The following is a 114,967-nucleotide window of genomic DNA, read 5'->3' as shown; positions in this document are numbered from 1 at the left end:
ATCTCCCGCAGCCCCGCGGTCACCGCCTCCGCCGTCGCGCCGGTCGTCAGGTCGTTGATCCCCTCGAAGACGACCACCGTGCGCACCGAGGTCTGCCCGAACACGTCCCGGTCCAGCCGGTTGAGGGCGCTCACCCCGTTGGTGACGGTGGACACCCCGTCGCCCGGGTAGCGGTCGGTGAGCACCCGGTTCCCGGAGATCCCGTGGTTGAGGACGCCGTACGACGGCACCTCGCTCTGCCGCCGGAGCCGGGCGGCGAGCACGTCCGGCCAGCGCCGGTTGGCGCCCACGGTCGACTTGTTGCCGTCCGTGATGGAGTCCCCGAGCAGCGCCACCGACCCGGGCCCGCCCTCGACGTCGACGCCGGTCAGCAGCGGCCAGGTGGTGAGCGTCGTGCCGTACGCCGTCCCCTCGGCGTCGGCCGTGTGGTCGCCCGGTCCGCTCATGTACGACTGCTGCACCGCGAGCCCGTGCAGCGGCACCGCCGCCACCGTGCCGGGCAGGTGGAAGCTGACCAGCAGATCGGCGCCCGGCGCCACCGGGAAGTCCAGCGGGTCGCTCAGGGCCTGCGCCCCGGCCGCGATGTCGGTGCCGGGCCCGCCGTCGAAGGAGAGCGGGACCGGGGCGCTCGCCGCCGCGGCGCCCGCCGAGCGCACCGCGACGCTCGCGCCGCCGAGCCGGACCGGGGCCGACGCGAACGTGTTGTCGAACCGCAGCCGCACCCGCGGACCACCCGCCGAGACGTGCACGACCAGCCGCAGCGTGCGGTCGGTCCACGGGCCGACGGCCGGCTGCCCCGAGGTGGAGGCCGCCCAGCTCCCCGTCCACCCGGCGCTCGTGTCCCGCACCGACAGGGCGAAGACATGCAGGTCGGGGGAGTCCGGCAGGGTCACGGCGGCGATCTCGCGGCCCTGCTTCACCGGCACCGTCACCACGTACAGCCGGGCCTGCCCGTCGATCCGCCCGCCCGGGGTCTGCACGTGCGGCAGGGCGAGCGCGCGGGTGACGGGGGAGCCGAGGCGCCAGTCCGGCGCGGTCAGCGCGTAGGCGGACCGGCCGCCGTCGGCGTACGTCACCGCCCCCGTCCCGCCCGCAGCCGTCCCGCCGGTGCTCGCGGCCAGGAACGCCAGGGCGTCACCCCGGCCGGTGACCCGGACCTCCTGCCCGGCGGCCCGCACATGGTCCGGGGTGCCGGGCGCGCCGCGCCGCCAGGTCAGCCGGGCGCCCTGCACGGTGACCGTGGCCCCCGGGGTCCAGCCCGCCGCCGCCAGGTCACCGGCCGACAGCGCGTTCCCCGCGCCGTCGAGGTCGGCGGAACCGGGCCGCGCGTCGTCGGCGACAGCCGTGGCGTCGTGCAGCAGCTCCAGCGGCAGCGGGGCGGACCGCGCCGCGGTCACGGAGTGCCGGGGGAGCGCGGCCGCGGCGTGCGCGGGCGCGAGGAGCAGCGCCGAGCAGAGCAGCAGGGCCGGCACGGAGGCCACGCGAGCAAGGGGGACAGCACGGACCACGGGGACACCACGCACACGTCGGCGCACGTACCGACTCCTTCCGCACACCTGGTCGACGATCAGCGGACGCGAAACTAGGCAAAACGTCTGGTAAGGGTCAATTCGCCATGCGTGCCGGGGGCTGGAATTCGACCGCTCGCCGCTGTCCGCGCGCCCTGTGGTGCGCACGCCGGTGCGAATGTCAGGGTGGGTGGATGAACATCCCTTTCCTGGGTGGCAGACGCAAGAAGCACGTCGAGGGAACGCTGGCCGCCGCGGACCCCGAAGGGGTCGCCGGACTGCTGTCCGAATGCGAGCTGTTGAGATCCCAGGCCGCTCAGGAAGGCGTCCGACTCGACGACACCCCGGCCTCGTTGGAGGCGCTGGACCAGTTGCTGCCGGGCTGGCGCGACGACCCGGAGGTCCTGCCGTGGCTCGGCAACGACGCCGGTCTCTACCTCGGCACGGTGATCGTGCGCACGGTGCCCGGCGCCGCCTGGGAGGTCTGGCCCGGCGGCGAGCCCGTCGTACGGCTCGCGTCCGGGCGGGAGTTCGACGTGGTGACCGCCGGGCACGAGTGGGCCGACAGCGGGGTCCCGGAGCTGTCCCAGCTCTACGCCGAGGTCTCCGAGGTCTGAGCCCCGGACGCCCCCATGAAAGCAAGACCTGCGTTAAATACGGCTAATGCCCGGAAAGTGCGTGTCGGCCCCCGGGCCCCGCCCGCGCTGGATAGTTTGCCGCCGGTACGGGACAGCTGAGAGTGAGTAGGTCTGCGTATGGCCGCCATGACCCCCGGACGGACCTCGACTAGGATGGGCCGTTCATCCACGCCGTAGGGGCAGCAGTTCACAGGAGCCATACCCGCCCGGCAGCGGCCGGAGATCACTGCTCGCGCAGCGGGATCGACACGTACGACGGGTCGTTCGCCGGTGAGGAGAAGGTCAGCCGCGCGCCGGTCGGGTTGTGCTCGATGTAGAGCGGGTCGACGGTGTCGACCACCAGGGCCAGCCGATGCCCCGCCGGGACATCGTAGGCCGTCGCGAACAGCTCCAGATCCACCCCGAACGACCGTCCGGGCGTGCGCCCGTAGAAGGTGTACGGCGCGTGGCTCACCAACGTCCCCAGCCCCAGCGGGCCCACGTCGTACAGGTGGGCGACGAGGGTTCCGCTGCTCGCGGTGGGGGTCACGGTGGTGTGCAACCGGGCGCTGCCGCGCACCCGTTGGGCCTTCGCGTACCGCTCCGACTGCCACACGGCGGCCCGGGCGCGCGGCAGCAGCGGGATCGACGCCACCGGGGGCAGCCGGACCAACTGGTCCACGATGCTGGACAGCAGGACGATCCCGCCGTTCGCCCCGGAGTCCCCGTTCGCCCGGACCGTCGCGGTGCCCGCCAGCTCGATCTTGCGGCTGGTCGCGGCGACCGACTTCCAGTCCGGATAGCCCTCGTAGCCGCCGGTGGAACGGGACTTGAGGCGGACCGGCTGCTCACGGTTCACCCCGTTGTCCACGCCCCGCAGGTGGTGGTCGAACCAGCGGCGGGTGTCGGTCCAGACGTCGTTCGGCAGGCCGAAGAGGCCGGAGAGTTCGGCGGTGGCGTGGTCGCCCGGCCGCAGTTCGAGCCGCTTGGGGCCGGTCAGCCGGGTGTAGAAGTCCGCGTACTGGTCGGGCGGGAACACCGAGTCGCCCCAGGCGTTGGCCAGCATCACCGCGGGCGCGTTCCGGTTCAGCCGGTCCAGACAGGTCGTCGCCGAGCGCTTCCGGCCCCAGGCCAGCAGCCGCTCCTCGTCCGCGAGGTCCGCCCGGTAGAAGTCCCCGAAGACCTCGCGGGACTCGGCGCTCCGGCGGCCGGTCGCGGTGCCGACGACGTCCAGCAGGGCGGCGGCCTGGACGTGCTGGGTGCGGCCGGAGTAGATCGAGCCGATCAGGTCGGCCCAGCCGCTGAGCGCGGCGACCGCCTTGATGCGGGGGTCGTGCGCGGCGGCCAGCAGGCTGATGCCCGCGCCGTAGGAGACGCCGCCGATGCCGATGTGCCCGGGGTCGGCCGGGGTGTGGGCCAGCGCCCAGTCGATCACCCGCGACGCGTCGGCCACGTCCGGCGGGCCCGCCACCTCGATCTCGCCACCGGACTGCCAGAACCCGCGGACGTTGTAACTGAGCACCACATAGCCCGAGTCGGCGAGCCTGCGCGCCTGGGCGAGGTACTCGATCTGGGGCAGGCCCCAGCTGGTCGGCAGCACGATCAGCGGGAGGCGACGGCCGCCGTCGGCGCCCGCGGGCAGCACGACGTTGGCCTTGAGGACGGTGCCGCCGTCACCCTTGATGTCGACGAACCGGACGGCGGTGCCCGCGTGCGCGGCGGGCGCGGTGCCGAGCAGGCTCCCGGTGGCGAGGGTCGCGCCCGCGACCCCCAGGGCGGCGGCCCGCAGGGCCTGACGATGCTGTCCCACGGTCACTCCTCGGTCGTCCCGGTGCCGGACCCGATGCGATGTGACCGAACGGTAACCTCGGAGCCGTACCGCAGGTAACCCGTCGGTAAGTTACGTGCCAGTAACGGTTGTTGAGGTGCGAACGGGGCGGACGGGGTGGGCGTGGCGCTCCGGGGCGGGCGGCGGCGTCAGGAGGACGTACCGTCCGAAGAGGTCGAAGTGGCTGAAGAGGGGGAAGGGGTCGACGCCGTGGCCTGCGTGGGCAGCGGTGCCTGGGCCGCGCGGGTCACGTCGCCCACCAGCTCGACCATGTCGGGGCCGTACGCCTGCGAGTTGACCACCTTCAGCAGCAGCACGAACGGCTGGTGGCGGTGCTTGCGGAACAGCCGCTCGTGGTGGCGGGCGAGATAGCGGGTCGCGGCCTGGTTGCCGATCGCGCGCTGTCCGCAGAACAGGAACACCGGCCGCGCCTCCCGCCGTTGCCCCGCCGTGAGCCGGGCCAGCAGCACGTACTCGGTGACCCCCGGCTCCATCCGGTAGCGTTCGGCGCCGATCTGGAACGCGCCCCGGTCCGGGCCCGGCGCGGGGTCCACGTTGACCCGCACCCCCGGCAGCATCGCCGCCATGTGCGCCGCCGTGCGGCGGTTGGAGCCCGGACCGCCCATGCAGAACTCGGTGCGCTCGCCGAACCCCTGCCGGGCCGTGTCCTGCGTCGCCACCTGCACGTTCGCCCCGCACTCCTTGACCTGCGCGGCGAGTTCCAGCAGCGCGAACACGTCGAAGCGGTGCACGGCCGGTTCCGCCGAGGCCGGGTCGCGGTTGACGACGAACAGGCACTCCGCGTTCTCCGGCAGACCGAAGAAGGCCTGCTTGCGGCGGAGCCTGCGCCGCCAGAGGTGGGTACGGGCCAGCCAGCCGAGCGCGGCACTGATGCCCGCGGCCACCACGCCCAGGACGATGTTGCGCACGTCGTCGTTCATGGGCGCGCATGGTAGCGGTACGAAGGGCTCCGGGACGTACCCGTGTTCGAAGTGTGGCAGTCGTATGACAGTGCCCTGAAGGTGACTGTCGGGGCCGGTGGGATCTGGTTACGCTGCGCGGACGTTGCCCGAGTGGAGGTACGGATGCGTCGCCCTGTCGCGCGGAAACTGTCGGTGCTGGCGGTCACGGCCGCGGTGGTGTCGGTGGGAGCCGCCGCGCCGCCCGCCGCCCACCAGCCCGCCCCACCGGCCGGGAAGACGCCCGTCGCCGTCGGCTACGGCGGGGCCGTCGCCAGCGTCGACGCGGACGCCTCCGCCGCCGGGATCGAGGTGCTGCGCAAGGGCGGCAACGCCGTCGACGCGGCCGTGGCGACCGCCGCCGCCCTCGGCGTCACCGAGCCCTACTCGGCCGGTGTCGGCGGCGGTGGCTACTTCGTCTACTACGACGCCAAGTCCCGCACCGTCCGCACCATCGACGGCCGGGAGACCGCCCCGCGCACCGCCGGGAGCGACCTCTTCCTGGAGAACGGCAAGCCCCTCGCCTTCGCCGACGCCGTCACCAGCGGCCTCGCCGTGGGCACGCCCGGCACCCCCGCCACCTGGCAGACCGCGCTCGACAAGTGGGGCAGCAGAAGCCTCCGTTCGGTGCTCGGGCCCGCCGAGCGGCTGGCCCGGGACGGCTTCACGGTGGACGACACCTTCCGCGGCCAGACCGCCGCCAACGAGACCCGCTTCCGCTACTTCCCGGCCACCGCCGAGCTGTTCCTGCCCGGCGGCGCCCTCCCGGTCGTCGGCTCCACCTTCAAGAACCCCGATCTCGCGCGCACCTACGCCGAGTTGGGCCGCAAGGGCGTCCGCGCCCTGTACCGGGGCGGCATCGGCGAGGACATCGTCGACACCGTCAACACCCCGCCCGTGGACCCCGCGTCCGGCTGGAAGGCCCGCCCCGGCGACCTCTCGGCGAAGGACCTCGCCGCCTACCGCGCCAAGGTCCAGGCCCCCACCCGCACCTCCTACCGCGGTCTCGGCGTCTACTCCATCGCGCCGTCCTCCTCCGGCGGCACCACCGTCGGCGAGGCCCTCAACATCCTGGAGCGCACCGACCTGTCGAAGGCGAGCCGCGCCCAGTACCTGCACCGCTTCATCGAGGCCAGCCGCATCGCGTTCGCGGACCGCGGCCGCTGGGTCGGCGACCCCGCCTTCGAGAACGTCCCCACCGAGCAGTTGCTGTCCCAGAAGTACGCCGACGCGCGCGGCTGCCTCATCAAGGACGACGCCGTCCTCACCAGCCCGCTGGCCCCCGGCGACCCGCGCCGGCCCGAGGCGTGCGCGCCGGGCGGCACGGCCGCGCCGACGACGTACGAGGGCGACAGCACCACGCATCTCACCGTCGCCGACAAGTGGGGGAACGTCGTCTCCTACACGCTCACCATCGAGCAGACCGGCGGCAGCGGCATCACGGTGCCCGGCCGCGGGTTCATCCTCAACAACGAGCTGACCGACTTCTCCTTCGCGCCCGCCAACCCGGCCGTCCACGACCCGAACCTGCCGGGCCCCGGCAAGCGGCCCCGGTCGTCCATCTCCCCGACCATCGTGCTCGACCGGCACGACCGGCCCGTCGTGGCGCTCGGCTCGCCCGGCGGCGCGACCATCATCACCACCGTGCTCCAGACCCTCACCGGCTTCCTCGACCGCGGCCTGCCGCTCGTCGACGCCATCGCCGCCCCCCGCGCCAGCCAGCGCAACGCGGCCCAGACCGAGCTGGAGCCCGGCCTCTTCGACAGCGCGACGGCGGCGGAACTGACCGCCCTCGGGCACTCCTTCAAGGCCAACCCGGAGATCGGCGCCGCGACCGGCGTGCAACGGCTGCCCGACGGCCGCTGGCTGGCCGCCGCCGAGACCGTACGGCGCGGCGGCGGGTCGGCCCAGGTGGTGCACCCGGCGCGGTAGCGGCGAACGCTCCGGCGCGACAGCGGCGAACGCTTCGCCTCGGCTTCGGCGGCGCCCCGCCCGCGGGTTCACTCCTGCGGGCGGGGCGCCGCGGCGTCCCCGCCACCCTCCGTCTCCGTCTCCCCTGCCGTGCCCGTGCCCGTGTCGGTCTCCGTGCCCGTGCCCGTGTCCGTGCGGAAGGTGAGGGCGCCGTCCGCCGCGTCCACGGTGACCGTGCCGCCCTCGCGCACCCGGCCGTCGAGCAGCAGCCGGGAGAGCCGGTTGTCGACCTCGCGCTGGATGGTGCGGCGCAGCGGGCGGGCCCCGTACTCGGGCTGGTAGCCCCGTTCCGCGAGCCAGTCGACGGCCGCGCCGGTGAACTCCACGCCGACGCCCTGCGCGTGCAGCAGCCGCCGCGTGCTCTCCAGCAACAGGTCGGTGATACGGCGCAGTTGCTCGCCGGACAGCTGCCGGAACACCACGATCTCGTCGATCCGGTTGAGGAACTCCGGCCGGAAGTGTTCCCGCAGCGGACGCAGGATCTGCTCCCGCCGGGCCTCCTCGTCGGCCTCCGCGCCGCCCGACCCGAAGCCGATCCCGGCACCGCGCCGCACGATCGCCTCCGAGCCGAGGTTGCTGGTCATCACGATCACCGTGTTGGTGAAGTCGACCGTGCGGCCCTGCGCGTCGGTCAGCCGCCCGTCGTCCAGCACCTGGAGCAGGATGTTGAAGACGTCCGGGTGGGCCTTCTCCACCTCGTCCAGCAGGAGCAGCGAGTACGGGTGGCGGCGCACGACCTCGGTGAGCTGCCCGGCCTCCTCGTGGCCGACGTAGCCGGGCGGGGCGCCCACCAGGCGGCTGACGGTGTGCCGTTCCTGGTACTCGCTCATGTCCAGCCGGACCATGCGGTCCTCGCTGCCGAACAGCGACTCGGCCAGGGCGCGGGCGAGTTCGGTCTTGCCGACGCCGGTCGGGCCGAGGAAGAGGAAGCTGCCGATCGGGCGGTCGGGGCTGGCGAGTCCGGCGCGCGAGCGCAGCACCGCGTCCGCGACGACCCGTACGGCCTCGTCCTGGCCCACGACCCGCTCGCGCAGGTGGTCGGCGAGGCCCAGCAGGCGGTCCTTCTCCTCCTGGGTGAGGCTGGCCACCGGGATGCCGGTCTGCCGGGACACCACCTCGGCGATCGCCTCGGCGGTCACCTCCAGGTGCTGCCCGTCGTCGGCCTCGTCCTCCCCGGTCGCGTCCAGCAGCCGCTGCTTCAACTCCGCAAGCCGGTCCCGTAGTTGGGTCGCCTGCTCGTACTGTTCGTCGGCGACGGCCTGGTCCTTGTCGCGGGCGAGCTGTTCGGCCTCGCGCTCCAGGGCGCGGACGTCGGTGCCCTTGGTGCGGGCGCCGAGCCGGACCCGCGCCCCCGCCTGGTCGATGAGGTCGATGGCTTTGTCCGGCAGCCGCCGGTCGGTGAGGTAGCGGTCGGACAGCTCCACCGCCGCGATCAGCGCCTCGTCGGTGTAGCGGACCTGGTGGTGGGCCTCGTAGCGATCGCGCAGGCCGCGCAGGATCTCGATCGCGTCCGGGACGGACGGCTCGGGGACCAGGATCGGCTGGAAGCGCCGGGCCAGCGCCGCGTCCTTCTCGATCCGCCGGTACTCCTCCAGCGTGGTCGCGCCGACGATGTGCAACTCGCCCCGCGCGAGGGCGGGTTTGAGGATGTTGCCCGCGTCCATGGAGCCGCCCTCGCCGCCGCCGCCCGCGCCGACCACGGTGTGCAGCTCGTCGATGAAGACGATCAGCCGGTCGGAGTGGGCGCGGATCTCGTCGACGATCGCGTTGAGCCGCTCCTCGAAGTCGCCCCGGTAGCGGGTCCCGGCCACCACGCCGGTGAGGTCGAGGGCGACCACGCGGCGGCCGGTGAGCCCGTCCGGCACATCACCGTCGGCGACGCGCTGCGCGAGGCCCTCGACGATCGCCGTCTTGCCGACGCCCGCGTCCCCGATCAGCACCGGGTTGTTCTTGCCGCGCCGCGAGAGCACCTCGATGGTCTGCTCGATCTCGTCGTCCCGGCCGATGACCGGGTCGATCCGGCCCTGCCGGGCGGCGTCGGTCAGGTCGCGGCCGTACTTGTCGAGGGTGGGCGTCCCACTGGTGCGCGGGCGCTCGGGCCGGGACGGCGGGTGCCCCGGCTCGGCGGGCTCGGGCGGGCCGGGGGCGGGCGCGTAGTGGGCCGCGTTGAGGATGTGCCCGGCCGCCGAGTCCGGGTTCGCCGCGAGGGCGCCCAGCACGTGCTCGGGGCCGATGTGCCCGGAGCCGCGTGAGCGGGCCAGGTCGTGGGCGTCGAGCAGGGCGCGCTTCGCGGCCGGGGTGAGCGCCAGCGACGTGGGCGGCGGCGCGTCGTCGGGCCGGTGCCGGACCGGGCCGGAGCGCTCGTCGATCTCCGAGGCGAGCGAGTCGGGGTCGGCGCCCGCCCGGCTGAGCAGACTGCGGGTCGGCTCGGCCGCGAGCGCCGCCCGCAGCAGGTGCTCGGTGTCCAGGTCGCGGCTGCCGTGCTCGGCCGCGTACCGCGCCGCGCCCCGCACCAGCTCGCGGGCGGGGCGGCTCAGCAGCTGGCCGATGTTGATCTGGCGGGGGCCGGGGCGGGGCCCGCCGAAGAAGCGGGCCAGGAATTCGCCGAAGGAGTCGTCGTACTCTTCCGGGTCGTACCCTTCCGGATTCGAGAAGCCGCTGGTCATGGCGTTCCGTTCGATCGACGTACGTGCGGTGCCAGGCGTGCGGGGCCGGGGCCCCGGGGACGGGCGGCCGGGTGCCTGTCGCGCGGGGCGGCCCGGTGCCCGGGTACGGGGCGGTTCACACCACCTTGGCACGATCGATGAGCGAAGGCATGTCCGCCGCGGGAGGCCCGCGGCGAGCGGCGGGGGAGGCCGCTCAGGGGCGCGCCGACGAGGCCGGGACGCGCGCGGTCAGGATGCGGGGGCCCGCGTCCGTGATCGCCACCGTGTGCTCCGCGTGGGCCGCGCGCGAGCCGTCGTTCGTGCACAGGGTCCAGCCGTCCGCGGCGGCGTGGTAGCCGTCGTCGCCGCCCGCGATCACCATCGGCTCGATCGCCAGGACCATGCCGTGCCGCAGCCGCATCCCGCGCCCCGGACGGCCCTCGTTGGGCACGCCGGGGTCCTCGTGCATGCGGCGGCCGATGCCGTGGCCGCCGAAGCCGTCCGGGATGCCGTACCCGGCGGCGCGGCACACGGTGCCGATCGCGTGCGCGATGTCGCCGATGCGGTTGCCGACCACGGCCGCCTCGATGCCCGCCGCCAGCGCGCGGTCCGCCGTCGCGATCAGCGTCAGGTCGGCCGGGCGCGGGGTGCCGACCGTGAAGCTGAGCGCCGAGTCGCCCGCCCAGCCGCCGAGCTGCGCGCCGAAGTCGATCGAGACGAGGTCGCCGTCGCGCAGCCGGTACCGGGTCGGGATGCCGTGCACGATCGCGTCGTTCACGGAGACGCAGAGCACGGCCGGGAACGGGGTCGGCGCGAAGCTCGGCCGGTAGCCGAGGAAGGGCGAGGTCGCGCCCGCCCCGCGCAGCACGCCGTGCGCCAGCTCGTCCAGCTCCAGGAGGGAGACCCCCACGTCGGCGGCGTCCCGGACGGCCGTCAGGGCGCGCGCGACGACCTGCCCCGTCTCGTACATGGCATCGATCGATGTGTCCGTCTTCAGTTCCACCATGCCAATTACTATACCGGTATTAGTATGGCGTCATGGTGCGCACCCCGTTGACCCCCGAAGAGCGCGAGCGCGGCGAGCGGCTCGGCCGACTGCTCCGCGAGGCCCGTGGCGGCCGGAGCATGGCCGAGATCGCCGCGCGGGCCGGCGTCTCCGCCGAGACCCTCCGCAAGATCGAGACCGGCCGGGCCCCGACCCCGGCCTTCTTCACCGTCGCCGCCCTCGCCGGGGCGCTCGGCCTGTCCATGGACGACCTCGCGGTCCGCTCCGTCCTGGCGGCGGTCGTCTGACGGCGGCCGCGCGCACGCCACCCACGCCTGCGCGGGCCCGTACGACCCTGACGCCCGCGCCGCTCCTGCGATCCTGCCGCCCGCGCCGCTCGTACGGTCTCGGCGGCGACCCGCCTGCCCGTCCGCGGCGGCGGCGCCCCCGCTCGGGCGCCCCGCCGCGCGGCCCGGTCGCGTCTCCTTCGAAAACTCACCGTAGCCGCGCTGTAACACGGTTGGTGTTCGCTACGGAGTGGAGAGTTCCGGGTCGAGCGGGAGTTGGGCGATGACTGTGGATCAACTCCCGGTAAGCGTGCGGGAGTTCGCGAACTACCTGGACAGCCTGCTCGGGCGGCTCGATCAGCGCGCGGGCTGGTGCGCGGTGTTCTGGCAGCGCGACCCGGACGGCATGCGGGCCTGCCTCGACGGCCGTGAGGTGCCGCCCTGGGACGTGGTGGAGGCCCTTCTCCAGGACCTCGCCGCAGCGCACGGCACCCCGGCCGCCGCCCAGGAGGCCCGCAGAGCACGGCCGTTGCACATCGCCGCCCTCGTCGCGTACGACGCCCTGCCCGGTGCCCGGGACGCCCTCGGCGACCGGCTCGACGCCATGCTGCGCGAGCAGCGCCAGGCCTTCCAGCGGCAGGCCGACCTGGGCCGTCTGCTGGCCGCCGCGACCACCCGCGAGGAGGCCGAGTCCCTCCGTCTCGACCTCGCCTGGGCCCAGGACGACCAGGAACGCGCCACCGCCCGGTGCGCCGAACTCCGGTACCGCATAGCGGAGTCGGAGCGCGGCGCGCGGGCGGAGCGGGACGCGCACGCGGGCCCGGCCTCCGGCGCCCGGCCGCTGCGCGGGTTCACGGGAGAGCCCGCGCCGAGCCACCCGGCGTACGAGGGCCGCAACGGGCCCGCGCGAGAGCGGGAGCGGGAACGCGGTGCCGGACCCGGCCGTACGGCCGCCCCCGGCCAGGTGCGTGCCGCCGCGCCCGCGTCCACCGCCGCGCCCGGCCCGCTGCCCGACATCGCCGCGGACACCGCCCCGGCCGGGCCCGCCGCCACCGTCCCCAAGCAGCGCAAACGGCGCCGGGGCGGGGCCCGCTTCGCCGGCATGGTCGAGGAGGAGACCGCGGCGGTCGACGTACCGCCCGCGGCGGCCCAGGAGACGGCCGGGCCCGCCGCGCCCGCCGTCCCCGCGCCGAGGGTGCCGCGCGGCGCCCGGTTCGCCGGGGCCGCCGAGGAGCCGGAGAGCCCGCCCGGACCGCGGCCCGCCGACGTGGACCCGGCGGCCCGGCGGGAGACCGCCGAGGCCGTGGCCCTGCTGGTGCGGCTGCGCGCCGAGGGCCGCAGCGGCGAGGCGCACGTCCTCCTCGTCGAGCTGGCCCACTGGCCCGCCGAGCGGATTCCGCTGCTCGCCGCCGACCTGCCCCGCGCGGGCCTCACCGCCGACTGGACGACCCTGCTGTGGGAGGCCGGGTCCCTGCCCGCCGACCGGCTGGTCGCCGCGGCCGACGCCCTGGTCGCGGCCGGGCGGGCGGCCGACGGCGAACAGATCCTGCGCCAGGGCGTGGCCCGGCCCGCCGAGGAGATCGGCGCGGCCGTCGCCGCCCTGCTGGCCGACCGCCGCCACCGCGAGGCCCACGCCCTGCTCGACGCCCTCGTCCGCGTCCGCACCCCCGAGGAGGCCGCCCGCAGCGCGACGCCCGCCCCGCCGACCCTCGTCCCGCTGCTCCTCGCGGCGGCCCGCGCCGTCTCCGAGGAACGCCACTGGGACCTGGTCCACGCCCTGCGCGTCGCGGGCCTCACCGCCTGAGCCCCGCGGCCCCGGGGGCACCGACGGGCGCGCCTTACGCCGTACGGCCGCCCCCCGCCCCCGGGAGTGTGAAACGCGATCGACTCCGCCGGTTAACGGCGGCGGTCTTGGCAACGCCGTCCCCGAGGCTTACGTTCGTCCCTCTACGGCCCGGTGTCTACGGGCGTAGAGGCTCTGACGTCCCCCGTCGAAGGAGCAGCTCATGGCCCGCACAGTGACGGCCGCCCTCGTCCAGGCCACCTGGACCGGCGACACCGAGTCCATGGTGGCGAAGCACGAGGAGCACGCGCGGGCGGCGGCGAGACAGGGGGCGCAGGTCATCGGCTTCCAGGAGGTGTTCAACGCCCCCTACTTCTGCCAGGTCCAGGAGCCGGAGCACTACCGCTGGGCCGAGCCGGTCCCCGACGGGCCGACCGTCCGCCGCATGCGGGACCTGGCCCGCGAGACCGGCATGGTCATCGTCGTCCCGGTCTTCGAGATCGAACAGTCCGGGTTCTACTACAACACGGCCGCCGTCATCGACGCCGACGGCAGCTACCTCGGCAAGTACCGCAAGCACCACATCCCGCAGGTGAAGGGCTTCTGGGAGAAGTACTACTTCAAGCCGGGCAACCTCGGCTGGCCCGTCTTCGACACCGCCGTCGGGAAGATCGGCGTCTACATCTGCTACGACCGCCACTTCCCGGAAGGCTGGCGCCAACTCGGCCTGAACGGCGCCGAACTGGTCTACAACCCGTCCGCCACCCACCGCGGCCTCTCCGCCCACCTCTGGCAGCTGGAGCAGCCCGCCGCGGCCGTCGCCAACGAGTACTTCGTCGCCGCCATCAACCGGGTCGGCGTCGAGGAGTACGGCGACAACGACTTCTACGGCACGAGCTACTTCGTCGACCCGCGCGGCACGTTCGTCGGCGACGTCGCGAGCGACAAGGACGAGCAACTCCTCGTCCGCGAACTGGACTTCGACCTGGTCGAGGAGGTCCGGCAGACCTGGGCCTTCTACCGCGACCGCCGCCCCGACGCCTACGAAGGGCTGGTGCGCCCGTGAACGAGCTGTACGCCCGCCACCGCCGGGTCCTCCCCGACTGGCTCGCCCTCTACTACGACGAGCCGCTGGAGCTGACCCACGGCGAGGGACGCCACGTCTGGGACGCCGACGGCAACCGCTACCTGGACTTCTTCGGCGGCATCCTCACCACCATGACCGCGCACGCCCTGCCCGAGGTCACCAAGGCGGTGAGCGAACAGGCCGGACGCATCCTGCACTCCTCCACCCTCTACCTCAACCGGCCCATGGTCGACCTCGCCGAACGCGTCGCCCACGTCAGCGGCATCCCCGACGCCCGCGTCTTCCTCACCACCTCCGGCACCGAGGCCAACGACACCGCCCTCCTCCTCGCCACGTCCTACCGGCGCAGCAACACCGTCCTGGCCATGCGCAACAGCTACCACGGCCGCTCCTTCAGCGCCGTCGGCATCACCGGCAACCGCGGCTGGTCCCCGACCTCCCTCTCCCCGCTCCAGACCCTCTACGTCCACGGCGGCGTCCGCACCCGCGGCCCCTACGCCCACCTGGACGACGCCGAGTTCACCGCCGCCTGCGTCGCCGACCTCAAGGACCTCCTCGGCCACACCCGCCCCCCGGCCGCCCTGATCGCCGAACCCGTCCAGGGCGTCGGCGGGTTCACCTCCCCGCCCGACGGCCTGTACGCCGCGTTCCGCGAGGTGCTGCACGAGCGCGGCATCCTCTGGATCGCCGACGAGGTGCAGACCGGCTGGGGCCGCACCGGCGACAACTTCTGGGGCTGGCAGGCGCACGCCCGCAACGGCCCGCCCGACATCGTCACCTTCGCCAAGGGCATCGGCAACGGCATGTCCGTCGGCGGTGTCATCGCCCGCGCCGAGATCATGAACTGCCTCGACGCCAACAGCATCTCCACCTTCGGCGGCACCCAGGTCACCATGGCCGCCGCCCTCGCCAACCTCACCTACCTCCTGGAACACGACCTCCAGGGCAACGCCCGGCGCGTCGGCGGCCTCCTCATCGAACGGCTGCGGGCCGTCGGCGCCCAGGACCCCGGCGTACGGGAGGTGCGCGGACGCGGACTGATGGTCGGCGTCGAACTGGTCCGGCCCGGCACCGACGCGGCCGACCCCGACCGCGCCGCCGCCGTCCTGGAGACCGCCCGCGCCGCGGGCCTGCTGATCGGCAAGGGCGGCGGACACGACACCAGCGCCCTGCGGATCGCCCCGCCGCTCTCCCTCACCGTCGCCGAGGCCGAGGAGGGCGCCGCGATCCTCGAACACGCCCTGCGGAGCACCCGGTAGAGCGGCGCACACCGTGACGGCCCGAGCAAGGGAACCCCGCCCATGACCAGCACCCTGGAGCACTGGGGCCCCGTCGATCCCCTGGAACCCGCTCTGTCGGTCCGTCAGGTCCTGTCCCTGGAACGGGTCCTGGCCGGTGAACCGGAGGTGGTGGCGGGCGCCGCCCAGCTCGACCGCCCGGTGCGCTGGGTGCACGTCGCCGAGGCCGCCGACGTCGGGGTGATGCTGACCGGCGGCGAGATGGTCCTCACCACCGGCGTCCTGCTCGCCGGGGACGACAACGCCCAGGCCGAGTACGTCCGTTCGCTGCACCGCGCGGAGGCCGCCGCCGTCGTCCTCGGCCTCGGCCGCGCCTTCCCGGCACCGCCGGACACGATGCGGCGGGTCGCCGAACGGTGCGGACTGCCCATGGTGGTCCTGCACCGGCCCTTCCCGTTCGCCGAACTCACCGAGGAGGTCCAGTCCCGGCTGGTGCGACGGAAGTTCGCCGCCGTCAGCCTCTCCGAGGCGGTCCGCACCGCCCTCACCGCGCTCATCACCGCGGGGGCCCCCTTGCAGCGCCTCCTCGACGAGATCGCCCACCACACCGGCTGCCCCGTCGTCGTCACCAACCTCGCCCACCGGGTGCTCGCCACGGCGGGGGAGCGGTCCGCCGTCGACGACGTGCTGCGCGACTGGGAGCGCATCGCCCGCCAGGCCGGCGGCACCGAGGGCGACGGCTGGATCCGCGCCGAACTCGGCGGGCGCGGCGAACGCTGGGGCCAGATCATGCTGTGCGGCTACCGCGGCGACACGGCGGGCGGGCGGCTGCTCGCCGACCGGGCCGCCGAGGCCCTGGTCCTGCACCGCATGCTCGGCGGCGGCTCCGCCCACTCCTGGGAGGAACAGTCCGCGCAGGGCCTCCTCACCGACCTGGTCTCCGGCGTCGTACCCGCCCGCCAGCTGCTGCCGCGGGCCCGCGCCGCCGGGCTCCCCGTCAACCGGCGCACCTTCGTCCCGCTCGTCGTCCGCGACCGCGACGTGCCCCGGCTGGAGCGCACCCTGCGGCTGCTCGGCCTGTCCGGGCTGGTCGCCGAACTCGCCGACGGCGCCACCGCCGTCCTGCTCAGCCTCGCCCGCGACCAGGACGCCGACGCCCTCGCCGCGCACTTCGCGGCCCGCCTGCGCACCGAGTCCGGGGAGTGCGGCACCGTCGTCGCTGCGGCCGCCCCGCGCACCGCCTGGGACGACGTCCCCGCCGGACTGCGCGAGGCCCGGCACGTCTGCGAGGCCGTCGCCGACTCCGCCGCCGCCCTCGACCTGCCCGCCGTGGTCCGCCTCAAGGACGTCCATCTGCGCGGCCTGGTCCGCCTGTTGCGCGACGACCCGCACGTGCAGTCCTTCGCGGAAAGGGAGTTGGACGGACTGCTGTGCGCCGACGGCGACGACCTCCTCGCCGTGCTGCGCACCTACCTCGCCACCGGCCGCAACAAGTCCCGCACCGCCCGCCTGCACCATGTGTCCCGGCCCGCCCTCTACCGCCGCCTGGAGGCGATAGAGGCCCGCCTCGGCGTCCGCCTCGACGACTTCGAGCAGGCCGCCTCGGTGCACATCGCCCTCCTCGCGCACGACGCCCAGCAGGGCTGACCCAGGGGGCGCGCACCCCCCCGGACGGCGCCCGCGGCGGGGTCCGGCCCGCGCCCGTCCCGGCGCGTCGCCGCGCGTGGCGCGCAATCGCGGGGAAACATGGAACGACCTGGGAGAACGGCGGTGAAACATGGACCGGCGACAACGTGACACGGTGGCACGCCGGGCGCCCGCCGACGTGACACGTTGCACCTCTCCGCGCCCCCGCGGCCTTCCTAGGCTCCTCGCACACCGAGCGACCGGAGGTCCCGATGAGCAGAGTGATCCGCGCCGCCGTCTTCCAGACCGCGTGGACCGGCGACAAGGAGTCGATGATCCGGGTGCACGAGCAGGCGGTACGCGACGCGGCCGCCCAGGGCGCCCAAGTCCTGTGCTTCCAAGAGCTGTTCTACGGGCCCTACTTCTGCCAGGTCCAGGACCCGGCCTTCTACGACTACGCCGAGTCGATCCCCGACGGGCCCATCGTCCAGCGCTTCCAGGCGCTCGCCCGCGAGCACGGCATCGTCCTCGTCCTGCCCATGTACGAGGAGGAGCAGCCCGGCGTCCTCTACAACACGGCCGCCGTGATCGACGCCGACGGCAGCTACCTCGGCAAGTACCGCAAGCACCACATCCCGCAGGTGAAGGGCTTCTGGGAGAAGTTCTACTTCCGCCCCGGCAACGTCGGCTGGCCCGTCTTCGACACCGCCGTCGGGAAGATCGGCGTCTACATCTGCTACGACCGCCACTTCCCGGAGGGCTGGCGGGCCCTCGGCCTCGCGGGCGCCGAGATCGTCTTCAACCCCTCGGCCACCTCGCGCGGCCTGTCCGCCTACCTGTGGCAGCTGGAGCAGCCCGCGGCGGCCGTCGCCAACGAGTACTTCGTCGGCGCGATCAACCGGGTCGGCGTCGAGGAGCTGGGCGACAACGACTTCTACGGCACGAGCTACTTCGTCGACCCCGAGGCCCAGTTCGTCGGCGAGGTGGCCAGCGACAAGGAGCCCGAACTCGTCGTCCGCGACCTGGACCTGGCCAAGCTGCGCGAGGTCCGCGACCGCTGGCAGTTCTACCGCGACCGCCGCCCCGAGGCCTACGGCCCGCTGACCGCACCGTAGGCCCCCGCGGCCGCCCCGCCGGTCCGGCGTACGGCAGCCGGGCCGGTGGTCCCCACCGACCCCGTACCACTGAAGCGCTGAGCACGGCAGGAGAGGGAGCATGAGCAGCCGTACCGTCATCCGCGGCGGCCTCGTCGTCACCGCGTCCGACGAGATCCACGCCGACGTCCTGATCGAGGACGGCCGTGTCGCCGCCCTCGCCGCCAGCGGCACCGCGGCCGCCGAGGCCTGGACCGCCGACCGGGTCCTCGACGCCACCGGGAAGTACGTCATCCCGGGCGGGGTCGACGCCCACACCCACATGGAGCTGCCGTTCGGCGGCACCTTCGCCTCCGACACCTTCGAGACCGGCACCCGGGCCGCCGCCTGGGGCGGCACCACCACCATCGTCGACTTCGCCGTGCAGAGCGTGGGCCACAGCCTGCGCGAGGGCCTGGACGCCTGGCACGCCAAGGCCGAGGGCACCTGCGCGATCGACTACGGCTTCCACATGATCGTCTCCGACGTCACCCCGGAGACGCTCAAGGAGATGGACCTCCTCGTCCAGGAGGGCATCACCTCCTTCAAGCAGTTCATGGCCTACCCGGGCGTCTTCTACAGCGACGACGGCCAGATCCTGCGCGCCATGCAGCGCTCCGCCGAGAACGGCGCGCTGATCATGATGCACGCCGAGAACGGCATCGCCATCGACGTCCTCGTCGAACAGGCCCTGGCCCGCGGCGAGACCGACCCCCGCTACCACGGCGAGGTCCGCAAGGCCCTGCTGGAGGCCGAGGCCACCCACCGCGCCATCAAGCTGGCGCAGGTCGCGGGCGCCCCGCTGTACGTCGTGCACGTCTCCGCCGCCGAGGCCGTCGCCGAGATCGCCCGCGCCCGCGACGACGGCCTCAACGTCTTCGGCGAGACCTGCCCCCAGTACCTGTTCCTGTCCACCGACAACCTCGCCGAGCCCGGTTTCGAGGGCGCCAAGTACGTGTGCAGCACCCCGCTGCGGCCCCGCGAACACCAGGCGAGCCTCTGGCGGGGCCTGCGCACCAACGACCTCCAGGTGGTCTCCACCGACCACTGCCCGTTCTGCTTCACGGGCCAGAAGGACCTGGGCCGCGGCGACTTCTCGAAGATCCCCAACGGCCTGCCCGGCGTCGAGAACCGCATGGACCTGCTCCACCAGGCCGTCGTCGACGGCCACCTCTCGCGCCGCCGCTGGATCGAGATCGCCTGCGCCACCCCGGCCCGCATGTTCGGCCTGTACCCGAAGAAGGGCACCATCGCCCCCGGCGCGGACGCCGACATCGTCATCTACGACCCGCACGCCGAGCAGACCCTCTCCGTCGAGACGCACCACATGAACGTCGACTACTCGGCCTACGAGGGCAAGCGGATCACCGGCCGGGTCGAGACCGTCCTGTCGCGGGGCGTCCCCGTGATCACCGAGCGGGAGTACACCGGACGCGCCGGACACGGCGTCTACACCCCGCGCTCCACCTGTCAGTACCTCACCTAGGAGTGGCGCCCATGGACTTCGGACTCGTTCTCCAGACCGACCCCCCGGCCTCGCGGGTCGTCGACCTCATGCAGCGCGCCGAGCGCAACGGCTTCACCTACGGCTGGACCTTCGACTCCGCCGTGCTCTGGCAGGAACCGTTCGTGATCTACAGTCAGATCCTGGCGCGGACCGAGACGTTGAAGGTCGGGCCGATGGTGACCAATCCGGGCACCCGCACCTGGGAGGTCACCGCCTCCACCTTCGCCACCCTCAACGACATGTTCGGCAACCGCACCGTGTGCGGCATCGGCCGCGGCGACTCCGCGATGCGGGTGGCGGGCCGCAAGCCCAACACCCTGGCCCGCATCAGCGAGGCGATGAAGGTCATCCGCGCCCTCGGCCGGGGCGAGGAGGCCGACCTCGGCGGCACCGTGATCCGCTTCCCCTGGATCAAGCCGGGCGCCGAACTCCCCGTGTGGATGGCCGCGTACGGCCCCAAGGCGCTGAAGATGACCGGCGAGGAGGCCGACGGCTTCATCCTCCAGCTCGCCGACCTCTACCTCACCGAGTACATGGTGAAGGCCGTGAAGGACGCGGCCGCCGCCGCCGGACGCGACCCGGACGCCGTCACCATCTGCGTCGCCGCCCCCGCCTACGTCACCGCCGACGACTCCCCGGAGGCCCTGGCCCACGCCCGTGAGCAGTGCCGCTGGTTCGGCGGCATGGTCGGCAACCACGTCGCCGACCTGGTCGCCAAGTACGGCGAGCACTCCGCGGCCGTCCCCGACGAACTCACCGACTACATCAAGGCCCGCGAGGGCTACGACTACTCCCACCACGGCCGCAGCGGCAACCCCGACACCCAGTTCGTCCCCGACGAGATCGTCGACCGGTTCTGCCTGATCGGCCCGCCCGAGCAGCACGTCGAGAAGCTGAACGCCCTGCGCGCCCTGGGCGTCGACCAGTTCGCCGTCTACGACATGCACGACGCCCAGGAGGCCACCATCGACGCCTACGGCAGCGCCGTCATCCCCGCCGTCAACGGCTGACCGGCGCCCCCGCACCCTGTCCCCTCCCGCACCCCCGTCCCCACGGTCCACCCCCCACGGTCCCCCCACTCCCGCACTCCCCTCCCCGCCGTCACCGGGGAGGGGGCCGGAGCCCGCACGGCCTTTCCGGTCCGCCCCTCGTTCGATTGGCCTGCCCATGACCGACACTGCTCCCACGGACATAACGCCGACCCGCCAAGTCACCCTCGCCGACGGCCGGGTGGAGATCGCGCCGGGCTCACCCCCGCCCAGCGGCCCCTACGCCAACGACGACCTCCTCCCGGTCCCGGTCGAGAAGCGCACCTGGACCACGTACAACTTCTCCGCGCTCTGGGTCGGCATGGCCCACAACACCGCCTCCTGGACGCTGGCCTCCGGGCTCATCGCGGTCGGCATGGACTGGAAGCAGGCGGTGTTCACCATCGCCCTCGCCAACGTCATCGTGCTCGTCCCGATGCTCCTCACCGGCCACGCCGGACCCAAGTACGGCATCCCCTTCCCCGTCTTCGCCCGCGCCTCCTTCGGTATCCGCGGCGCCAACCTGCCCGCTGTCGTGCGGGCGTTGGTGGCCTGCGGCTGGTTCGGCATCCAGACCTGGATCGGCGGCGAGGCCATCTACTTCCTCGCCGGGAAACTCATCGGCGACGGCTGGACCGACGCCGGGACGATCGGCGGCTACGCCTGGACGATGTGGCTGTCCTTCGCGCTGTTCTGGGCGCTCCAGGTGGCCATCATCTACCGGGGCATGGAGACCATCCGCCGCTTCGAGAACTGGGCGGCGCCGTTCGTCCTGGTCGGCGCGCTCGTCATGCTGATCTGGATGAGCAACAAGGCGGGCGGCTTCGGGCCGTTGCTCGACCAGCCGTCCCAACTCGGCTGGGGAGCCGACTTCTGGAAGCTGTTCTGGCCGTCCCTCATGGGCATGATCGGCTTCTGGTCCACCCTCTCCCTGAACATCCCCGACTTCACCCGCTACGGCAAGAGCCAGAAGGCCCAGACGTGGGGACAGGCGCTCGGACTGCCCACCACCATGACGCTGTTCGCGCTGCTGTCGGTGATGGTCACCTCGGGCTCGCAGGCCGTGTACGGCGAGACGATCTGGGACCCGGTCCAGCTCGCCGCCAAGACCGACAACGTCGTGGGCCTGCTCTTCGCGCTCGTCACCGTGCTGGTGGCGACCCTGTCGGTGAACATCGCGGCCAACCTGGTCTCCCCGGCCTTCGACTTCTCCAACATCGCGCCCAGGAAGGTGAGTTTCCGCGCGGGCGCGCTCGTCACGTGCGTTCTCGGGGTGCTGATCTTCCCGTGGAAGCTCTACTCCGACCCGCAGGGCTACATCTTCACCTGGCTCGGCCTGGTCGGCGGGCTGCTCGGCACCGTCGCGGGCATCCTCATCGCCGACTACTGGATTCTCCGGCGCGGGCGCCTCGACCTGACCGACCTCTACCGCTCGGGCGGGCGCTACTGGTACGAGGGCGGCTGGAACTGGCGGGCCGTGGTCGCCTTCGTGGTCGGCGGCGTCCTAGCGGTCGGCGGCGCCGACTTCCACCCGATCGTCGACGGCCGCCCGATCGACGCGCTGGAACCCCTCGCCGACTACGGCTGGGCGGTCGGCCTCGGCACCTCGATGGTCCTCTACCTCGCGCTGATGCTGGCACGGGGACGGAGCAAGCCGGCCGTGTGACAAGGGAGTCGGGGGAGGGGAGGAGGCGGGACGGTCCGGCCGTACCGGAAGGCGCGGCCGGTGGCGTCGTACGGGAAGCGCTCGGGCGGGTCAGACCGCCGCGAGGGCCTTCAGCGCCGTCACCGCCTCCTTCGCCGCCTTGATCCCGCCCTTGTTGATCTCGTCCGAACTCGGCGCCTTCTTCGACTCGAAGTCGCTGCCGTTGTAGGTGACGACGACCAGCGCGTTGGCGACCCGCGCGATCACCGTGCCCTCGCGCGTCTGCTGCTTGTCCTCGGTGGTGAGGTTCACCACCGAGTAGCCCTCCTCGCCCAGCCCCGGCACGGCCCCGCCGCCGCTCTTCTCCGTGGTGCGCTCCTTGAACGACGCCGCCGCGTCCTCGTCCGACTCCAGCAGCTCGAACGAGACGTCGAGCCAGCGGTACTCGTACCCCTTGAGGGCGTTCCAGGAGCAGGTGCGGCGCAGGGTCGCGTCCGTGGACGGGATCTCCTTGCCGGCCGTCTTGGCCCCCGGCACCAGCGACGACACCGACTTCACGGCCACGCTCTTGCAGGGCGCGGGCGCGGCGCCGTACGTCTTCGTCACCTGGGTGGTGGACGGCGCGGAGGACTCCACACGCGGCTTCGGGGTGTCCTGGGAGGCCGTCTTCTCCGGGGAGTCGAGCGGACCGGACGTCAGCGCCCAGCCCGCGCAGGCCAGGACGAGCACCGGCGAGATGCGCGCGGTGAGGGTGAACGGCAGAGGGAGAGAACGCACGGCGCACTTTCGTGGGGACGGTGCGGACGAGGTCCACGATGCGGACGGGGACGCCAGTTTCACACGACTCCCGGTGCCGGGGAAGGGCGAACTCGCTCCGTGGCGGACCGGTGACGGCCCGCCGGGGACGTCCCCGCCCAAGCGGGGACAGGACGGCCCCCGCACCCGACCGGTCAGCGCGGCAGCGGATCGATGACCGCCCCCGGATTGAGGACGCCCGCCGGGTCGAGGACCGCCTTCCCGGCCCGCAGGGCGTCGGCGAACAGGTCGGGGCGCTGCCGGTCGTACCAGGGCCGGTGGTCGCGGCCGACCGCGTGGTGGTGGGTGACGGTGCCGCCCGCGGCGAGCAGCGCCTCGGACACCGCCGCCTTGACCACGTCCCACTGCTCGACCGTCCGCCCCCACGTCCCCGCCGCGTAGATCCCGAAGTAGGGGGCCGGACCGTCCGGGTAGACGTGGGTGAACCGGCAGGTCAGGACGCCGTCGGCGCCCACCTCGCGGAGGGCCGCGCGGGCCGCCTCGTCGACCGCCGCGCGCAGCGCGTCGAACCGGTCCCACGTACAGGCCGTCTCGAACGTCTCCACGATCATCCCCTGCGCGGCGAGCGCGTCACGCTGGTACGGCATCCGCAGGAACGCCGCCCGCCACGTGTCGGCGGCGCCGCCGCGCGCGGCGTCCTCGGCGGTGTCGGTGAAGCGCGTGGGCTCGGGCAGCGTGCCCCCGTGGTCCCGGCACAGCTCCAGCGCCCGCTCCATCGGGGCGGTCACCGGATGGTCGGCGGACTCGAAGCCGAGGACGAGGACGGAGGTGGGGGAGCCTGCGTTGATGAACGCCTCGACGGGGTCCAGCAGACGGCAGTTGGCCGGTTCCAGCCCGGACTGGGACAGCGCCCGCACCGCCCGGACGCCCGCCGCGGGATCGGCGAACGCCACCGAGGCGCCCGCCCGCCACCGGGGCCGCTCCCGCAGCCGCACCCAGGCCTCGGTGATCACGCCGAGGGTGCCCTCGGAGCCGAGGAACATCCGGTCGGGGGAGGGGCCGGCGCCCGAGGCGGGCAGCCGACGGGACGCCACGACCCCGGCCGGGGTCACCACCCGCAGCGACTCGGTGAGGTCGTCGATGTGGGTGGGCCCGGTCGCGAAGTGCCCCCCGGCCCGCGTGGCGAGCCAGCCGCCGAGCGTGGAGAACTCGAACGACTGCGGGAAGAACCGCAGGGTGAGGCCGTGCGGCCGGAGCCGCTCCTCCAGCGCGGGTCCCAGCACGCCCGCCTGCACCCGCGCCGCCCGGCTGACGGGGTCGACCTCCAGGACCTGGTCCATCGCGGTGAGGTCCAGACTGACCACCCCGGCGTACGCGTCTGACTGCCCGTCGACCGGGCGGGGTTCGACGCCGCCGACCACGGACGTGCCGCCGCCGAACGGCACCACCGCGACGCCCGCGTCCGCGCACCACTCCAGCACCCGTACGACATCGGCCTCCGCGCGCGGCCGGACGACGAGGTCCGGGACGTGCGGCAGCGTGCCGAGCAGGGCCCGCACCACGTCCCGGAACGCCTGCCCGTGACTGTGCGCCAGCCGGTCGCGGACGTCCGCCGACGCGAGCGCCGCCAGCGCGGGCGGCGCCTCGACCCGCGCGGGACCCACCCCGAACACCTCGACGGGCGGCGGCTCGTGCGCCGTCAGATCGGCGTCCGGGAGCAACGCGGCGGTACGGCGCGTGAGTTCCGTACGTTCCGCGCCGCGCACCGCGTCCTCGACGGTGCCCCAACCCCACCACGACCGCGTCGTGCCGCCCACTGCCCCACCATCCCTCGGTAGCCCCGCCATCGATCTGAACATCGGGTAAGTTACCCGGCGGTCACCTTGGCATAGGATGACGCCATGAGCAAGCAGCAGGGGGCCGCGACCGGGCCGGGGACGCGCGGGGTCGGCACCAAGGGCATGCCGCGCAAGGACCGGGAACGGTTGATCCTGGACGCGGCGGCGGACGAGTTCGGCGCGAAGGGCTGGGCGCGCGGCTCGACCGCGGAGGTGGCGGCACGGGCCGGCATCACCAAGCCGATGATCTACGAGTACTTCCGGTCCAAGGACGGTCTCTACCTGGCCTGCCTGGACCGGGCCGGCCCCCGCCTGGTCGCCGCCGTCGAGGCCGCCCAGGAAGGCCCCGCCGACCTCACCCGCGCCACGCGCACCCTGGCTGCCGTCTTCCGCGCCCTGGAGACCCGGCCGCTCGACTGGGACCTCGTCTACGACCCGACCCTGCCCCCGGACGGCCCGCTGCACGCCGCCGCCGTGGTGTACCGGCGGGAGCTGAACCGGCTGGGCGCGGTGGGCGTCGGCGCGTTCCTCGAAGCGGCGCGCGGGAGCCGTCCCGTCGACCCGCTGGACGCGGACCTCGTCACCCACCTCTGGTTCGGGACGGTCAGCGCGGCGGTCGCCTGGTGGCGGCACCATCCGGGCCAGAGCGCGCAGGACATGGTCGACCGCTGCGAACGGGTGTTCAGCCTGCTCCGCCCCTGACGGCCGCGGCCCGCGCCGCCGCCCTGGCCCTGCGGGTGCCGGTGCGCCCGGCCACGGCCGCGTGCGCCGGCTTGGCCGTCGTCGTGGGCGGCGGCGCGAGAGCCGACGCGCTCATCAGCCGCAGCGTGCTGCTCGGCGGGGGCAGCGGTCCGCGGGCGGGGGCGGCGCGGAAGGCGTCCAGGAGATAGCCGACCAGCCGCCGGGAGGTGGCCGGGTCGTCGGGCACCGCCGCGACCAGGGCGGCGTTGGCCAGCAGGGCGAGGGCCAGATCGGAGGGGTGGAAGTCGGGGCGGAGCGCGCCCGCGGCCTGGGCCCGGCGCACCAGCGCGTGGAAGTCCCGTTCGGCCCGGTCACGGGCGGACGCGTGCACCTCGGCGGTGCCGGGGAACGCCGCGACGAACGCCGCCGGGAACCCGCGCTCCGCACGCTGGAGCGCGCAGGCCGTCTCCACCAGCCGCGTGAAGCCGTGCCAGGGGTCCGGGTCGGCCACCGCGTCCACCAGCACCCGCCCGCACGTCGCCATCTGCTCGGCGAACGCGGCCCGCACCAGCTCGTCGCGGGTCGGGAAACGCCGGTACAGCGTGGCCACGCCGACCCCGGCCCGCCGGGCCACGGCGGCCATCGGCGCGTCGATGCCCTGCTCGGCGAAGACCGCGCGGGCCGCGGTCAGGATCCGCTCCCGATTGCGCCGGGCGTCCGCGCGCAGCGCGGGCATCCGAGAGGATTCGGCCCCCACTGTCTCTCACCTCCGCGATAAGTGGACGGCATGCTCCGTTTGCCACCCTACGCTCGGCGCCCATACCCCTCCCCGCAGGACCCAGCAGAGGTGAGCACAGTGGACGAGACCACGGACAGGACGCCGGACACGACGCCGGGCAGTACGGCCGAAGAGACGGCCGACGGGACGCCGGGTGCGACGGCGGACGGGACGCCGGGCGCAGCCGCACACCCGGCGTCGGCCGGGAGCGCGGGGGAGGCCGGGCCGGCCGACGGCACCATGCGGGCCGCGCTGTACGACCGGTTCGGCGGCCCCGAGGTCCTGTACGTCGGCCGCTCCCCGCGTCCCGTGCCGGGCCCCGGCGAGGCCCTGGTGCGGGTCGCCGCGGTCAGCGTCAACGGCGGGGAGAGCCTGGCCCGCGAGGGCCGCGTCCGCTTCGTCACCGGCCGCCGCTTCCCGATGCGGGTAGGCATCGACCTGAGCGGCGAGGTCGCCTCCCTGGGCGCGGGCGCGACCGGCGTGGCCGTCGGCGACCGCGTGTGGGGCGTCCTCGGCCGCACCTCCGGCTTCGGCAGCGCCGCCGAGTACGTGGCCGTACCGGCGGAGCGGCTGGGGAAGGTCCCCGAGGGCCTGGACCTGGTCGACGCCGCCGCGCTGCCGGTGGCCACCACCGCCGTCACCGCCCTGCGCGACAAGGCCGGGCTCCGCCCCGGGGAACGCCTCCTCGTGCGGGGCGCGGCCGGAGGGGTGGGCAGCCTCGCCGTCCAGCTCGGCCGCGCGCTCGGCGCTGAGGTCACCGGCCTCGCCCGTGCCGCCAACCTCGATTTCGTCCGCGAAGTGGGCGCCGCGCACGCCCTCGACCACCGCGCCACCGCCCTCACCGACCTGGACCGCTACGACGTCGTCCTCGACGCGGTCGGCAGCGACCTGCGCACCGTCCGGGGCCTGCTGCGGCCGGGCGGACGCATGGTCGCGATCGCCTTCGACCTGGACCACGTGGCCGCCTCCCTCGGCTACATCGTCGCCAGCGCCGTGCACGGCCGCGCCCGGGTCCGCTTCTTCAGCGGCAACCCCAAGCGCGCCCTGCTCGACGACGTGGCCCGCCATGTGACGGCCGGCGAGCTGCTCCCGGCGGTCCACACGGTGCTCCCCCTCGCGGAGATCGGCCGGGCCCACCGACTGCTGGAGGACGGCGGGGTGCGCGGCAAGGTGGTCGTACGGATCGCGGACTGACAGTCCCCCGGCCCGGCGGCGGGGCAGGGTCAGCCCAGCAGCGCGGTCGCGAGGGCGGCGCCGAGGTACGCGGTGCCCAGCCCGGCGGCGACGCTGACGACCGCGTTGGCGGCGGCGAAGTACTTCGCGCCGCCCTCGGCCAGCCGCAGGCTCTCGAAGGAGAACGTGGAGTACGTGCTGAGCGTCGCGCACAGGCCGGTCCCGACCAGGTGCTGGAGCGCGGCGGGAACGGTGGTGGCGGCCGCGGCGCCGGTCAGGAGGCCGAGCCCGGCGCAGGCGGCCATGTTCACCGTGAACGTGCCCCACGGGAAGACGGTGTCGTGCCGGGCCTGCACGGCGCGGTCGGTGAGATAGCGCAGCGGGGCCCCGACGACCGCCCCGGCGATCACCATCAGCCAGTTCACGCGCGCCCCCGCTCGGTCGCGGCGGCGCGGGGCAGAACGGCGAGGCGGGTGAGGGCGGCGGTGGCCCAGACCGCGGCGAACGCCGCGACCAGGGTGGCGGCGGCGTACAGCAGCCCGGTGCCGGGCCGCCCGGCCTCCAGCAGGCCGCGGGTGTCGAGGGTGGCGGTCGAGAAGGTGGTGTAACCGCCCAGGACACCCGTGCCGAGGAAGGGCCGCACCAGGGGGTGGACGGTGAACCGCTCGGTGATCAGGACCATCAGGACGCCCATGGCGGCGCAGCCGGTGACGTTGATCCAGAACGTCGTCCACGGGAACGCGGCGGGCGCGGTCGGCCAGATCAGGGTGGCGCCGTAGCGGGCGCAGGCCCCGAGGACGCCCCCGGCGGCGATCGCGCCCAGGACCTCGGCCTCGCGGCGCCGGGGACCGGGCGTCCTCCCCGGCGGCCACGCGTCGACGGCGGTGTCCGGATCGGCGGGCTCGGCCTGCCAGCCGGTCACCGGGACGGCGGCGGGGCCGACCGGTCCGACGGTCCCGGCGCCGGGGGCACCGCCGCCGTCGTCGTACGGAGGGGTGCCGGGAGGGAGGTGGCCGGGCTGGTCGGGGTTCTCAGCGTTCTCGGCGTGGTCGGGGCGGTCGGGATTCACGGGTGCCAGGCTCCTACCTGATCGTCCGGTCCGCGCGCGGGCGCGCGGAAGTGTCAGGCAGGGACCGTTGGCGACCGGCGCGGTCACGGTTGGGTACGGCGGGCCCCACCGCCGTGCGGCCACCCGCACGGGGTGGCTGCGGGGACCAGGGTACGCCGTACCTGGCCGCCTGCGGCGGGGAGGCGCCGGGACGGACACCCACGCAGGGTGCGCCGTACCCAGGAACGACCCGGCCTGGTCGCCCCGTGCGGACGGGCCGAGGCCGGGGCCGAGGCCCGCCCCGCGCGGGCCACCGCCCACCGGACGAACAGGACACCCCTGCCCGTGACGCCGTCCGACACGACCAGCCTCTCCGGCACGACCATCCCCTCCGACACCACCAGCCCCGCCGTCGGTCCCGGGCTGAGCCGGGAGGGCGCGGTGGTCGTCGACGCGACCGGTACGGTCCTCACGCCCGGCCTCGTCGACACCCACCGGCACGCCTGGCAGACACAGCTGCGCCGGATCATGCCGGACGTCGACGACCTCGGCGCCAGGCCAGGTCGTCCCCGCCTCGCCGCGCCCGGGTGTGCCGCACCCCTGCTCGGCGTGCCCGCGTGTGCCGCACCCCGGCTCGTCCACCGTGCGAGGACCCGCGCCACGGCGGTCGACCGGCTGGTGGCGGAGGTGTCCGGGAGCGACACCGGGGCCAGAGGGAAAGGGGGGCGCCGGTCAGTCGCCGAGGCCGCGGTACGTGCCCGTCGCGTCCACCGCGTCGGCGAAATCGGCGAAGTCCAGGTTGGCGATCGTCAGGTTGGCCGAGACGTCGGCGTACCAGCGCGGCGGCACCCGGAACGTCCGGCCGGGCTCGTCGGCGAGGTCGACGGCCAGCAGCGGCCGCTCCGCGTCCGTCATGGTGACCGTGTCCGCGACGAACACGTGGAAGAGCTTGTCGTCGTCGTCCGCCGCCGCGTCCGCCTCGACCAGGGCCTGTACGTCGGCACCCTCGAACGCGGTGTCGCTGACGTACGTCGCCTGCGGCCCCTCGTCCGTGGCGTCGAGCGCGGCACGGACCGCCTCCCACGCGGCGGCGTCGCTGAAGTCGGTACGCAGGACCAGCGAGGTCAGGTCCTCGGGCTCGGGCAGGTTCATGCGGGCGATCCTAGGCGGCACGTTCCGCAGGGCGGCGGGCGCGGGCGCGGGCTCGGGCGGGCGCGGGTGCTCGGCGGCCTCGGTGCCGGTGGGCGGGCGGCGTCGCTCGGACACGGTCGTGTCGCGGAACGATGCGGGAAGGTTTCGGCGGTGCCCGTTCTTCATGCCGATTCCACCCGGTGTGCACCGGGGCGGCGGGGATTGTCAGTGGGGCGTGTTCTCATGGAGGGCATGATCGAAGAGACGGAAACCATCGACGAGTTTCTCGCGCGGCACGCGTCCGACGTGGAGGAAGCGCTGCGCAAGGCCGCGGCGACGGAGATCATGCCGCGCTTCCGGCAGCTCGCCGCGCACGAGATAGACCAGAAGTCCGGCCCGCACGACCTGGTGACCGACGCCGACCGCAACGCCGAGCGGTATCTCACCGAGGTTCTCGGCGCCCTGCTGCCCGGCTCGGTCGTCGTCGGCGAGGAGGCGGTGCACGCCGACCCGGTGACGTACGAGGCGATCCGGGGCGACGCCCCGGTGTGGATCGTCGACCCGGTCGACGGGACCCGGCAGTTCGTCCAGGGCCACGAGGGCTTCTGCACCCTCGTGGCCCTCGCCCGGCGGGGCGTGGTGCTCGCCTCCTGGACCTACGCCCCGGCCCGTGACCAGCTCGCCACCGCCGTGCGCGGCGCCGGTGCCTTCCTCGACGGGCAGCGGCTGTCCGCCGGGGCGCCCGACCCCGGCCGCGACCTGACCGTCGCCACCTCCCACCCGGACTACACCACCGACGAGCAGAAGCGCGCCCTGCTGGCCCTGCGGACCGACGGCGTCGCCCCGCGCCCCTGCGGCTCCGCCGGACTGGAATACCTCGCCGTCGCCCGCGGCGCGCTGGACGCCACGGCCTTCTCGTGGGAGGCCGCCTGGGACCACGCGGCCGGTCTGCTGCTCGTCGAGGAGGCGGGCGGCGCCCATCTCACCCTGACCGGCGAGCCGTTCACCGTCACCGGCGGCAACACCCTCCCCTTCACGGCGGCCCGCGACCGGGCGACGGCCCACCGGGTGGCCGACCTGCTCGCCGGGGGCCGCGGCTGAGTCCGGCCGGTGCGTGAGGCTGGCGTATCCGCGCCGGAGCGGTTGGCCCAGCTCGCCCGAGCCGAGCATGCCGGGCCGCGTGCCCGCCCGGACGATCTCCGTACCCACGCCGGGCGGACCAGCCATCCACGACGGGTGGACCAGCCGCCCCCGCCGTGCAGCGCCCCGCGTGCCGCGGCGGCGCCGCCCGTCCACCCCGAACTCGCCACCGCACCCGCGCCGGAGGCGCTGTCGGACCCCCGGCCTATCCTGATCCCGGAGGCCGCAGGCTGACGAAGGGGTCCTCAGTGCCGTCGATGCTCGATGCCGTCGTGGTGGGTGCGGGGCCGAACGGGCTGACCGCCGCCGTGGAACTGGCCCGCAGAGGCTTCTCCGTGGCGCTGTTCGAGGCGCGGGAGACCGTCGGCGGCGGCGCCCGCACCGAGGAACTCACCCTGCCCGGCTTCCGCCACGACCCGTGCTCCGCCGCGCACCCCCTCGCCGTGAACTCCCCCGCCTTCCGCGCCATGCCGCTGGAGCGGTACGGCCTGGAATGGCTCCACTCCGACCTGGCGATGGCCCACCCCTTCCCCGACGGCACCGCCGCCGTCCTGTCCCGGTCGGTCGCCGAGACGGCCGCCTCCTTCGGCCCCCGGGACGCGGGCGCCTACCGCCGCCTCGTCGCCCCGTTCCTGCCCCGATGGGACACCCTCGTCCGGGACTTCATGTCCCTGCCGCTGACCTCGCTGCCCCGCGACCCCGTCGGCCTCGCCCGGTTCGGCCTGGCCGGACTGCCCCCGTCGACCTGGCTCACCCGCCGCTTCCACGACGAGCGGGCCAAGACCCTCTTCGCCGGGCTCGTCGCCCACGTCATGGCCCCGCTCGGCGGGTTCGCGACCGGCGCCGTCGGCCTGGTCTTCGCGCTCGCCGCCCACGCCCGCGGCTGGCCCGTCGCCCGCGGCGGCTCCCAGGCCGTCTCGGACGCCCTCGCCGGATACCTCACCGACCTCGGCGGCGCCGTCCACACCGACTACGAGGTCAAACGCCTCGACGACCTGCCCCCGGCCCGCGCCTACGTCTTCGACACCTCGCCGACCGCCCTCGCCCGCATCGCCGGACTCGGCAGCTTCTCCGAGGGCCACCGGTACGGCCCCGCCGCCTTCAAGATCGACTACGCGCTCGACGGGCCGGTCCCCTGGACCGCCGAGGAGGCCCGCCGCGCCACCACCGTCCAGATCGGCGCCGACAGCGCGGAGATCGGCGACGCCCTGCGCGCCGCCTCCCGGGAGAACCGCCCGCCCACCCGGCCCTTCATGATCACCACCCAGCCCGGTGTCGTCGACCCCACCCGCGCCCCGGCCGGACAGCACGTCTTCTGGGCGTACGCGCACGTGCCGAACGGCTGGACCGGCGACCTCACCGACGCGATGGAACGCCAACTGGAGCGCTTCGCCCCCGGCTTCCGCGACCGCGTCCTCGCCCGCGCCGTCGCCGGACCCGCCGAACTCGCCGCCCGCAACGCCAACTACGTCGGCGGCGACATCGCCGCCGGCGCCGCCTCCGGCCTGCGGCTCCTGCTCCGCCCCCGCCTCACCCTCACCCCGTACGCCACCCCCCACCCGGCCGTCTTCCTCTGCTCCTCCGCCACCTCGCCCGGCCCCGGCGTCCACGGCATGTCCGGCCACAACGCGGCGAAGGCGGTGTGGCGCCGACTCCGGCAAGCGGACAGGGGATAGCGCAACAGAGGGGCGCGGGACGAGGGGGATGGGGGACAGTGCGTCCGGCAGGGGCCGCAGTCAGGGAGGACCGACCGTCATGACCACCACCGTCACCCTCGTCCAGGGCGACATCACCGCCCAGTCCGTCGACGCCGTCGTCAACGCCGCCAACTCCTCCCTGCTCGGCGGCGGAGGCGTGGACGGCGCCATCCACCGGCGCGGCGGCCCCGAGATCCTCGCGGACTGCCGCAGGCTGCGCGCCTCCCACTACGGCCGCGGCCTGCCCACCGGCCGCGCGGTCGCCACCACGGCCGGACGCCTCGACGCCCGCTGGGTGATCCACACCGTCGGCCCGCGCCACAGCACCGACGAGGACCGCTCCGACCTGCTGGCCTCCTGCTACCGCGAGTCCCTCCGCGTCGCCGACGAACTCGGCGCCCGCACCGTCGCGTTCCCCGCCGTCTCCGCGGGCATCTACGGCTGGCCGATGGACGACGCCGCCCGCATCGCACTCGGCACCGTCCGCGCCACGCCCACGGCGGTCGAGGAGGTGCGGTTCGTCCTCTTCGACACAGCCGCCTACGAGGCGTTCGCCGCCCGACTGGACTGAGGGGCCGACGGGCCGGGGGTGGGCGGGCCGACGGGCGTGCCGTGGGGTGGGGCGCCTGTCCCGCGCCACCGGGACGCCGCGTCCTGCTGCCTGGCGACGCCCGGCCCGCACTTCCGCCGCACCCCACCCGCCACCCTCTGCCCGTCCCCCCCCCGCCCCGCGCCTGCGCACCGTGACCCAGATCACGCTCTCCGGGTGCAGCGTGGCGGGGGTGCCAGGGCCTTCTTCCTGGTGTGGGCGGCCGACGACAGACGGGAAACGGGAACGGTGCGGAAGCGACAGGCGGGGGCGGGTGAGTTCGACGCGTTCGTGGCCGCGCGCTGGTCGGGGCTGTTCCACCTGGCCCGGCTGCTCACCGGCGGCGACCGGCACCGGGCCGAGGACCTTCTCCAGGAGGCCCTGGTCAAGCTCTGGTTCGTCTGGCCGAAGATCGCCGACGAGGCGCCGGAGGCCTATGTGCGCAAGGTGCTGACCCGGGCCGCCGCCCGGTCGGCCCGGCGGCGCTGGTGGGGCGAGCGCCCCGTCGAGCACCTGCCCGAGGTCGCGGCCACCGGCGACCTCTCCGCGACCGTGACGGAACGGTCCCGGCTGGAGGCCGCGCTCGCCCAGTTGCCGCCGCGGCAGCGGGCCGCCGTGGTCCTGCGGTACTACCAGGACCTGCCCGAGGCGCAGGTCGCCCAGGCGCTGGGCTGCCCCGTCGGCACGGCCCGGTCCCACGCCTCGCGCGGCGTGGCCCGGCTGCGCGGGCTGCTCGCCGACGTCGTCGAGCCGGTGAAGTGAGGGAGACACCATGGACCACTTCGAACGGCAGCTGGCACGGCTGATGCACGACACCCAGGAGTACACCCCCTACGAGCCCCGGCACCGCGAAGACCTCCGGGCCGGGGTACGGGCCCGGCGGCGCGCCCGGATGGCGGGAACAGCCGCCGGTTCGGTGCTCGCCGTCGCCGGACTCAGCCTCGGCCTCTTCCTCCTGCCCGAGCGGCCGGTCCACGACGAGCCCAGCGCCCCCCGCCCCCGCCCCGCGATCGGCCCGACCAGCAGCGCCCCCCGGCCCGGACCGTCGCCCACCCCCTCCCCGACCCCGACCTGGCCGGACGCGACCTCCTCCACGACCTACCCGCCCGGGACCCTGGGCCCCGGCGGCCCCACCGGCACCGACGGGCCCACCGGCACCACCGACCCGACCGACACCGCCCCGCCCCCGCCCACCGGCACCTCGACGGCCACCGCCACCTCGACGGCCCCACCGGGCGCCGGAGCACCCCCGACCAGCACCAGCACCGGTACCGCCACCAGCACCGGTACCGCCACCAGCACCGGTACCGCCACCAGCTCGGCCACGTACGACGCGGCCACCGCCCTCGGCGGCGCTGTACGCGGCGGCCCGCGCAACCCCGGCTGACCGCAGCCCCCTTAGGCGACCGACCCCGGCACCGCTCACCCACCCTCCGCTCGCACACCCCCGCGCCCCGGCCCGTCCGGTCGGTGTCGCGTGCCCTCGGCATGCCCCGCGCCGGGGCGCAGAAAGGTCGACCATGAAGAAACCCGGCACCCCTGCCCGCCGCCCCGCCCGCCCCCTGACCCCGCCCGCTCCGCTCCCCGCGCACCCCACCGGCCTCGTCCTGGACCTCGTCGTCCCGGTCTTCAACGAGGAGGCGGTGCTCGAACGCAGCGTCCGGCGGCTGCACGCGCACCTGCGGGAGACGTTCCCGTACCCGTACCGCGTCACCGTCGCCGACAACGCCAGCACCGACGCCACCCCGGTGATCGCCGCCCGCCTGGCCCGGCTGCTGCCGGACACGGAGTGGATACGCCTGGAGGAGAAGGGCCGGGGCCGGGCCCTGCAGACGGCCTGGTCGCGGTCGCGGGCGCCGGTCCTCGCGTACACGGACGTCGATCTGTCCACCGGACTGGCCGCGCTGCTCCCGCTGGTGGCGCCGCTGATCTCCGGGCACTCCGGCCTCGCCGTCGGCACCCGGCTGGCGCCCGGTGCCCGGGTGGTGCGCGGCCCGAAGCGGGAGGCCGTCTCCCGCTGCTACAACCTGCTGCTGCGGGCCGTCCTCGGCGTCGGCTTCTCCGACGCCCAGTGCGGGTTCAAGGCGGTCCGCCGCGAGACCGCCGAACGGCTGCTGCCGCTGGTGGAGGACACCGGCTGGTTCTTCGACACCGAGCTGCTGGTGGCCGCCGAGCGGGCCGGACTGCGCGTCCACGAGGTGCCGGTGGACTGGGTGGACGACCCCGACAGCCGGGTGGACCTCCTCCCCACCGCGCTCGCCGACCTGCGTGGCATCGCGCGGCTGCTCCGGAGCGGCGGCCGCGTCGCCCGCTCCGGGCCCGACGGGACCGGGTCCGGCGGAGACCGCCGTACCTCCCCACGCTCCCGGCGCACCCGGCGCACTCGCCTGGCAAGCGACCGCGCCGCGACGGCCACCGCCCCGTCCACCGGTACCGGACGCACCGTCGACCGGCCCACCGCCCGCCGGAGCGCCGCATGACCGCGGCGACCTCCGCCCACCCGCCCCGCCGCACCCCCACCTCCCGGTGGCCCGCCCTGGACCCCGCCGCCCCGGCGGATGCCACCACCCCGCCCGACCCCGCCACCCCGGCGGATGCCGCCACCGCCCCCGCCGCCCTCGCCGGACCCCCCACCCCCGCTCCCCCCACCCCCTTTACTCCCCGGGCCCGCCTGCGTGCCGCCGCCCGGCGCCTGGGTCCGCCTCTCCTGCTCTACGGCACCCTGAAGCTCCTCGGCTTCGTCGTGTTCCTGCATCTCCTGGACGCGGCGGGCGACTTCCGCGCCAAGCATCCCCGCTTCGGCGGCGGCGCCCGCCCCTGGGACGTCCTCGGCACCTGGGACGGCTGGTGGTACCAGCAGATCGCCGCGCACGGCTACCACCCCGAGCTGCGCCCGGTCCCCGGCGCCACCGGACTCATCACCCTCGAAGGGAACTCGGCCGCGTTCTTCCCGCTCTACCCGGCCCTGATGCGGCTCGTCTCCGAGGTGACCGGCCTCGGTCTGTTCGGGGCCGGGATGCTCGTCTCGGTCGTCGCGTCCTTCGTCGCCGCGCTCGGCATCCACGCCGTCGCCGCGCACCTCGGCGGGCGGCGCGCCGGACTCGCCGCCGCCGGACTGTGGGCGGTGTGGCCCGGCTCCGGCGTCGAGTGGGCCGTCTACTCCGACTCCCTGTACGTCGCCCTCGCCGCCTGGGCCTGCCATCTGGTGATGCGGCGCCGCTGGCTCGGCGCGGGCGTCCTCGCCTTCGCCGCCGGGCTCAACCGGCCCACCGCCGTCTCCCTGATCGCCGCCCTGACCGTCGCCGCGCTCCTCGCGATCCACCGGCACCGCCGGACGGAGGGCGTGCTGTTCCCCCTGACGGCCGTGGCCGTCGCCCCGACCGGCCTGCTCGGCTACCTCGCCTGGGTCGGCCACCGCACCGGTGACCCGCTCGGCTACTTCACCCTCCAGTCCGGCGCCTGGGCGCACGAGTTCGACTACGGCCGCCAGACCCTGGACGTGCTGACCTCCGTGCCCGTCGGCCGCTTCGACTACCTCTTCGCCTGGCGCTTCGCGGACACCGTCGGCGTCGGCGTCGTCCTGCTGGCCTTCCTGCTCCTGCCGCTGCTGCTGAGGCTGCGCCCGCCCGCCGTCCTCCTCGTCCACACCGGGGTGACGCTGCTCCTCGTCCTGGGCAGCCAGCAGATCTTCGGCAACGTCTCCCGCTATCTGCTCCCCGCTTTCCCGCTGTTCCTGCCGCTCGCCCTCGCCGCCCGCCGCCTGAGCCTCCCCGTCCTGTGCACGGTGCTGGCCGTCGCCGCGACCGCCTCGGGCTCGTACGCGGGATACGTCCTGTTCGAACTCGGTGTCCCCTGACCGGGCCCTGCCCCACCGCCGCCCCCGACCCGGCCGCCCTCTCCTGCCGCCCGCTCCGGCCGCGCCCGCCAAGTGGCCGCGCGCCCCCGCACGTTGATCAGCGGATGCCTCGTACGTCGATCCGCGTACCCCCGCACGTCGATATTCGGCCGTCCCCGGCGCGTCCCTGTTCGGTTTCCCCACAGCAACGGACAGGATGCGACACACCCCCGTCCCGTGCCCCCGTACGGGTCCCCCGAGGAAGGTCAGGGTCATGCCGCACCCCCACGTGTCGCCCATGGACCGGCCGGACCAGCCCCCGCGGACGCCCCTCCCGCGGACGGCCGTCAGCCGCCGTCGTCTCCTCGAAGGGTCGGCCGCCGTGCTCGGCGCGCTCGCCCTCTCCGCGTCCACCCCCAGCCGCCCGGCCGGCGCGGCACCGGCGGCGGCGACCCCGGAATGGAACGGCCACATCGACGTCTTCCGGATCGGCACCGAGCCCCCGCACACCACCCTCATGCCGTACGCCGACCTCGCCCAGGCCCTGACCGCCGACCGCACCCGGTCCCCCTACCGGCTCGACCTGGACGGCACCTGGCGGTTCGCGTACGCCGAACGGCCCGCCGACCGGGACGCCGACTTCCACCGCACCGACCTCGACGACAGCGGCTGGGAGACCGTCCCGGTGCCGTCCGTGTGGCAGTTGCACGGCCATGACCGCCCGATCTACCTCAACATCACCTACCCCTACTGGGGCCCCAACGGGCTCGGCGAGGAGCCGCAACCGCCCGCCGCGCCCACCCGCTACAACCCCGTCGGCCAGTACCGGCGCACCTTCACCGTGCCGGGGGAGTGGGCCGGGCGCCGCACCGTCCTGCACTTCGAGGGCGTCAAGTCCGCCCACTACGTGTGGATCAACGGCCGCCTCGTCGGCTACAGCGAGGACTCCTACACCCCCGCCGAGTACGACGTCACCGACCATCTGACCTCCGGCACCAACCAGATCGCCGTCGAGGTCTACCGCTACTCCGACGGCGACTGGCTGGAGGACCAGGACATGATCCGGCTGAGCGGCGTCTTCCGCTCGGTCTACCTCTACTCCACGCCCGTCACCCACCTGCGCGACTTCACGCTCACCACCCCGCTCGGCGACGGCCACACCACCGCCGAGCTGGCGGTGACCGCGGACGTCCGCGACCGCGCGGGCGGCACCGGCGGCGGCCGGTACACCGTCGACGTCCAGCTGTACGACGCGGCCGGGCATCCCGTCTGGCCCCGCCCGCTCCAGCAGACCGTCGACGTCCCCTCCGGCGGACAGGCCACCGCCCGCGCCGCGAAGGCGGTCCCCGCGCCGCGCCTGTGGTCCGCCGAGGACCCCTACCTCTACACCGCGGTCCTCCAACTCCGCGACCCCGCCGGGCAGATCACCGAGACCCTCTCCCACCGGGTCGGCCTGCGCGAGTTCGCCCTCACCGACGGCCTGATGCGGATCAACGGCCGCCCCGTCACCTTCCGCGGCACCAACCGCCACGAGATGCACCCCGACCGGGGCACCGCCCTCACCCGCGACGACCTCGTCCGCGACATCGAGATCATCAAGCGCCTCAACATCAACTCGGTGCGCACCTCCCACTACCCCAACAACCCGTACTGGTACGAACTCGCCGACCGCTACGGCCTCTACCTCGTCGACGAGACCAACCTGGAGACCCACGGCATCCACGCGAACTACCCCGGCGACCACCCCGACTGGACCGCCGCCTGCGTCGCCCGCGCCCAGCACATGGTGCACCGCGACAAGAACCACGCCTCGGTCGTCATCTGGTCCCTCGGCAACGAGGCGGGCGGCGGCTCCACCTTCACCGCCATGCACGACTGGATCCGCTCCTGCGACCCCACCCGCGTCATCCAGTACGAGGGCGACGACCGCCCCGGCATCAGCGACATCCGCTCCGAGATGTACGACACCCCGCAACGCGTCGCGGAGCGCGCCGCCGACACCACCGACACCCGCCCGTACGTCATGATCGAGTACAGCCACTCGATGGGGAACTCCACCGGCAACTTCAAGGAGTACTGGGACCTGGTCCGCCGCCACGACGTCCTCCAGGGCGGCTGGATCTGGGACTTCGTCGACCAGTCACTGACCTGGCCGGTCCCCGACCGCACCCTGCTCACCGAGACCGGGCCGGGCCGGCTGCGCGGTGAACTCCTCGCCACCAGCGGCACGTTCGACCGCACCAAGGGTGTCCTCGGGGCCACCGTGTTCCCCCGCGACAGCCGCCTCGACCTCACCGGCTCCCTCACCCTGGAAGCCTGGATCACCCCCTCCCACCCCGGCTACCACCAGCCGATCCTCGCCAAGGGCGACACCCACTACGCCCTCAAACAGAGCGGCAGGAAGCTGGAGTTCTTCATCCACGGCGACGGCGAGTGGGTCACCGCGAGCTGGGCCCTGCCCGCCGACTGGACCGGCCGCGAGCACCACGTCGCGGGCGTCTTCGACGCGAACGCCGGAACCGTCACCCTCTACGCCGACGGCGTCCAGCGCGCCACCCGCACCACCACCCGCCGCCCCACCGTCAACACCGCGCCCCTCGCCCTCGGTTACGACACCGACAACCCGGTCCGCGAGTTCAGCGGCACCGTCCGCCGCGCCCGCGTCTACGCCCGCGCCCTCACCGCCGCCGAACTCGCCGACACCGGCCGCGGACCCGGCGGCGACGGCGTACGGTTCTGGTTCGACGCCGCGACCGTCGCCGTCGAGACGAAACGCCCCGCGCAGCGCACCTTCCTCGCCTACGGCGGCGACTGGGGCGACCACCCCAACGACGGCGCCTTCGTCGCCGACGGCCTGATCACCGCCGACCGCCGCCTCACCGGCAAGTCCGCCGAGGTCGCCCGCGTCCACCAGACGATCGGCGCGGCCCCCGTCCCCGGCGCCGCCCCCGGCCGCGTCCGCCTCACCAACGAGAACCTCTTCACCAACCTCCAGTCCTACGACGGCCGATGGACCCTCGTCACCGACGGAAAGCCCGTCCAGGAAGGCACCCTGACACGCAGTCAGCTCGACGTCGCGCCGCTCAGCGGCAAGGACGTCACCGTCCCCCTGGACCTGCCCGCCGCCCCCGCCCCCGGCAGCGAACACTTCCTCGCCCTCTCCTTCACCCTCAAGGAGCCCACCCCCTGGGCCGACGCGGGCTTCGAGATCGCCCGCGAACAGATCCCCCTCGCCGCGGGCAGCCCCGCCGTCACCCCCGTCCCCCTCGACGCCGTGCCCGCCCTCACCCACACCGACCGCGACGGCCGGATCACCGTCACCGGACGGAACTTCACCGTCACCGTCGACCGCGCCACCGGCCTCATCACCACCTACGAGGCCGACGGCGCCGCCCTCCTCACCTCCGGCGCCGCACCCAACTTCTGGCGGGCGCCCACCGACAACGACCACGGCAACGGCCAGCACACCCGCAACCGCACCTGGCGCGACGCGGGCACCCGCCGCACCGTCACCGGCGTCACCGTGCGCGCCCTGCGCGACCGCGCCGTCGCGATCGAGGTCACCGGCACCCTCCCCACCACCGTCACCTCCGCCTACACCACCACGTACACCGTCTTCGGCAACGCCGAGATCCGGATCGACCACACCCTGCGCCCCGGCGCCGCGAGCCTGCCCTACATCCCCGAGATCGGCAGCCTGCTGTTCCTCCCCGCCCGCCTCGACCGCGTGCACTACTACGGGCGCGGCCCCGAGGAGAACCACTGGGACCGCCACGACGGCACCGACGTCGGCCTGTACACCACGACCGTCGCCGGACTGGGCACGCCGTACATCCGCCCCCAGGAGAACGGCAACCGCACCGACGTCCGCTGGTTCGCCCTCACCGGCGCCGACGGCACCGGCCTGCTCGCCACCGGCGAACCCCTCCTGGAGGTCAACGCCTCCCGCTTCACCCCCGAGGACCTCTCGACCGGCGCACGCCACGACTACCAGCTCACCCCGCGCCCCGACATCGTCCTGCGCCTCAACCACCGGCAGATGGGCGTCGGGGGCGACACCAGCTGGGGCGCGCACACCCACGACGCGTACAAGCTGTTCGCCGACCGCGACCACGCGTACACCTACCGGCTGCGCCCGCTGACCGACGTGGGACAGGCGACCGCCCTGTCCCGGCGGCCCACGGCGGCCGAGTAGCAGCCCGCCCTCCGATCCGCCGGGGCGATCCCCGCCACACCTCGATGATCTCTGTGGCGGGGGCCGTCCCGGCGCGGAACAATCCACCACGGAACGGGAACACCCGACCGGACACGCCGAGGAAGAGGGACGTCCCATGGTGGAGCAGGACGAACGGTTCGACGTCGTCGTACTGGGAGCCGGGCCCGGCGGCTACGTCGCCGCGATCCGCGCCGCCCAGCTGGGCAGGAGCGTCGCCGTCGTCGAGGAGAAGTACTGGGGCGGCGTCTGTCTCAACGTCGGCTGCATCCCCACCAAGGCCCTGCTGCGCAACGCCGAACTCGCGCACATCGTCACCCGCGAGGCCAAGACCTTCGGCATCCAGGCCGAGGGGGAGATCACCTTCGACTACGGCGCCGCCTTCCGCCGCAGCCGCAAGGTCGCCGACGGCCGCGTCAAGGGCGTCCACTACCTGATGAAGAAGAACGGGATCACCGAGGTCGACGGCCGCGGCACCTTCCTCGACCCGCACACCCTCCAGGTCACCGGCTACGACGGCGAGACCCGCACCCTCGGCTTCGACCACTGCGTCATCGCCACCGGCGCCACCCCGCGCCTGCTGCCCGGCACCCGCCGCACCTCCCGCGTCGTCACCTACGAGGAGCAGATCCTCGCCGAGGAACTCCCCGGCTCGATCGTCATCGCGGGCGCCGGGGCCATCGGCGTCGAGTTCGCCTACGTCCTGCACCACTACGGCGTGAAGGTCACCGTCGTCGAGTTCCTCGACCGCGTCGCGCCCCTGGAGGACGCCGAGGTCTCCGCCGAACTCGCCCGCCAGTACCGCAGGCTGGGCATCGACGTCCTCACCTCCACCCGCGTCGAGTCCATCGACGAGTCCGGGCCGCGGGTCCTCGTCACCGTCACCGGCAAGGACGGCACCCAGCAGGTCCTGGAGACCGACAAGGTCCTCCAGGCCATCGGCTTCGCCCCCAACGTCACCGGCTACGGCCTGGAGAACACCGGCGTCGCCCTCACCGAGCGCGGCGCCATCGACGTCGACGGCCGCTGCCGCACCTCCGTCCCACACCTGTACGCCATCGGCGACGTCACCGCCAAGCTGATGCTGGCCCACAACGCCGAGGCCATGGGCGTCATCGCCGCCGAGACCCTCGCGGGCGCCGAGACGATGGAACTCGACTACGCGATGATCCCGCGCGCCACCTACTGCCAGCCCCAGATCGCCAGCTTCGGCCACACCGAGGAGCAGGCCCGCGAGCGCGGCCACGACATCAAGGTGGTGAAGTTCCCCTTCACCGCCAACGCCAAGGCGCACGGCCTCGGTGACGCCACCGGCTTCGTCAAGCTGATCAGCGACACCCGGCACGGCGAACTCCTCGGCGGCCACCTCATCGGCCCCGACGTCACCGAACTCCTCCCCGAACTCACCCTCGCCCAGCAGTGGGACCTCACCGTCCACGAACTGGCCCGCAACGTCCACGCCCACCCGACGCTCGGCGAGGCCGTCAAGGAGGCCCTCCACGGCCTCGCCGGACACATGATCAACATGTGAGCCGTCCGGGGCCCGCCCGCCCCGGCGGGACCGTTCACCCGGACGGTCCCGCCGCGCTCGCCGTCGCCGCACGCCCGGGATCTGCTGGTCACCAGCGGACCCGGCCTGCGGACGAGGGAGAGCACCATGGCGGACGACGACGTCCCCGCCGACCCCGCCCCGCCGGACGCCTCCGGTGAGCTGGCGCGGCTGCGGGCCCGGGTCGCCGCGCTGGAGGCGGGCTCACGCTCGCGCCCCCTGGCCCGCCGCGCGCGTTCCGCGCTCGCCGTCGTCCTCATCGTCCTCGGCTGCCTGCTGGCCCCCCTCGGCGCGGTCGCCGCGTGGAGCGCCAGCATCATCGGCGACACGGACCGCTACGTCGCCACGGTCCGCCCCCTCGCGTCCAACCGTCACATCCAGGCCGCGGTCGCCGACCTCGTCACCGACGCCGCCATGACCCACCTCGACCTCGAGGACCTGCTCAGCGGCGTCGCCCCCGCCCAGCGGCCGCTGCTGGAGAAGGCGCTGGGCGCGCTCGGCGGCTCCCTCCAAGGCGCGGTACGCAGCCTCGTCCACGACAAGGCGGAGGGCGTGGTCGCCTCCGACGCGTTCCGCCGGATCTGGGTCGAGGCCAACCGGCGCGTCCACCGGTCCCTGGAGAAGGCCATCACCGGGCGCGGCGGCGGCGCGGTCAGCCTCGACGACGACACCGTCACCGTCGACCTCGCCCCCGTCGTCGACCTCGTGAAACAGCGCCTCGTGGACGACGGCCTGACGGTCGCGGGCCAGATCCCCGAGATCCACACCCGACTCACCGTCCTGCGCTCCGACGACCTCGGCCGCGTCCGCACCTACGTCCGCGTCCTCCAACTCGCCGGGCCCTGGGTGCCGGTGCTGGCGATCCTGCTGGTCGCCGCGGGCGTCTGGCTCTCGGCGCACCGCCGCCGCACGCTGATCGTCTCCGCCCTCTGCTTCGCCTTCGCGACGTTCCTCCTCGGCGTCGCCCTCACCGTCTTCCGCGTCGTCTACCTGGACGCCCTGCCCGCGAACGTCTCCCAGCCCGCCGCCGGGGCGATCTACGACACCCTCACCCGCTTCCTGCGCACCAGCGTCCGTGTGGTCGTCGCGCTCGGCCTGATCGTCGCCCTCGCCGCCTGGCTGACCGGCCCCTACCGCCACGCCGTCCTGCTGCGGCGCCTGTGGCACGCGGGGATCGGCGCCGTCCGCGCCACGGCCGACCGCGCGGGCCTGCGCACCGGCCCGGTCGGCCCGTTCGTGCGGCGCTTCCGCACCTGGATCACCTGGACCCTGGTGGCCGCCGCCGCCCTCACCTACGTGCTGTGGCCCTACCCGACCGGCTGGGTCGTCGTCGGCCTCGCCCTCACCCTGCTCCTCGTGCTCAGCGTCGTCGACTTCCTCGGCGCCGACCGCCCCCGCCCGGACCCGTCCGCCCCCGCTCCGGAGACACCGCACCCCCTCGGCTAGCGTTGCCCCCTGCGACCCGGGGCCGGGCCAGGAGGGGGGAACCTGTGCGGGACGGTGTCTCCGACGGCTTCTTCACGCGGGCGGCGCACGACACGCACCCGGTCGACCTCATGTCCCTGTACCTGCTGCACGGCTCGGCCGCGGCGGTCCCCGGCCTGCCGGCCGACCCCGGCGCGCTGTCCTTCACACACCTGGACCGGCACGTCCGCGCCGTGGACCGCTCCCGCCACGGCGACGCGGACACGTTCTCCCTCCGCGTCGCACGGACGGTCCGCGGGCGCCGGTACGGCCTGGAGTTCCGCCTCCACTTCGTCGCCGGGGCACCGTACGCCGACGCGCTGGTCCCGTACGGCGCGACGGTCGAACTGCCCCGGTTCCTGCACCACTTCCGCGCGCACCACGCCCCGGCCGGGACGCCGGGGGAGTGGGACTTCACCGTCCACACCGACCGCGGCGACCTCCGGGAGAGCGTCGTGCGGTTCGGCAACGGCCGCCAGGTCTGGTTCCAGATCAACCGCGGCCCGGTGACGGCGGGCCGGGGCAGGCCGGTCCCCTGGGCGCGCGGCAGACTGCTCACCGGCCGCCTCCAGGGCAACGGGTTCGGCGCGCCCCGCCCACCGGAGGCGGGAGGCCCGGCCTTCCCCGACCGCCACGACACCCTCGGCACCGCCTCGCCCGAGGCGCGCGCCTACCGGCGCTACGTCGCCCGGCTCAGCGACCCGCTCCCCGTGAAGGCGGGACGGCCGGACCGCACGCAGCCGGGCCCGCGCCCCCGGCGACGCCCCACGCGCTGACCCCGGCCGCTCAGTCCGAGCCGTCGCTCAGCCCCAGCCGCAGGTGCTCCACGTGGTAGACGGCCTGGTCGAGGAGACCGGCCACGTGGTCGTCGTGCAGGGCGTACACCACCGACCGGCCGCGCCGCTCGCCGGTCACCAGGCCGAGGTTGCGCAGCAGCCGCAGCTGATGGGAGCAGGCCGACTGCTCCATGCCCACCTCGGCGGCCAACTCCGTCGCGGGCAGCGGCCCTTCGCGCAGCCGGGCGAGGATCAGCAGCCGGGAGGGGGTGGAGAGGGCCTGGAGGGTGGTGGCCACCTTCGCCACGTTGTCCGCGTCCAGGCGTACCCGGTCGGCGGTGGCGGGGGTGACGGCTCCATGACCCATGCGGACATCGTACTCATCACGCATGAACACATGAATGAGTCTTCATGTGTTCCTGTATGGTGTGCCGCGTGTCCCCCTCGACCCTCGCCTCGCCGTCCCCCGCGCCCTCGTCCACCGCCGTCGGGCCCGCCCGTACGGAGGTCCGCCGCCGCACCCGGTTCCTCGCTCTCCCCGAGGCTCGCTGGGCGGCCTGGGCGACCGCCGCCTTCCTGGCCGGGCTCGCCCTGGACCTCGCCGGTGTCCCGTCGACCGGCCACCGAGCCCTCGACGCACTCGACACCGTCCTCTACGCCGTCGCCTACGCCGCGGGCGGCTGGCGGCCCGCCCTCGACGGCCTGCGGGCGCTGCGGGAGCGGACCCTCGACGTCGACCTGCTGATGATCGTGGCCGCGCTGGGCGCCGCCGCGATCGGGCAGGTGCTCGACGGCGCGCTGCTGATCGTCGTGTTCGCCACCTCGGGCGCCCTGGAGGCCCTGGCCACCGCCCGCACCGAGGACTCCGTCCGCGGACTGCTCGACCTCGCCCCCGACACCGCGACCCGCCTCACCGCCGACGGCGAGGAGACCGTCCCCGCGGCCCTGCTCCGCGTCGGGGACCTGCTGCTGGTCCGTCCCGGCGAACGGGTCGGCGCCGACGGCCGGGTCGTCGACGGCGTCGGCGAGATCGACCAGGCCACGGTGACCGGCGAACCCCTCCCCGTAGTCAGACGCCCCGGCGACGACGTCTACGCGGGCACCCTCAACGGCACCGGCGCCCTCCGCGTCCGCGTCACCCGCGACCCCGCCGACTCCGTCATCGCCCGCATCGCCGCCCTCGTCGAGGAGGCCGCCCGCACGAAGGCGCCGACCCAGCTCTTCGTCGAGCGCGTCGAGCAGCGGTACGCCGTCGGCGTCGTCGCCGCCACCCTCGCCGTCCTCGGGGTGCCGCTCGCCTTCGGCGCCGACCTCACCGACGCCCTGCTCCGCGCGATGACCTTCATGATCGTCGCGTCGCCCTGCGCGGTCGTCCTGGCCACCATGCCGCCCCTGCTGTCCGCCATCGCCACCGCCGGGCGGCACGGCGTCCTGGTCAAGTCGGCCGCCGCCCTGGAACGCCTCGGCGAGACCGACACCGTCGCCCTGGACAAGACCGGCACCCTCACCGAGGGCGCCCCCGAGGTCGGCGCCGTCACGCCCCACCCCGGCTCCGGCCTCGACCCCGACGCCCTCCTCGCCCTCGCCGCCGCCGCCGAACACCCCAGCGAGCACCCGCTGGCCCGCGCGATCGTGGCCGCCGCACGGGCGCGGGGCCTGCGGATCGCCCCGGCGCGGGACTTCGCCGCGAGTCCGGGCACGGGCGTGACGGCGGTGGTCGAGGGGCACGTGGTGACGGTCGGACGGGCGGAGGGGGCTGCCGGGGGCGACAGGGCTGCCGGGGCCGACGGGGCTGAGGAAGCGAGGACAGTCACCGGACCCACCGGCCCCACCGGCCCCACCGGTCTCACCGGCACCCCGGTCCTGGTCACCCGAGACGGTGTCCCCGTCGGCGTCCTCACCCTCACCGACCGGCTCCGCCCCGCCGCCCCGGCCGCGACCGCCGCCCTCGCGCGGCTGACCGGTGCCGCCCCCGTCCTCCTCACGGGCGACCACGCCCGCGCCGCCGCCCGCGTGGCCGACGCCACCGGGATCACGGACGTCCGCGCGGACCTCCTCCCCGCCGACAAGGCGGACGCCGTCCGGGAACTCGGCCGGGCGGGCCGCCGGGTGCTGTTCGTCGGGGACGGCGTCAACGACGCGCCCGCGCTGGCCGCCGCCCATGTGGGCGTGGCGATGGGCCGGGCGGGGTCCGACCTCGCGCTGGAGACCGCGGACGCCGTCCTGGTCCGCGACGACCTCACGGCCGTGTCCGCCGTCGTACGGCTGTCGCGCCGCGCCCGGCGCCTGGTGCGGCAGAACCTGGTGATCGCCGGGGTCTGCATCGCCGTCCTGGTCGGCTGGGACCTGGCCGGTCACCTCCCGCTGCCGCTCGGGGTCGCCGGGCACGAGGGCTCGACCGTCCTGGTCGGACTCAACGGCCTCCGCCTCCTGCGGGACCGCGCCTGGCGGGAGTGACGGGGCCCCGGCGAACCCATGGGGGGCGAACGGCGGCGGTGCCGGTGGCGCAAGCGTCATGTCGGATTTCCGCCAGCGCCGGGCCGGGGCGGTGACCCATGCTGGACGTATGCAGAACAGGATGCACACCGACCGGGAACGCTGTGTGCGGGCCGTGCGGTCCAAGGACGCGCGGTTCGACGGCTGGTTCTTCACGGCGGTCCTGACCACCGGCATCTACTGCCGGCCGAGCTGTCCGGCGGTGCCGCCCAAGCCGGAGAACATGGTGTTCCACCCGAGCGCCGCCGCCTGCCAGCAGGCCGGGTTCCGCGCCTGCAAGCGCTGCCGACCCGACACCAGCCCCGGCTCCCCGGAGTGGAACCAGCGCGCCGACCTGGTCGCCCGCGCGATGCGGCTCATCGCGGACGGCGTCGTGGACCGCGAGGGCGTGCCCGGTCTCGCCGGACGCCTCGGCTACAGCGCCCGCCAGGTCGAACGCCAACTCCTGGCCGAACTCGGCGCGGGCCCGCTCGCGTTGGCCCGCGCCCAGCGCGCCCAGACCGCCCGCCTGCTGGTCGAGACCTCCCGACTTCCCATGGCGGACGTGGCGTTCGCCGCGGGCTTCGCCTCCGTCCGCGCCTTCAACGACACCGTCCGCGAGGTGTTCGCGCTCTCCCCGACCGAACTGCGCACCCGCGCCACCCGCCGCGACGGCGCCCCCGACCCGGCCACCCCTGCCGCTGCCGACCGCGCCGCCGGGCCCACGGCGGGAACCGCGGCGGGCACGGCGCCGGGCACCACCCTCCACCTCCGGCTGCCGTTCCGCGCCCCGCTCACCCCGGACAACCTGTTCGGGCACCTCGCGGCGACCGCGGTGCCGGGCGTCGAGGAGTGGCGGGACGGCGCCTACCGCCGCACGCTCCGGCTGCCGTACGGGCACGGGGTGGTGGCGCTGACCCCGCGCCCCGACCACATCGGCTGCCGCCTCACCCTCACCGACCTCCGCGACCTCACCGTGGCCATCAGCCGCTGCCGCCGCCTGCTCGACCTGGACGCCGACCCCGAGGCCGTCGACGAACGGCTCCGCGCCGACCCGTCGCTCGCCCCGCTCGTCGGCAAGGCGCCCGGACGTCGGGTCCCGCGCACCGTGGACGAGGCGGAGTTCGCGGTCCGCGCGGTCCTCGGCCAGCAGGTGTCCACGGCAGCGGCCCGCACCCACGCGGCCCGCCTCGTCACCGCCCACGGAGACCCGATCGACGACCCCGCGGGCGGGCTCACCCACCTCTTCCCCACCCCCGAGGCGCTGGCCGCCCTCGACCCGCAGACGCTGGCGCTGCCCCGCACCCGCCGGACGACGTTCACCACCCTCGTCCGTCATCTCGCCGACGGGGACATCCACTTGGGCGTGGAGTCGGACTGGCCGCAGACCCGCGCCCGGCTCCTCGCGCTGCCCGGCTTCGGCCCCTGGACGGTCGACGTCATCGCGATGCGCGCCCTCGGCGACCCGGACGCCTTCCTCCCCACCGACCTCGGAGTCCGGCGCGCGGCCGGGGAGTCGGGCCTGCCCACCACCCCGGCCGCCCTCACCGCCCGCGCGGCGGCCTGGCGCCCATGGCGCGCCTACGCCGTCCAGTACCTGTGGGCGACCGACGACCACCCGATCAACTCCCTCCCCTCCTGACCCCGTTCCCCGACGCCCGAGAGAAGCGATGAACCAGCCCACTCCGCACCGGCCGGCCTCGAAGCGGTACCCCCCGCGTCAGGACAGCCCGAAACGCCACACCGTCATCGACAGCGCCTACGGCCCGCTCACCCTGGTCGCCGACGACGGCGTCCTGTGCGGCCTCTACATGACCGCGCAGCGCCACCGCCCCGCCGAGGAGACCTTCGGCCCCCGCGACGACGGCCTCTTCGCGGAGACCGAGGACCAGCTGAAGGCCTATTTCGCCGGAGAGTTGACGGACTTCACCGTCCCCCTGCGCCTGACCGGCACCCCGTTCCAGCGCTCCGTCTGGGAGGCGCTGCGCGCGATCCCGTACGGCGAGACCCGCTCCTACGGCCAACTGGCCGCCGCCCTCGGCACCCCGAACGCCTCCCGCGCGGTCGGCCTCGCCAACGGCCGCAACCCCGTCGGGATCATCGTCCCCTGCCACCGCGTGGTCGGCGCGAACGGCGGCCTCACCGGCTACGGCGGCGGTCTGGACCGCAAGCAGCGCCTGCTCGACTTCGAGAGCGGCGCCACCGCGCCGACCGCCCTGTTCCCCCTGGAGGGGTGAGAGGACGGGGCAGGGAGGGCGCTCAGCCCCCGCCGCCCTCGCCGTCGCGGAGAGCGGCGAGCAGACGGGGCAGCGCGGTGCCGATCGGCTCCCGGACGACCTCGTCCGCGCGGTCGTCGTACGGTGTCGGCTCGGCGTTGACGACGATCAGCCGGGCGCCGTGGTCGGCGGCGACCCCGGCGAGGCCCGCCGCGGGCTGCACCTGGAGGGTGGTGCCGACGGCGAGGAACACCTGGCAGGCCTTGGCGACGGCGAGGGCCTGCCCGAGGACGACCGGGTCGAGGCGCTCGCCGAAGAACACGGTGGCCGACTTGAGGATGCCGCCGCACTCCAGACACGGCGGGTCCTCCTCACCGGCCTCCACCCGGGCGAGGGCGTCCTGCATCGGCCCGCGCGCGTGGCACCGCGTGCACACGAAACTCCGGGCGCTGCCGTGCAGTTCGAGCACCTTGCGGGCGGGCAGCCCGGCGAGCTGGTGCAGCCCGTCCACGTTCTGCGTGATCACCCGGACCGGGACCCCGGCCCGCTCCAGGTCGACGACGGCCCGGTGGGCGGCGTTCGGCTCGGCCGACAGCGTCCGGTTCCTGCGCCGCATCTGCCAGGACCGGCGCCGGATCTCCGGGTCCCCCATGTAGAAGTCGTACGTCACGAGCTTCTCGGCCTCCGGGTCCTTGCGCCACAGGCCGTTCGGCCCGCGGTAGTCGGGGATGCCGGAGTCGGTGGAGATGCCCGCGCCGCTGAGCAGCGCGACGAGTGGCCTGGTCATGTCACCGAGGGTAGGCCGGGGCGCCGGGCTCCCGCGAACACGTTTCGGCGGACCGGACACGGTGCTACGGTCGCGGCATGGCCAAGGTCACTGTCTCCCTCGACGCCGATCTCGTCGTCGAGGTCATGGTTCTCTCCGGCGTCGGCAGCCCCCAGGAAGCCGTCGAACTCGTCGTCCGCGACTACATCGAGCGCGGTCACCGCACGGAGGCCCGCACCGCCACCCGCGACGAGGCGCTGCGCACGGTCGACGCCAAGCCCCGGGACGTCCAGGGCTGACCGCCCGCACCGGCCGCGCCCGCCCCCGGCCCGAGCGCCCGCCTCAGCTCACCCGCCGCCCGTTCTCCAGCTCCGCCGCGCCCGTGCCGTCGGTCAGGACGTCGAGCGCGGCGAGCACCCGGTGGCCGAGGTGACCGAGGAGGTACGCGGTGATCTCCTCGCGCGGCAGCAGCCGCCAGGACAGCAGCTCCGACTCCTGGAGCCGGATCGCGGCGAGGTCGGCCGCGTCCAGGACACCGCCGTCGTACACGTACGCCACCACCGGCGGCCGGGCCGGGCCCTGCACCCAGTCCACCGCGAGCAGCCGCCCGAGCGGCCGGTCGAGGCCGATCTCCTCCAGCGTCTCCCGCCGCGCCCCCTGCCGGGGCGTCTCCCCGGTGTCGGACTCGATGGTCCCGCCGGGCAGCGCCCACCCCTCCCGGTAGTTCGGCTCGACGGCCAGCACCCGCCCCTCGGTGTCCCGGAAGAGCGCGGCGGCACCGGCGAGGACGCGGGGGAGGGAGGCGATGTAGGCGGCGTAGTCAGCAGTGGTCACGGGGGCAGCGTATCGGCGGGGCATGACGGCGGGCCGACTCTCCGGTTAGGGTCGCAGCGGCGCGACCGGTCCCGGTGTCTCCGGGACCCGGAGAGCAAGGGGTTGCACAGTGGTCGACGGTGAAGCGCGGGGCATCCGCAGGGTGCTCGTGGCCGCGGACAAGTTCAAGGGGTCGCTGACGGCCGTGGAGGTCGCCGAGCGGGTGACGGCCGGGCTGCGGCGCGCCGCACCGGACGTCGAGGTCGTCGCCCTGCCCGTGGCCGACGGCGGCGACGGCACCGTCGACGCGGCGGTCGCCGCCGGGTTCGAGCGCCGGGAGCTGACGGTCGCCGGGCCGCTCGGCCACGAGGTCACCGCCGCGTTCGCGTTGCGCGGGGACACCGCCGTGGTGGAGATGGCCGAGGCCAGCGGCCTCGGACGGCTGCCCGCCGGGACGTTCGCCCCGCTGACGGCCTCCACGTACGGTTCCGGCGAGCTGCTGCGGGCCGCGCTCGACGCGGGCGCGGCCACGATCGTGTTCGGCGTCGGCGGCAGCGCCACCACGGACGGCGGCGCGGGCATGCTGACCGCGCTCGGCGCCCGCTTCCTCGACGCCGACGGCGAGCCCGTCGGACCGGGCGGCGGCGGCCTCGCGACGCTCGCCCGCGCCGATCTGTCCGGCCTCGACCCCCGGCTGGCCTCCGTACGGCTCGTGCTCGCCAGCGACGTCGACAACCCGCTCACCGGGCCCAAGGGCGCCGCCGCGGTCTACGGCCCGCAGAAGGGCGCCTCGCCCGACGAGGTCGCCGCCCTCGACGCCGGCCTCACCCGCTACGCCGAGGTGCTGTCGACGGCGGTCGGCGGCCGGGCCGCCGACTACGCCGCCGCCCCGGGCGCCGGTGCCGCCGGAGGCGTCGGCTACGGCGCCCTGCTGCTCGGCGCCCGCTTCCGCGCCGGGATCGACGTCATGCTCGACGTCCTCGGCTTCACGGCCGCCGTCGAGAAGGCGGAGCTGGTGATCACCGGCGAGGGCTCCCTGGACGAGCAGACCCTCCACGGCAAGGCCCCGGCCGGCGTGGCCGCCGCCGCGCGCGCCGCGGGCAAGGAGGTCGTCGCCGTCTGCGGCCGCCTCGCCCTCCAGCCGGAGGCCCTGGGCCGCGCCGGATTCCGCCGCGTCTACCCCCTCACCGACGCCGAACCCGACGTGGCCGTCTGCATCGCGGAGGCGGGACCCGTCCTGGAACGCGTCGCGGAACGCATCGGCAGGGACTTCCTGACCTGAGCGGGGAGAGCTTTCCGGCCGAGGTCCGGTTGTCTCAGCCCGTCCGGCGTTTGAGGACGAGGCCCGTCCAGGGCCGAAGCGGGGGTCTGGGGGCGGCCGCCCCAGGAACGGCACGGGCCCCCGGACCGTGAGGTCCAGGGGCCCTGCCACAAGAGAGACCGACGGCTACGGAACCTGCGCGGCCCGAGCCTCCCGCCGGTTGTCCCGGAAGTTGTTCACCCGGCGAGCCGTGGCGAACAACGGAATCACCGCCCCCATGACGAGCTGCAGCGCGCACCCCGTCTGGAGCAGCAGCTGCCCGCCCGGCGCGTCGAACGCCCACGCCGTGAGCAGCCCCATCGAGAGCACGATCCAGGCCAGCATCGCCCCGGCGAGCCGTCCGCGCGGCTTCGGGTACTCGACCCGGCTCACCATCAGCCAGGCGGTGCCCAGGATGGCCAGCAGCGTCGCCACGAAGGGCAGCTCCAGCAGCACGATCGACACGACGGTCAGCGCCCCGAACGGGGACGGCATGCCCTGGAACATGCCGTTCGTCGGGGTGACGCAGGAGAACCGCGCGAGTCTCAGCACCACGGCCAGCAGCACGACGATCGCCCCGACCGCGGCCACCCGCTGGTAGGCGTCGTCCGCCACCATGCCGTAGACGAGGACGAAGTACGCCGGCGCGAGGCCGAAGCTGATCAGGTCGGAGAGGTTGTCCAGCTCGGCGCCCATGGGGGAGGAGCGCAGCTTGCGGGCGACCAGACCGTCGAAGAGGTCGAAGACGGCCGCGCAGAGCATGAGGATCACGGCGGTGGCGGCGCTGTTGCGCGCCATGCCGGATTCCTGGCTGTCGGTGAGGTGCGGGATGAGGATGCCGGTGGTGGTGAAGTACACCGCCATGAAGCCGCAGGTGGCGTTGCCGAGGGTGAGGGTGTCCGCTATCGACAGGCGGAGGGAGAGGGGCATCTCCTCCTCTTCGTCCACCTCGTCGGCCTCGGGCACCCAGCCCGCCTGGGTCTCCGGGTCAATCACGGTCAATGCGAGTCACCCCCGCCACGGTCTTCTGACCCACCTCGACGGCGACCTCCACGCCCTCGGGCAGGTAGATGTCGACGCGCGAACCGAAGCGGATGAGGCCGATCCGCTCGCCCTGCTCGACCTTCGTGCCCTCGGGGAGGTAGGGCACGATGCGGCGGGCGACGGCACCGGCGATCTGGATCATCTCGATGTCACCCAGCTCGGTGTCGAAGTGCCAGACGACGCGCTCGTTGTTCTCGCTCTCCTTGTTGAACGCCGGTACGAACCCGCCCGGGATGTGCTCGACGGACGTGACGGTCCCGGAGAGCGGGGCGCGGTTCACGTGGACGTTGAGCGGGCTCATGAAGATCGCGACCCGGGTCCGCCCGTCCTTCCACGGCATGATGCTCTGCACCACACCGTCGGCGGGGGAGATGACCCGGCCGGACGCGATCTCGCGCTCGGGGTCGCGGAAGAACCACAGCATGCCGGCCGCGAGAGCGGTGGCGGGGACGGCGACGGCCTTGGCGACGCCCGAGCGGCGGGCGCGGACCAGGCTGACGGCTGCGGTGGCGACGGTCGGGAGAAGCCACGGCGAGGCTCCGCGCGCAAGGCGTACGCCGGCCAGGCTGTCGCGAGGTGCAGAGGTTTGGCTGTGGGGCATGGATGACCTTCGTAGCGGATGATGCCGCGCTTCGACGGGGGGACGGCGGCTTTCCCGCGATCGTAGCGGTTCGGCGCCGCAACTGGGTAAGCCAGGAAGCCGAGTCGACGGCCGGGGCGAGTTGACGGGGTGTGATCTTCTTCTCGAAGAAAACACCCCCAATCGGTATATCTAGCCCTGGAACCGATACTCTTCGAGCAACCTGCGGCCGATGATCATTTTCTGGATCTCGGCGGTGCCTTCGCCGATCAGGAGCATCGGGGCCTCGCGGTACAGACGCTCGATCTCGTACTCCTTGGAGAAGCCGTAGCCGCCGTGGATGCGGAAGGCGTCCTCCACGACCTCCTTGCAGTACTCGGAGGCGAGGTACTTCGCCATGCCGGCCTCAAGGTCGTTTCGTTCCCCCGAGTCCTTTTTGCGTGCGGCGTTCACCATCATCGCATGGGCGGCCTCCACCTTGGTAGCCATCTCCGCCAGCTTGAACTGGATGGCCTGGTGCTGGGCGATCGGCTTGCCGAAGGTGTGGCGCTGCTGGGCGTACGAGACGCCCAGCTCGAAGGCACGCTGAGCGACGCCGCAGCCACGGGCCGCCACATTCACGCGACCCACCTCCACGCCGTCCATCATTTGGTAAAAACCTCGGCCGGTGACCCCGCCGAGCACGCGGTCGGCGGGAACCCGCAGGCCATCCATGATCAACTCGGTGGTGTCGACGCCCTTGTAGCCCATCTTGTCGATCTTGCCGGGGATGGTGAGGCCCGGACGGACCTCGCCGAAGCCGGGCTCCTTCTCGACGAGGAAGGTCGTCATCGACTTGTGCGGCGCGGTGCCCTCGGCGTGTCCTTCGTCACTCCGCACGAGGACGGCGACCAGCGACGAGGTGCCGCCGTTCGTCAGCCACATCTTCTGGCCGCTGAGGACGTACTCGTCGCCGTCCCTGACCGCCTTGGAGGTGATGGCCGACACGTCGGAGCCGAGGGCCGGCTCGGACATCGAGAACGCGCCCCGGACGTCCCCCGCCGCCATGCGCGGCAGGAAGTGGTCCTTCTGCTCCTGCGTGCCGTGCTGCTTGAGCATGTACGCCACGATGAAGTGCGTGTTGATGATGCCGGACACCGACATCCATCCGCGGGCGATCTCCTCGACGCACAGCGCGTACGTCAGGAGGGACTCGCCCAGACCCCCGTACTCCTCGGGGATCATGAGGCCGAAGAGGCCGAGTTCGCGCAGGCCGTCGACGATCGCCTGCGGGTACTCGTCGCGGTGCTCCAGCTCGGTGGCGACCGGGATGATCTCCTTGTCCACGAAGTCGCGGACGGTGGAGAGGATCTCCTGCTGGACGTCGGTCAGACCGGCGGTCCGGGCGAGACGGGCCATCTACTTCTCCGACTTCTTCTGCGCCGGCGCGACCGGCTCCGGACGGCCCGGCTGCTCTCCGCCGCGCTCCTTGACGTACGTCTCGGTGGGCACCATGACCTTGCGGCGGAACACGCAGACCAGGGTGCCGTCCTGCTTGTACCCGCGGGTCTCCACGTGCACGATGCCGCGGTCGTCCTTCGACCGGGACGGCCACTTGTCGAGGACGGTCGTCTCGCCGTAGACCGTGTCGCCGTGGAAGGTCGGCGCCACGTGCTTGAGCGACTCGATCTCCAGGTTGGCGATCGCCTTGCCGGAGACGTCCGGGACGGACATGCCGAGCAGCAGCGAGTAGACGTAGTTGCCGACGACGACGTTGCGGCCGAAGTCGGTCGTGTGCTCCGCGTAGTTCGCGTCCATGTGGAGCGGGTGGTGGTTCATGGTGAGGAGGCAGAAGAGGTGGTCGTCGTACTCGGTGACCGTCTTCCCGGGCCAGTGCTTGTAGACCGCCCCGATCTCGAACTCCTCGTAGGTGCGCCCGAACTGCATCGCCTCACGCCTCCGGGATCTCGAACGAGGTGGTCCGCTTCAGGCCGGCCGCGCGGCCCTTGCCGGAGACGACCAGCGCCATCTTGCGGCTCGCCTCGTCGATCATCTCGTCGCCGAGCATCGCCGAGCCCTTCTTCCCGCCCGCCTCGGACGTGTAGTAGTCGTACGCGTCGAGGATCAGCTCGGCGTGGTCGTAGTCCTCCTGGGACGGCGAGAAGATCTCGTTGGACGCCTCGACCTGGCCGGGGTGCAGCACCCACTTGCCGTCGAAGCCGAGCGCGGCGGCGCGGCGGGCGACCTCGCGGTAGCCGTCGACGTTGCGGATCTGGAGGTAGGGGCCGTCGATCGCCTGGAGGTCGTTGGCGCGGGCCGCCATCAGGATCTTCATCAGGATGTAGTGGTAGGCGTCCGCCGGGTAGCCGGGCGGCTGCTCGCCCACGACCAGCGACTTCATGTTGATGGACGCCATGAAGTCGGCCGGGCCGAAGATGATCGTCTCGATCCGCGGGGAGGCCTGCGCGATCTCGTTGACGTGGTTGAGGCCCTGCGCGTTCTCGATCTGCGCCTCGATGCCGATCCGGCCGACCTCGAAGCCCATCGTCTTCTCGATCTGCGTCAGCAGCAGGTCCAGCGCGACGATCTGCTGCGCGTTCTGCACCTTGGGCAGCATGACGCAGTCCAGGTTCGGGCCCGCGCCCTCCACGACGGTCACGACGTCGCGGTAGGTCCACTCGGTCGTCCAGTCGTTGACCCGTACGACGCGCGTCTTGCCGGTCCAGTCGCCCTCGTTGAGGAACTTGACGACGGTGTGCCGCGCCTCGGGCTTGGCGAGCGGCGCGCACGCGTCCTCCAGGTCGAGGAAGACCTGGTCGGCCGGGAGGCCCTGCGCCTTCTCCAGGAAGCGGGGGTTGCTGCCCGGCACGGCGAGACACGAGCGCCTCGGACGCAGACGGTTGACGGTCATGCGGGGACCTCCAGGGGGTCGAGCTTGTTCGCTTTCCGGATCTCCTCGACGATGCGGCCGATGATCCCGGTGATGTCGAAGTCCTTCGGGGTGAAGACCGCGGCGACTCCGGCGGCCCGGAGCTGTTCGGCGTCACCGCCAGGGATGATGCCACCCGCGATCACCGGGATGTCCGCGGCACCGGCCTCCCGCAGCCTCTCCAGCACGTCCGGCACCAGCTGGGCGTGCGAGCCGGACAGGATCGACAGGCCCACCGCGTGGACGTCCTCCGCGAGGGCGGCGTCCACGATCTCCTCGGGGGTCAGCCGGATGCCCTGGTAGACCACCTCGAACCCGGCGTCGCGGGCGCGCACGGCGATCTGCTCGGCACCGTTGGAGTGGCCGTCCAGGCCGGGCTTGCCGACCAGGAAGCGCAGCTTGCCGACGCCCATGTCCTCGGCGGTGCGGTCCACCATCCGGCGTACCCCGGAGAGCGCCGAGCCCGCCTCGGGGGCGATCGCGACGGGCGCCGAGGAGACGCCGGTCGGGGCGCGGAACTCGCCGAACACCTCGCGCAGGGCCCCGGCCCACTCGCCGGTCGTGACCCCGGCGCGCGCGCAGTCGAGGGTGGCCTCCATGAGGTTGTCGGTGCCCTTCGCGGCCTCCTTCAGCCGCTCCAGCGCCTTGCAGGGGCGCGGGTGGTTGAACGGCGGCTGGTAGCGGGTGTCGCGCCACCGGCGGAGCCCGTCGACGACGCGGGCCTCGACGGCCGGGTCGACCGTCTGGATCGCCGTGTCGAGGTCGGCGGTGAGGGGGTTCGGCTCGGTCGTCTCGAAGACGTTGACGCCGATGATCTTCTCCTGGCCGGACTCGATGCGGGCCCGCCGCTCGGCGTGCGAGGCGACGAGCTGCGACTTGAGGTACCCGGACTCGACGGCGGCCATGGCGCCGCCCATCTGCTGGATGCGGTCGATCTCGGCGAGGGACTCCTCCACCAGCGCGGAGACCTTCTCCTCGATGACGTGGGAGCCCGCGAAGATGTCCTCGTACTCCAGCAGGTCGCTCTCGTGCGCCAGGACCTGCTGGATGCGCAGCGACCACTGCTGGTCCCAGGGCCGGGGCAGGCCGAGCGCCTCGTTCCAGGCGGGCAGCTGCACGGCCCGCGCGCGGGCGTCCTTGGAGAGGGTCACGGCCAGCATCTCCAGCACGATCCGCTGGACGTTGTTCTCCGGCTGCGCCTCGGTCAGCCCGAGGGAGTTGACCTGGACGCCGTAGCGGAACCGGCGGTGCTTGGGGTCGGCGATGTCGTACCGCTCGCGGGTGACGCGGTCCCAGATGCGGCCGAACGCCCGCATCTTGCACATCTCCTCGACGAAGCGGACGCCCGCGTTCACGAAGAAGGAGATCCGGCCGACGACGTCGCCCATGCGCTCCTGCGGCACCTGCCCGCTGTCGCGCACCGCGTCCAGCACGGCGATCGCGGTCGACATGGCGTACGCGATCTCCTGGACCGGGGTCGCCCCCGCCTCCTGGAGGTGGTAGCTGCAGATGTTGATCGGGTTCCACTTGGGCAGGTGGGAGACCGTGTACGCGATCATGTCGGTCGTCAGGCGGAGCGAGGGTCCCGGCGGGAACACGTGGGTGCCGCGCGACAGGTACTCCTTGACGATGTCGTTCTGGGTCGTGCCCTGGAGCCGGGTGACGTCCGCGCCCTGCTCCTCGGCGACGACCTGGTAGAGCGCCAGCAGCCACATCGCGGTGGCGTTGATGGTCATCGAGGTGTTCATCTGCTCCAGGGGGATGTCCTGGAACAGCCGGCGCATGTCGCCGACGTGGGCGACGGGCACGCCGACCCGGCCGACCTCGCCGCGGGCGAGGATGTGGTCGGAGTCGTAGCCGGTCTGCGTCGGCAGGTCGAACGCCACCGACAGACCGGTCTGGCCCTTGGCGAGGTTGCGCCGGTACAGCTCGTTGGACGCCTCGGCCGTGGAGTGACCGGCGTAGGTCCGCATCAGCCACGGCCGGTCCTTCTCCCTCCGGATGTCGGAGGGCTGACGCTCAGTCATGGCGGACCTCAGATGTTCCGGAAGCGGTTGATGGCGTCGACGTGCCGGGCGCGCTTCTCCTCGTCGCGCACCCCGAGCCCCTCCTCGGGGGCCAGGCAGAGCACGCCGACCTTGCCCTGGTGGGCGTTGCGGTGCACGTCGTGGGCGGCCTGCCCGGTGTCCTCCAGGGAGTAGACCTTGGAGAGTGTCGGGTGGATCTTGCCCTTGGCGACGAGGCGGTTGGCCTCCCAGGCCTCGCGGTAGTTGGCGAAGTGGGAGCCGATGATGCGCTTCAGCGACATCCACAGGTAGCGGTTGTCGTACTCGTGCATGTAGCCCGAGGTGGAGGCGCAGGTGGTGATGGTGCCGCCCTTGCGGGTGACGAAGACGCTCGCGCCGAAGGTCTCGCGGCCGGGGTGCTCGAAGACGATGTCGATGTCCTCGCCGCCGGTGAACTCGCGGATGCGCTTGCCGAAGCGCTTCCACTCCCTGGGGTCCTGGGTGGTCTCGTCCTTCCAGAACCGGTAGCCCTCGGCGGTGCGGTCGATGATCGCCTCGGCGCCCATGGAGCGGCAGATCTCCGCCTTCTGCGGGCTGGAGACGACACAGATCGGGTTGGCGCCGCCCGCGAGCGCGAACTGCGTGGCGTACGAGCCGAGTCCGCCGCTCGCGCCCCAGATCAGGACGTTGTCGCCCTGCTTCATCGCGGCGCCGTTCTGCGACACCAGCTGCCGGTAGGCGGTGGAGTTGACCAGGCCGGGGGCGGCGGCCTCCTCCCAGGAGAGGTGGTCGGGCTTGGGCATCAGCTGGTTGGACTTGACGAGCGCGATCTCGGCGAGGCCGCCGAAGTTGGTCTCGAAGCCCCAGATCCGCTGCTCGGGGTCGAGCATCGTGTCGTTGTGCCCGTCGGACGACTCGAGTTCGACGGAGAGGCAGTGCGCGACGACCTCGTCGCCGGGCTTCCAGGAGTTGACGCCCGGCCCGGTGCGCAGCACGACGCCCGCGAGGTCGGAGCCGATGATGTGGTACGGCAGGTCGTGGCGCTTCGTCAGTTCGGAGACCTTGCCGTAGCGCTCCAGGAACCCGAAGGTGGAGAGCGGCTCGAAGATCGAGGTCCACACGGAGTTGTAGTTCACCGAGGAGGCCATCACGGCCACCAGGGCCTCGCCGGGCCCGAGTTCGGGCACCGGCACGTCGTCGAGGTGGATCGACTTGCGGGGGTCCTTGTCGCGGGTGGTGAGCCCGGCGAACATCTCCGTCTCGTCCTTGTGCACGGTGATCGCCCGGTACGACTCGGGGAGCGGCAGGGCGGCGAAGTCGGCCGGGGTGGAGTCCGGCGACTGGATCGCGTCCAGGATGTCCTTCACGGTCACGGTGTTGCCTCCGGCGAAGTGCGCCCTGAGGGAGGGGCGCTGAGGGTTGTTCTGGAGGGGGTGCCGTCGGTTCGGCGGGTGCTGTTCGGCGGCGCCGGTCGGCGCGGGAGGGTGCCTGTGACGCAGGCGTCCGGGCGCGCGAGTCGTCGACTTGCGGGGACAGCCGGCGTACGTGTGGTCTCTGCACGCCGGCCGCCCGGACTCCTTCAACGTATGACACCGCGTGTCACCCCGCAAGGCACTGAGTGCCAGAACTTCCGCTCAAGCGAAATCTTTACGTAACAAATGAGCGATGATCGATCGAACGGGGTCGGTGAACCGCGCGAAAACCGCCTCTGACATGGCAAAACGGCCACCCGCAGGGGGTGGCCGTCGTCCGGTGCCGGAAGGGGAAAGGGAGGCTCGGCGGGCCTCGCATGGCCACGCCGGGGGCTCGGGGGGCCGCTCAGCGGTCCTTGAGCGCCTGCTCGATGGTCCGCATGACCTCGTCGAGGGGCGCGTCGGTGCGGGCGACCGTCACCAGCACCTCGCCCATCGAGGAGACCGCCGCGGCGGCGGTCGTCCCGCCCGCGGAACCGGCCGGACCGCTCTGGCCGGCCGTGCGCCCGGCGCCGATGCCGCTGCCGAACGTCTTGCGCACGATGCCGAAGGCGTGGTCCAGCTGCGCCTCCACGTCGCCCTGGCCGTCCGCCCGCAGCCAGCGCCGCAGCACGTGGTTGTGGGCGGTGACCACGGCGGAGGCGGCGACCTCCGCGAGCAGCGGGTCGTCGTTGGCGTCGTCGTCGTGCGCGTGCTCGTCGAAGTGCCCGAGGAGATAGCGGGTGAACAGCCGCTCGTAGCGGGCCACCGACGCGATCTCGGCCTCGCGCAGGGTGGGCACCTCACGCGTCAGCCGGTAGCGGGCGACCGAGATCTCCGGCCGCGCCGCGTACATCTTCATGACCTCCTTGATGCCGCGACACACGGTGTCGAGCGGATGCTCGTGCGGCGGGGCCGCGTTGAGCACCGCCTCGGCGCGGATCAGGGTGTCGTCGTGGTCGGGGAAGATCGCCTCTTCCTTGGAGCGGAAGTGACGGAAGAAGGTGCGGCGGGCGACCCCGGCCGCGGCCGCGATCTCGTCGACGGTGGTGGCCTCGTACCCCTTGGTCGAGAACAGCTCCATCGCCGCGGCCGCCAGTTCGCGGCGCATCTTGAGCCGCTGGGCCGCCGCGCGGGTGCCCGCAGCGCTCTCGGGCGGCGCGTCGGCCGGGGCGGATGTACGTGAGGACCTGGCGGGCTGGGGCATGACCCGAACGTACTGCATGTCCGCAGCTCGGTGCGCGTGTCCGGGGTTTCCCCCGTCCTCGGCGGGCGGGGGAGCCGCGCCCGGCCCGAGCAGTCCGCCCCAGTCCTCGCGGGGCGGACCGCCGCGGAGGCGGGCGCCCGCGGCGGTCCCGTCGTCAGCGGCGGGCATGTTCCCGGAAGCCCCGGCCCGTCTTGCGGCCGAGGCAGCCCGCCGCCACCAGGTGCTCCAGCAGCGGGGCCGGGGCGAGCCCCGGATCGCGGAACTCGCGGTGCAGGACCTGCTCGATGGCGAGGGAGACGTCGAGGCCGACGACGTCGAGGAGTTCGAACGGACCCATCGGGTAACCGCCGCCCAGCTTCATCGCGGCGTCGATGTCGTCGAGGGAGGCGTAGTGCTCCTGGACCATCTTGATCGCGTTGTTGAGGTAGGGGAACAGCAGCGCGTTCACGATGAACCCGGCCCGGTCGCCGCAGTCCACCGGGTGCTTGCGGACGCGGGCGCAGACCTCGTGCACGGTGGCGTGCACGTCGTCGCCGGTGAGGACGGTGCGGACCACCTCGACGAGCTTCATCGCCGGGGCCGGGTTGAAGAAGTGCATCCCGACGACGTCCTGCGGGCGCGACGTGGCGCGGGCGAGCGCGACGACCGGCAGCGAGGAGGTGGTGGTGGCGAGGACCGCGCCGGGACGGCACACCTTGTCCAGCGCCGCGAACAGCTCCTGCTTGACGTCCAGGTCCTCCGCGACCGCCTCGACGGCCAGGTCGACCTCCGCGAACGCGTCGTAGGTCCCGGCCGGGACGATCCGCTCCAGGGTCCGCGCCGCGTCCTCCTCGCTCAGCCGCCCCTTGGCGACCGAGCGGGCCAGGGACGCGCCGATCCGGTCCTTCGCCGTCCGCGCCTTCTCGTCGCTGCGGGCGGCGAGGACGACGTCGAGGCCCGCCTTCGCGAACACCTCCGCGATCCCCGACGCCATCGTGCCCGACCCCGCGACGCCGACCGAGCGCACCGCGCGCCCGGCCGTGCCGGTGCCCCCGGCGGCGGGCGTCGTCGCGTCCGCCACCACGACCGCGCTGCCCGGCGCCTCATAGGTGTAGAAGCCGCGGCCCGCCTTGCGGCCGGTCAGACCGGCCTCGCTGAGCTGCCGCAGGATCGGGGCGGGCGCGTGCAGCCGGTCGTGGGACTCGGCGTACATCGCCTCCAGGACGGTGCGCGCGGTGTCCACGCCGATCAGGTCGAGCAGGGCCAGTGGGCCCATCGGCAGCCCGCAGCCGAGCCGCATCGCCGCGTCGATGTCCTCGCGGGAGGCGTACTTCGACTCGTACATCGCGGCGGCCTGGTTGAGGTAGCCGAACAGCAGCCCGTCCGCGACGAATCCGGGGCGGTCGCCGACCGCGACGGGCTCCTTGCCGAGGCCGATCGCGAGGTCGGTGACGGCGGTGACGGCGGCGGGCGCGGTCAGCACCGAGGAGACCACCTCGACCAGCTTCATCGCGGGCGCCGGGTTGAAGAAGTGCAGCCCGAGGACCCGCTCCGGGCGGGCCGACTCGGCGGCGAGCCGGGTGACGGAGAGCGCGTTGGTGCCGGTCGCCAGGATCGTCGTGGGCCGCACGATCGCGTCCAGCTCCCGGAAGATCTGCTGCTTGACCTCGTACGACTCCGGCGCCACCTCGATCACGAGGTCGGCGTCGGCCGCCGCCGCGAGGTCGGTGGAGGTGCGGAACCGGCCGAGGGCGGCCGTCCGCTCCGCCTCGGTGAGCCGCCCGCGCTCCACGGAGCGCGCCGTGGCGGACGCCAGCGCGGCGACGCACCGCGCGGTCTCCGCCTCGCCGACGTCGATGCCGATCACCTCGCGGCCGGCCGTGGCGAGCACCTCGGTGATACCGGTGCCCATGGTGCCCAGACCGACGACGGCGATCGTCCGCGGGGCGGGAAGAGGGGCGGGGGACAGGGGAGCGGCCATGGCGGGACTCCAGGGATGAGGGTCGTGAACGGCATGAGGTCATGGCGTCCACGAGGTGACGACGGGAAGCACCTCCGGGCGCGCCCCCGGTCTCCGGGGGAGACGGCGGGCGCACCGGGGTGCGGAAGAAGAACGCTGAACAGAGGTGCTCGGTGCGGGTGTTGCCGGGCTACGGAGCGCACACGCCCGGGGCCGTCACCACGGACGCGCACACGTCCGGGAACGGCGGGGAAACCGACCGGCCCTGTCCCGTGGCCGGGTCGAACGCGGTACCTGGGTACCGAACCGACTGGCGCTCGCGGCGGCTGCGTCACCAGGCCTGCGCGAGCGGATGCGAGTGGGTGTCCCGCTCCTATGAGCTTAACCAGGCGGTAACGAGCGCGCCAGCCCCCCGGCTTTGTGATGTACGTCCCGACGCGCGGACGGCGCCTCTACGCTCGGCACATGGACGAAGAGTTGCGAACGCTCACGGAGCGCTTACGGCGGGAGGCGGGACAGGCCGCCGCCGTCGAGGAGTTGGCGGCCACCGCGGACCAGGACGCGCTCGCCGCGGCGCTCACCGCCGCCGGACAGCCCCTGTGGGCCCGCGAACTCGCCGCGTACCGGCTGGGCGTGGCCGGGGACCGGCGCGCCTTCGAGGCGCTGGTGCTGCTGCTCAACCACCGCGACCCGCCGCGCTGCGCCACCGCCGCCCAGGCCCTGGCCCGGCTCGGTGACCCGCGCACCGCGCGGGCGGCGGCGGCCCTCGCCACCAACGAACGGCGCGTCGCCTACGCCCTCCACCCGGTCCGGCTGCTGGTGGAGCTGCGGGCGCCCGAGTCGGTGCCCGCGCTCATCACGACCCTGCGGCGGCGGCTGCACCCGCACGACCCCTACCGCCGGATCGCCCTCGCCTGCGTCGACGGTCTGGGCACCCTCGGCGACGACCGGGCCCGCCCCGTCCTGGACGACGCGCTGGCCCACCCGGCGCTCGCCGAGGCGGCGGTCCGGGCGCTCGCGCGGATTCCCCGGCAGCGCTGAACGCCCGGCGCGTGGCCCGACAGCCCGACGGCCCGTCAGCCGACGCCGAGCGCACGGGCGTACCGCACCTCCGGCACCTCCGCGCCGGCCACCTCGAAGGGCTCCTCCGCGCCGTCGGGGCGGAACCCGGCCCGCTCGTAGAACCGGCGGGCCGGGGTGTTGCCCTCCAGCACCCACAGGTACATCCGCGTGTGCCCGAGGGCGGTCCGGCGGAGCACCGAGGCGGTGAGCAGGGCGTGGCCGGTGCCGCGGCCGAGGTGGGCGGGGTCGACGTACAGGGCGTACAACTCGGCGTCGGAGGTGCGCTGTTCGCCGTCACGGTAGGGGCCGTGGGCGGCCCAGCCGACCACCCGGCCCGCCTCCTCGGCGACCAGGTTCTCCACACTCCCGTCGAGCCGCGCGAACCACGCGCGGCGCCGCTCGGTGTCCTCGGCGACGCTCAGCGCGTCGAGGTGCGCCCGCGGGATCAGGCCGCGGTAGGCGTGGCGCCAGCCGCCGATCCGGATCTCCGAGACGCGCGCAGTCGTCGAGGGTCATCGGACGGACGGTGCGATCCGCCCGGCCGCCCGCGCTCGCGCGGGTCACGCGCCCACCACCGCCAGCGCCTCGATCTCCATCAGGAACTCCGGGCGGACCAGCGCGGCGACCTGCACGGCGGAGGCGGCCGGGAGGCGGTCGTCGGCGATGTGCGCGGCGCGCGCCGCCCGGATCGCGGGGAGGTGCGCGATGTCGGTGACGAAGCAGGTGAGCTTGACGACGTCGTCGAAGCCCGCGCCCGCGGCGGCCAGACAGCGGCGGAGGTTGTCGAAGACCTGCCGGGCCTGCGCCGCCGGGTCGCCCGCGCCGACCAGCCGCCCCTCGGCGTCGAGGGGGAGCTGCCCGGAGACGGCGACGAGACGGCCGGTGGCGTGCACCACGTGCGCGTACTGCGCGGCCGGGGCGACACCGTCGGGGGCGGGGATTCTCGTCGGCTCACTCATGGGTCCATCGTGGACCACGGGTACGACAGCGCCCCCGCCGGGGCTTCCCGGCGGGGGCGCTGTCCGCGGTGTGTCAGCCGCGCGGTCCGAGCAGGCCGTGCAGGGCGGCGCCGTGCGCCGTGCCGGAGGCGGCCTTCCCGGTCAGCGGCTCCGGGTCGGGCAGCGCCGCGCAGGTGGCGTCCACCTGTCCCCGGCCGCGCGGCACGGTCCCGTCGGTCAGATAGGCCGCGAGGTGCCGGTCGAGGCAGGCGTTGCCGCTCAGCGTGATGCCGTGGTTGCCGCCGCCCTCCTCGACGACCAGGCTCGACCCGCGCAGCAGGGCGTGCGTCATCGCGGCTCCCTCGTACGGGGTGGCCGCGTCGTCGGTCGCCTGGAACAGCAGGACCGGCGGCACCTTGCCGTTGACGACGTTCACCGGTTGGCGCGAGCGGGTCGGCCAGAACGCGCACGGCGCGTTGTACCAGGCGTTGTTCCAGGCCATGAACGGCGCCTTCTCGTACATCGCCCAGGTGTCCGCGCGCCACTCGTCCCAGTCGCGCGGCCAGGAGGCGTCCCGGCACTGCACGGCCGCGTACACGCTGTAGCCGTTCTCCGCCGACGCGTCGATCGCGCCGAAGTTCTCGAACGCCTCAACGAGCGGGGCGCTGTCGCGGTCGTTGACGTACGCGGCGAACGCCTCGGCCAGGTAGGGCCAGTAGCCGTTGTAGTAGCCGCCCGGCAGGAAGGTGTCCTCCAGTTCGCCGGGGCCGACCGTGCCCCCGGCGGGCTTCTTCGCGAGCGCGGCCCGCATCGCGTACCACTTCGCCTCGACGCGCTCGGGGTCGGTGCCCAGGCGGTAGGTGGCGTCGTACTTCGCGATCCAGGCCATCAGGGCGCGGTGGCGGTCGTTGAACGCCTGGTCCTGGGCGAGGTTGTTGTCGTACCAGACGCCGGTGGGGTCCACGACCGAGTCGAGGACGAAGCGCCGGACGTGCGCCGGGTAGAGCTTGGCGTAGACGGCGCCGAGGTAGGTGCCGTAGGAGTAGCCGAAGAAGTTGATCTTCCTGGCGCCGAGGGAGCGGCGGATCGCGTCCATGTCGCGGACCGCGCTGACCGTGTCGATGTACGGCAGGACGTCGGCGTACTTGGTCCGGCAGGCCTCGGTGAAGGCCTTCACCCGCTTGAGGTTGGCGCGCTCCGTGGCGGGACTTGCGGGCACCGGGTCGGGGCGGACCGGGGTGAAGTGGCCGGGGCGGCAGTTGATCGCGGGGGTGCTCTTGCCGACGCCGCGCGGGTCGAACCCGATGACGTCGTACTGGGCGGCCACCTCCTTCGGCAGCGACGCGGCGACGAACCCGGCCAGGCCGAGCCCGCCGCCGCCGGGGCCGCCGGGGTTGACCAGCAGCGGCCCCTGGTACGTCTTCGCGGTGTGCGGGACGCGCGACAGCGCGAGGGTGATCTTCCGGCCGCCGGGGTCGACATGGTCCAGCGGCACCTTCAGCGACGCGCACTGGAGCGTCGGGGCGGTGTCGGTGGCGCACGGCTTCCACACCGGCTTCGCCACCGGGGCCGTCTGCGCGGCGGGCGCGGCGGCCCCCGCGGGGGCGGCGTCGGCGGGCAGGGCGGTCAGCGTCCCGGCCACGACGGCGGCGACGCCGCACAGCACGGCTGCGCGTGTTCTCAAGTGGTCCTCCCAGGACGGAGGTCGACGGACCGCGTGGGTCACGGTCCTCGGCGCATAGTCCCGGAGCGGACGCCCGGAAGAACCTGTTCCGGCCATACTTGACCCGATCGGGTCGGCGGATGCCCTCGAACGCGCCCGTGCGGACGGACCGGCGCACCACTCGGGCCGCGCGCGGTGGCCGGGGCGCGCGCGGTAGCCGGGGCGGGTGAGGCGGCCGGATGCGGGGTGGGGTCCGGGGCGGGGGCTTCGTGGCGGGTCGCGCCCGGTGGGGCGCGGTGCGGTCAGAGCAGGGTGAGCTGGGTCGGCCCGGCCGGTTCGGGCAGGGCGTTCTCCGCGTCGGGCTCCGGCGGGCGGAACCGGCGGGGCATGCCGGGGCGGGTCGGGCCGATGCCGTACTCCTCGGCCAGCTCGTGGACCTGACGGGTGATCCGGCGCTGGTACCAGGTGGGGGCGTAGGCGCCGTCGGCGTACAGGCGCTCGTAGCGGCGGACCAGGTGCGGGTGGTGCTCCGCGAGCCAGGCCATGAACCACTCGCGGGCCCCGGGCCGCAGATGCAGCACCAGCGGGGTGACGGAGGTGGCCCCGGACGCCGCGATCGCCCGTACCGTCGCGCGCAGTTGCGCGGGCTCGTCGCCGAGGAACGGGATCACCGGCGCCATCAGGACCCCGCAGGCCAGGCCGTGCTCGGTGAGCGTGCGCACCACGTCCAGGCGGCGCTGCGGGGCCGGGGTGCCCGGCTCCACGGTCCGCCACAGCTCGGTGTCGGTGAACCCCACGGACACCGACACCCCGACCTCCGTCACCTCGGCCGCCTGCCGCAGCAGGTCCAGGTCGCGCAGGATCAGCGTCCCCTTGGTCAGGATCGAGAACGGGTTCGCGTGGTCGCGCAGCGCGGCGAGGATGCCCGGCATCAGCCGGTAGCGGCCCTCCGCGCGCTGGTAGCAGTCGACGTTGGTGCCCATCGCCACGTGGTCGCCCCGCCAGCGCGACGAGGCCAGCTGGCGGCGCAGCAGCTCGGGCGCGTTCACCTTGACGACGATCTGGGTGTCGAACCCGACACCGGTGTCCAGGTCGAGATAGCCGTGCGTCTTGCGGGCGAAGCAGTACACACAGGCGTGCGTGCAGCCCCGGTAGGGGTTCACCGTCCACTCGAACGGCATCCGGGAGGCGCCCGGCACCCGGTTGAGGATCGAGCGGGCCCGGATCTCGTGGAAGGTGATCCCGGCGAACTCCGGGGTGTCGAAGGTCCTGGTCACGACCGCGTCCGCGCCGAACAGCGCGGCGTCGGCCGGCCGGTCGTGGCGGGGTTCCGCGGAGAGGTTCTCCCAGCGCATGGCGCCTCCTCGGTAGCACTGCGCCCACAATAGAACATGTGTTCCCATGATCGTGCGAACACTCTTTCCGACCGGGCGATGACCGGGCCGGGACCTGCCCGCGACCGCTTCCGCAACCCCGATTTGGGCCGCCGGGGACCGGGGTGGTTGGCTTGCCCCCAACTGGAGCAACTCCCTGATCGAACCGAGCAACACCGAGCAACAAAGACCTGGAGGAACCCCATGGCGCAGGTCGAGGCCACCACCGAGCGGGTCGTCGCGGCGAGCCCGGACCTGGTGTTCGACACGCTCGCCGACTACACCGGCACGCGCGGCAAGCTGCTCCCCGAGCAGTACAGCGAGTACGAGGTGCGCGAGGGCGGCGACGGCGAGGGCACCCTCGTCCACTGGAAGCTCCAGGCCACCAGCAAGCGGGTGCGCGACTGCCTCCTGGAGGTCACCGAGCCCACCGACGGCGAGCTGGTCGAGAAGGACCGCAACTCCTCCATGGTCACCGTCTGGCGCGTCACCCCGGCCGGCGAGGGCTCCTCCCGCGTCGTGGTCACCACCACCTGGACGGGCGCGGGCGGCATCGGCGGCTTCTTCGAGCGGACCTTCGCCCCCAAGGGCCTCGCCCGCATCCACGACGCGGTCCTCGCCAACCTGGCCACCAAGGTCGAGAAGTAGCGCCGAGGTCGAGAGGTAGCGCCGACGTCCCCTCGGGGTCAAGGGCCGCCCGGCCCTTGACCGTTGCTCCCCCTCACCGGTTCGAGTGGTTCTCCCTTCGGACCGGGTTCGGACCGTAACTCGTCGCGCTTGCCCGGAGTTGTCGCTTCACGCGGCAACTGCGCGGCAGGTGCGACGAGGGGAGCGGCAGGTGGGCGGGACGACGCTGACGCGGCGGGAGCCGCGCGACACGGCACGGAGGACCCCGGCACAGGCCCCACCGCCACCCGCCGCCCCCGGACCGCCCCCCGCTCCCGAACTCGGGCCCCGCCAGGTCCGGTTGGTCTTCCTCGGGCTGATGCTCGCGCTGCTCCTCGCCGCGCTGGAGCAGATGATCGTCGCGACCGCCCTGCCGAAGATCGTCGGCGAACTCCACGGCCTGGACAAGATGTCCTGGGCCATCACCGCCTACCTCCTCACCTCCACCGTCGGCCTCCCGGTCTACGGCAAGCTCGGCGACCTCCTCGGTCGCAAGGGCGTGTTCCAGTTCGCCATCGTCGTCTTCGTCGTGGGCTCCGCCCTCGCCGGACGGGCCGGGACGATGGACCAGTTGATCGCCTTCCGCGCCGTGCAGGGCATCGGCGCGGGCGGCCTCATGATCGGCGTCCAGGCGATCATCGCGGACATCGTGCCGCCCCGGCAGCGCGGCCGGTTCATGGGCCTCATCGGCGCCGCCTTCGGCCTCGCCTCCGTCGCCGGCCCCCTCCTCGGCGGCTACTTCACCGACCACCTCTCCTGGCGCTGGTGCTTCTACATCAACGTCCCCTTCGGCCTGTTCACCCTCGCCGTCGTCTCCGTCGTCCTCAAACTCCCCAAACCCACCGCCAAGCCCCGCTTCGACGTCCTCGGCACCCTGCTGCTCGCCGCCGCCTCCACCTGCCTGGTCCTGCTGACCAGTTGGGGCGGCACCGAGCACGCGTGGGGCTCGCGCGTCATCCTCGGCCTCGCCGCGGGCGCGGTCGCCGCCGCCCTGCTCTTCCTGCTCGCCGAACGCCTCGCCGCCGAACCCCTCATCCCGCTGCGGCTGTTCCGCGACCCCGTCTTCGCCGTCACCGGCCTCATCGGCCTCGTCATCGGCGTCGCCCTGTTCGGCGCGGCCAGCTATCTGCCGACCTTCCTCCAGATGGTCGACGGCGCCTCCGCCACCGAGTCCGGCCTGCTGATGCTGCCCATGATGGGCGGCATCGTCGTCACCTCCATCGTCTCCGGGCAGCTCATCACCCGCACCGGCCGCTACAGGATCTACCCCCTCCTCGGCAGCGCCCTCGCCGCCGCCGGCATGTGGCTGCTGTCCCGGCTGGAGGCCGACACCCCCCGCCTCCACTACAGCCTCTGGATGGCCGTCCTCGGCGCCGGGATCGGCCTGGCGATGCCCGTCCTCGTCCTCGCCGTGCAGAACTCCGTGCGCCCCGCCGACCTCGGCACCGCCACCAGCGCCAACAACTACTTCCGCCAGATCGGCGGCAGCGTCGGCGCCGCCGTCTTCGGCACCCTCTTCGCCGACCGCCTCACCGACGCCCTCACCGACCGGCTGCCCGCCGACGCGGGCCTGCCCGACCCCGAGTCCCTCACCCCGCAGCTCGTCCACGCCCTGTCCCCGGCGCTGCGCGACGCCTACATCGCCGCCTACGCCGACGCCATGCCGAGGATCTTCCTCTACCTCGTCCCGGTCCTCGCCCTCGGACTGCTGCTCGCCTTCTTCCTCAAGGAGAAACCGCTGGTGTCCCACAACGCCGCCGAAACGGAGACCACGCCCGTGACCTCCCCGATCCCGCAGGCCCGCGCCGCGCACACCGCGGGCGTCCCCGTCTGCGGCACCGTCCAGCACTCCGACGGCAGCGTCGTGCCGCGCGCCGCGCTCACCCTGATCGACGTCGTCGGACGGCAGATCGGCCGGGGCGCCAGCGGCGACGACGGACGGTACGCGCTCGCCACCCCCGGCGCCGGATCGTACGTCCTGATCGCCGCCGCGGGCGGACACCAGCCGCAGGCCGTCACCGTCACCGTCGGCGAACGCCCCGTCGAACTGGACGTCGTCCTCGGCGGCGCCGGACGCCTCGCCGGGTCCGTCCTCACCGCCGACGGCAGCCCCGTCCGCGAGGCCACCGTGACCCTCACCAACGTGCACGGCGAGGTCGTCGCCAGCACCCGCAGCGGACGCGAGGGCGGCTACCTCATCACCGAGCTGGTCGCGGGGGAGTACACCCTCGCCGCCAGCGCCCCCGCCTTCCGGCCCGCCGCGCTGCCGGTCTCCGTCCAGGCCTCCCGCGAGACCCGCCAGGACGTCGAACTCGCGGGCGGCGCGGTGCTGCGCGGCACCGTCAGGGCCACCGGCGGACGACCCGTCGAGGACGCCCGCGTCACCCTCCTCGACGCCGCGGGCAACGTCGTGGACACCCTCACCACCGGCCCCGACGGCACCTTCCGCTTCATCGACCTGTCCTCCGGCGAGTACACCGTCATCGCCGCCGGATACCCGCCGGTCGCCACCGTGCTGCACGTGGCCGGGGGCGGACGCACCGAACGCGATCTGCAACTGGGCCACGAGGACTGACGGGCACCCACGGGACCCGAGAGGCCCCCGCGGCGCGGCCGGGCCCGCCGCGGGCGCTGTGCATACCCGGTGCTTTCACGCTGAAACCAATTCCGGAAAGGGTGTGCGTCCCGGGCGCGTCGCGCCGTACGGTGGGTCCGCGGACAGATCTTGGACGGCTCCGGGGAGAGAGGTTCTGGGCCATGGGCCACGGCACCGAGAGCGACGCGCCCGCCGACCGCACGGTGGCCGGGACCGGCGCCGCCCCGGGGCCCCCGGACGCCGGGACCGCCCCGCTCGCCGTCGTGGTCGTGGACCGGGCGGGCCTCGTCGCCCACTGGAGCGACGGCGCCGCCCAGCTCTTCGGCGCCGCCCGCGAGGACGCCGTCGGCCGGTCCGCCCTCGACCTGCTCCCCGTCTCCGGCGCCCTCCCCGACATCGACGAGGACCTTCCGTACGACGGGTTCGGCCCCGGCGTCCACGAAGCCGCCCCCGACGAGGCCGGTACCGAGGAGGTCGGTACCGAGAAGCCCTCCGGAGCCGCCTCCGACGGGGCCCTCGGCCACCCGGCCGCCGGGCGGGCCCGGCTCACCGTGCCGGGCCGGGACCGCGTCGACGTGCTGTGGTGGGCGTACCCGCTCGTCGGCCCCGGCACCGGACGGCTCCTCGTCCTCGCCGCCGACGCGCACGCCCTGCGTCCGCCCGCCCCCTTCGACGGCCTCGGCGCCGCCGGAGCCGTCGAACGCCTCGCCCCCGGATTCGGCCTCCACACCGACGTGCCCGGCGCCGCCGGACTCGCCCGCCGCCTCCCCGAGATCCTGCCCGGCCTCGACGCCGGGGACAGTGCCCGCATCGTCGGCCAGATCCTCGAACTCGGCTATCCCATACTGGAGTTCAGCCACGAGGACCGGGTCCCCGTCACCCCCGACTGGTCGGTGTCCCGCCCCGCTCCGCGCGACGCGTCCGACGCCCTCCCCGGCATGCGCACCGGCCCCGGCCGCCGCTGACCGAGGGGGCCCGCGGGCCCCGTTCACCGGACCTCCCGCTCCGACCGCCCGCACCGGCCCCCGCGGCGTATGTCTCCCGAACGAGCCGTGAAGGTATGCGCACGGCGCTTGTCCGCGCCCCGGCGGAGCGATACACCGTACTGGCCCGTCACTCACGGCGGATCCACGTCGCACCCTGGGGAGCAGTGCATGAGCGTGACGAGTCGATACCGGGCGGCCTGGGAGGACTTCTGGCGGGAGGCCCCCGCCGGTCAGGGCGCGGTGTTCTGGGACGCCGACCCCGCCCTGACCGCGGCACGGCACCTCGCCGTCTTCGAACCCCGCCTGGTGGACCCGGCGTTGCCGCTCGTCGACCTCGGCTGCGGCAACGGCACCCAGACCCGCTTCCTCGCCGACCGCTTCCCCCAGGTCATCGGCGCCGACCTGGCCGGTCCCGCCCTCGACCACGCCCGCCGCGCCGACCCGGCCGGACAGGCGACGTACCGGCTGCTGGACGCCGCCGAGACCGGGCAGACGCGCACCCTGCACGCCGAACTCGGCGACACCAACATCTACATGCGCGGCGTCCTCCACCAGTGCGAGCCCGCCGACCGGCAGCCCCTGGTCGACGGGATCGCCGCGCTGCTCGGCACCCGCGGCCGGGCCTTCCTCGTCGAACTCTCCGAGGCCGCCCGCCCCGTCCTCGGCACCCTCGCCGAACGCCCCGACGGCCCGCCGCCCAAACTGGCCCCCGTCCTGCGGCACGGCGTCGCCCCCGGCGAGGTGACCGACGCGGCGGTCCAGGAATACCTCGACGCGGCCGGGCTCGCCGTCCTCGCCGAGGGTGAACTGCCCCTCACCACGACCGAGTTCGCCCCCGACGGACGACGCATCGAGCTGCCGTCGAGATGGTTCGTGGCGGGGCCCGCGGAGGAGTGAGGGGAGTGGCGGGCGCGGGTGGGGGCGGGTGCGGGCACGTCTGTTGAGGCCGGGTTCACGGGCGGTGCGCGAAACGCCCACACCCTCGCGCGCGCCCCGGCGGCCGGGTGGCACCGTGGACCCGAGATGCCCGACCGAACGTCCCAGGAGCGTGCCGTGCCCCCCACCGACCAGCCCCTCGACGCGCTCGACCGCAAGCTGCTCCAGGCGCTCCAGTTCGACGGGCGGGTGCCGTTCAGCCGGGTGGCCCAGGTGCTGGGGGTGTCGGACCAGACCGTCGCCCGCCGGGTGCGGCGGCTGCGGGAGACGGCCGGGCTGCGGGTGCTGGGGATGACCGACGGGACCCGTCTCGGGCGGACCAGCTGGATCGTACGGCTGGCGTGCGCGCCCGACGTGGCCGAGCGGCTCGCCGGGGCGCTGGCCCGCCGCCCGGACACGATGTACGTGAAACTCGTCTCCGGCGGCACCGAGGTCACCTGCGGGATGCGCCCCCGCAGCCGCCGCGAACGCGACGACCTCCTCCTCGGCCGCCTCCAGCGCACCCCGCGGATCACCTCCATCAGCGCCCACTGCGTCCTGCACGAGTTCACCGGCGGCGGCGCCACCGGCTGGCTCACCAAGATCGACGCCCTGGCCCCCGACGAAGCCGCCGCGCTGCGCCCGCCGCCGCCCGGGCCCGCCGCCGGGCCCCTCACCCTCGACGCCGACGACGAGCGCCTGCTCGCCGCGCTCCACGAGGACGGCCGCCGCACCCTCACCGAACTCCAGACCGCCACCGCGCTCACCGAGACCGCCGTCCGCACCCGCCTCGACCGGCTGCGCGCCCGCGGCGTCCTCTACTTCGACGTCCAGTACGACCACGCCCCCCTCGGCCAGGACGTCGACGCCTTCCTCTGGCTGACCGTCGCCCCCGCCCACCTCGCCGCCGCCGGGGCCGCCCTCGCCGCCCACCCGCAGGTCCAGTTCGCCGCCGCCACCACCGGCCCCGCCAACCTGGCCGCCGCCACCCTCCACACCGGCCCCGCCGAGCTGTACACCTACCTCAGCGAACGCGTCGGAGCGCTGCCCGGCGTGCAGTCCGTGGAGAGCGTCCTCAGCCTGCGCCGGGTGAAGGGCCTCGCCTACCGGGAGACGCGGCCCGAACCGGACCGGGCGGGCTCCTCGGGCGCCGCGGGGGAGGGCCGTTAAGCTCGGGGAACCTCCCGGAGTTCCCGGCGATCCCGGAAAGGACGGACCCGGACGTGAAGATCCTGATCAGTGCCGACATGGAGGGCGCCACCGGCGTCACCTGGCCCGCCGACGTCCTGCCGGGCACCCCGCAGTGGGAGCGGTGCCGGGAGATGTTCACCTCCGACGTCGACGCGGCCGTCCGCGGCTTCCTCGACGGCGGCGCCGACGAGGTCCTCGTCAACGAGGCCCACTCCACGATGCGCAACCTCCTCCTGGAACGCCTCGACGAGCGCGCCCAGATGCTCACCGGACGCCACAAGGACCTCTCCATGGTCGAAGGCGTCCAGCACGGCGACGTCGACGGCATCGCCTTCGTCGGCTACCACGCGGGCGCCGGGGAGGAGGGCGTCCTCGCCCACACCTACCTCGCCAACTCCATCACCGGGGTCTGGCTGAACGACGTACGGGCCAGCGAGGGCATGCTCAACGCGCACGTCGTCGCCGAGTACGGCGTCCCCGTGGTCCTGGTCACCGGCGACGACGTCGCCTGCGAGGACGCCCTCGGCTACGCGCCCGAGGCGCTCAAGGTCGCCGTCAAGGACCACGTCTCCCGGTACGCGGCCGTCTGCCGCACCCCCGCCCGCACCGCCGCCGACATCCGCGCCGCCGCCAAGGAGTCCGTGGCCCTCGCCGGGCGCCGGGAACCCGTCCACGGCGGCCCGTTCACCGTCGCCGTCGAGTTCGACGCCGAACACCTGGCGATGGCCGCCACCGTGATCCCCGGAGTGGCCCGCACCGGGGAGCGCAGAGTCGCGTACACCAGCGGCACCATGTACGAGGGCATCCGCACGTTCAAAGCGGTCACGACGGTCGTGTCGGCCGCGGTGGAGGAGCAGTATGGCTGACGAGCAGACGCGCGACGAGGTGGTCCGGTTCACCTCCGACCTCATCCGCATCGACACCACCAACCGCGGCGGCGGCGACTGCCGGGAACGGCCCGCCGCCGAGTACGCCGCCGAGCGGCTCGCCGACGCCGGACTCGACCCCGTCCTGCTGGAGCGGGTCCCCGGCCGCACCAACGTCGTCGCCCGCATCGAGGGCACCGACCCGACCGCCGACGCCCTCCTCGTCCACGGCCACCTCGACGTCGTCCCCGCCGAACCGGCCGACTGGACCGTCCACCCCTTCTCCGGCGAGGTCCGCGACGGCGTCGTGTGGGGGCGCGGCGCCGTCGACATGAAGAACATGGACGCGATGATCCTCGCCGTCGTCCGCGACTGGGCCCGGCGCGGCGTCCGCCCCCGCCGCGACCTCGTCGTCGCGTTCACCGCCGACGAGGAGGCCAGCGCCGAGGACGGCTCCGGCTTCCTCGCCGACCGGCACGCCGACCTCTTCGAGGGCTGCACCGAAGGCATCAGCGAGTCCGGCGCGTTCACCTTCCACGACGGCACCGGCCGCGAGATCTACCCCCTCGCCGCCGGTGAACGCGGCACCGGCTGGCTGCGGTTGACCGCGCGCGGCCGCGCCGGGCACGGCTCCAAGGTGAACCGGGAGAACGCCGTCACCCGGCTCGCCGCCGCCGTCACCCGCATCGGCGAGCACACCTGGCCCACCCGCCTCACCCCCACCGTGACCGCCGCCCTCACCGAACTCGCCGCCGTCTACGGCGTGGAGCCCGACCTCACCGACGTCGACGCCCTCCTGGAGAAGCTGGGCCCCGCCGCCAAGCTCGTCGAGGCGACCGTCCGCAACAGCGCCAACCCGACGATGCTGGACGCCGGTTACAAGGTCAACGTCATCCCCGGCGAGGCCGTCGCCCACGTCGACGGACGGTTCCTCGCGGGCGCCGAGGACGAGTTCCGCACCACCCTCGACGCCCTCACCGGCCCCGACGTCGACTGGGAGTTCGTGCACCGCGAGCGCGCCCTCCAGGCACCGGTGGACGCCCCCCTGTTCGCCGGGATGCGGGCCGCCGTCGAGGAGTTCGCCCCCGGCGCGCACACCGTGCCCTACTGCATGTCCGGCGGCACCGACGCCAAGCAGTTCGCCCGCCTCGGCATCACCGGCTACGGCTTCTCACCGCTGAAGCTGCCCGAGGGCTTCGACTACCAGGCCCTCTTCCACGGCGTCGACGAGCGGGTGCCCGTGGCGGCCCTGCACTTCGGCACCGACGTCCTCGACCGCTTCCTGCGCACGGCCTGACCCGTGGGGGAGAACATGCGCATCCTGCCCCACGGCTCCTGGCCCTCGCCCCTCGACGCCCGGCTCGCCGCCGCCCACGACGGGCTGCCCGAGTTCGCCGGATTCGTCGGCGACGAGATCTGGTGGACCGCGCCCCGGCCCGCCGAGGGCGGCCGCCGCGCCCTCGTCCGCCGCCGCGAGGACGGCACCGAGGAGTCCGTCCTGCCCGCCCCCTGGGACGTCCGCACCCGCGTCATCGAGTACGGCGGCCTGCCCTGGGCGGGCACCCTCCGCGACGGCCGACCCCTCATCGTCTTCGTCCACTGCGCCGACCAGCGCCTCTACGCCTGGCAACCCGGCGGCGAACCCCGCCCGTTGACACCCCACTCGACGGTCGGCGGCGGACTGCGCTGGGCCGAACCGCAGTTCGTGCCCGGCCGGGACGAAGTCTGGTGCGTCCTGGAGGAGTTCACCGGCGACGGCTCCCACGACCTGCGCCGCCTGCCGGCCGCCGTACCGCTCGACGGCTCCGCCGCCGACGACCGGGCCGCGATCCGTGAACTCTCCGACGACCGGCACCGCTTCGTCACCGGCCCCCGCCTCTCACCCGACGGACGACGGGCCGCCTGGCTCGCCTGGGACCACCCCCGCATGCCCTGGGACGGCACCGAGGTCCTTGTCGCCGACGTCCGCCCCGACGGCACCCTCGGCCCGCCCGAGACCGTCGCGGGCGGCCCCGACGAATCGATCCCGCAGGTCGACTGGGCGGCCGACGGCAGCCTCCTCTACGCCAGCGACCGCACCGGCTGGTGGAACCTCTACCGCGACCACCAGCCCCTCTGCCCCCGCGAGGAGGAGTTCGCCGGACCCCTCTGGAAACTCGGCCACCGCTGGTTCGCCCCGCTCCCCGGCGGCCCGATCGCCGTCGTCCACGGCCGCGGCACCGCCGCCCTCGGCATCCTCGACCCCGAGACCGGCGAGGTCGTCGACATCGCCGGACCCTGGACCGAGTTCACCCCCTCCCTCGCCGTCCACGGCGACCGCGTCGTCGGCGTCGGCGCCAGCCCGCGCAGCGCCCACGAGATCGTCGAACTCGACACCCGCACCGGCCGCGCCCGCGTCGTCGGCGCCCCCCACGACGACACCGTCGACCCCGCGTTCTACCCCGAACCCCAGATCCGCACCTTCACCGCCCCCGACGGCCGCGAAGTCCACGCCCACGTCTACCCGCCCCACCACCCCGGCTGCGCCGCCCCCAGCGCCGACCTCCCGCCGTACATCATCCGCGCCCACGGCGGCCCCACCTCCCGCTCCCCCCTCGTCCTCGACCTGGAGATCGCCTACTTCACCTCGCGCGGCATCGGCGTCGCCCAGGTCAACTACGGTGGCTCCACCGGCTACGGCCGCGCCTACCGCGAACGGCTGCGCGAACAGTGGGGCGTCGTCGACGTCGAGGACTGCGCCGCCGTCGCCCTCGCCCTCGCCGACGAGGGCACCGCCGACCGCGACCGGCTCGCCGTCAGCGGCGGCAGCGCGGGCGGCTGGACCGCCGCCGCCTCCCTCGCCGGCACCGACGTCTACGCCTGCGGCACCATCGTCTACCCGGTGCTCGACCTCGCCTCCTGGGCCGAGGGCGAGACCCACGATTTTGAATCGAGGTATCTGGAGACGTTGGTGGGGGCGCTCGCCGAGGTGCCCGCGCGGTACGCGGAACGGTCGCCCGTGCAGCACGCCGACCGCATCGACGTACCGTTCCTGCTGTTGCAGGGGCTCGACGACGTGGTCTGTCCGCCCGCCCAGGCCGAACGGCTGCTGGAACGCATCGCCGGGCGCGGACTCCCGCACGCCTACCTCGCGTTCGAGGGTGAAGGGCACGGATTCCGGCGCGCCGAGACCCTGGTGCGGGCGCTGGAGGCCGAACTCTCCCTCTACGCGCAGGTGTTCGGACTGCGGCCGCCCGGCATCCCCACCCTGGAGCTGCACCCGTGACCGACCGCCGCACCCCCGTCCCGGCCCTGGTCCGGCCGCCCCGCCTCACCCCCGGCGCCCGCGTCGCCGTCGTCGCGCCCAGCGGGCCGGTCGCCGAGGACCGCCTCCAGGCCGGGCTCGACCTGCTGCGCGGCTGGGACCTCGACCCGGTCGCCGCCCCGCACGTCCTCGACCGCGACCCCGTGCTCGGCCATCTCGCGGGCACCGACGCCGACCGGGCCGCCGACCTCCAGGCCGCCTGGTGCGACCCGGCCGTCGACGCGGTGATCTGCGCCCGCGGCGGCTACGGCGCCCAGCGCGTCGTCGACCTCCTCGACTGGACGGCGATGCGCGCCGCGGGCCCCAAGGTGTTCCTCGGCTTCAGCGACAGCACCACGCTGCACGAGGCGTTCGCCGTCCGCCTCGGCCTGGTCACCCTCTACGGGCCCGTCGCCGCCGGGATCGACTTCGTCAAGAACGCCCGCGCCCAGGACCACCTCAGGGCCACCCTCTTCACCCCCGAGACCGTCCGCACCCTCACCTCCACCGGCACCGCCCTCGCCCCCGGCCGGGCCCGCGGAGTCACCCTCGGCGGCTGCCTCACCCTCCTCGCCACCGGCCTCGGCACCCCGCACAGCCGCCCCGGCGCGCGCGGCGGTCTGCTGATGCTGGAGGACGTCGGCGAGCGGCCGTACCGGATCGACCGCACCCTCACCCACCTGCTGCGGGCGGGCTGGCTCGACGGCGTCGCCGGGATCGCGCTCGGCTCCTGGGCGCAGTGCGGGCCGTACGAGGAGCTGCGGCCGGTGCTGGCCGACCGGCTCGGCGGGCTCGGGGTGCCGGTCGTCGAGGAACTGGGCTTCGGGCACTGCGACGGCGCCCTGACCGTCCCGTTCGGGATCGGCGCCGCACTCGACGCCGGGGCGGGCACCCTCACCCTCGACGCGCCCGCCCTCGCCTGACCGCGCCGGAGGCCGTGCTCACGCTCCGTGGCGGTCCGCCGTGCGCGGGGTGCCCCGCGGGCCCACCCTGAGGGCATGAGTCCGAAGACCTCGCCCGCCGCCCGGAGCACCGGGACGTCCGGCACCCCGGACGGGGCGGCGACCCCCGGCCGCATCACCGTCCTCGCCCTCGTGCTCCTCGCCCTGGCCCTCAGCCTCCAGAACACCGGGGACACCCGTGTCACCCTGCTGGTCACGGAGGTGACGCTGCCGCTGTGGTCGGCCCTGCTCGCCACCGGGGCCGTCGGCGCCCTGTGCGGGGCGTACCTGGTGCGGCGCCGGGACTGAGCCCCGTCGGCGCGGTGCCGTCATAGGCTGGTCCGATGCCCCACATCGCACCCCGTCACCTCGCCGAGGGCCCCCGCGTGGGCATACGGCACGTCACCTACGGCGACGGCGAGGAGTTCACCGCGCGGGTCCGGGAGAGCGAGGCGCTGCACCGGCCCTGGCTGTTCCCGCCCGCCACCGCGGACGCCTTCTCGGTCTGGGCCGGACGCCTGATCGACGATCCCGCGAAGGCCGGGTTCCTCGTCTGCGACCTGGCCCGCGACGGCGCCGTCGCCGGGTTCGTCAACATCAACAACATCGTGCGGGGCGCCTTCCAGTGCGGCGCCCTCGGCTACGGCGCCTTCGCGCACGCCGCCGGGCGCGGGCTGATGCGCGAGGGGCTGCGGCTGGTCGTCGGGCACGCCTTCGGGCCGATGCGGCTGCACCGGCTGGAGATCAACGTCCAGCCGGGCAACGCCGCCTCGATCGCCCTCGCCCGCTCGTGCGGGTTCCGGCACGAGGGCTTCTCCCCGCGGATGATCCACATCGACGGCGACTGGCGCGACCACGAACGGTGGGCGCTCACCGCCGAGTCGTCCACCGGCGGGCCGTCCGGCGAGGGGCCGTCCGGCGGTGGGGCGTCCGGAAGGGGGGCGTCCGGTGCCGGGCCGGTCAGCGGCGGGCCGTACGTCCCGGGCTCTTCCGGTTGACCTTCATCGTGTCGAGGTCCGTCACCGTCGACCGGAGTCCCGTGAAGCCGTAGCCGAGTTCCCCGAGCCGGGTCGCGGCCCGGTCCTCGGCCAGCGCGCCCGCCATCTCGTCGCCGTCGGCCGCGTCGGAGACCACCACGTACCGCATCGAGAAGTGCTTCAGCGGGGACGGCTCGTAGGTCAGCGAGCCCTCCTCGGCGAACCGCATGCTCGTCAGTCCGTGCTCGGCGGCCTCCGCGAGCAACCGCCCGCGCGCCTCCTCCGTCAGCCCGTCCCAGGTGCCCCGGACGATGACCCGGTAGGTGTGCTCCTCGCTCACGCTTCCCTCTTCCCGAAGAGTCGATGACCGGCCCGACTCTACGGCGACGGGGGCGTGACGCCCCGCGAATTTCCGGGGCGCCCCAGGGCGTCGCGGGCGTCCGCCCGGCCCCACGGTCGTCCGCCCGGCCCGCTACGCCTGCCGCAGTCCCCGCAGCAGCAGGTCGATCAGCCGCCGGGGGTCGTAGCGCGGGTCGCCGTCGTGACCGGCGCAGAGGTTGCCGATGCCCCGCATCAGCTCGTACGGCTGGACGCCCGGCCTGATCTCGCCCGCGGCGACGGCGGCGTCGAGCAGGTCGCCGCAGACCGGCATCAGCCGGTCGAGGAACTGGGCGTGCAGCGCGCCGAAGCGTTCGCTGTCGGAGCGGAGCGCGTCGGCGAGGCCGTGCTTGGTGACCAGGAAGTCGGTGAACAGGTCGATCCAGCCACGCAGCGCCGCGAACGGGGTGGCGCTCTCCGCCAGCAGCCGCGGGCCCGCCTCCGCGCAGGCCTCGATCTGGTGCTGGTAGACGGCGGTGACCAGGTCCGCCCTCGTCGGGAAGTGGCGGTAGAGCGTCCCGAGCCCGACCCCGGCGCGGGCCGCGATCGCCCGGATCGGCGCGTCGATCCCCGAGGTCACGAAGACCTCCGCGGCGGCGTCGAGCAGCGTCCGCTGGTTGCGGACCGCGTCCGCGCGCCTGCTGCGGGCCGACGCCCCCTTCGCGGGAGAGGCCTGAGCGGCGGGGGTGCCCGGCGCCCCCGACGAAGCCGGGTCGGCCGGGTCTGCCGGGTGGGGCGGTTCTGCTGCGGGCACCACGTGTTCCTCCGACGAGGGGACGACCAGGGACGTTGCTAAACGGATCAGTGTTCCGTATTGTAAGTGGAACAACGATCCGCTTTCAGGTTAACCGATTGCGGACATGCCGCCGTACCCGCCGTCTCCTCCCGTCCGCCGCCGCACCTCGCGCGCGGCCCGGAGCGACGGCCGTCGAAGGGCTTCCTCCCATGACTGACACGACCACGACCGCAACGACCGACACCGCCGTCCACCCGCCCGTCCCCGTCCTCTCGGTCGCCCCCGTGCTGCTGCCGTCCCCCGGCCGCGCCGTGGACCTCCAGGTCCGGGTCACCGCCCCGCTGACCGGGGACGACCTGCCGATCGTGCTGCTCTCCCACGGCCTCGGCTTCTCCCACCACCTCTCCTCGCTGAACGGCTACGCCCCCCTCGCCCACGACTGGGCCGCCCGCGGCTTCGCCGTCCTCCAGCCCACCCACCTGGACTCCCGGACCCTGCGCCGGGACCCCGACACCCCGGCCGTCCCGCACTGGCGCACCCGCGCCGAGGACATGACGTACCTCCTCGACCACCTCGACCTGGTCGAGGCGGCCGTGCCCGCGCTCGCCGGACGCCTCGACCGGAGCCGGGTCGCCGTCGCCGGGCACTCCATGGGCGGGCACACCGCGAGCCTGCTGCTCGGCGCCCGCCTCACCGACCCCGCCGACGGATCGACGGTGGACCTGGCCGACCCGCGGATCACGGCGGGCGTCCTCCTCGCCGCGCCCGGCCGGGGCGGCGACGCCCTCACCGCCTTCACCACCGAGCACTACTCGTTCTTTCTCACCACCGACTTCTCCACCATGACGACACCCGCGCTGGTGATCGCCGGGGACAAGGACGCCTCCACCCACCTCACCGTCAGCGGCCCGGACTGGCACACCGACCCCTACCACCTCGCCCCGGCCCCCAAGACCCTGCTCACCCTGACCGACGCGGAGCACGGCCTCGGCGGGATCTCCGGGTACGACGTCGCGGAGACCACCGACGAGAACCCCGCGCGGGCCACCGCGGTCGCCCGGCTCTCCGCGGCCTGGCTGCGCAGCACGCTGTACGCCGGGGACCCGGCCTGGGACACGGCCCGCGACGCCCTGACGGCCGGGCCGGACGCGGTCGGCGCCGTGACGTCCAAGTAGGCACGGCGATCGCCGTGCCCCGGCGGCGGGGCGTCAGGGGGCGGTCGGGCGCCCGTAGTGCTCGGCGTACTCGTAGACCGCGCCGTCGGGGTGCCGGACGATCAGGTTGCGGCCCGCCGGGGTCTCCAGCGGACCCGCGACGATGTCCGCGCCCAGCTCGGCGGCGGTCTTGTGCACCGCGTCCAGGTCGGTGACGGCGATCGTCGCCGCGACCGCGCGCAGCACGTCCAGCTCGGCCGCCGGACCGCTCATCAGCAGGAAGCAGCCCACCGCCGCCACCCGCACCCCGCCCCGCTCGAACCGCTGCGCGGGCGTGCCCGCGAGGCCCTCGTAGAAGGGGACCGCGGCTTCCAGATCGTCCACGCAGACCCGCAGGGTCGCTCCCAGAATGTTCATACGGGCCAGCGTAGTTGGGGCGGCCGGGGCTGTCGGGAGGTTCCGGCGGGGCGGGCCGGGCCGGGGGTGCGCGCGGCACGGCGGACGTTTGGCCGGTGCCCTCAGGGGGACGCGGAAGGCTCCCGTACGTCATGTCCGCCCGTCGCCGAGACGGCGGACCCGACCGGAGGCGCGCCGTGAGTCGACCCCGCATCGTGATCGTCGGAGCAGGATTCGCCGGGTACCGGGCCGCCCGCACCCTCGCGCGGGCGGCCCGCGGCCGGGCCGACATCACCCTGCTCAACCCGACCGACTACTTCCTCTACCTGCCCCTCCTGCCCCAGGTGGCGGCCGGTGTCCTCGAACCGCGCCGGGTCACCGTGTCCCTCGCCGACACCCTGCCGGACGTCCGGCTCGTCCTCGGCGAGGCCGGGCACGTCGACCTCGACGCGCGGACCGTGACCTGGACCGGCCCCGAGGGCGAGACGGGCACCCTCGGCTACGACCGGCTGGTCCTCGCCGCGGGCAGCGTCAACAAACTGCTCCCCGTCCCCGGCGTCGCCGAGCACGCGCACGGCTTCCGGGGCCTGCCCGAGGCCCTCTATTTGCGTGACCACGTGACCCGCCAGGTCGAGCTGGCCGCCACCGCCGACGACCCCGCCCTGGCCGCGGCCCGCCGGACCTTCGTGGTGGTCGGCGCCGGATACACCGGCACCGAGATCGCCGCCCAGGGCAAGCTCTTCACCGACGCCCTGGCCCGCGCCCACCCCCCGCTGGGCGGGACGCCGCGCTGGATGCTGCTCGACATCGCCGACCGGGTCCTGCCCGAGCTGGACGAACGGCTCTCGCGGACCGCCGACCGGGTGCTGCGCGAGCGCGGCGTGGACGTGCGCACCGGCACCTCCGTCGCGGAGGCGACCCGGGACGGCGTGCTGCTGACCGACGGCGAGCGCGTCGACACCCGCACCCTGGTGTGGTGCGTCGGCGTCCGCCCCGACCCGCTCGTGGATTCGCTCGGGCTGCCCCTGGAGCGCGGGCGGCTGCTGGTCGAGCCGACGCTCCAGGTGCCGGGGCGGCCCGAGGTGTTCGCCTGCGGCGACGCGGCGGCCGTACCCGATCTGGAGAACCCCGGCCAGTACACGCCGATGACCGCCCAGCACGCCTGGCGGCAGGGCAAGGTCGCCGCGCGCAACGTCGCCGCCTCCCTCACCGGGGGCGAGCCCACCCCGTACCGCCACCGCGACCTCGGCTTCGTCGTCGACCTCGGCGGGGTCCAGGCCGCCGCGAACCCGCTGGGCGTCCCGCTCTCCGGCCCCCTGGCGGGCGCGGTGGCCCGCGGCTACCACCTCGCCGCGATGCCCGGCAACCGGGTCCGGGTCGCCGCCGACTGGCTCCTCGACGCCGTACTCCCGCGCCAGGGAGTCCAGTTGGGGCTCGTCCGCTCCTGGTCGGTCCCACTGGACACGGCCTCCCCGGAACTGCCCCGGAGCCCGCACACCCCCGATCAGCAGCCGTCGGCCACCACACCGTCGGCCACGACGCCGTCGGAGCCCACCGCCACCGGCACGCCGAGCGCCACGGGTGGCGGGGGAGGGGACGACACGTCACGCACCATCACCTCCCCGACCCCGAAGCCGGTGAAGGCGGAGCCGGAGCGCCGTCGGCGGGAGCAGGGGCCGGTGGTGGAGTCCGCGACGGGTGGGGGAGGCGGCGAGGACACCTCGCGGACCATCACCTCGCCCACCCCCGAGCCCGTACGGGAGGAGCCCGAACGGCGACGTGAGGGCGCGGGTGCCGTCTCCGGCGGCCCGGAGCCCGTCGAGCCGCCGAGCGCCACGGGTGGCGGGGGCGGGGATGACACGTCGCGCACCATCACCTCCCCGACCCCGGACCCGGTGAAGGCGGAATGGGAGCGCCGTCGGCGGGAGCAGGGGCCGGTGGTGGAGTCCGCGACGGGTGGGGGAGGCGGCGAGGACACCTCGCGGACCATCACCTCGCCCACACCCGAGCCCGTGCGGGACGAGCCCGCGAAGAACGCGCACGCGAAAAGCGGGCGGAACACCAAGAGCGCCCGCGCCAAGGACAGGAAGCGATCCACGACCGGCGGAGGCACGCCCGCGCGCACACGGCGCGCCGCACCCCCCGCCCACGACGACGACCCCACCCCCGAGCAGGGAGACCACTGACCCGATGGACACCGCCGAACTCACCGAACTCGGCCAGCAGTTGCGCGTGGACAGCGTCCGCGCCTCCGACGCCGCGCAGTCCGGGCACCCCACCTCCTCCATGTCCGCCGCGGATTTGATGGCCGTCCTCCTCGCCCGTCACCTCCGCTACGACTTCGACCGCCCCGACCACCCCGCCAACGACCGCTTCATCCTCTCCAAGGGCCACGCCTCCCCGCTGCTGTACGCCGCCTACAAGGCCGCCGGGGCCATCACCGACGACGAACTCCTCACCTTCCGCACCCTGGGCAGCCGCCTCGACGGGCACCCCACCCCGCGGAAGCTGCCCTGGGTGGAGACGGCCACCGGCTCCCTCGGCCAGGGCCTGCCCGTCGGCGTCGGCATGGCCCTCGCCGGGAAGCGCCTCGACCACGTCGACTACCGGGTCTGGGTCCTGTGCGGCGACAGCGAGATGGCCGAGGGCTCCATCTGGGAGGCCGCCGAGCACGCGGGCCACGAACACCTCGACAACCTCACCGTCGTCGTGGACGTCAACCGGCTCGGCCAGCGCGGCCCCACCCGCCACGCCCACGACCTCGACGCCTACGCCCGCCGCTTCCAGGTCTTCGGCTGGCACACCGTCGAGGTCGACGGCCACGACATCGACGCCGTCGACCGCGCCTACGGCGAGGCGCTCGCCACCACCGGGCAGCCCACCGCGATCATCGCCCGCACCCTCAAGGGCAAGGGCGTCGCCGCCGTCGAGGACCGCGAAGGCATGCACGGCAAGCCGCTCCCGGACGCGGCCGAGGCCATCGAGGAACTCGGCGGCCCGCGTGACCTGCGCGTCCGGGTCCAGGAGCCCCCCGCCGCCCGCGCCCTGCGCTCCGTGCCCACCCGGCCGCTCGACCTGCCCCGCTGGGAGAAGGGCGACCCGGAGAAGGGCGTGCCCACCCGGGACGCCTTCGGCAAGGCGCTCGCCGCGCTCGGCACCGCCCGCGGCGACGTCGTCGCCCTCGACGGCGAGGTCGGCGACTCCACCCGCACCGAGTTCTTCGCCAAGGAACACCCCGACCGCTACTTCGAGTGCTACATCGCCGAGCAGCAGCTCGTCGCGTCCAGCGTGGGCATGTCCAAGCGGGGCTGGGTGCCGTACGCCTCCACCTTCGCCGCGTTCCTCACCCGCGCCCACGACTTCGTACGGATGGCCGCGATCAGCGGCGCCGGGATCAACCTCGTCGGCTCGCACGCCGGAGTCGCGATCGGCGAGGACGGCCCCTCCCAGATGGGGCTGGAGGACCTGGCGATGTTCCGGGCCGTGCACGGCTCGACCGTGCTCTACCCGTGCGACGCCAACCAGACCGCCCGCCTGGTCGCCGCCATGGCCGGTCTCGACGGCATCCGCTACCTGCGCACCTCGCGCGGCGCGACCCCGGTGATCTACGGGCCCGACGAGGAGTTCCCCGTCGGCGGCAGCAAGACGCTGCGCTCCTCCGCCGACGACCGGCTCACCGTCGTCGCCGCCGGGGTCACCCTGCACGAGGCGCTGAAGGCCGCCGACGCCCTCGCCGCCGACGGGATCGCCGTCCGGGTCGTCGACCTGTACTCGGTCAAGCCCGTCGACCGCGACACCCTGCGGCGGGCCGCCGAGGAGACCGGCTGCCTGCTGACCGTCGAGGACCACCACGAGGAGGGCGGCCTCGGCGACGCCGTCCTCGACGCGTTCACCGACGGCCGCCCCGTGCCCCGCCTGGTCCGGCTCGCCGTACGCACCATGCCGGGCTCCGCCACCCCCGCCGAGGAACTCCGCGAGGCGGGCATCGACGCCGAGGCCATCGCCGCCGCGGCACGGCTGCTGGTGGAGACCGCGGTCGTACGGTGACGGACCCCGCGGACCCGCCCGCGGGACACCGCACGCGGGCGGGACGGATGTGACGCGAGGTTTGGCCGGGAGCCGTGGGGCTACACGTACCTGCCGGGGCGCGACCCGCCCCGGCAGGTACGTGAGGAGAAGCGCCATGACCGGACCGCGGTACGTCTACGCCGTCTGCCGGCCCTTCGGCACACCCCTCCAGGCCCAGCTCACGGGCGTGGCGGGAGCGCCGGCCAAGCTGCTGAACCACCACGGTCTGACCGCGGTCGTCAGCGAGGTGCCCGCCCGGGACTTCGCCGAGGAACCGCTCCGGGACCGGCTCGGCGACCCGCGCTGGCTCTCCGCCACCGAGCGCGGCCACCACCAGGTCGTCGACGCGCTCACCGCCGTCACCACCCCCGTACCGCTGCCGCCGGGCACCGTCTTCCGGGACGACAGCGGGGTCCGGGTCATGATCGAGCACCGTGAGGACGACCTGCGGGCCGCCCTCGACCGGCTCGACGGGCGGGTGGAGTGGGGCGTCCGCGTCACCGCGGGATCGCTCCCCGAACCCGAGGCCGCCCGCTTCGCCGACCGCCTGCACACCCGGCTCACCGAGCACGCGGAGGAGGCCCGCCGCCTGCCCCCGGGCGGCGACGCGCTCGCCGCCGCCTACCTGGTCCCGCGGGCCCGCTCGGAGGAGTTCGCGGAGGTCGTCGAACGGGCCAGGGCCGCCGCGTCGGGGACAGCGGGGCCGTACGTCGAACTCGCCGGGCCGTGGGCGGCGTACTCCTTCGTGGAGTCCTTCGCGGAGCCGGAGTCGTTCCGCGTGTGACGGTCGTTCCGCGTGTGACGGGCGCTGCGGGTACGGCGGTCGTCGCCGCTACGGCGGTGGTCCCGGGCGGTGCGTCCCCGCGTCCGCCGGGGGCGGCCCCGGCGGGTCAGGCGCCGTCCTTCACGCACAGGACCTCTCCGTGCAGCACCGCGAACCAGCCGTCCTCGTGCCGTCCCCACTCCCGCCACGCCTCGGACACCGCCCGCAGTTCCGCCTCCGTGGCGTGCCCGCCCTCGGTGGCGCGGGCCGCGTACGCCGACGCCACGGTCCGGTCGGCCCACAGCCCGCTCCACCAGGCGCGCTCCTCGGCCGTGCTGAACGTCCACGTCGAGGAGGTCGCCGCGACGTCGGTGAAGCCCGCCTCCAGCGCCCACGACTTCAGACGGCGCCCCGCGTCGGGCTCCCCGCCGTTGGCGCGCGCCACCCGCCGGTACAGCTCCAGCCAGCCGTCCAGTCCGGCCGAGGCGGGGAACCATGTCATCGCCGCGTAGTCGGAGTCCCGTACGGCGACGATCCCGCCGGGCCGCGTCACCCGCCGCATCTCCCGCAGCGCCTGCACGGGGTCGCCCACGTGCTGGAGCACCTGGTGGGCGTGGACGACGTCGAAGGCGCCGTCGGGGAAGTCCAGGGCGTGGACGTCCGCCACGCCGAAGTCCACGTTGTCCAGGCCGCGTCCGGCCGCCGTGGCCCGCGCCTGGTCCAGGATGTCGGGCGCGTGGTCCACGCCCGTGACCCGGCCCTCGGGGACCAGGGCGGCGAGGTCGGCGGTGATGGTGCCCGGCCCGCAGCCGACATCGAGGACGCGCTGCGCGGGCGTCAGCGAACCGAGCAGATAGGCCGCCGAGTTGGCGGCCGTCCGCCAGGTGTGCGACCTGAGCACCGACTCGTGGTGTCCGTGCGTGTAGACGGCGGTCTCCTGCGTTCGCGCCATGGCCTGGGGCCCCTTCCGGACAGGACGGCCCCCGGGCTCCGCTGAACCCGGGGCGGTCCCGCCACCGTACGCCGCCATTCGCATGATGAGACACATCGTCTCGATATACGGTCTGACGGCACGTCAACTCACTCTGTGTCCCGGTCCACGGGCGCGTTCCTGTTCCCCTCCCCGTCCCGTTCGCGTTCCGGCAGCAGTGCCCGTACGACGAGTGCCGCGCCCACGCCGAGCGCCGCGCCCGCCAGGACGTCGCTGGGGAAGTGCACGCCCGTGTAGACACGGGACGCCGCCACCGAGAACGCGACCGGCGCCACCACCGCGCCCCACGCCGGTGACTCCAGCGCGACACCCGCCGCGAACGCCGCCGCCGAGGCCGCGTGCCCCGACGGGAAGGACGTGGTGATGGGCTGGCGCCGCAGCCGCCGTACCGCGGGCACCGGGTCCAGCTCCGGCCGGGTCCGGCGCACCGACCGCTTGCCGACCGTGTTGATCGTCAGCGAGGCCAGCGACAGCGCGGCCAGACCCCGCGCGGCGGCCCGGCGGCCGTGCGGCGTCCCGCTCACCGCCAGCCCGGCCGCCGCCGCGAACCACAGCACCCCGTGGTTGGCGGACCGGCTCAGCCGGGGCAGCACCCGCTCCGCACCCGGCCACCTCCGGGCGGCGGCGAACGCGAACAGCCGGTGGTCGAACGCGAGCAGCCCGTCACGCAGCGCGTGGCGGCCCGGCTTCAGGACGGTGAGGTCGACATCGGGAGTCATGATCCACGGGTACCCTGCTCGGGCCCGTTCCTGCCCCGTCCGGCGGCAGGCGCGCCGCACGACCGGAGGGTGAGAGCGCATGCGACTGCTGCTGGTCCGCCACGGGGAGACCCCCAGCAACCTCACCCGCCTGCTCGACACCGCCGTCCCCGGCCCCGGACTCACCGCGCTCGGCCTGCGGCAGGCCGCCGCGCTCCCCGAGGCCCTCGCCGCCGAACACCTCGGCCCGGACGACGCCCTCTACGTCTCCACCCTCCTGCGCACCCACCTCACCGCAGCCCCCCTCGCCGCCGCGTACGGCCTGGAGCCCGTCGTCCGCGACGGCGTCCGGGAGATCGCCGCGGGCGACCTGGAACTCCTGCCCGGGGACTCCCCGGCGGGCGAACGCTACCTCCGCACCGCCCTCGCCTGGGCCGCGGGCGACACCGGCCCGCGCATGCCCGGCGGCGAGAACGGCACCGAGTTCCTCACCCGCTACGACGCCGTCGTCGCCGAGGCCGCCGCGAGCGGCGCCCGCACGGCCGTGATCGTCAGCCACGGCGCCGCGATCCGCACCTGGACCGCCGCCCGCGCCCGCAACGTCGACGTCCCCTACGTCGCCGCCCGCCGCCTCGCCAACACCGGCGTCGTCACCCTCGACGGCACCCCCGACACCGGGTTCACCGCCCTGACCTGGGCGGGCGCCACCGTCGAACCGGCGGGCGAGGGCGGCCCCGCGGGGGAGCCCCTGCCACCCCGGCCGCCCCGGCCGCACGGCACGGGGACGACGTAACCCCGCGCGGGGCCGTCCGCATAACGGTTTGCCGCACCGCGGGCGCGGCCCGCAGAATGCGCCCCATGGGACATCTGGAAGCCGCGCACCTCGAGTACTACCTCCCCGACGGGAGGGCGCTGCTCGGCGACGTCTCCTTCCGGGTCGGCGAAGGCGCCGTCGTCGCCCTCGTCGGCCCCAACGGCGCGGGCAAGACCACCCTCCTGCGGCTGATCTCCGGCGAACTCAAGCCGCACGGAGGCACCGTCACCGTCACCGGCGGCCTCGGCGTGATGCGCCAGTTCGTCGGCTCCGTACGCGACGACAGCACCGTCCGCGACCTCCTCGTCTCCGTCGCGGGCCCGCGCATCCAGGACGCGGCGCGCGCCGTCGACCGCGCCGAGCACGCGATCATGACCGTCGACGACGAGGCCGCGCAGATGCAGTACGCGCAGGCCCTCTCCGACTGGGCCGAGGCCCGCGGCTACGAGGCCGAGACGCTGTGGGACATGTGCACCACCGCCGCCCTCGGCGTCCCCTACGACAAGGCCCAGTTCCGCGAGGTCCGCACTCTCTCCGGCGGCGAACAGAAACGCCTCGTCCTGGAAGCCCTGCTGCGCGGCACCGACGAGGTCCTCCTCCTCGACGAGCCCGACAACTACCTCGACGTACCCGGCAAACGCTGGCTGGAGGAACGCCTCAAGGAGACCCGCAAGACCGTCCTGTTCGTCTCCCACGACCGCGAACTCCTCTCCCGCGCCGCCGAGAAGATCGTCTCCGTCGAACCCTCGCCCACCGGCGCCGACGCCTGGGTGCACGGCAGCGGCTTCACCACCTACCACGAAGCCCGCCGCGAACGCTTCGCCCGCTTCGAGGAGTTGCGCCGCCGCTGGGACGAGAAGCACGCCCAGCTGAAGAAACTCGTCCTCAGCCTCCGCCAGGCCGCCTCCATCAGCCACGAACTGGCCTCCCGCTACCAGGCCGCCCAGACCCGGCTGCGCAAGTTCGAGGAGGCCGGCCCGCCGCCCGAGCCGCCGCGCGAGCAGGACATCACCATGCGCCTCAAGGGCGGCCGCACCGGCGTCCGCGCCGTCACCTGCCAAGGCCTCGAACTCACCGGCCTCATGAAGCCGTTCGACCTGGAGGTGTTCTACGGCGAGCGCGTCGCCGTCCTCGGCTCCAACGGCTCCGGCAAGTCCCACTTCCTGCGCCTGCTGGCCGGGGAGGACGTCGCCCACACCGGCGCCTGGAAACTCGGCGCGCGCGTCGTCCCCGGCCACTTCGCCCAGACCCACGCCCACCCCGAACTGCGCGGCCGCACCCTCCTCGACATCCTCTGGCAGGAACACTCCCAGGACCGCGGCGCCGCCTCGTCCCGGCTGCGCCGCTACGAACTGACCCAGCAGGCCGAACAGACCTTCGAACGGCTCTCCGGCGGCCAGCAGGCCCGCTTCCAGATCCTGCTGCTGGAACTGGAGGGCGTCACCGCCCTGCTCCTCGACGAGCCCACCGACAACCTCGACCTGGAGTCCGCCGAAGCCCTCCAGGAAGGGCTGGAGGCCTTCGACGGCACCGTCCTCGCCGTCACCCACGACCGCTGGTTCGCCCGCTCCTTCGACCGCTACCTCGTCTTCGGCAGCGACGGCCGCGTCCGCGAGACCCCGGAACCGGTCTGGGACGAGCGCCGCGTGGAGCGCGCCCGGTAGCGCCCTCGCCGGAGTGCTCGCGGGACGGGAATGTTCGTACAGTGGAGGCAGTACGGCGAGATCCGTCCCGTCCAGCCCGTGGGCGGACACGACGATCGGGGCACCACGATGACCGGAGTCGACCCGGACCGTTTGGACGACCAGCAGCTCATGCGCGAGCTGGAGACGATCCACCGCACCCGCCACGACACCCTGCTGTACGCCTCCGACGACGCCCTGCGCGCCCACAACGACCGCATGGCCAAGCTGGAGGGCGAGTACCTGCGCCGCAACCCGCGCCGCTTCGTCGCCCGCGCCCGCACCCGCGACGGCGCCCGCGACCGCGGCGTCGGCACCGACGTCAGCCGTCCGACCCGGCCCGGTGGCGGCGGTGACGGGGGCGGTGGTGACCGGGCGACGGCTCCGGCGACTCCGGTCGGCAAGTGGGGCTCGGGGGCGTCGGGTCCGAGGGGCCGGTCCTGACGGTGCCGCGGAGGCCGCAGAGGCCCCACGCCGCCGCGGGGCCCCGCCGTACGGCCTGATCAGGCCCTCGTGGCCGCCTCGGTGGCGAAGACGTCCAGGAACGTCTCGGAGAACGCCTTCAGGTCGTCCGGCTTACGGCTCGTGACCAGCTTGTTCGGGCCGTGGTCGCAGACCTTCACCTGCTCGTCCACCCAGGTCGCGCCCGCGTTGCGCAGATCCGTCGCCACGCTCGGCCACGAGGTCAGCACCCGCCCCCGGACGACGTCCGCCTCCACGAGCGTCCACGGGGCGTGACAGATCGCCGCCACCGGCCGCCCCTGCGTGAAGAAGTCCCGGACGAACGCGACCGCCTTCTCGTCGGCGCGCAGCACGTCGGGGTTGGCGACCCCGCCCGGCAGGACCAGCCCGTCGAAGGAGTCCGCGGCGGCCTCGCCCACCACCTCGTCCACCGGGAACGTGTCCGCCTTGTCGAGATGGTCGAAGCCCTGCACCTCCCCCCGCTCGGTCGACACGAGCACGGGCGTGTGACCCGCGTCCAGCGCCGCCTTCCAGGGGTCCGTCAGCTCGACCTGCTCGACACCCTCGGGAGCCGTCAGAAACGCGATACGCATGACCGTCGCCGTCCTCTCCGCCCGGCCCGGTGCGGTGGGGGTACGGTCCCGGCGGGCCGGAACTCCGGGGCCGCACCCCGCGTACCCCTGCGACAGCGGCCGACACCAGGCATACGCCCCACGCGGCCCGACACCGGGCGTATGCCCGCGGGTGCCGAGACCGGGCGCCTCCCCACGGCCACGGCCCGCCCCGGCCCGCTCACCCGATCGGCTCTGCGCGTCCCGCCAATGGACCGTGGCCACGGGCGGGCGGCGGCCGGGCGGGCTGTCATGGCCGTGGGGCATGTGGTCACGTGCCCGCAGTCGCCGGCCGAAGGAGCCGTCCCATGCGCCGCACCGCCCGTGTCCTGTCCGTCGCCGCCCTCGCCGGCGCCGTACTGGCCGGCGCTCCGGCCGCCGCCGCGGACCCGGCCGCCGAGATCAGCCCCGCCTCGGCCACTCCCGGCGGCAGCGTCACCGTCACCGTGACCTGCGACCCCCTCGGCGGCCCCGCCCCGCAGACCATCCAGGCCGTCTCGGAGGCCTTCGAGGACGGCAGCGTGGCCCTCGCCCTGGAACCAGGCGGCGACGAACTCACCGGCCCCGCCTACCGCGGCACCGCCCGCATCGCCCCCGACGAGGAACTCGACCTCCCGGACACCGGCCTCGCCCCCGACGAGACCGACACCGACGCCGATCCGGATGCCGGTGCTGATGTCGGTGTGGACGACTTCACCGACGCAGCTGCCGGACTGCCGGACGCCGACGAGGACCTGACCGGCGACCTCGCCGGGGCCGGGGCCGGGGCCGGGGCCGCCGCTGCCGCCGCCGGACCGGTCGAGGCCGCCTGGACCGTCGACGGCACCTGCCCGGCCCCGCCCGGCGGGAAGGGCGCCACCTGGACCGTCACCTACGACGTGAAGCGCTCCGGCGGCGGCACCGGGCCGACCTGCGTGCCCGCCCCCGGCGCCACCTGCCCGCCCGTGCGGCCCTGTGCTCCCGGACAGGCCTGCCCCACCCCGCCGCCCTGCCCGCCCGGCCACTCCGCCGCCTGCCCGACCCCGCGCCCCACGCCGACCTGCGCGGGCGGACGGGACACCACGGCCCACACACCGGCCTCCTGCCCGCCCGTCCCTCCGGTCCACCAGGGCGTACGGGCCGGAACCGGCGGCAGCTTCACCGACTCCGTCCCCGCGCTCACCGTCGGCGGACTGCTGATCGCGGGCGCCCTCGCCGCGGCCGTCCACCGCCTGCGCCGACGGGACCGCACGGACGGCGCCTGACGACCCGCTGCCCCCCTCCCGAGGCCGCGGGCCATAGGAGCGGACACCCGGGGTATCCAGATCAAGGACCTGCGGCACGGCCGGAGCCGCGGACCCCCGACAGCCACGGACAGGCACGGTCAGCGACGGACAGCCACCGGTGGAACGACGCACCAGCCACGGACGGCGTGGAGGAACGCATGCGGCGCACGGAACCCGAGGACCACGGGCCGGTCCGCTACGGCCCCGCGCCGCCCGCCGACGGCCTGCCCGTACCGCCCGACCTGGCCGACGTCCTCGCCGCCGCCGCGTACCGCGCCGACGGCACCCCGGTCGGCGGCCCGCCCGCCCTGCGCGACGCCGCCCGCGGCTATTGGGAACGCCGCGGCACCCCCACCACCGCCGACCGGGTCGTCGCCGCACCGGGCGCGCCCGCGCTGCTGCTCGCCCTGACCGCGGCGCTCGGCGGCGACGTCCTCGTCCCCCGGCCCTGCGCCGCCTGGTGGGCGCCGTACGCGCGCCTCCTCGGCCGCCCCGTCTACCACGTGCCGACCCCCGCCGAGTGCGGCGGCGTCCCCGACCCGTACGCGCTGCTGGAGACCGTGCGGCGGGTCCGCGCCGAGGGCGGCGACCCGCGCCTGCTGGTGCTCTCCGTCGCCGACGACCCGACCGCCACCGTCGCCCCGCCCGAGGTGCTGCACGCCGCCGTCGAGGCCGCCGCGGGGGAGGGCCTGCACCTGGTCAGCGACGAGACCTGGCGTGACACCCTGCACGCCCCGCGGGACACGGTGCTGCTCAGCCCCGCCGAGATGCTGCCCGACCGGGTCACCGTCGTCACCGACCTCGCCGGGGCGCTGCTGCCCCCGGGCTGGCCCGCCGCCGTGGCCCGGCTGCCCGACTCGGCCGCCGGGGACGACCTGCGGGCCCGCGTCCTCGACGTCCTCACCGCGCTCGACGCGCGGGTCGCCGACCCCGTCGCCGCGGTCGCCGCCCACGCCCTCACCGAGCCGGACCCCGTCACCGCGCGCGTCGCCGCCGTCGTACGCCTCCACGCGTCCGTCGCCGCCGCCGTGCACACCACCGTCGTCGCCGCGGGCGCCCTCGCCCTCCCGCCCCAGGCCGGCCGCCACCTGTACGCCGACCTCGGCCCCCTGCGGGAGCCGCTGGCCGCGCGCGGCGTCGGCGACGCACAGGACCTGGAAGACCTGCTGACCGCCCGCCTCGGCATGCCCGCCCCCGGCGGCCACCGCTTCGGCGACGACCTCGGCGCGCTGCGCGTACGGCTGTCCACCGGCCCCCTCCTGGGCGCCACCGACACGGAACGCGCGGAATGCCTCACCTCCCGCACACCGTTGGAACTGCCGCATCTGCACCGTGCGTTGACCCACCTCAGGTCGGTCTTCGACGACCTCCGCGACGAAGCTCAGCGATGGGAGTCTCCTCGATGACGCAACAGTCCGAGCCGACCACCACCAACGACCAGCCGAACACCTTGAGCCCGGCGACCGTCACCTACAGAGCCACCACCACAGGCCCGGCGACCGCCACGGGCCAGGCGACCGCCACGGGCCAGGCGACCGCCACGGGCCAGGCGGCTCCGACCCGTTGGGCGGACACGACCACCGGACCGGCGACCGCACCGGCCGGGGCGACCTCATCGTCCGGGGTGGCCGGGGCGACGGCACCGGCCAGGGCGGCCGGGGCGGCCTCCGCCACGGTCACGGTGAGTGCCACGGGTCCCACGGCCCCTGCGGCCGAGACGCGCCCCGCCTCCGCCGACCCCGCTCCGGGGGCTCCCCCCGCCCCCTCTCCCCCCACCCCCTCCGCCCCCTCCCTCCCCGTCCCCCCGCTGTCCGATCCCCGCCCACCGGGGGAGACGCGGGTCTGGCCGCGAGCTTTCCACGACCGGTTGACCGCCCCGCTGCCCGGCTTGAAGGCGCTGGCCCGCTTCGCCCGCGAGGGTGCCGTGCGCCCCGGTCGGGAGGGCCTCGCGGACGTCCCGCGGTTGCCGTTCGCGCCTGCCCCGTTGCCCCGGGTGGACGTGGACACCGTCGCCGTCACCTGGGTGGGGCACGCGAGTTGGGTGGTGCGCGTCGGCGGTCTGACCGTCCTGACCGACCCGGTCTGGTCCCGCCGTATCCTCGGCACCCCGGCCCGTGTCACACCGGTCGGTGTGCCGTGGGCGGATCTGCCGACGGTCGACGCGGTCGTCATCAGCCACAACCACTACGACCACCTGGACGCCCCGACCCTGCGCCGACTCCCGCGCGACACCGCGGTGTTCGTGCCGGCCGGTCTCGGCCGCTGGTTCCGGCGCCGCCGGTTCACCCGCGTGACCGAGCTGGACTGGTGGGAGGCCGCCGAACTGTCCGGCGTCCGCTTCGACTTCGTCCCGGCCCACCACTGGTCCAAGCGCAGCCTCGTCGACACGTGCCGCTCGCTGTGGGGCGGCTGGGTGCTCACCGCGCCCACCGGACAGCGCGTCTACTTCGCCGGGGACACCGGCTACGGCCACTGGTTCTCCCACATCGGCCGCCGCCACCCCGGCATCGACCTCGCCCTCCTTCCCATCGGCGCCTACGACCCCCGCTGGTGGCTCCGGGACGTCCACTGCGACCCGGAGGAAGCGGTCCGCGCTGCCCTCGACCTCGGCGCCCGCCGCATGGCCCCCATGCACTGGGGCACGTTCGTCCTGTCCGCCGAACCCGTCCTCGAACCCCTCACCCGCGTCCGCGCCGCCTGGACGGCTGCGGGCCGCGACCGGGCCGACCTGTGGGACCTCCCGGTGGGGGGTTCCCGGGTGCTGGAGTGGGAGCCGGGGGAGCCGGGGCCTGCCTGAGACCCCGCGCGGCCACCCCTACGCCTTTTCCGTCCCCGCTCCGGTGCCTCGCCCCGTACCCGTTCGCCGTAGGCGGCGCCACAGGGCGGGGGCCAGGCTCACCACCACCGTGAGGACGATGGCGGCGACGACGCCCTCCCAGGGTTCGGGGAACAGGGAGCCGCCGAGGATGCCGATCAGCTGGTAGGTGGCGGCCCAGGCCAGGCAGGCCGGGAGGTTGCCGCGGACGAAGCGGCGCAGCGGCCATTCGGCGAGGAGGCAGGCCAGCATGATCGGGATGCGGCCCGCCGGGACGAGCCGGGACAGCACCAGGACCGTCCTGCCGTGGTCGGCGAGTTTGGCCTGCGCCTGCGCGAGCCGTTCCTCCGGGGCGCGGGAACGGATCGCCTCCAGCCAGCGCGAGCCGTTCTTCGAGTTCAGGCCGCGCCGTCCGAGCCAGTACAGCGCCGCGTCTCCGCAGAACGCGGCCAGGGACGCCGTCACGAACACCATCGCCATCGAGAACGGCGCCGTCTGGTGGAAGGCGACCACCGCCGCCGAACTCACCAGCGCCCCCGTCGGCACCACCGGCACCAGCGCCCCGATCAGCACCAGCAGGAAGAGGGACGGGTAGCCGATCGCCTGCTGGGTCGACTCCGTCGGGATGACGGTGGTCGTGGTGGTCGTGACCGCCATGAACAAGTTCGGCAGCCCCGGCACCCCTGACAGGCTCGCCAGGTCGGTGAGGCCGGACTGGCCGGACAGGGCGCCCAGGCCGGACAGGGCCGACGCGGACAGCGCTGTCACCGGGCGACCTCGGGGCGCACGCTCTCCCCGTGTCCGAGCCGGTGCACCGCCACCGACGGCGCGCGCTCCGCCGCGAGGCGTACGAACTCCTCGCCCGGGGCGTGGAACTCGTGCGGGCGGACGGCGTCCATCCCGATCGGCCAGAACGTGCCGTAGTGCACCGGCACCGCGCTGCGCGGCCCCAGCTGGGCCAGTGCCTCCGCCGCCCGCCCCGCGTCCAGGTGTCCCTCGCCGAGGTAGGGACCCCAGCCGCCGACCGGCAGCAGCGCCACGTCCACGTCCCCGACCTCCTCCGCCATCGACGCGAACAGGCCGGTGTCCCCGGCGAAGTAGGTGCGCGCCTCGCCCTCCACGACATACCCGAGGGCGGGGGAGTGATGCGGGCCGAGCGGCAGCCGACGCCCGTCGTGCCGCGCGGGCACGACCCGGACGCGTACGCCCCCGACCGCGACCTCGTCGCCCGGCGCCACCTCGCTCATCTCCAGGTGCGCCAGCCGCCGCAGGCCCGGCACGGCCCGTGGCGCGCCCCGGGGGACCAGCAGCCGTGTGCCGGGCGCGAGGCGGGCCAGTGACGGGACGTGCAGGTGGTCGGCGTGCAGATGCGAGACCAGTGCCACGTCCGCCCGCCACGCCTCCGCCGGGGGCACCTCGCCCCGGCGCCGCCGCAGATGCGCCAGCCGCCGTACGAACAGGGGGTCTGTCAGGACACGGGTGTTCGCGTCCTCGACCGTGCAGGTGGCGTGACCCCACCAGGTGATCTCCACCGGCACCTCTTTGCCTCCTTCGCGCGACTCCCCCGAAGCCTACGGGCAGGGGTAGGGTCGGCGGCGAAACCCGGAGGTGACCAGAGGTGGCCGGAGGTGAGGGGGGCTCCATGAAACCGGTGCGGGTCACGGCCATCGCGAGCCTGACGCCCCTGGAGGAGCTGGACGCCGACCCCTTCCTGGTGGACTCCCGCAGCCAGCACGCCATGTGCGCGCGCTGGGCCGCGGAGCGGGGCTACGTCGTCAGCCGTGAACTCCTCGTCCGCGGGCTGCGGCCCGACCACTGCGTGCTCTGGGACGGGGTCCGTCCCGGCGTCGATCTGTTCGTCGCCCCGACCCGGCGGGTCCTTGAGAGCGCCTTGTCGTCGGCCGATGCGTTCACCGAGGAGTGCGCCCGGCGCGGGGTGCGGGTCGAGACGGTCGGTGTCGCCGAACCTGCCTACGACGCCCAGATGAAGGCCCACGTGCACCGTCGCCTCTCGATGCCGACCGCGGGCTACGACGGACGCTGACGCCGATCCTGGCCGACGTACCCCTGACGCCGTCGGCGCCTGCCACCGGTCTCCGTGGACCGTTCTTGCCCTCGCCCCCGTCATGGCCTCTCCCCTTCGCTCGCGTCGCCGTGCTTGCCTGTCTCCCCTTCATCGGACGAGCCCCCTCGATCGGTTCACGTCGGCGCGGACTTTTTCCCGACTGGTCCGCCGACCTCTGGCTCCCCGCTACCGCAACCGCTCACCGTCACCACAGCCGCAACCGCTCACCGTCCCGCGCCTCCCTCAGTCACCTCCCACTCCGTCCCCCGAGCCCTCTCCGTCCGGTGTGACAGGCTGGGGGCACCGGAGGCCCGCGTCGACGAGGGGCCGGAACGTGAGGTGTACGGGGCGTGGTGGGCGGAAGACGTTGGCGGCGGGCCGTCAGCACGGCCGGGCGGAGCGTCGCGGTGTGGGGTGTCTCCACCGTCACGATGCTGGTGCTCGCGGGAATCCTGCCGGACTTCCGGCTCCAGTCGCCCGACGGCGACAGCTCCACCACCATCGCCATGACGGCCGCGATCGGGGCGGGAGCCTTCGGTCTGCTGTCGGCTCTGGTCTGGCCGGTGCTGGTCCGCCTCCTGCTGCTGGTCCCCGCGCTCGTCCTCGGCCTGCTGGTGTTCTTCCTCAACGGCTCGCTCCTGCTGCTGGCCCTGCGCCTGAACCCGTCCGGCCAGAGCGAGGTGGCCCCCGAGACCGCCGTCATCGTCGCGGCCGTGATGTCCGCCGTCGCCTCCGCGACCGGCGGTGCCCTCGCGGTCCGCGACGACGACGCCTACCGGCGCCGCCTGTACCGTCTCGCGGACCGCCGCCGCAGATCCGCCCCGCCGGGTCCGGCCAGCCACGGGACGGTCATGCTCCAGCTCGACGGCGTGGGCCACGACGTCCTCACCGACGCCGTCCGCAAGGGCCTCATGCCGACCGTCGCCCGCTGGCTCGCCGTACCGCCCGCCCCGAACCCCCCGGCCCCGCCGGACGTCCCGGCCCCGCCGGACGTCCCGGCCACTCCCGCCGACTCGGCCGCCCCCGACGAGCAGCCCGCGGCGGAGCCGTCGGCGAACGTGCCCGCGGAGGCGCCCCCGGAGCGCGGCTCCCGACGGGCCGCGCCCCCCGAGAGCGCCCCCGGCCCCACCCACCGTCTCACCCCCTGGCGTACCGACTGGTCCAGTCAGACGGGGGCCAGCCAGCTCGGGATCCTGCACGGCAGCAACCACGATGTGCCCGCCTTCCGCTGGTACGAGAAGGACACCCGCGAGGTGATGGTCTGCAACCGGCCGACCAGCGCCGCCGAGCTCCAGCACCGTGCCGTCCGCCGTACCGGTGACGGCGGGCTGCTCTCCGCCGACGGCGCGAGCCGCGGCAACCTGTTCGGCGGCGGCGCCGACGAGCAGGCCCTCGTGCTGTCCATCGCGACCCGCCGCCGCTCCCGCGCCACCCGCTCCCGCGCCGGGTACTTCGCCTACTTCTCCGATCCCGCCAACGCCGTCCGCACCGCGCTCTCCTTCGTCGCCGAGGTCGGCCGCGAGATCGGCGAGTCCAGCCGGGCCCGCGCCCGCAAGCAGCGCCCGCGCGTCGGCCGCGGCGGCCTCTACCCGCTGGTCCGGGCCTTCGCCACCGTCGTCGAACGGGATGTCGTCGTCGCCGCGGTGATGGGCGACCTCCTCGCGGGCCGCACCTCCGTCTACGCCGACCTCGTCGCCTACGACGAGGTCGCCCACCACTCCGGGCCGCGCAGCCGTGACGCCGACAAGGTCCTCGCCCGCCTCGACCGCTCCCTCGCCCTGATCGAGAAGGTCGCCGAGCACGCCCCGCGCCCCTACCGGATCGTCGTCCTGTCCGACCACGGGCAGAGCCCCGGCGAGACCTTCCGCTCCCGCTACGGGCTCACCCTCGCCGACCTGGTCCGGGCGGGCTGCGGGCTGCCCGTGCCGCGCCGGGCCCGCCGCACCCGCAGCGGCGCCGAGGCCCGCGCCGCCGTCCGCGCCGCGCTGCGCAGGCCCGTCGAGGAGGGCGGCTCGCGGCACCGGCCCGCGCCCGGCGCCGAACCGATCGTGCTCGCCTCCGGCAACCTCGGCCTGATCTCCTTCCCGGACGTGCCGCACCGCATGAGCAAGGAGGAGATCGACGCCCGGCACCCCGCCCTGCTCACCACCCTCGCCAACCACCCGGGTGTCGGCTTCCTCCTGGTGCGCAGCGCCAAGCACGGCGGGGTCGTGCTCGGCCCCTACGGCACCGAGATCCCGCTCGACCGCCTCGACCTGGAGCCCGGACCGCTGGCCGTGTTCGGGCCGGGCGCCGCCGACGCCGTACGGCGCACCCACACGTTCCCGCACACCGCCGACATCATGGTCAACTCCTTCCACGACCCGGCCGACGGCGAGGTCCTCGCCTTCGAGGAGCAGATCGGCTCCCACGGCGGCCTCGGCGGCGACCAGGGACGCCCCTTCCTGCTCTCCCCGCTCGACCTCTCCCCGCCGCTCGCGACCGGCACCGACGACGGACCCGCCGACGCCGCCGCCGACGCCGCCCACGACGGCCCCGCGCCAGACTCCGCGCCCGGCCCCGTGTCCGAGGGCGGGTCCGACGGGCCCGAACTCGTCGGCGCCGAGCAGGTCCACGCCGTACTGCGCCGCTGGCTGCGCGAGTCCGACGGGCCCCAGGTGCCGCTGGACACCCCGCAGGAGGAACGCGCGGCCTGACCGCCCCGCCCCGCGTCCGCCCTCCGGTCCGACTCCCGCCGGGCGACGGGCGCGTGGGCCGGTCGTGGCGGTGGCACGGCGGCGGATGTGATCGGATGGGGGCACGAAACGCGTTCACCGGGACGCCCCTTGCGAAAGGAACCACCGTGGCCACCACGCGCTCCGCACACACCGTCTGGGAAGGCAGCCTGACCGAGGGCACCGGAGTCGTCACCTTCGACTCCTCCGGCATCGGCGAGCAGCCGGTGTCGTGGCCGTCGCGCGCCGAGCAGGCGAACGGCAGGACCAGCCCCGAGGAGCTGATCGCCGCCGCCCACTCCAGCTGCTTCTCCATGGCGCTGTCGCACGGCCTGACCGGCGCCGGCACCCCTCCCACCAAGCTCGTCACCTCGGCCGACGTCACCTTCCAGCCGGGCACGGGCATCACGGGCATCCACCTCACCGTCGAGGGCACCGTGCCCGGCCTGGACGAGGCCGGATTCGTCGCCGCCGCCGAGGACGCCAAGAAGAACTGCCCGGTCAGCCAGGCCCTCACCGGCACCACGATCACCCTGACCGCCAAGCTCGCCTGAGCACCCGCGGCACCGTCCGGCCGGTCACCCACCACGGCGACCGGCCGGCCCCACGCCACCCACCCGCCCCGCGTCCCCACCCGCCCCGCGCCCGCCGCTCTCCTCGCGCCCACCCCATACCGCGTCCCACCCGCCGCTAAGGCTGCCCTGCGCCGACCGGCAGCGCCGCGCACACGGCGGCGACGACACACGCGTACGGGGTGCCCAGCGCCGTCAGGCGGACGCGCAGCCGTTCCAGGCCGACGCGGTGGCCGGTGAGGGGGCCCGTGTCGCCGGTGCGGGCGGCGCACTCCAGCACGGCGGGCAGGAAGTCCGGCGGCTCGACCCCGGCCAGCTCCAGGCCGTGGCGCCGGTAGAGCGCCGCGTAGGGGAGCAGCGACCCGGTGCCGTCCGGCGCCCGGTCCGCGAACGGCCCGGTTGCCCCGTCGCCGGGCCACCGGCTCAGATACAGATTGCTGTACGGCACGCCGCCCGACCCGTCCGGCGGGAACAGCCGCGCGTAGTGCGCGGCCAGCTCGGGCATCGGGGCGACGGCCGCGAGGTCGGTGAACTCCCGTAGCTGCGGGGCCGCTTCGCGGACGAGCGGCAGCCGTGCGAGCAGCGCCTCGTCCGGGTGGGCCAGGCAGAGCGCGGCCGCCTGGTAGAGGACGGTGTCGGAGGGCATCAGGCCTCCCTCGGCCGTGCCGTGCCCGGCCCGCCGTACGGTGTCCGCGTGTCGCTCACGTGCGCTCCCTTGCCGACCCCCGCCTCGAACGTAGGGGCGGGGGTCGGAGCGCACCCGTCCACGGCACCCGTACGGGTCACCCCCGAGGTGCCGCGGACGTTTCAGGGCTTGCGCGCGACGCCCGCGTACACCGGGACGATGCCCTCCGCCTGGAGGGCGACGTCCTCCGGCTCCGGCCGCCAGCCCGACACCGGGATGACGCCCGGCCCCAGGATCTCCAGACCGTCGAAGAAGCGCGTGAACGCCGCCAGCGGACGCGGGTGGAACGGGGTGCCGCTGCGGCGGAACTGCTCCGTCGCCCGCGCGATCGCCTCCGGGTTCAGGTCCGGGGTGACCTGCGACAGGATCAGGTGGCTGCCCGGGGCGAGCGCGTCGACGTAGCGGCGCAGCAGCCCGTACACGTCGTCCCCGGCCGGATCGTCGTCGAGGTAGTGGGTGAGCGCCACCAGCGACAGCGCGACGGGCCGGGCGAAGTCCAGGGACTCGGCGGCCCGCGCCAGCACGCCGTCGACGTCCCGGACGTCGGCGTGCGCGTACTCCGTCGACCCCTGCGGCGAACCGTGCAGCAGGGCCTGGGCGTGCCGGAGCACGATCGGGTCGTTGTCCGCGTACACCACCCGCGCCTCGGCGGCCACGGACTGCGCCACCTGGTGCAGGTTGGGTTCGGTGGGGATGCCGGTGCCGATGTCCAGGAACTGCCGCACGCCCGTCTCGGCGACCGCGCGCACCGCCCGCTGCATGAACCGCCGGTTGGCGCGCGCCCCGCGCACCGCCGTGCCGTCCACGGCGAGGATGCGCCGGGCCAGTTCCTCGTCCACGGGGTAGTTGTCCTTGCCGCCCAGCCACCAGTCGTACACGCGGGCCGGATGCGGCTTGCTGGTGTCGATGCGGACGGGGGCCTCGGACTCGGATCCGGTCATGCTGCGGCTTCTCCTCGACAGGTGCGGGGGGTTGGGGTGGAGCAGGGGGGTGGCGGCCGGTCGGTGGGTCGGTGGGCGGGTGGGTGATCCGCCCGGTCGGGCGGGCGCGTCCCAGGGGGTCAGTACGTGCTGCGGATGTCGCGCAGCAGCTTGTCGGTGCGCGGCGCGGGCGCGGCGTGCGTGGTCAGGTGGTCGAGCACCTCCAGATGCGCCGCGACCTCGTGCCGGGAGTCCAGGTAGAGCGCCCCCGACAGGTACTCGGTGACGACCATGTCGGGCAACTCCGGTTCCGCGAACCGGAACAGGGAGAACGGCGCGGTCGTCCCCGGGTGCGGGCCGCTGGCGAACTCGGCGACCTGAAGCGTGATCCGGTCGCGTTCGGCGTACTCCAGCAGCTTGTCGATCTGCTCGCGCATCACGGCGGGCTCCGCGCTCACCGGACGGCGCAGCACCGTCTCGTCCAGCACCGCCCACAGGTGCGGCGGGTCGGTGCCCTCCAGCAACTGCTGCCGGGTCATGCGCAGGGACACGTGCCGTTCGATCGCCTCCGGGCTGCTGCGGCCGACCGTCCCGGCCTCCAGCACGGCGCGCGCGTACCGCTCCGTCTGCAACAGGCCTGGCACGAAGTGCGGTTCGTACGAGCGGATCAGGCGGGCGGCGCCCTCCAGGCTCACGTACAGGCTGAACCAGTCGGGCAGCACGTCGTGGAACCGCTGCCACCAGCCGGGCCGGTTGGCCTCCTCGGCGAGCGCGACGAACGCGGCGGTCTCGTCCTCCGGGACGCCGTACGTCTCCAACAGCACCTGGACGTACGGGATCTTCAACGAGACCTCGGCGGTCTCCATCCTGCGTACGGTCGCCGGGGCCACGCGCAGCGCGCGCGCCGCCTCCTCCCGGCCGAAACCGGCCGCCTCCCGCAGTTCCTGCAACCGTCTGCCGAGTACCACCTGACCCACGGTGGGTGCGGGCCGCCGCTCACTCACGCCACGTCTCCCCTACGTGTCGAAGCACGCCGGTCAGTGTGTCACGTTCCGGCGCGGGGACGACAGGGATGCCGGAGACGGGTCCACGGCACCCCTCCGACCTGCGGGGGAACCGTGGACCGGCGGGGTGCGGGGCCGCGCATGACCCCGCGGGTAATCGACCCGCGGTGGCGCGGACGGGAGGGTGGGGGCACGGGTTCCGGGCCGGCGCACTCCGGCCCGGGAGCCGCCCGTCCCGACGTTCCGACGTCCCGTTCCCGCCTCGACGGAGGGTGATCCGCCATGTCCGCAGCCCAGTCCGCCGCACCCGCCCTGCTCACCGTGCTCGCCCGCACCGCCGAACCGGGGCGCGCCCTGCGGCGCTTCCTCGCCCTGGACGCCCTGGTGACGGGCGCCAACGGGCTCGCCTACCTCGCCGCGTCCGGACCGCTCGGCCGTCTCCTCGGAGTCGGCTCCGGTCTGCTGCTCGGTCTCGGCGCCTTCCTCACCGTGTACGCGGCGGCGGTGGCCCTGCTCGCGGCGCGTCCCCGCCCGGCCGCGCTGCCGGTCCGGGCGGTCGTCGAGGCCAACTCCGCCTGGACCGCGCTCAGTCTGGTCGCTCTGCTTCTGTGGCTGTCGCCCACCGCGGCGGGCGCCGTGTGGACCGTCCTCCAGGCGGGCACGGTGGCCGGGTTCGCCCTCCTCCAGCACCTCGCCCTGCGGGCTCGGAACAACTGAGCCCACGAGAGGTCGGGTTGAGGTAATCCGCCCTCAACTCATCAGGGTGTGCAGGTAGGTGACCGTCTCTTGGTCGGCCGGGAGCAGCGTCTCGATGGCCAGCTCGGCGACCGTCACGTCCAGCGGGGTGTTGAAGGTCGAGATCGACGAGACGAACGACAGCGTCCGGCCCCGGCGCTCGATCCGCAGCGGCAGCGCGAAGTACGGTACGGCGTCCGCCGGTTCGCCTCCTTGTCCACCGGGCCGACCGTCCGCCGCGTCGTCGGCGACGCACTCCGTCGCGGACGACGCGCCGCGCTCCGGTGCCGGATACGCGGCGACCTCGTCGTACAGCACGCGCAGCGGTCCCGACGGGTACAGCGCGATCTGCCGCTCCAACTGCTCCAGCAGATGGCCCCGCCACTGCGGCAGATTGCGGATGCGCGGCGCGAGACCCCGCGGGTGCAGGGTCAGCCGCATCGCGTTCAACGGCGGCGCGAGCAGCGACTCGGGGACGTCCTCCAGCAGCAGAGTGATCCCCCGGTTGGCGGCCAGCACGTTGTACAGCCCGTCCACCACCAGTGCCGGATACGGTTCGTAGCCCCGGATCAGCCGCTCCATCCCGGCCCGCACCGAGGCCAGCGCCGGGTCGTCGAGCGGGGTCTCGCGGTAACGCGGGGCGTAACCGGCCGCCACCAGCAGGGCGTTGCGCTCCCGCACCGGCACGTCCAGGTGCTCGGCGAGCCGCAGCACCATCGCCTCGCTGGGTCGGGAGCGGCCCGTCTCGACGAAACTGATGTGCCGCGCCGAGGAGTCGGCGCGCAGCGCCAGTTCCAGCTGGCTGACCCGGCGCCGCTCCCGCCACGCCCGCAGCAGCGGCCCGACCCCCCGCCCCTCGGCACCGGACACGGGACCGGACCCGGGAGCGGACACCGGCCCGTTTCCGGGACGGGACGCGGGCGGCGAGGCCGACGCAGCTGGCGAGGCTGGCCCGGCTCCGGAGCCGTCTCCGGCGACAGTGGTCATACGGACGACCGTAGTCGACGCGGGCGCGCCGCGCCGGGGCCGGATTCCGACCGTCGCCGGACGGCCCCGGATTCGTCCGAGGAATGCCGGGCACCCTTCCCACCAGGACCGCCCTGGGTGCCCCGGTGGCACGCGGGACGGACACCCGACGCGCACGGAGCCCACGGCGCCCGAGATCCCCGCACCGCCCCTGGCCCCGAGCCGGGCGGGCTGCCGGGTGGCGGACCCCGGCCCGGCCCCCGGCGCGCACCGACGGACCGGACGGGGGGCGTGTGCTCGACTACGAGACCGAAGCGGAACGCTACGACGCCGCACGCGGCGGCGAGCCCCGCGCGGCCGCCGCCGCCGAGGCCGTCCTCGGCCTCGTGCCGGACGGGGCGCGGACCCTGCTCGACGTCGGCTGCGGCACGGGCATCGTCACCCGCAGACTCGCCGCCCGCGACGGGCTGCGGGTCACCGGCGTCGACCTGACGTCCGCGATGATCCGCCGGGCCGCCGTCCGCCTGCCGGGCGCCGTGATTCGCGCCGACAGCCGCCGACTCCCCTTCCGCGACGGCGAGTTCGACGCCGTCACCAGCGTGTGGCTGCTGCACCTCGCCGCTACGGACGCGGACGCGGCGGCGATCGTCGCCGAGTGCGCGCGCGTGCTGCGGCCCGGCGGGGTCTACGTCACGACGGTCGACAAGGCCGCGTCGCACAACGTCGGCAGCGACATCGACGCCGTCCTCGCCACCCGCCCGCCGCAGTCCGCGCGGGACGCGGCGGCGCTGGTCGGGAGGCACGCCGCCGCCGGTGGTCTGGTGCCCGCCGGGGACGGCCGGTTCCCCGGCCGGGGGCAGGGGCGCAGCCCCCTCCGTACCGTCGCCGACCTGCGGCGCGGCTGGTTCGGCACCCTCCCGCCGGGCGAACCCATCGCGGACCGCTACGCCGCCCGCCTGGCGGCCCTGCCCGACCAGGACCGGCCGCGTCCGGAACCCTGGTTCACGCTCCGGGCGTTCCGGAAGACCTGACCGGTCGTCGCCCGACGGGCCACCGGGCGGCCCCCCTCTTGAGGGGTGGGGGCCGCCCGGCGCGGCACGCGGAGCCCCAGCGGGGGCGTTGTCGAATGGCTCCGCGTACGACTCAGTGACCGGGGGTGCGGTGCGGGGCGGTGCGGGGCGTGCCCGGCCACGGAAGCTGGGGGGTGGGGGAACGGGAGGAGCAACGGGTGGGGGTGGGAGGCTCCGGTACCAGTGGGAGCGCTCCCATAGTGTGGACCGGCGCGGGGGCCGGTCAAGACGTGCGCCCTCCCCAAAGCCTCTAGGTCTCCGAGCGGTCGGGCCTGCTCGCGTCGGGATTCTGAGGGAAAGTCAACTCCGCCTCTGTTCTTCGCCGTTGCCCGGCGCTAGCTTCGTCGCCACCAGTGGGAGCGATTCCATCAGTCGGCACGTCCACCGTGACGCGCCCGAGCTGCGAGGAGTCGCCCATGCGACATCCCCCGTTCCTCCGCCGTGGCCCCCACCCGCCGCGAGCCGCCCGCCGAACCGTGACGTCCTGGCGTCGCCCCGCGCGGCCCCGCCCCGCTCCGTAGGTCTGCCCAGGACGCCGTCCGTCCGCCGTGCCCGTCCCGTACGGGTCACGCGCCGCGGACGCCGTCCCGTGCGGCACGGCGCTCCCCACGCACCCCGCTGACACGAAGGAACCCCGCACCCATGAGCCGTAGCAGAACAGCGATGCTCGCCTCGCTGGCGCTGATCGCCGGAGCCTCCGGGACGGCGCTCGCCGCCGTGCCCGACGGCACCGCCCTCGCCGCCGCCCCCTGTACCGTCGCCTACGCCGTCCAGAACGACTGGGGCAGCGGCTTCACCACCGACGTCACCGTCACCAACAACAGCGCCGCCAAGTCGAGTTGGTCGGTGAAATGGACCTACGCGGGCAACCAGCGGGTCACCAACGGCTGGAACGCGAAGATCACCCAGGCCGGGGCCGACGTCACCGCGGCCAACGAGAGCTACAACGGCACGCTGCCGACCGGGGGTTCGGTCCGCTTCGGCTTCCAGGGGTCGTACAGCGGCACCAACGCCGTGCCGGCCGCGTTCACCCTCGACGGCGTCCCGTGCACCGTCGACGGCGGCGGCCCCACCGACCCGGGGCCGACCGACCCCGGACCGACCGATCCGGGACCGACCGACCCCGGCACCCCCTCCACCCGCGTCGACAACCCGTACGCGGGCGCCAAGGTGTACGTGAACCCCGAGTGGTCGGCGAAGGCCGCCGCCGAACCGGGCGGCAGCCGCGTGGCGAACCAGCCCACCGGCGTCTGGCTCGACCGGATCGCCGCCATCAACGGCGTCAACGGCGGCATGGGCCTGCGCGCCCACCTCGACGAGGCGCTGCGCCAGAAGGGCTCCGGCGAACTCGTCGTCCAGCTCGTCATCTACAACCTGCCCGGCCGGGACTGCGCCGCCCTCGCCTCCAACGGCGAACTCGGCCCGACGGAGCTGCCGAAGTACAAGGCGCAGTACATCGACCCGATCGCCGCGATCGCCGGGGAGAGCAAGTACGCGGGGCTGCGGATCGTCACCACCATCGAGGTCGACTCGCTGCCCAACCTCGTCACCAACACGAGCGGCAAACCCACCGCCACCCCGCAGTGCGACGTGATGAAGGCCAACGGCAACTACCAGAAGGGCATCGGCTACGCCCTCAACAAGCTGGGTGACGTGCCCAACGTCTACAACTACATCGACGCCGCGCACCACGGCTGGATCGGCTGGGACGAGAACCTGACCGGCAGCGCGACCGTGATGAAGGAGGCGGCGACCTCCGAGGGCGCCACCGTAGCGGACGTCCACGGCTTCATCACCAACACCGCCAACTACAGCGCCCTCAAGGAGAACAACTTCACTGTCAACGACACCGTGGCCGGCAAGTCCGTCCGCGAGGCGAAGTGGGTCGAGTGGAACCGCTACGTCGACGAACTGTCCTTCGCCCAGGGCCTGCGCACCCAGTTGGTCTCGGTCGGCTTCAGCTCCGGCATCGGCATGCTGATCGACACCTCCCGCAACGGCTGGGGCGGCACCGCCCGGCCCACCGGACCCGGCGCCACCACCAGCGTCGACACGTACGTGGACGGCGGCCGCTACGACCGCCGTATCCACATCGGCAACTGGTGCAACCAGTCCGGTGCGGGACTCGGTGAACGCCCGCAGGCCGCTCCGGCGCCCGGGATCGACGCCTACGTCTGGATGAAGCCGCCGGGCGAGTCCGACGGGTCCAGCACCGCCGTCCCGAACGACGAGGGCAAGGGCTTCGACCGGATGTGCGACCCGACCTACACGGGCAACGCGTCCAACGGCAACCACCTCACCGGGGCGCTGGCCGGGGCACCGGTCTCCGGGCACTGGTTCTCCGCCCAGTTCCAGCAGCTGATGCAGAACGCCTACCCGCCGCTGAGCTGACAGCGGCGTTTCCCGCCGGGGCGGGCCGTGGCCACGCGGCCCGCCCCGGCGGGGTCCCCCTGACTCGGCCTCTCCGTGCCGTGCCCCGCCGGGCAGATCCGCGGCCGACCGGTGCGTCGGGACGCGTCGGCCGCCGCTCGGACGAGAGGCTGACCGGCATGGCGCACGAGCAGCGGGAACAGCACGAGCAACAGGGCCCCGCCCACCATCACGGCCCCGGCCCAGGCCCCGGTACCGACATCGACTGGGTCGAGATGGCCCCCCGGCTGGAGGCGCACGCCGAGCTGTTCGCGCCTCTCTACGAGCGGGTGTTGTCCTGGCTGGGGCGGGAGGTGACCGAGCCGGGGCTGATCGTCGACCTCGGGAGCGGGCCCGGGGTGGTGTCCTGCCTGTTCGCCGAGGTGTTCCCGGGGGCCCGGATCGTGGCCGTCGACAGCTCCCCGCCGCTGCTGGAGCGGGCACGGGAGCGTGCCGAACGGCTGGGGCACGGTGACCGGTTCGGCACCCTGTGCGGTGAACTTCCGGACGTGGTGAACGAGTTGGACTACCCGGCCGACCTGCTGTGGGCCGGGCGCAGTGTGCACCATCTGGGCGACCAGCGGGCCGCCCTCGCCGCCTTCGCCGAACGGCTCGCCCCCGGCGGCACGTTGGCCGTCATGGAGGGCGGACTCCCGGCACGGTTCCTGCCGCGCCACCTCGGCTTCGGCAGGCCCGGCCTCGACGCGCGGCTCGACGTGCTGGACGCGGAGTGGTTCGCCCGGATGCGGGCCGAGCTGCCCGGCTCCGTCGCGGAGACCGAGGACTGGGCGGCCCTGCTGCGCGCCGCGGGCCTGCGGCACCCCCGCAGCCGCGGTTTCCTCCTCGACCTGCCCGCCCCCGCCTCCGACCGGGCCCGCGCCTACGCCGCCGCGACCCTCGCCCGGCTCCGCGACGGCTTCGCCGACGCCCTCGACGACGGCGACCGCGCCACCCTCGACCGGCTGCTCGACCCGGACGACCCGGCGGGCGTGCACCGCAGGCCGGACCTGTTCGTCCTCGCCGCGCACACCGTCCACACCGCCGTCCGGCCGGTCTGACGGCCCGCGCCGGACACGCGAAGGGGCGCCCCCTCGGCAGGGGCGCCCCAGGTCACGCGGTACGGCGGTCGGTTCAGCCGACGTCGAACGTCGCCGGGTCGGGACCCGTGCGCCGGTCCTCGTTCAGCGCGCTGATCGCGGCCAGGTCCTCGGTGTCGAGGCTGAAGTCGAACACCTCGATGTTCTCCTTGATCCGCGACGGCGTCACGGACTTCGGGATGACCACGTTGCCGAGCTGGAGGTGCCAGCGCAGCACCGCCTGGGCCGGGGTGCGGTCGTGCTTCTGCGCGATGGCGACGAGGGCCGGGACGTCCAGCAGGCCCTTGCCCGAGCCGAGCGGGGACCAGGCCTCGGTGGCGATGCCCTGCTCCGCGTGGAACTCCCGCGCCGCGTGCTGCTGGAGGTGCGGGTGCAGCTCGATCTGGTTGACCGCGGGGATCACCGAGGTCTCGCCGATCAGCCGCTCCAGGTGCTCCGGCAGGAAGTTGGAGGTGCCGATGGCCTTCACCCGGCCGTCCGCGAGGAGCTTCTCGAACGCCTTGTAGGTGTCGACGTACTTGCCGCGGGCCGGGAGCGGCCAGTGGATCAGGTACAGGTCGACGTAGTCGAGGCCCAGCTTCTCCAGCGAGGTGTCGAACGCGCGGAGCGTCGTGTCGTAGCCGTGGTCGCCGTTCCAGAGCTTGGTGGTGACGAACAGCTCCTCGCGGGGGACGCCGGAGGCCGCGATCGCCCGGCCGGTGCCTTCCTCGTTGCCGTAGATCGCCGCCGTGTCGATGCTGCGGTACCCGGAGTCCAGGGCGGTGGCGACCGCGCGCTGCGCCTCGTCGTCCGGCACCTGCCACACGCCGAAGCCCAGCTGGGGCATCTCGACGCCGTTGTTCAGGATGATCGGGGGGACCTTGCTGCTCACTGGCTCTTGATCCTTCGGTTGTCCGTCAGGGGTACGTCCATCCTCAACGATCACGGGGCGGTCGGCATTCCTGACCGGGCGTGCGGGTGTGCCCCGGGGGACCCGCGTTCACGACCCGTACAGCGCCTCGACCTCGTCGGCGTAGGTGTGCTCGATCGCCCGGCGCTTCAGTTTCAGGGACGGGGTCAGCAGTCCGTGCTCCTCGGTGAACGGCTGCGCCAGGATGCGGAAGGTGCGGATCGACTCGGCCAGCGAGACGAGGGTGTTGGCCGCCACCACGGCACGGCGCACCTCCGTCTCCAGGTCCGGGTCGCTCACCAGCTCGGCCGGGGCCAGCGGCGGTTTCCCGCGCATCTGCAACCAGTGGGCGACCGCTTCCGGATCGAGGGTGACCAGCGCGGCGACGAACGGCCGGTCGTTGCCGACCACGACGCACTGGTTGATCAGGGGATGGTCCCGTACGCGTTCCTCCAGCGGCGCCGGTGAAACGCTCTTCCCGCCGGAAGTGACGAGGATCTCCTTCTTGCGGCCCGTGAGGGTCAGATAGCCGTCCTCGTCGAGGGAGCCCAGGTCACCGGTGGCGAGCCAGCCGTCCCGCAGCGCCTCGTCGGTGGCCTTGGGGTTGTTGAGGTAGCCCTGGAAGACGTTGTCGCCGCGCAGCCAGATCTCCCCGTCGTCGGCGATGTGCACGGTGGTGCCCGGGACGGCCTGGCCGACGGTGCCGTACCGGGTCCGCTCGGGCGGGTTGGCGGTCGCGGCGGCCGTCGACTCGGTGAGGCCGTAGCCCTCGTAGACGCGGACGCCCGCGCCCGCGAAGAACAGGCCGAGCCTGCGGTCCATCGCGGAGCCGCCGGACATGGCGTGCCGGACGCGGCCGCCGAGCGCGGCGCGCAGCTTCCCGTAGACGAGCCGGTCGAAGAGCTGGTGGCGCACGCGCAGCGTCGCGGACGGGCCGGGGCCGGTGCCCCACGCCTTAGCCTCGACCGCCTCCGCGTACTCCACGGCCACCTCGACCGCCGTCTCGAAGGCCCCGGACCTGCCCTCGCGCTCCGCCTTGCGGCGGGCGCTGTGGAACACCTTCTCGAAGATGTACGGCACGCCGAGGAAGAACGTCGGCCGGAAGGCGGCCAGGTCGGGCAGGAGGGCCGCCGCGTTCAGCTCGGGCTGGTGGCCGAAGCGGACCCGGCCGCGGACCGCCGCGATCTGCACCATCCGGCCGAACACGTGCGCGAGCGGCAGGAACAGCAGGGTCGCCGCCTCGTCCCCCCTGCGGGAGTGGAACACCGGCTCCCACCGCTCGATCACGGTGTCCGCCTCGTGCATGAAGTTGCCGTGCGACAGCACACAGCCCTTGGGCCGGCCGGTCGTCCCGGAGGTGTAGATGACGGTGGCGACCGAGTCGGGCGTGACGGCCTCGCGGTGCCGGTGCACCACCTCGTCCTCGACGGCGGCGCCCGCGTCGTACAGCTCTTGCACACAGCCCGCGTCGAGCTGCCACAGCCGCTCCAGCCGGGGGAGCCGGTCGACGACCGTGGCGATCGTCATCGCGTGGTCCTCGTGCTCCACCACCGCCGTCGTCACCTCGGCGTCGTGCAGCATCCAGAAGCACTGCTCCGCCGAGGACGTCGGATAGACGGGCACGACCTCCGCGCCGATCGTCCACAGGGCGAAGTCGAACAGCGTCCACTCGTAGCGGGTCCGGGACATGATCGCCACGCGGTCCCCGAACCGGACGCCGCTCGCCAGCAGCCCCTTGGCCAGGGCGAGGACCTCGTCGCGGAACTCCCCGGCGGTCACGTCCCGCCAGGCGCCGCGCGCGTCCTTGCGGCCCAGGGCGACGTACGAGGGGTCCTCCTCGGCGTACCGGAAGACGACGTCCGCCAGGCCGCCCGTCGGCGGCTCCAGCGACGCGGACGGCGGGCCGGTGAACTCGCGCACGCTCCCCACCACTCCTCCCGGTCCGCCTCACGGCCCCACGGCCTTACGGTCACCGTCGTCCGGCGGCGATTTCCGGCCGGACGGCGCCGTGAAAGCTACCTCACGGCGGAGCGGGAGGGGAGGGGTGCGGAGATGCGCGGGCGCGGTGATCCGCGCTGGTCAGGGGGGACATTGGGCTCACATGGGGAAGGGTCGGGCAGAAACCTGACGGACGAGTAAGTTTCGGTGCCGTAATCTCCACCGAATCCCCGCGACCCGCGCACCCGGGCCCACCCGGCACTCGCCCCCCTCGGCGCCACGCCCGCAACCGGCGCCCCCCCCGTTATGTTTTCCGCGGTCCTGCAAGAGGGCCGCTGGCCTCCGGGCCCGGCATGACTGTTCCCCCCTGTCGAAGGCATGACCTGGGGGGTG

Annotated in this window: 95 protein-coding genes and 5 pseudogenes (1 of these 100 cut by a window edge); 58 read left to right on the top strand and 42 right to left on the bottom strand. The window is 74.3% G+C overall.

Annotation, left to right across the window (positions count from 1 at the left end):
* Positions 1-1,481 carry the 5' portion of an SGNH/GDSL hydrolase family protein gene (locus ACIQPQ_RS19630; RefSeq protein WP_401305415.1) on the bottom strand. The gene continues 286 nt to the left of window position 1, outside the view, so 1,481 of the gene's 1,767 nt are visible here — the first part of the coding sequence; the start codon lies at positions 1,479-1,481; its stop codon lies beyond the left edge, outside the window.
* Between the two features lie 221 nt (positions 1,482-1,702).
* On the opposite strand from ACIQPQ_RS19630, the gene ACIQPQ_RS19625 reads away from it, so the two are divergent.
* Positions 1,703-2,125 carry a DUF6278 family protein gene (locus ACIQPQ_RS19625; RefSeq protein ID WP_383777255.1) on the top strand — a complete coding sequence of 141 codons (423 nt, stop codon included), beginning with the start codon at positions 1,703-1,705 and terminating at the stop codon, positions 2,123-2,125.
* Between the two features lie 244 nt (positions 2,126-2,369).
* Here ACIQPQ_RS19625 and ACIQPQ_RS19620 read toward each other — a convergent pair whose 3' ends face one another.
* Positions 2,370-3,935, bottom strand: coding sequence for an alpha/beta fold hydrolase (locus ACIQPQ_RS19620; RefSeq protein WP_401305413.1), 1,566 nt, complete (start codon positions 3,933-3,935; stop codon positions 2,370-2,372).
* 167 nt (positions 3,936-4,102) lie between these two features.
* Positions 4,103-4,894, bottom strand: coding sequence for a hypothetical protein (locus ACIQPQ_RS19615; protein WP_401305411.1), 792 nt, complete (start codon positions 4,892-4,894; stop codon positions 4,103-4,105).
* Positions 4,895-5,038: 144 nt separating this feature from the next.
* On the opposite strand from ACIQPQ_RS19615, the gene ggt reads away from it, so the two are divergent.
* Positions 5,039-6,844 (top strand): gamma-glutamyltransferase, encoded by a 1,806-nt coding sequence (ggt, locus tag ACIQPQ_RS19610; RefSeq protein WP_401305409.1) that lies wholly within the window; start codon positions 5,039-5,041, stop codon positions 6,842-6,844.
* Between the two features lie 68 nt (positions 6,845-6,912).
* Here the strand turns inward: ggt and ACIQPQ_RS19605 are convergent, their stop codons facing one another.
* Positions 6,913-9,549, bottom strand: coding sequence for an ATP-dependent Clp protease ATP-binding subunit (locus tag ACIQPQ_RS19605; RefSeq protein ID WP_401305408.1), 2,637 nt, complete (start codon positions 9,547-9,549; stop codon positions 6,913-6,915).
* Between the two features lie 193 nt (positions 9,550-9,742).
* Complete coding sequence (gene map / locus ACIQPQ_RS19600) at positions 9,743-10,534, bottom strand: type I methionyl aminopeptidase (RefSeq protein ID WP_401305406.1); 792 nt, start codon at positions 10,532-10,534, stop codon at positions 9,743-9,745.
* 32 nt (positions 10,535-10,566) lie between these two features.
* Between map and ACIQPQ_RS19595 the strand changes: the two genes are divergently transcribed.
* The 9 genes from ACIQPQ_RS19595 to ACIQPQ_RS19555 all read left to right on the top strand — a co-directional run bounded on the left by ACIQPQ_RS19595 (position 10,567) and on the right by ACIQPQ_RS19555 (position 21,868).
* Positions 10,567-10,821 (top strand): helix-turn-helix domain-containing protein, encoded by a 255-nt coding sequence (locus ACIQPQ_RS19595; protein ID WP_401305404.1) that lies wholly within the window; start codon positions 10,567-10,569, stop codon positions 10,819-10,821.
* 262 nt (positions 10,822-11,083) lie between these two features.
* Entirely contained in the window at positions 11,084-12,604 is a 1,521-nt protein-coding gene (locus ACIQPQ_RS19590) for a hypothetical protein (protein WP_401305402.1), read from the top strand.
* Between the two features lie 202 nt (positions 12,605-12,806).
* Entirely contained in the window at positions 12,807-13,649 is an 843-nt protein-coding gene (locus tag ACIQPQ_RS19585) for a nitrilase-related carbon-nitrogen hydrolase (RefSeq protein ID WP_383776014.1), read from the top strand.
* Complete coding sequence (locus ACIQPQ_RS19580; protein ID WP_401305400.1) at positions 13,646-14,929, top strand: aspartate aminotransferase family protein; 1,284 nt, start codon at positions 13,646-13,648, stop codon at positions 14,927-14,929. Before ACIQPQ_RS19585 ends, ACIQPQ_RS19580 begins: the two co-directional genes overlap by 4 nt.
* 42 nt (positions 14,930-14,971) lie before the next feature.
* Complete coding sequence (locus ACIQPQ_RS19575; protein WP_401305398.1) at positions 14,972-16,555, top strand: PucR family transcriptional regulator; 1,584 nt, start codon at positions 14,972-14,974, stop codon at positions 16,553-16,555.
* A gap of 251 nt (positions 16,556-16,806) precedes the next feature.
* Positions 16,807-17,649, top strand: a complete 843-nt coding sequence (locus tag ACIQPQ_RS19570) for a nitrilase-related carbon-nitrogen hydrolase (protein WP_401305396.1) — start codon at positions 16,807-16,809, stop codon at positions 17,647-17,649.
* Positions 17,650-17,749: 100 nt separating this feature from the next.
* A complete protein-coding gene (hydA, locus tag ACIQPQ_RS19565; RefSeq protein ID WP_401305394.1) occupies positions 17,750-19,153 on the top strand; it encodes a dihydropyrimidinase in 1,404 nt (467 codons plus the stop codon).
* 11 nt (positions 19,154-19,164) lie between these two features.
* Entirely contained in the window at positions 19,165-20,184 is a 1,020-nt protein-coding gene (locus ACIQPQ_RS19560) for a TIGR03842 family LLM class F420-dependent oxidoreductase (protein ID WP_401305392.1), read from the top strand.
* A 157-nt stretch (positions 20,185-20,341) separates the two neighbouring features.
* Complete coding sequence (locus tag ACIQPQ_RS19555) at positions 20,342-21,868, top strand: NCS1 family nucleobase:cation symporter-1 (RefSeq protein WP_401305390.1); 1,527 nt, start codon at positions 20,342-20,344, stop codon at positions 21,866-21,868.
* A gap of 90 nt (positions 21,869-21,958) precedes the next feature.
* Here ACIQPQ_RS19555 and ACIQPQ_RS19550 read toward each other — a convergent pair whose 3' ends face one another.
* Together ACIQPQ_RS19550 and ACIQPQ_RS19545 are read right to left on the bottom strand one after the other, a co-directional pair.
* Complete coding sequence (locus ACIQPQ_RS19550) at positions 21,959-22,624, bottom strand: hypothetical protein (protein WP_401305388.1); 666 nt, start codon at positions 22,622-22,624, stop codon at positions 21,959-21,961.
* 173 nt (positions 22,625-22,797) lie between these two features.
* Positions 22,798-24,450 (bottom strand): FAD-binding oxidoreductase, encoded by a 1,653-nt coding sequence (locus ACIQPQ_RS19545; protein ID WP_401305387.1) that lies wholly within the window; start codon positions 24,448-24,450, stop codon positions 22,798-22,800.
* Positions 24,451-24,504: 54 nt separating this feature from the next.
* On the opposite strand from ACIQPQ_RS19545, the gene ACIQPQ_RS19540 reads away from it, so the two are divergent.
* Positions 24,505-25,143: a TetR/AcrR family transcriptional regulator gene (locus ACIQPQ_RS19540; protein ID WP_401305385.1), complete on the top strand. Its 639-nt coding sequence runs from the start codon at positions 24,505-24,507 to the stop codon at positions 25,141-25,143.
* Here the strand turns inward: ACIQPQ_RS19540 and ACIQPQ_RS19535 are convergent.
* The gene (locus tag ACIQPQ_RS19535) at positions 25,124-25,858 is read right to left on the bottom strand and encodes a TetR/AcrR family transcriptional regulator (protein ID WP_401305383.1); all 735 of its coding nucleotides are present in this window, start codon (positions 25,856-25,858) and stop codon (positions 25,124-25,126) included. The two genes, ACIQPQ_RS19540 and ACIQPQ_RS19535, sit on opposite strands and share 20 nt — an antisense overlap.
* A 282-nt stretch (positions 25,859-26,140) precedes the next feature.
* On the opposite strand from ACIQPQ_RS19535, the gene ACIQPQ_RS19530 reads away from it, so the two are divergent.
* On the top strand, positions 26,141-27,094 hold the full coding sequence (locus ACIQPQ_RS19530; protein ID WP_401305890.1) for an NAD(P)-dependent alcohol dehydrogenase: 954 nt from the start codon (positions 26,141-26,143) through the stop codon (positions 27,092-27,094).
* A 29-nt stretch (positions 27,095-27,123) separates the two neighbouring features.
* On the opposite strand, the gene ACIQPQ_RS19525 is transcribed toward ACIQPQ_RS19530, so the two are convergent.
* From ACIQPQ_RS19525 to ACIQPQ_RS19515, 3 genes are all read right to left on the bottom strand, one after another.
* On the bottom strand, positions 27,124-27,498 hold the full coding sequence (locus tag ACIQPQ_RS19525; protein WP_401305381.1) for a fluoride efflux transporter FluC: 375 nt from the start codon (positions 27,496-27,498) through the stop codon (positions 27,124-27,126).
* A complete protein-coding gene (locus tag ACIQPQ_RS19520) occupies positions 27,495-27,995 on the bottom strand; it encodes a fluoride efflux transporter FluC (protein ID WP_401305888.1) in 501 nt (166 codons plus the stop codon). Before ACIQPQ_RS19520 ends, ACIQPQ_RS19525 begins: the two co-directional genes overlap by 4 nt.
* 858 nt (positions 27,996-28,853) lie before the next feature.
* A complete protein-coding gene (locus ACIQPQ_RS19515; protein WP_401305380.1) occupies positions 28,854-29,387 on the bottom strand; it encodes a DUF6924 domain-containing protein in 534 nt (177 codons plus the stop codon).
* Positions 29,388-29,504: 117 nt separating this feature from the next.
* Between ACIQPQ_RS19515 and ACIQPQ_RS19510 the strand changes: the two genes are divergently transcribed.
* From ACIQPQ_RS19510 to ACIQPQ_RS19460, 11 genes and pseudogenes are all read left to right on the top strand, one after another.
* Positions 29,505-30,353 carry an inositol monophosphatase family protein gene (locus tag ACIQPQ_RS19510; protein WP_401305378.1) on the top strand — a complete coding sequence of 283 codons (849 nt, stop codon included), beginning with the start codon at positions 29,505-29,507 and terminating at the stop codon, positions 30,351-30,353.
* A gap of 296 nt (positions 30,354-30,649) precedes the next feature.
* A complete protein-coding gene (locus ACIQPQ_RS19505; RefSeq protein ID WP_401305376.1) occupies positions 30,650-32,068 on the top strand; it encodes a phytoene desaturase family protein in 1,419 nt (472 codons plus the stop codon).
* A gap of 79 nt (positions 32,069-32,147) precedes the next feature.
* Complete coding sequence (locus tag ACIQPQ_RS19500) at positions 32,148-32,660, top strand: O-acetyl-ADP-ribose deacetylase (protein WP_401305374.1); 513 nt, start codon at positions 32,148-32,150, stop codon at positions 32,658-32,660.
* 267 nt (positions 32,661-32,927) lie between these two features.
* Positions 32,928-33,440 carry a SigE family RNA polymerase sigma factor gene (locus ACIQPQ_RS19495; RefSeq protein WP_401305372.1) on the top strand — a complete coding sequence of 171 codons (513 nt, stop codon included), beginning with the start codon at positions 32,928-32,930 and terminating at the stop codon, positions 33,438-33,440.
* 10 nt (positions 33,441-33,450) lie between these two features.
* Positions 33,451-34,065, top strand: a complete 615-nt coding sequence (locus ACIQPQ_RS19490) for a hypothetical protein (protein ID WP_401305370.1) — start codon at positions 33,451-33,453, stop codon at positions 34,063-34,065.
* 133 nt (positions 34,066-34,198) lie between these two features.
* A pseudogene (locus ACIQPQ_RS19485) lies at positions 34,199-34,972 on the top strand (dolichyl-phosphate beta-glucosyltransferase); the annotation flags it as partial.
* Positions 34,973-35,154: 182 nt separating this feature from the next.
* Positions 35,155-36,534: a hypothetical protein gene (locus ACIQPQ_RS19480; RefSeq protein ID WP_401305369.1), complete on the top strand. Its 1,380-nt coding sequence runs from the start codon at positions 35,155-35,157 to the stop codon at positions 36,532-36,534.
* Positions 36,535-36,787: 253 nt separating this feature from the next.
* On the top strand, positions 36,788-40,708 hold the full coding sequence (locus ACIQPQ_RS19475) for a glycoside hydrolase family 2 TIM barrel-domain containing protein (protein ID WP_401305367.1): 3,921 nt from the start codon (positions 36,788-36,790) through the stop codon (positions 40,706-40,708).
* 136 nt (positions 40,709-40,844) lie between these two features.
* Positions 40,845-42,257 carry a dihydrolipoyl dehydrogenase gene (lpdA, locus tag ACIQPQ_RS19470; RefSeq protein ID WP_401305365.1) on the top strand — a complete coding sequence of 471 codons (1,413 nt, stop codon included), beginning with the start codon at positions 40,845-40,847 and terminating at the stop codon, positions 42,255-42,257.
* Positions 42,258-42,383: 126 nt separating this feature from the next.
* Positions 42,384-43,721, top strand: coding sequence for a hypothetical protein (locus ACIQPQ_RS19465; protein WP_401305364.1), 1,338 nt, complete (start codon positions 42,384-42,386; stop codon positions 43,719-43,721).
* A gap of 44 nt (positions 43,722-43,765) precedes the next feature.
* A complete protein-coding gene (locus ACIQPQ_RS19460; protein ID WP_401305362.1) occupies positions 43,766-44,515 on the top strand; it encodes a hypothetical protein in 750 nt (249 codons plus the stop codon).
* A 10-nt stretch (positions 44,516-44,525) separates the two neighbouring features.
* On the opposite strand, the gene ACIQPQ_RS19455 is transcribed toward ACIQPQ_RS19460, so the two are convergent.
* The gene (locus ACIQPQ_RS19455) at positions 44,526-44,882 is read right to left on the bottom strand and encodes an ArsR/SmtB family transcription factor (protein WP_401305360.1); all 357 of its coding nucleotides are present in this window, start codon (positions 44,880-44,882) and stop codon (positions 44,526-44,528) included.
* Positions 44,883-44,938: 56 nt separating this feature from the next.
* Here ACIQPQ_RS19455 and ACIQPQ_RS19450 point away from each other — a divergent pair, with 56 nt between their 5' ends.
* From ACIQPQ_RS19450 to ACIQPQ_RS19440, 3 genes are all read left to right on the top strand, one after another.
* The gene (locus ACIQPQ_RS19450; protein ID WP_401305358.1) at positions 44,939-46,972 is read left to right on the top strand and encodes a heavy metal translocating P-type ATPase; all 2,034 of its coding nucleotides are present in this window, start codon (positions 44,939-44,941) and stop codon (positions 46,970-46,972) included.
* A 121-nt stretch (positions 46,973-47,093) separates the two neighbouring features.
* Positions 47,094-48,632 carry an AlkA N-terminal domain-containing protein gene (locus tag ACIQPQ_RS19445; RefSeq protein WP_401305887.1) on the top strand — a complete coding sequence of 513 codons (1,539 nt, stop codon included), beginning with the start codon at positions 47,094-47,096 and terminating at the stop codon, positions 48,630-48,632.
* A 28-nt stretch (positions 48,633-48,660) separates the two neighbouring features.
* Positions 48,661-49,227, top strand: a complete 567-nt coding sequence (locus ACIQPQ_RS19440; protein WP_401305356.1) for a methylated-DNA--[protein]-cysteine S-methyltransferase — start codon at positions 48,661-48,663, stop codon at positions 49,225-49,227.
* 22 nt (positions 49,228-49,249) lie between these two features.
* On the opposite strand, the gene ACIQPQ_RS19435 is transcribed toward ACIQPQ_RS19440, so the two are convergent.
* The gene (locus ACIQPQ_RS19435) at positions 49,250-49,993 is read right to left on the bottom strand and encodes an SIR2 family NAD-dependent protein deacylase (RefSeq protein ID WP_401305354.1); all 744 of its coding nucleotides are present in this window, start codon (positions 49,991-49,993) and stop codon (positions 49,250-49,252) included.
* Between the two features lie 77 nt (positions 49,994-50,070).
* Between ACIQPQ_RS19435 and ACIQPQ_RS19430 the strand changes: the two genes are divergently transcribed.
* Positions 50,071-50,271: a type II toxin-antitoxin system VapB family antitoxin gene (locus tag ACIQPQ_RS19430; RefSeq protein WP_383775934.1), complete on the top strand. Its 201-nt coding sequence runs from the start codon at positions 50,071-50,073 to the stop codon at positions 50,269-50,271.
* Between the two features lie 43 nt (positions 50,272-50,314).
* Here ACIQPQ_RS19430 and ACIQPQ_RS19425 read toward each other — a convergent pair whose 3' ends face one another.
* Entirely contained in the window at positions 50,315-50,830 is a 516-nt protein-coding gene (locus ACIQPQ_RS19425) for an NUDIX domain-containing protein (RefSeq protein ID WP_401305352.1), read from the bottom strand.
* A 118-nt stretch (positions 50,831-50,948) separates the two neighbouring features.
* On the opposite strand from ACIQPQ_RS19425, the gene ACIQPQ_RS19420 reads away from it, so the two are divergent.
* Positions 50,949-52,067 (top strand): glycerate kinase, encoded by a 1,119-nt coding sequence (locus ACIQPQ_RS19420; RefSeq protein WP_401305885.1) that lies wholly within the window; start codon positions 50,949-50,951, stop codon positions 52,065-52,067.
* A gap of 165 nt (positions 52,068-52,232) precedes the next feature.
* Here the strand turns inward: ACIQPQ_RS19420 and pssA are convergent, their stop codons facing one another.
* The 9 genes from pssA to ACIQPQ_RS19375 form a co-directional block, all read right to left on the bottom strand.
* The gene (gene pssA, locus ACIQPQ_RS19415) at positions 52,233-53,051 is read right to left on the bottom strand and encodes a CDP-diacylglycerol--serine O-phosphatidyltransferase (protein ID WP_383776038.1); all 819 of its coding nucleotides are present in this window, start codon (positions 53,049-53,051) and stop codon (positions 52,233-52,235) included.
* 22 nt (positions 53,052-53,073) lie between these two features.
* Complete coding sequence (locus ACIQPQ_RS19410; protein WP_383775928.1) at positions 53,074-53,730, bottom strand: phosphatidylserine decarboxylase; 657 nt, start codon at positions 53,728-53,730, stop codon at positions 53,074-53,076.
* Positions 53,731-53,901: 171 nt separating this feature from the next.
* The gene (locus ACIQPQ_RS19405; RefSeq protein ID WP_401305350.1) at positions 53,902-55,107 is read right to left on the bottom strand and encodes an acyl-CoA dehydrogenase family protein; all 1,206 of its coding nucleotides are present in this window, start codon (positions 55,105-55,107) and stop codon (positions 53,902-53,904) included.
* Positions 55,108-55,635, bottom strand: coding sequence for a MaoC family dehydratase (locus ACIQPQ_RS19400; RefSeq protein ID WP_401305349.1), 528 nt, complete (start codon positions 55,633-55,635; stop codon positions 55,108-55,110).
* Positions 55,636-55,639: 4 nt separating this feature from the next.
* Positions 55,640-56,599 carry an HpcH/HpaI aldolase/citrate lyase family protein gene (locus tag ACIQPQ_RS19395; RefSeq protein WP_401305347.1) on the bottom strand — a complete coding sequence of 320 codons (960 nt, stop codon included), beginning with the start codon at positions 56,597-56,599 and terminating at the stop codon, positions 55,640-55,642.
* Positions 56,596-58,644, bottom strand: coding sequence for a protein meaA (locus tag ACIQPQ_RS19390; RefSeq protein ID WP_401305345.1), 2,049 nt, complete (start codon positions 58,642-58,644; stop codon positions 56,596-56,598). Before ACIQPQ_RS19390 ends, ACIQPQ_RS19395 begins: the two co-directional genes overlap by 4 nt.
* A gap of 8 nt (positions 58,645-58,652) precedes the next feature.
* Positions 58,653-59,990, bottom strand: coding sequence for a crotonyl-CoA carboxylase/reductase (gene ccrA / locus ACIQPQ_RS19385; protein ID WP_401305884.1), 1,338 nt, complete (start codon positions 59,988-59,990; stop codon positions 58,653-58,655).
* Positions 59,991-60,441: 451 nt separating this feature from the next.
* A complete protein-coding gene (locus tag ACIQPQ_RS19380; protein ID WP_401305343.1) occupies positions 60,442-61,281 on the bottom strand; it encodes a TetR family transcriptional regulator in 840 nt (279 codons plus the stop codon).
* Positions 61,282-61,435: 154 nt separating this feature from the next.
* Positions 61,436-63,241, bottom strand: a complete 1,806-nt coding sequence (locus ACIQPQ_RS19375; protein WP_401305341.1) for a 3-hydroxyacyl-CoA dehydrogenase family protein — start codon at positions 63,239-63,241, stop codon at positions 61,436-61,438.
* 444 nt (positions 63,242-63,685) lie between these two features.
* On the opposite strand from ACIQPQ_RS19375, the gene ACIQPQ_RS19370 reads away from it, so the two are divergent.
* Positions 63,686-64,261, top strand: a complete 576-nt coding sequence (locus ACIQPQ_RS19370; protein WP_383775910.1) for an adenylosuccinate lyase — start codon at positions 63,686-63,688, stop codon at positions 64,259-64,261.
* Between the two features lie 35 nt (positions 64,262-64,296).
* Here ACIQPQ_RS19370 and ACIQPQ_RS19365 read toward each other — a convergent pair.
* From ACIQPQ_RS19365 to ACIQPQ_RS19350, 4 genes and pseudogenes are all read right to left on the bottom strand, one after another.
* A pseudogene (locus tag ACIQPQ_RS19365) lies at positions 64,297-64,798 on the bottom strand (GNAT family N-acetyltransferase).
* Positions 64,799-64,842: 44 nt separating this feature from the next.
* Positions 64,843-65,241, bottom strand: a complete 399-nt coding sequence (locus tag ACIQPQ_RS19360) for a RidA family protein (RefSeq protein WP_401305339.1) — start codon at positions 65,239-65,241, stop codon at positions 64,843-64,845.
* 73 nt (positions 65,242-65,314) lie between these two features.
* Entirely contained in the window at positions 65,315-66,904 is a 1,590-nt protein-coding gene (locus tag ACIQPQ_RS19355; protein ID WP_401305337.1) for an alpha/beta hydrolase, read from the bottom strand.
* A gap of 281 nt (positions 66,905-67,185) precedes the next feature.
* Positions 67,186-68,238, bottom strand: a complete 1,053-nt coding sequence (locus tag ACIQPQ_RS19350; protein WP_401305335.1) for an Rv2578c family radical SAM protein — start codon at positions 68,236-68,238, stop codon at positions 67,186-67,188.
* Between the two features lie 222 nt (positions 68,239-68,460).
* Between ACIQPQ_RS19350 and ACIQPQ_RS19345 the strand changes: the two genes are divergently transcribed.
* The 11 genes and pseudogenes from ACIQPQ_RS19345 to ACIQPQ_RS19295 form a co-directional block, all read left to right on the top strand.
* On the top strand, positions 68,461-68,904 hold the full coding sequence (locus tag ACIQPQ_RS19345; protein ID WP_401305334.1) for an SRPBCC family protein: 444 nt from the start codon (positions 68,461-68,463) through the stop codon (positions 68,902-68,904).
* A 190-nt stretch (positions 68,905-69,094) separates the two neighbouring features.
* Positions 69,095-71,497: an MFS transporter gene (locus ACIQPQ_RS19340; RefSeq protein ID WP_401305332.1), complete on the top strand. Its 2,403-nt coding sequence runs from the start codon at positions 69,095-69,097 to the stop codon at positions 71,495-71,497.
* 182 nt (positions 71,498-71,679) lie between these two features.
* Entirely contained in the window at positions 71,680-72,483 is an 804-nt protein-coding gene (locus ACIQPQ_RS19335; RefSeq protein WP_401305330.1) for a PAS domain-containing protein, read from the top strand.
* Positions 72,484-72,672: 189 nt separating this feature from the next.
* Positions 72,673-73,401 (top strand): class I SAM-dependent methyltransferase, encoded by a 729-nt coding sequence (locus tag ACIQPQ_RS19330; protein ID WP_401305328.1) that lies wholly within the window; start codon positions 72,673-72,675, stop codon positions 73,399-73,401.
* Positions 73,402-73,557: 156 nt separating this feature from the next.
* On the top strand, positions 73,558-74,589 hold the full coding sequence (locus ACIQPQ_RS19325) for an Lrp/AsnC family transcriptional regulator (protein ID WP_401305326.1): 1,032 nt from the start codon (positions 73,558-73,560) through the stop codon (positions 74,587-74,589).
* A gap of 53 nt (positions 74,590-74,642) precedes the next feature.
* Complete coding sequence (locus ACIQPQ_RS19320) at positions 74,643-75,476, top strand: M55 family metallopeptidase (protein WP_401305324.1); 834 nt, start codon at positions 74,643-74,645, stop codon at positions 75,474-75,476.
* Positions 75,469-76,773 (top strand): M20/M25/M40 family metallo-hydrolase, encoded by a 1,305-nt coding sequence (locus tag ACIQPQ_RS19315; protein WP_401305322.1) that lies wholly within the window; start codon positions 75,469-75,471, stop codon positions 76,771-76,773. Before ACIQPQ_RS19320 ends, ACIQPQ_RS19315 begins: the two co-directional genes overlap by 8 nt.
* Before the next feature lie 15 nt (positions 76,774-76,788).
* Entirely contained in the window at positions 76,789-78,741 is a 1,953-nt protein-coding gene (locus ACIQPQ_RS19310; RefSeq protein ID WP_401305320.1) for an LpqB family beta-propeller domain-containing protein, read from the top strand.
* A complete protein-coding gene (locus ACIQPQ_RS19305) occupies positions 78,738-79,682 on the top strand; it encodes an LD-carboxypeptidase (protein ID WP_401305318.1) in 945 nt (314 codons plus the stop codon). The genes ACIQPQ_RS19310 and ACIQPQ_RS19305 overlap by 4 nt, the downstream gene beginning before the upstream one ends.
* Positions 79,683-79,757: 75 nt before the next feature.
* Positions 79,758-80,009 carry a LapA family protein gene (locus tag ACIQPQ_RS19300; protein WP_401305316.1) on the top strand — a complete coding sequence of 84 codons (252 nt, stop codon included), beginning with the start codon at positions 79,758-79,760 and terminating at the stop codon, positions 80,007-80,009.
* Between the two features lie 35 nt (positions 80,010-80,044).
* A pseudogene (locus tag ACIQPQ_RS19295) lies at positions 80,045-80,596 on the top strand (GNAT family N-acetyltransferase); the annotation flags it as partial.
* A 64-nt stretch (positions 80,597-80,660) separates the two neighbouring features.
* Here ACIQPQ_RS19295 and ACIQPQ_RS19290 read toward each other — a convergent pair.
* Together ACIQPQ_RS19290 and ACIQPQ_RS19285 are read right to left on the bottom strand one after the other, a co-directional pair.
* Positions 80,661-81,017 carry a DUF6204 family protein gene (locus ACIQPQ_RS19290; RefSeq protein WP_401305314.1) on the bottom strand — a complete coding sequence of 119 codons (357 nt, stop codon included), beginning with the start codon at positions 81,015-81,017 and terminating at the stop codon, positions 80,661-80,663.
* Positions 81,018-81,149: 132 nt separating this feature from the next.
* Positions 81,150-81,809: a TetR/AcrR family transcriptional regulator gene (locus ACIQPQ_RS19285; RefSeq protein WP_401305312.1), complete on the bottom strand. Its 660-nt coding sequence runs from the start codon at positions 81,807-81,809 to the stop codon at positions 81,150-81,152.
* A gap of 191 nt (positions 81,810-82,000) precedes the next feature.
* On the opposite strand from ACIQPQ_RS19285, the gene ACIQPQ_RS19280 reads away from it, so the two are divergent.
* The gene (locus ACIQPQ_RS19280) at positions 82,001-82,966 is read left to right on the top strand and encodes an alpha/beta hydrolase family protein (protein WP_401305310.1); all 966 of its coding nucleotides are present in this window, start codon (positions 82,001-82,003) and stop codon (positions 82,964-82,966) included.
* A 33-nt stretch (positions 82,967-82,999) separates the two neighbouring features.
* On the opposite strand, the gene ACIQPQ_RS19275 is transcribed toward ACIQPQ_RS19280, so the two are convergent.
* Entirely contained in the window at positions 83,000-83,362 is a 363-nt protein-coding gene (locus ACIQPQ_RS19275; protein WP_401305308.1) for a VOC family protein, read from the bottom strand.
* 176 nt (positions 83,363-83,538) lie between these two features.
* Here ACIQPQ_RS19275 and ACIQPQ_RS19270 point away from each other — a divergent pair, with 176 nt between their 5' ends.
* The 3 genes from ACIQPQ_RS19270 (at position 83,539) to ACIQPQ_RS19260 (ending at position 88,193) form a co-directional block, all read left to right on the top strand.
* Positions 83,539-85,527, top strand: a complete 1,989-nt coding sequence (locus ACIQPQ_RS19270; protein WP_401305306.1) for an FAD-dependent oxidoreductase — start codon at positions 83,539-83,541, stop codon at positions 85,525-85,527.
* 4 nt (positions 85,528-85,531) lie between these two features.
* Positions 85,532-87,388, top strand: coding sequence for a transketolase (locus tag ACIQPQ_RS19265; protein ID WP_401305304.1), 1,857 nt, complete (start codon positions 85,532-85,534; stop codon positions 87,386-87,388).
* Between the two features lie 136 nt (positions 87,389-87,524).
* Complete coding sequence (locus ACIQPQ_RS19260) at positions 87,525-88,193, top strand: GvpL/GvpF family gas vesicle protein (RefSeq protein WP_401305302.1); 669 nt, start codon at positions 87,525-87,527, stop codon at positions 88,191-88,193.
* Between the two features lie 106 nt (positions 88,194-88,299).
* Here the strand turns inward: ACIQPQ_RS19260 and ACIQPQ_RS19255 are convergent, their stop codons facing one another.
* Both ACIQPQ_RS19255 and ACIQPQ_RS19250 read right to left on the bottom strand, forming a co-directional pair.
* Entirely contained in the window at positions 88,300-89,124 is an 825-nt protein-coding gene (locus ACIQPQ_RS19255; RefSeq protein ID WP_401305300.1) for a methyltransferase domain-containing protein, read from the bottom strand.
* Positions 89,125-89,306: 182 nt separating this feature from the next.
* Positions 89,307-89,882, bottom strand: a pseudogene (locus ACIQPQ_RS19250) (phosphatase PAP2 family protein); the annotation flags it as partial.
* Between the two features lie 79 nt (positions 89,883-89,961).
* Here ACIQPQ_RS19250 and ACIQPQ_RS19245 point away from each other — a divergent pair.
* From ACIQPQ_RS19245 to ACIQPQ_RS19235, 3 genes and pseudogenes are all read left to right on the top strand, one after another.
* A complete protein-coding gene (locus ACIQPQ_RS19245; RefSeq protein ID WP_401305298.1) occupies positions 89,962-90,654 on the top strand; it encodes a histidine phosphatase family protein in 693 nt (230 codons plus the stop codon).
* A 65-nt stretch (positions 90,655-90,719) separates the two neighbouring features.
* Entirely contained in the window at positions 90,720-92,339 is a 1,620-nt protein-coding gene (locus ACIQPQ_RS19240; RefSeq protein ID WP_401305296.1) for an ABC-F family ATP-binding cassette domain-containing protein, read from the top strand.
* A 78-nt stretch (positions 92,340-92,417) separates the two neighbouring features.
* Positions 92,418-92,702 (top strand): annotated as a pseudogene (locus tag ACIQPQ_RS19235) (DUF6158 family protein); the annotation flags it as partial.
* Between the two features lie 158 nt (positions 92,703-92,860).
* On the opposite strand, the gene ACIQPQ_RS19230 reads toward ACIQPQ_RS19235, so the two are convergent.
* Complete coding sequence (locus ACIQPQ_RS19230; RefSeq protein WP_401305294.1) at positions 92,861-93,412, bottom strand: type 1 glutamine amidotransferase domain-containing protein; 552 nt, start codon at positions 93,410-93,412, stop codon at positions 92,861-92,863.
* A gap of 326 nt (positions 93,413-93,738) precedes the next feature.
* Here ACIQPQ_RS19230 and ACIQPQ_RS19225 point away from each other — a divergent pair, with 326 nt between their 5' ends.
* Both ACIQPQ_RS19225 and ACIQPQ_RS19220 read left to right on the top strand, forming a co-directional pair.
* Entirely contained in the window at positions 93,739-94,674 is a 936-nt protein-coding gene (locus tag ACIQPQ_RS19225; protein WP_401305292.1) for a hypothetical protein, read from the top strand.
* Between the two features lie 179 nt (positions 94,675-94,853).
* Entirely contained in the window at positions 94,854-96,101 is a 1,248-nt protein-coding gene (locus tag ACIQPQ_RS19220; RefSeq protein WP_401305290.1) for an aminotransferase class I/II-fold pyridoxal phosphate-dependent enzyme, read from the top strand.
* 64 nt (positions 96,102-96,165) lie between these two features.
* Here the strand turns inward: ACIQPQ_RS19220 and ACIQPQ_RS19215 are convergent, their stop codons facing one another.
* Positions 96,166-96,387 (bottom strand): hypothetical protein, encoded by a 222-nt coding sequence (locus ACIQPQ_RS19215; protein WP_401305288.1) that lies wholly within the window; start codon positions 96,385-96,387, stop codon positions 96,166-96,168.
* On the opposite strand from ACIQPQ_RS19215, the gene ACIQPQ_RS19210 reads away from it, so the two are divergent.
* Positions 96,377-97,492: an MBL fold metallo-hydrolase gene (locus ACIQPQ_RS19210; RefSeq protein WP_401305287.1), complete on the top strand. Its 1,116-nt coding sequence runs from the start codon at positions 96,377-96,379 to the stop codon at positions 97,490-97,492. The two genes, ACIQPQ_RS19215 and ACIQPQ_RS19210, sit on opposite strands and share 11 nt — an antisense overlap.
* Before the next feature lie 18 nt (positions 97,493-97,510).
* Here ACIQPQ_RS19210 and ACIQPQ_RS19205 read toward each other — a convergent pair whose 3' ends face one another.
* Both ACIQPQ_RS19205 and ACIQPQ_RS19200 read right to left on the bottom strand, forming a co-directional pair.
* Positions 97,511-98,167, bottom strand: coding sequence for a DedA family protein (locus ACIQPQ_RS19205; RefSeq protein WP_401305882.1), 657 nt, complete (start codon positions 98,165-98,167; stop codon positions 97,511-97,513).
* A 107-nt stretch (positions 98,168-98,274) separates the two neighbouring features.
* The gene (locus ACIQPQ_RS19200; RefSeq protein WP_401305285.1) at positions 98,275-99,048 is read right to left on the bottom strand and encodes an MBL fold metallo-hydrolase; all 774 of its coding nucleotides are present in this window, start codon (positions 99,046-99,048) and stop codon (positions 98,275-98,277) included.
* A gap of 104 nt (positions 99,049-99,152) precedes the next feature.
* Between ACIQPQ_RS19200 and ACIQPQ_RS19195 the strand changes: the two genes are divergently transcribed.
* From ACIQPQ_RS19195 to ACIQPQ_RS19185, 3 genes are all read left to right on the top strand, one after another.
* Positions 99,153-99,554: a hypothetical protein gene (locus ACIQPQ_RS19195; protein ID WP_401305283.1), complete on the top strand. Its 402-nt coding sequence runs from the start codon at positions 99,153-99,155 to the stop codon at positions 99,552-99,554.
* A 374-nt stretch (positions 99,555-99,928) separates the two neighbouring features.
* Positions 99,929-102,271 (top strand): phage holin family protein, encoded by a 2,343-nt coding sequence (locus ACIQPQ_RS19190; RefSeq protein WP_401305281.1) that lies wholly within the window; start codon positions 99,929-99,931, stop codon positions 102,269-102,271.
* A 146-nt stretch (positions 102,272-102,417) separates the two neighbouring features.
* Positions 102,418-102,843, top strand: a complete 426-nt coding sequence (locus tag ACIQPQ_RS19185) for an OsmC family protein (RefSeq protein ID WP_383767075.1) — start codon at positions 102,418-102,420, stop codon at positions 102,841-102,843.
* A 136-nt stretch (positions 102,844-102,979) separates the two neighbouring features.
* On the opposite strand, the gene ACIQPQ_RS19180 is transcribed toward ACIQPQ_RS19185, so the two are convergent.
* From ACIQPQ_RS19180 to ACIQPQ_RS19170, 3 genes are all read right to left on the bottom strand, one after another.
* Positions 102,980-103,507, bottom strand: a complete 528-nt coding sequence (locus ACIQPQ_RS19180) for a nitrate reductase molybdenum cofactor assembly chaperone (RefSeq protein WP_401305279.1) — start codon at positions 103,505-103,507, stop codon at positions 102,980-102,982.
* A gap of 161 nt (positions 103,508-103,668) precedes the next feature.
* Positions 103,669-104,487: an SAM-dependent methyltransferase gene (locus ACIQPQ_RS19175; RefSeq protein WP_401305277.1), complete on the bottom strand. Its 819-nt coding sequence runs from the start codon at positions 104,485-104,487 to the stop codon at positions 103,669-103,671.
* A 119-nt stretch (positions 104,488-104,606) separates the two neighbouring features.
* Positions 104,607-105,470, bottom strand: coding sequence for a helix-turn-helix domain-containing protein (locus ACIQPQ_RS19170; protein ID WP_383767066.1), 864 nt, complete (start codon positions 105,468-105,470; stop codon positions 104,607-104,609).
* Positions 105,471-105,752: 282 nt separating this feature from the next.
* Between ACIQPQ_RS19170 and ACIQPQ_RS19165 the strand changes: the two genes are divergently transcribed.
* Entirely contained in the window at positions 105,753-106,187 is a 435-nt protein-coding gene (locus ACIQPQ_RS19165; RefSeq protein WP_401305275.1) for a hypothetical protein, read from the top strand.
* Positions 106,188-106,220: 33 nt separating this feature from the next.
* Here ACIQPQ_RS19165 and ACIQPQ_RS19160 read toward each other — a convergent pair whose 3' ends face one another.
* Positions 106,221-107,192 (bottom strand): helix-turn-helix domain-containing protein, encoded by a 972-nt coding sequence (locus tag ACIQPQ_RS19160; RefSeq protein WP_401305274.1) that lies wholly within the window; start codon positions 107,190-107,192, stop codon positions 106,221-106,223.
* 272 nt (positions 107,193-107,464) lie between these two features.
* Between ACIQPQ_RS19160 and ACIQPQ_RS19155 the strand changes: the two genes are divergently transcribed.
* The 3 genes from ACIQPQ_RS19155 (at position 107,465) to ACIQPQ_RS19145 (ending at position 111,708) form a co-directional block, all read left to right on the top strand.
* Positions 107,465-108,202 (top strand): class I SAM-dependent methyltransferase, encoded by a 738-nt coding sequence (locus ACIQPQ_RS19155; protein ID WP_401305272.1) that lies wholly within the window; start codon positions 107,465-107,467, stop codon positions 108,200-108,202.
* A gap of 681 nt (positions 108,203-108,883) precedes the next feature.
* On the top strand, positions 108,884-110,632 hold the full coding sequence (locus ACIQPQ_RS19150) for a glycoside hydrolase family 6 protein (RefSeq protein ID WP_401305271.1): 1,749 nt from the start codon (positions 108,884-108,886) through the stop codon (positions 110,630-110,632).
* Positions 110,633-110,790: 158 nt separating this feature from the next.
* Entirely contained in the window at positions 110,791-111,708 is a 918-nt protein-coding gene (locus tag ACIQPQ_RS19145; RefSeq protein ID WP_401305269.1) for a class I SAM-dependent methyltransferase, read from the top strand.
* Positions 111,709-111,781: 73 nt separating this feature from the next.
* Here ACIQPQ_RS19145 and ACIQPQ_RS19140 read toward each other — a convergent pair whose 3' ends face one another.
* The gene (locus ACIQPQ_RS19140) at positions 111,782-112,618 is read right to left on the bottom strand and encodes an aldo/keto reductase (RefSeq protein WP_401305267.1); all 837 of its coding nucleotides are present in this window, start codon (positions 112,616-112,618) and stop codon (positions 111,782-111,784) included.
* A 108-nt stretch (positions 112,619-112,726) separates the two neighbouring features.
* Complete coding sequence (locus tag ACIQPQ_RS19135) at positions 112,727-114,556, bottom strand: AMP-dependent synthetase/ligase (protein WP_401305265.1); 1,830 nt, start codon at positions 114,554-114,556, stop codon at positions 112,727-112,729.
* Positions 114,557-114,967 lie beyond the last annotated feature (411 nt).

Source organism: Streptomyces sp. NPDC091281, assembly GCF_044757425.1.
Taxonomy (GTDB): Bacteria; Actinomycetota; Actinomycetes; order Streptomycetales; family Streptomycetaceae; genus Streptomyces.
Note: the sequence above shows the minus strand (reverse complement) of the source record. Positions and strands in the feature narration are given on the sequence as shown.

Excerpts from the sequence above, each read along its gene's own strand:
- ACIQPQ_RS19625 (WP_383777255.1), top strand. The coding sequence starts at position 1,703 with ATGAACATCCCTTTCCTGGGTGGCAGACGCAAGAAGCACGTCGAGGGA.
- ACIQPQ_RS19615 (WP_401305411.1), bottom strand. The coding sequence starts at position 4,894 with ATGAACGACGACGTGCGCAACATCGTCCTGGGCGTGGTGGCCGCGGGC.
- ggt (WP_401305409.1), top strand. The coding sequence starts at position 5,039 with ATGCGTCGCCCTGTCGCGCGGAAACTGTCGGTGCTGGCGGTCACGGCC.
- ACIQPQ_RS19605 (WP_401305408.1), bottom strand. The coding sequence starts at position 9,549 with ATGACCAGCGGCTTCTCGAATCCGGAAGGGTACGACCCGGAAGAGTAC.
- map (WP_401305406.1), bottom strand. The coding sequence starts at position 10,534 with ATGGTGGAACTGAAGACGGACACATCGATCGATGCCATGTACGAGACG.
- ACIQPQ_RS19595 (WP_401305404.1), top strand. The coding sequence starts at position 10,567 with ATGGTGCGCACCCCGTTGACCCCCGAAGAGCGCGAGCGCGGCGAGCGG.
- ACIQPQ_RS19590 (WP_401305402.1), top strand. The coding sequence starts at position 11,084 with ATGACTGTGGATCAACTCCCGGTAAGCGTGCGGGAGTTCGCGAACTAC.
- ACIQPQ_RS19585 (WP_383776014.1), top strand. The coding sequence starts at position 12,807 with ATGGCCCGCACAGTGACGGCCGCCCTCGTCCAGGCCACCTGGACCGGC.
- ACIQPQ_RS19575 (WP_401305398.1), top strand. The coding sequence starts at position 14,972 with ATGACCAGCACCCTGGAGCACTGGGGCCCCGTCGATCCCCTGGAACCC.
- ACIQPQ_RS19570 (WP_401305396.1), top strand. The coding sequence starts at position 16,807 with ATGAGCAGAGTGATCCGCGCCGCCGTCTTCCAGACCGCGTGGACCGGC.
- hydA (WP_401305394.1), top strand. The coding sequence starts at position 17,750 with ATGAGCAGCCGTACCGTCATCCGCGGCGGCCTCGTCGTCACCGCGTCC.
- ACIQPQ_RS19560 (WP_401305392.1), top strand. The coding sequence starts at position 19,165 with ATGGACTTCGGACTCGTTCTCCAGACCGACCCCCCGGCCTCGCGGGTC.
- ACIQPQ_RS19555 (WP_401305390.1), top strand. The coding sequence starts at position 20,342 with ATGACCGACACTGCTCCCACGGACATAACGCCGACCCGCCAAGTCACC.
- ACIQPQ_RS19545 (WP_401305387.1), bottom strand. The coding sequence starts at position 24,450 with ATGGCGGGGCTACCGAGGGATGGTGGGGCAGTGGGCGGCACGACGCGG.
- ACIQPQ_RS19540 (WP_401305385.1), top strand. The coding sequence starts at position 24,505 with ATGAGCAAGCAGCAGGGGGCCGCGACCGGGCCGGGGACGCGCGGGGTC.
- ACIQPQ_RS19535 (WP_401305383.1), bottom strand. The coding sequence starts at position 25,858 with ATGCCCGCGCTGCGCGCGGACGCCCGGCGCAATCGGGAGCGGATCCTG.
- ACIQPQ_RS19530 (WP_401305890.1), top strand. The coding sequence starts at position 26,141 with ATGCGGGCCGCGCTGTACGACCGGTTCGGCGGCCCCGAGGTCCTGTAC.
- ACIQPQ_RS19510 (WP_401305378.1), top strand. The coding sequence starts at position 29,505 with ATGATCGAAGAGACGGAAACCATCGACGAGTTTCTCGCGCGGCACGCG.
- ACIQPQ_RS19505 (WP_401305376.1), top strand. The coding sequence starts at position 30,650 with ATGCTCGATGCCGTCGTGGTGGGTGCGGGGCCGAACGGGCTGACCGCC.
- ACIQPQ_RS19500 (WP_401305374.1), top strand. The coding sequence starts at position 32,148 with ATGACCACCACCGTCACCCTCGTCCAGGGCGACATCACCGCCCAGTCC.
- ACIQPQ_RS19490 (WP_401305370.1), top strand. The coding sequence starts at position 33,451 with ATGGACCACTTCGAACGGCAGCTGGCACGGCTGATGCACGACACCCAG.
- ACIQPQ_RS19480 (WP_401305369.1), top strand. The coding sequence starts at position 35,155 with ATGACCGCGGCGACCTCCGCCCACCCGCCCCGCCGCACCCCCACCTCC.
- ACIQPQ_RS19475 (WP_401305367.1), top strand. The coding sequence starts at position 36,788 with ATGCCGCACCCCCACGTGTCGCCCATGGACCGGCCGGACCAGCCCCCG.
- lpdA (WP_401305365.1), top strand. The coding sequence starts at position 40,845 with ATGGTGGAGCAGGACGAACGGTTCGACGTCGTCGTACTGGGAGCCGGG.
- ACIQPQ_RS19465 (WP_401305364.1), top strand. The coding sequence starts at position 42,384 with ATGGCGGACGACGACGTCCCCGCCGACCCCGCCCCGCCGGACGCCTCC.
- ACIQPQ_RS19455 (WP_401305360.1), bottom strand. The coding sequence starts at position 44,882 with ATGGGTCATGGAGCCGTCACCCCCGCCACCGCCGACCGGGTACGCCTG.
- ACIQPQ_RS19450 (WP_401305358.1), top strand. The coding sequence starts at position 44,939 with ATGGTGTGCCGCGTGTCCCCCTCGACCCTCGCCTCGCCGTCCCCCGCG.
- ACIQPQ_RS19445 (WP_401305887.1), top strand. The coding sequence starts at position 47,094 with ATGCACACCGACCGGGAACGCTGTGTGCGGGCCGTGCGGTCCAAGGAC.
- ACIQPQ_RS19440 (WP_401305356.1), top strand. The coding sequence starts at position 48,661 with ATGAACCAGCCCACTCCGCACCGGCCGGCCTCGAAGCGGTACCCCCCG.
- ACIQPQ_RS19435 (WP_401305354.1), bottom strand. The coding sequence starts at position 49,993 with ATGACCAGGCCACTCGTCGCGCTGCTCAGCGGCGCGGGCATCTCCACC.
- ACIQPQ_RS19430 (WP_383775934.1), top strand. The coding sequence starts at position 50,071 with ATGGCCAAGGTCACTGTCTCCCTCGACGCCGATCTCGTCGTCGAGGTC.
- ACIQPQ_RS19425 (WP_401305352.1), bottom strand. The coding sequence starts at position 50,830 with ATGCCCCGCCGATACGCTGCCCCCGTGACCACTGCTGACTACGCCGCC.
- ACIQPQ_RS19410 (WP_383775928.1), bottom strand. The coding sequence starts at position 53,730 with ATGCCCCACAGCCAAACCTCTGCACCTCGCGACAGCCTGGCCGGCGTA.
- ACIQPQ_RS19405 (WP_401305350.1), bottom strand. The coding sequence starts at position 55,107 with ATGGCCCGTCTCGCCCGGACCGCCGGTCTGACCGACGTCCAGCAGGAG.
- ACIQPQ_RS19400 (WP_401305349.1), bottom strand. The coding sequence starts at position 55,635 with ATGCAGTTCGGGCGCACCTACGAGGAGTTCGAGATCGGGGCGGTCTAC.
- ACIQPQ_RS19395 (WP_401305347.1), bottom strand. The coding sequence starts at position 56,599 with ATGACCGTCAACCGTCTGCGTCCGAGGCGCTCGTGTCTCGCCGTGCCG.
- ACIQPQ_RS19390 (WP_401305345.1), bottom strand. The coding sequence starts at position 58,644 with ATGACTGAGCGTCAGCCCTCCGACATCCGGAGGGAGAAGGACCGGCCG.
- ACIQPQ_RS19380 (WP_401305343.1), bottom strand. The coding sequence starts at position 61,281 with ATGCCCCAGCCCGCCAGGTCCTCACGTACATCCGCCCCGGCCGACGCG.
- ACIQPQ_RS19375 (WP_401305341.1), bottom strand. The coding sequence starts at position 63,241 with ATGGCCGCTCCCCTGTCCCCCGCCCCTCTTCCCGCCCCGCGGACGATC.
- ACIQPQ_RS19370 (WP_383775910.1), top strand. The coding sequence starts at position 63,686 with ATGGACGAAGAGTTGCGAACGCTCACGGAGCGCTTACGGCGGGAGGCG.
- ACIQPQ_RS19360 (WP_401305339.1), bottom strand. The coding sequence starts at position 65,241 with ATGAGTGAGCCGACGAGAATCCCCGCCCCCGACGGTGTCGCCCCGGCC.
- ACIQPQ_RS19350 (WP_401305335.1), bottom strand. The coding sequence starts at position 68,238 with ATGCGCTGGGAGAACCTCTCCGCGGAACCCCGCCACGACCGGCCGGCC.
- ACIQPQ_RS19345 (WP_401305334.1), top strand. The coding sequence starts at position 68,461 with ATGGCGCAGGTCGAGGCCACCACCGAGCGGGTCGTCGCGGCGAGCCCG.
- ACIQPQ_RS19335 (WP_401305330.1), top strand. The coding sequence starts at position 71,680 with ATGGGCCACGGCACCGAGAGCGACGCGCCCGCCGACCGCACGGTGGCC.
- ACIQPQ_RS19330 (WP_401305328.1), top strand. The coding sequence starts at position 72,673 with ATGAGCGTGACGAGTCGATACCGGGCGGCCTGGGAGGACTTCTGGCGG.
- ACIQPQ_RS19315 (WP_401305322.1), top strand. The coding sequence starts at position 75,469 with ATGGCTGACGAGCAGACGCGCGACGAGGTGGTCCGGTTCACCTCCGAC.
- ACIQPQ_RS19310 (WP_401305320.1), top strand. The coding sequence starts at position 76,789 with ATGCGCATCCTGCCCCACGGCTCCTGGCCCTCGCCCCTCGACGCCCGG.
- ACIQPQ_RS19300 (WP_401305316.1), top strand. The coding sequence starts at position 79,758 with ATGAGTCCGAAGACCTCGCCCGCCGCCCGGAGCACCGGGACGTCCGGC.
- ACIQPQ_RS19280 (WP_401305310.1), top strand. The coding sequence starts at position 82,001 with ATGACTGACACGACCACGACCGCAACGACCGACACCGCCGTCCACCCG.
- ACIQPQ_RS19275 (WP_401305308.1), bottom strand. The coding sequence starts at position 83,362 with ATGAACATTCTGGGAGCGACCCTGCGGGTCTGCGTGGACGATCTGGAA.
- ACIQPQ_RS19265 (WP_401305304.1), top strand. The coding sequence starts at position 85,532 with ATGGACACCGCCGAACTCACCGAACTCGGCCAGCAGTTGCGCGTGGAC.
- ACIQPQ_RS19260 (WP_401305302.1), top strand. The coding sequence starts at position 87,525 with ATGACCGGACCGCGGTACGTCTACGCCGTCTGCCGGCCCTTCGGCACA.
- ACIQPQ_RS19255 (WP_401305300.1), bottom strand. The coding sequence starts at position 89,124 with ATGGCGCGAACGCAGGAGACCGCCGTCTACACGCACGGACACCACGAG.
- ACIQPQ_RS19245 (WP_401305298.1), top strand. The coding sequence starts at position 89,962 with ATGCGACTGCTGCTGGTCCGCCACGGGGAGACCCCCAGCAACCTCACC.
- ACIQPQ_RS19240 (WP_401305296.1), top strand. The coding sequence starts at position 90,720 with ATGGGACATCTGGAAGCCGCGCACCTCGAGTACTACCTCCCCGACGGG.
- ACIQPQ_RS19230 (WP_401305294.1), bottom strand. The coding sequence starts at position 93,412 with ATGCGTATCGCGTTTCTGACGGCTCCCGAGGGTGTCGAGCAGGTCGAG.
- ACIQPQ_RS19225 (WP_401305292.1), top strand. The coding sequence starts at position 93,739 with ATGCGCCGCACCGCCCGTGTCCTGTCCGTCGCCGCCCTCGCCGGCGCC.
- ACIQPQ_RS19220 (WP_401305290.1), top strand. The coding sequence starts at position 94,854 with ATGCGGCGCACGGAACCCGAGGACCACGGGCCGGTCCGCTACGGCCCC.
- ACIQPQ_RS19205 (WP_401305882.1), bottom strand. The coding sequence starts at position 98,167 with ATGGCGGTCACGACCACCACGACCACCGTCATCCCGACGGAGTCGACC.
- ACIQPQ_RS19195 (WP_401305283.1), top strand. The coding sequence starts at position 99,153 with ATGAAACCGGTGCGGGTCACGGCCATCGCGAGCCTGACGCCCCTGGAG.
- ACIQPQ_RS19180 (WP_401305279.1), bottom strand. The coding sequence starts at position 103,507 with ATGCCCTCCGACACCGTCCTCTACCAGGCGGCCGCGCTCTGCCTGGCC.
- ACIQPQ_RS19175 (WP_401305277.1), bottom strand. The coding sequence starts at position 104,487 with ATGACCGGATCCGAGTCCGAGGCCCCCGTCCGCATCGACACCAGCAAG.
- ACIQPQ_RS19165 (WP_401305275.1), top strand. The coding sequence starts at position 105,753 with ATGTCCGCAGCCCAGTCCGCCGCACCCGCCCTGCTCACCGTGCTCGCC.
- ACIQPQ_RS19160 (WP_401305274.1), bottom strand. The coding sequence starts at position 107,192 with ATGACCACTGTCGCCGGAGACGGCTCCGGAGCCGGGCCAGCCTCGCCA.
- ACIQPQ_RS19150 (WP_401305271.1), top strand. The coding sequence starts at position 108,884 with ATGAGCCGTAGCAGAACAGCGATGCTCGCCTCGCTGGCGCTGATCGCC.
- ACIQPQ_RS19145 (WP_401305269.1), top strand. The coding sequence starts at position 110,791 with ATGGCGCACGAGCAGCGGGAACAGCACGAGCAACAGGGCCCCGCCCAC.